Below are 115,343 nucleotides of genomic sequence, written 5' to 3'. Positions count from 1 at the left end.
TTTGCCAGCGTTCCACCCGGTCTGCAGCTTTGCTCCCTTCCAGCTTCATCACGGCCCGTTTGGTGCGCAGGGGGATTAAACCCGCCATTCCCAATTCCGTTCCCTTTTGGATGACCCACTCCATCTTTTCCCCTTTCGAGAGGCCGGCTGCCAGATAGATCCGGGTAACGGCTTCTACTTCCGGGTAATCCTGCTCCAGGATGCCGCAGGTTACGCTTTGGTCTTCTATTTTATTAACGACTGCCTTGTACTCCGCCCCTGTGTTGTCAAAGCCGATGATCCGGTCACCCACCGCAAGACGCAGGACCCGGACAAGATGGTCTCTTTCCGGTCCCTTAAGCCAGAAGACATGGCTCCCCAGTTCGGAGATTTTAAAGCGATGCACGTTGCCACCTCGCCCGCAAGAGGACCCAGCCTGAATCTTCCTTCTTCTCCTGGACTTCCAACCCATGCTCGCCCAATCCTGCTTCCACATCGCAAGAACGGTGTCCGATAATCCCCGAAGCGAGGAATTCTCCATCCTCTTTCATGATGCGCTTTAAGTCAGGGATCAGCATCAGAATGACATCGGCAATGATATTGGCTACTACTAAATCAGCCTGTCCCTGCAATACTGTTCCTAAATCTCCTTGCCGGACACTGATCCGGTCAGCTACCTGATTGAGCTCCACGTTCTCCTGGGCTACTTTTACGGCAACGGAGTCCAAATCGATGGCCTCTACTTGAGCGCCTAATTTTGCTGCGGCAATAGCCAGAATCCCTGAGCCTGTTCCCAAATCAAAGACCCGCATATCCGGCTTCACCGTCTCCTCCAGGGTCTCCAAACACAAGGAGGTGGTGGCATGAGTTCCCGTACCAAAAGCCATTCCGGGATCCAGCTCCAGGATAATATCCTCAGGCTGAGGGGTTACCTCTTCCCAAGAGGGCTTGATCAAAAAACGCCGGCCAACCCGCACGGGCTTAAAATAAGCTTTCCAAGAGGTGGCCCAGTCTTCTTCCTGCACAGTCAGGCCTTTCACTTGGAGAACCCACTCCGGAAAGCGCTGAAGCAATTCCTTCAGCCCTTCGTCAAGCTGACGGAGCTTGGGCTGGAGTTCGTGATCTTCACAGATATATCCTTTGACCACAGAAGTTCCGGTCAAGGCAATCTCCCCAAAATCATGGTAATCCCAATTCCCGGATTCCACATAACTTTGGAGAAGCTCCGGATCTTCCACACTCACCCCAGGGCAGCCCAGTTGATAAAAAAGATCGGCAACAGCTTCTTCTCCTGCCGATGAAACAGTTACCGCAATTTCACGCCAATTCATGCTTAGCTCCTTTTGAATCACTATAGATCGATAGCGTCCCGGATATTTTCTTTGACCTTCTCGAAGAAGGATTTTTTGCCCATCTGCTGCTGGTCGCTGGTGACTTCCCCGAACTCACGCAGCAACTCCTTTTGGCGATCGGTGAGTTTAGTCGGAGTAGCCACGACCACTCTCACATGCTGATCCCCTCTCCCGTTGCCACGGCGGTAAGGAATGCCATGACCCCTCAGCCGGAACACCGTAGCGGTCTGGGTGCCTTCGGGTATCTTCATTTTGACTTTGCCATCCAAGGTCGGAACATCGATCTCCGACCCAAGGGCGGCCTGTACAAAGGTTATGGGCATCTCGCAGTAGACGTCGTTCCCTTCTCTTTCAAAGAATTTATGGGGTTTCACATTGAGAACCACATAAAGGTCTCCTGATGGGCCTCCCCGCAACCCCGCCTCCCCATTGCCGCTGAAACGAAGGTTAAGACCATCCTCTGATCCTGGGGGGACAGTGACTTTAATGGTTTTGACTTTCCGGGTTGTTCCCTTGCCACTGCATTCCTTACACGGAGAAGATATAAATTGACCTGAGCCATTGCAGGCGGGGCAAGTTCTTGCTGTTTGAATCGCACCAAAGGGAGTCCGTTGGGTAGCTTTAATCTGCCCTGTTCCGTGACATTGTGAACAGGTGGTAGGATGAGTGCCGGGGGCTGAACCGGAGCCATGGCATTCCGTACAGGTCTCTTGACGTGGAACCTGAATCTCTTTCTCGGTACCAAAGGCAGCCTCTTCGAAAGTAATGGTTAAGTCATAGCGAAGGTCATTTCCCCGAGTGGGACCCTGCCGCCGCTGACCACCGCCACCGCCGCCGCCAAAAAACATATCGAAGATATCCCCAAAGCCGCCGAAATCTCCGCCAAAACCCTGTTGGTTGGGATCGAAGGCGGAATGGCCCATTTGATCGTAGCGGGCACGTTTTTCAGTATCGCTTAAAACATCATAGGCTTCAGTTGCCTCTTTGAATTTTTCTTCCGCTTCTTTATCTCCTGGGTTCACATCAGGATGATATTGGCGGGCCAGTTTTCGATAGGCCTTTTTGATTTCTTGTTCGTCTGAGCTTTTAGAGACACCGAGTACTTCATAATAATCCCGTTTCATGTTATTCCTCCATCACTCCTGATTCTCCCTCCTGAAGCCTTATCAGCCTTCAGCACATGATGATTGGGCACAGGGGAAAACCCCTGTACCCAATTCTTTCCTTCACTCCGATTATTTTTGATCCTTATCTACTTCAGTATATTCGGCATCCACCACATTGTCATCCGCTTGGGCGCTGCCTGCTCCGGGGTCTGCTCCCATGTCCGGTCCCGGTGCTGCTCCGCCGGTTTGCTGATACATCTTCTCGATGATGGGATAGAGGACCTTGGTTACCCCTTCGGTCTTTTCTTTGATCAGCTCGATATTTTCCCCAGCAGCTGCGGTCTTTAATTCTTCAAGGGCTTTCTTGATAGGCTCTGCTTCATTGTCGGGGATCTTGCCTTCAAAATCCTTCAGGGTCTTTTCAGTTTGGTAGACCATAGAGTCTGCCTGGTTCTTGGCGTCAATCAATTCTTTGCGCTTTTTATCTTCATCGGCATGAGCTTCAGCATCTTTTTTCATTTTCTCGATTTCTTCCTGGCTTAAGCCTGTGGAAGCGGTAATGGTAACCTTTTGTTCATTACCTGTCGCCATATCCTTAGCGGAAACATGGACGATACCATTGGCATCAATATCGAATTTAACTTCGATTTGAGGGATACCACGGGGAGCGGGGGGGATTCCGGAAAGTTGGAACCGGCCTAAGGTTTTGTTATAGGCTGCCATTTCACGCTCTCCTTGGAGGACGTGGATATCCACAGAAGTTTGGCTGTCTGCTGCAGTAGAGAAAACCTGACTCTTCGTGGTGGGAACGGTGGTATTGCGATCGATAATCCGGGTAAAGACACCACCCAGGGTTTCAATACCCAAGGACAGAGGAGTAACGTCCACAAGGATGATATCCTTCACTTCCCCAGCCAGAACTCCGCCTTGAATGGCAGCACCCAGGGCTACTACTTCATCCGGATTGACACCTTTATGGGGCTCCTTGCCGCTCAGCTTTTTGATAGCTTCCTGTACGGCAGGAATCCGGGTCGATCCACCTACAAGAATGACTTGATTCACTTCGTTCCAAGAGAGTTTAGCATCGGCTAAAGCCTGACGGGTAGGTCCAAGGGTAGCCTCAACCAAATCCGCAGTCAATTCCTCAAATTTAGCCCGTGTAATATTCATATCCAAGTGAGCCGGCCCTTCGCCAGTCATGGTGATAAAGGGCAGGTTCACATTGGTGGTGCTCACTCCGGAAAGCTCCACTTTGGCTTTCTCAGCTGCTTCTTTCAAGCGTTGGAGAGCAACACGGTCTTTAGCCAAATCCACACCTTGATCTTTTTTAAACTCAGCTACCATATAGTCAATCAGGCGTTGGTCAAAATCGTCCCCGCCCAGCTTATTGTTCCCGCTGGTGGCTTTAACCTCAACCATACCCTGGGAAAGCTCCAGGAGGGATACGTCGAAGGTTCCTCCGCCTAAGTCAAAGACCAGAACGGTTTGATCCTCTTGTTTGTCTAAACCATAGGCCAAAGCCGCCGCCGTAGGCTCATTGATAATCCGCTTAACTTCCAGACCAGCAATGGTTCCGGCATCTTTAGTTGCTTGCCGTTGGGCATCGGTGAAATAAGCCGGTACGGTAATGACGGCCTCAGTGACCGTCTGTCCCAGATAAGCTTCAGCGTCTGCTCTCAGTTTTTGCAGAATCATTGCCGAAATCTCCTGGGGAGAATAGCTTTTATCATCAATGTTCACTTTATAATCTGTTCCCATATGTCTCTTAATGGAGAGCACTGTTTTATCCGGATTAGAAACCGCCTGACGTTTAGCCACTTGACCGGCCAAGCGTTCACCGGTCTTGGAAAAACCAACCACAGAAGGAGTCGTCCGATTCCCTTCCGCATTGGTGATAACGACAGCCTCGCCGCCTTCCATAACTGCCACACAAGAGTTGGTGGTTCCTAAGTCAATGCCAATCACTTTACCCATGTTCACTATTTCCTCCTTATCGCACCTAGCGGGATACTTTGACCATGCTAGGACGTATTACTTTTTCTTTAAGATAATAACCTTTTTGAAGCTCCTCCACAACGGTGCTCTCCGGGTAGTCCTCTGAGTCCACTTGGAGGACGGCTTCATGTAGGTTGGGATCGAAGGGCTGCCCCACAGCCTCAATAGTGGCCAATCCTTCTTTGGCAAGAATACCTTGCATTTGTTTTAAAATCATCTCTACTCCTTGGGAAAAGGACTTCATATCTTGAGTGGTTTTGGAGGCTTCCACCGCCCGTTCAAAATTGTCCAATACAGGCAATAGCCCTTCTACAATACGTTCAGAGGCATATTTGGCGAAATCCTCTTTCTCCTTTTGGGTCCGTTTGCGATAGTTGTCAAACTCAGCCTGTAAGCGCTGGAGATGAGTATAGTACTCCTCTGCTTGGTTCTTGGTCTGGTCAAGTTCTGCCTGAAGGGTAAGCATTTTTTCTTCTAAAGAAATATCCTGCTCCGGAGAAGCTTCATTCCCCATTTCTTCCTCTTGGACAGCTTCGTCAAGAATCTCTTCCATCGTATCGTTTTCCCATTCGGTCTGACCCGATGGGGGGGTTTTCCCGCCCCAGTTCACCATTATTGAAACCACCTCTCCTAATTCCTTCGTCGCACAGTAAGAAGCTCAGTGAGCGTTCTTGTCATGTAATCCACCATGGACATAGCCTTCCCATAATCCATACGGGTAGGTCCAATCAAGCCGATCGTTCCCAAAGGTTCTCCATCAATCCAATAGGTCCCGGTAATAATACTGCAGTCCCGAAGTTCCTTCAGTTTATTTTCCCCACCGATGGTCACTGCCAAACCTTCTTTCTGAGAATGCAATACTTTGATGATCTGGGCTCCCTCTTCGAATATCTGGAAGAGGTTTCTGATCTTTTCCACATCCCGGAATTCAGGTTGGTTCAACATATTCAGGGTTCCACCCAGGTAGACTTTACTGGATTCTTCAGGGCTATTGCTCAGAACGGCGGAAAGAAGCTCTAGGGCATTGTCAATCAGGAAGCGTTGACGAGTCAGTTCGCTGTATATCTCATGAAGCATATCCCGTTTCACTTCTTCCATAGAATGCCCACGCATCTTATGGTTAAATACGTTGGCAATTCTCTGAAGCTCCTCGGCTGTTACATTTTCCCCAATCTCGACAATCTGATTCTCCACCACGCCATTTTCCTTGACGACCACCATGATGGCTTTGCCGGGTTCATACGGCAGAAAGTGCATCTGATTAAAGGCGCTCTTTCCCTTGTCCGGCCCGATGACGATACTGGTCAAATGGGTAAGTTCAGAAAGAAGCTTGCTGGAATGAGCAATGACTGTCTGAATCTCCGCAATTCTTTTCGTGGTCTCTTTTTCAATAACATCCTTGACGTCATCGGCAATACTGGATTTCTCCAGGAGACAGTCCACATAATACCGATAACCCGCATCCGAAGGAATGCGGCCTGCTGAAGTATGGGGCTGCTCAATGAGGCCCAACTCTTCCATATCGGACATTTCGTTACGAATGGTGGCCGGCGAGATGCCTAAATCAAATTTCCGGGCGATGGTCCGTGAACCGACAGGCTCAGCAGTACTGATATAATCCTGTACGATAGCCCGCAGGATCTTCTTTTTTCGCTCGTCCATCTGCATACACATAACCGCCTTTCCACCCTCGTTTTCCCCTTGTTAGCACTCGACCTTAATGAGTGCTAACGATTTATGATATAATAGTACCTCTCACTATTTATATTGTCAAGTATCAGACAAGGTAAAAAAATGGTTTGGAAGGATTATACAATGAGGCTTTGCTGAAATTTCAATGGCAAAACTTCGATAACCGAAGAAATTGAATTTGAATTCAATTTCTTCGGTTATCGAAACAAAAGACTGAGGGTTTCATGTGTATTTCCCGCATAGAGAAATTTACCCTGAGACTTACGCTCCCTGACGAAACAAGTTCAGCAAAAAACTATCTTCACTCGCTTAGTATTCCTTTAACGATCAGTCTGTGGGTTGGGTTGATCATGGGGTGGCAGGTAATGAGGGTTATTTCTCTGATATCCTTATTGCTGTTAAGCACGTGGATTTCCGTAGAGTCAACATATAATTTTTGGGTTACTTTGTAGGTATAGGTGTTCTTCTCATCGGTAACTTCCAACCGGTCCCCTACATTTATTTCATCTAACCTGTTGAATTGCCGGCCGTAGGTGTGGCTTCTATGGCCGGCTATGGCGTAGTTGCCCGGCTCACCCATTTTTCCGGTATTCTCCAGATGAGCTACCGATATATCCAGGTTCGCTTCGGTTACACCTTTGAGGATGGGTAACTCAAGGCTGATCTTCTCTGCCTTGAGCATTCCTTCCATCGTGTTTTGTATATAGCCTTGTCTGGATTTTTCTTCCAGAGCGACGTGCTCTTCCGGCAACTCTTCCGCCGGGCTGCTTTCTTCAGTATCCTGATCAGGAGCCGGGGAGAGCGAGAGAATCTCTTCCTCAGGGTCAGCGGATCGTTCTCCTTGATCCACAGCGGCAAGGGCTGCCTGCCATTCGCTGACCAGCTTTTTCTGCAAATAGGTGCTGCGCATTTCCGTCGCCTTGGGATAGGCCAGCAGGGCGATACCGACTACTATGAAAATGATGGAGATAATTTTCTTCGACATTTTTCTACCTACCTAAAATTTTGTGAAAAGAGGCAGAGTATCTGCTCCGCCTCTTAACCATCTATATCGTTCTTCTTCTCCCTAAATAAAGCCCCAGGGCAATGAACAGCATTCCCAGCATGTAATATCCTGAATTGCCGTTTTCACCGGTCTTCGGCAAGGTCCCTTTGCCGTCCACCGGGGTTTCGTCTGTACCTTGATTACCCCCTGCTGCCGGTGTCCCTGCCTCCTGTCTGTCTGACGGGTCGGTGGATGTTTGCAGATTTGCAGGATGCTGTGTTTCTACCGGTTTTTGGGTATCTATCGGCTTTTCAGAAATTTCCGGTGTGCCGGTTCCCGGGGTAGTTGGTGTTGGCCCGGGCACTGCCGGTTTTGTGTTTTCACCAGGGTCGGTCGGTGTTGGCGTAATATCTCCGCCGCCACTGCCACTGTCACTGTCGTCACTGCTGTCACTGTCGCCATCGCCACCGGAATCAAGGGGCTTCATGGCGAAATCATACTTGACTACATCAAAGTCAACCGAAATCGTGGGGCTGGTATACGTGTTATAACCGGTCTTGGTGCCTTTGATATAATAATCTGTTTCGGGGAAGACCATCCAGGCGTAGTTGCCATGGTCTTTGACACTTGGGTGATCATTAAATACGGTTGTAGAGGTACTCAGCTGGGGATTTTCATTCTCGTTGGGCGCAAAGCCCGGCAGTATGGGCAGAATTACCTTGGTATGAGGTGTTCTCCCCTTAGCCTTGTTTCGGGGAGTATCTGCGTAAAATAATTCTACGTCCACATCTTTCAAGATCTTACCGGTCTCACTGTCAGTAATTGTACCGTAGGGGTCGATCAGCTCTTCGTGAATGCTGATCTGCCCGTCAGTATTAAGCTGAACGACGATTTTACCCATGATCAGCTCTTGGCCCTCTACTTCCATGGTCATCACAAATTCATAAGTTTGACCTTTGGCCAATTCCTCGATGGTAAAAACACCAGTTTTCGGATCTACCTCAGCTTCTTTGCCGCCAGTGCCTTCTGCGGTTACTTGCCTGAGCACGATTTTTTCATCGGTGCCCCGGCCGGCGATCCGCTCCCTGCCGTCCTTATCCCTGGTGATAATGACCCCTGTAAAGGTTTCCTGGGCCGGGAATTCTTCGTCACCCTGAGCGGCGTTCACTTCGCCGGCTTCCGCTTTTTGCTTAAAGCTGACATCGACCGGTTCACCGTTGATGAGGATGAGTTTGGTGATTTCGACGTCGTATACCGTATCCCCTTTCGGAATAGGGATTTTGTATTTGCCGTCAGGGCCGGTGATGCACTCCCCTCTGAAGTCTATGATGCCGTCACCGTCGAAGTCCTTCGTGACCACAATTTTGGCTCCCGGGATAGTCTGGCCCGTTAGATTGTCTGTGACGACCCCGGTAATGGCTGACGGTTCAAAGGTGATCTTGATGGTATCTGTGGCGTAAATTCCTTTTTCCGGATCGGTCACGGTGGCCAGCACCGGAATCACCTGGGACTCGATGCCCTCGATTTTCTCGGAGCTGTAGAGGAGCCGGACTTCCCCATTCTCATCGGTCACTCCGGTCCGCTGGCCTTCCTGAGGGTTCTGGGGGTCGCCCAGGAAGGTGCCCACAGGTGCTTCAAACACGATTTCCACGCCGGCCACGGGATCACCCTTTTCATCGGTAATCCGAGCGGTCAGAACGGTCTCGGATTTGCCGTCACCGACGATGATGGGGGGATTGGCATTAAGGTCGATGGCATATTCCTTGACTACACTGTAGGTGTTGGTGATAGTGAGTCCATCCGGGGCAATGGTCTTGGTGTAGCCGACGGGGACTTTTACTTCATCTACTGTATAAATATAGCCGGTTGCCAAGCCGTTCCAGATGTGGCTGAGCTTACTGTCCGCCAGCTCCACCGGTTCGCCAAAGGCCGCACCGTTACGGTACAGCTGAAGCTGAATGGCCGGCCGGATACTCGGCCCTCCCTCCCAGATTTTGCTGCCGGTAATGGCTGTCTGAGGGGAGTGATAGGTGTTGGTAATAGTGAGTCCGTCTAGGGAGATGGATTTGCCGTAGTTGGGCGGGGTCTTCACTTCGTCGATGCGATATTGGTAATCGACCTTGTAGGGATCCGTTTTGTCTAAGTCCTTCCAAGTATAGGTCGTTGTTCCATTCGTCAAGGTCACAGGCTCGTCTAAAGGTTGGTTATTTTGATAAAGCTGCAATTGGATGTCCGGTTTGACTTCCGGCCCACCCTGCCAGACTTTGGTTCCTGTGATCTCGGTCTTGGCGGATACATAAATGTAGGTGTTGGTAACTGTTAGACCTGTCTCTTGTTTGTTATAGTCGCCTGGGTCGCCCGGTTTATAGTCATTTCCGTCGGCATCTACTTCTTGGACTAAATAGGTATAGTCTTTACCCTCAATATTTGTTTTGTCCATACCGCTCCAGACAGCTGTTGTCGTGCCGTTTGCCAGTTTTTTTATTTCCGCCCCCGGAGCTTCTGTTGCCCCATCCGCACCTATTTGGCGATATAATTTAAGCCAGATCGTGGGTTTTTTATCTGGAGCGTTTTCCCAGACCTTGGTTGCGGTAACGTCAATCTTTAGTTTTGTGTTAAGGACTTCTTCGGTTATAATATTGGCTTCATTGCTATTGTATTTCTTGTCAACCAGTATTTTCAGTGGCTCTGGCAATCCTTGATATCCTATGGGAGGTGTTGCTTCTCGAAGCTCATATTCCCTTAAGGGTAACCCACCTATGGTCAGCACGCCCTTATCCGTGGTGAATTCTTGATTATCGCCACCAAATTGCTGCCATAGCTCGTTGAGTTTATACCATAAGGTGAACTTAGCTTCATTGTTGGTGATAACCTTATTTTCTTCGACATCCTTTTTGGTGATCCTGATCGCACCTTTTTTCGGATCCAGCTGGCCACCGACATAGGAGAACTGCTTAGCGGTCAATTTTTGCGTTTCTAAGGGGGTTACGCTTATTTCGGTGCCTGTAAAGGTTACCTTATTGTTTAAATTATTAGCGTTTGTTGCTGTGACTACTGTTTTGTATTTGACAACGAAAGTAGCATCTACATCTTTTGTATACTTGATGGTCAGGACCGCTGGGCCGTCTGGTAATGTCGGCGGCTCAAGGGTATAGCCTGTAGTTTGTAGTTCTTCCTGGGTGCCTACCAGCTTATAGACTTTGAGGCTGCCATTTACATATGCCAGGCCTGCACTTATGGTATCGACAATCTTGGCCTCTTTGATTACTGATAAGCTTTCATTGATTTTTACTTCCCAGTCCAATTCATCCCCGGTATAAACATTGGTAACGGTCGGATCATTTTTCTCTTTTTTCAGGAATTTATTATAGTTGTTATAGCCAATAGTGGCAGTATAAGAAGATTCCTTCCCGCCAACATTAACTGTTGCCTTGTTTTTGTAGTTCACAGCTGATATATCCGGGACCGAAGTTAGGAATTGTATAACGTATCTTTCGTTTACCTCAAAGCCCTCTGCAAATTTTAGAGTGAATTCTTTGTCTTCATTAGGGGTTACCGTATACTTCTCACTCTCAAGTTCTGAGTCGTTCTTAATCGTGGTATTGCCATCGGATTTAACGTCATAGACTGAGATCTTGATGCTGCCTTGGTCAATAACTCCCTCATAATCTAAGGTGTCGGTTACTGAAATACCAGTTCCTAGCTTCTGCTTTTGATAGTTGATATACACCTGCCAGGCTATCGCACGCTTAGCACCGCTGACCCATTCGCCTTTCTTCATAATAGTGCCGTCTGAGTTAAGAGATACCAACTGCCCTTCTTTTTTACCGGTATTCCATGAGTCCGTGCGAACGGTAATTTCCGCGTTTTTTTCAACATTTATTCCTATGTTGCTTTTTGTTGTACCGGTAAATTGGGCTTTGTTTATATACTTTTCGTTCTCTCCTGTATGAGCTTCAATCCCTGCTTCGGGATCATAGGAAGTTTTATACTTAATGGTTATAACTTGATTTAAGGCCTTGTCATCATCTTTATACTTCTCAGCAAATTTGAGGATGAAGCCCTGGTTGTATCCACCGCCATTTGCCGCAAGAGTGTAATCTCCTTCCTCACCTGCAACTAGTGTTAAGCCGCCTAGTTCTACTGTAAATTTATCATTCGGCAATAGGATCAGCCCTTTATCAGGGAAGGTATCGGTGATTGTAAGCTCTTTTATCGGCTCTCTTTGGGGATCGACCACGAGCTTCCAAGAGATGGTCTTAGCATTATAATCTATTCCGTCAAAGGCCTTTGTATATGAGGTAGAAGGTACAACTATGGTTACTGGATTTAATATCCACTTCCCTCCTTCAATACCGGTGCCTGTCATTTTAGCCTGATTTGGAAAGTTGGGTTTACCAAGGTCCGTTACCGTTGTGGTGTATTGTATCCGGTAATGCTCGGTATTGATGTTGCCTAGCTTCATGGTAACTATTGTGGTGCCTTCATCGCTATCGCTTATGTCTATCTTGTCTTCACTTAATATGTTACTTACCGTGGCTGTGCCATCTGTTACCTGATAGGCTTTAATATTCTCCTTTGCAATGCTCAGGCCTGCCGGTAAAGTATCTACTATTTCGACATTGCTAAGCTGATGTTTGGCTTCATTGATCTCCAATTGCCAGGTAAGTTCTTTCTTTGTATAAGTTATATTGCCTATTTGCGTTTTTTCGATAATTGGCTTCCTGTCAATGCTTACCTCTTTCGTAGCAGTGCCAAATACTATCGTACCCGCAGTTCCACCCTTCAGCTCCGCTGTATTGGTAAATTTATTGTTCTCTTGGTAATTACCATCATTTATCTTCGTGTAGTCGATATCCGTTGAGAACTCAATCCTGTAGACATCGCCCGGCCCTATGCTGTCCAGCTCAATTGGAAATGTAGCAGAGCTTTTACCCGACTCTCCCTCAATCCAATTATCGCCGCTTTTAGTCAGCTTTTTTATCTTTATAGAGTCTTTCGTTAGAGTTAAGCCGTCAGGTAGTGCCTCAGCAACTTCAGCATTTTCTATCGTGCTGCCTGATTTATTGACATCGATTGTCCAATCTATTTTGCCTGTACCCTTATTGTAGCTGCCTCCCTTTTCTATAGGGTTGCTTCTTGTGAAGGTTACTGTCACACTTGCCGGTGAGTTTTTCTCATCATAGGCCAGAGAAGCTTCATTTTTGAACGACAGTTTCTTGTAATCTTCGATTGTGGTGGTATATTCAACTCTATAACCTTTGTAAGGAACTATCTCTGCAAAGGCTATTTTCAGCCCACTCGTTGTATCCTGTGTTGCCGAAACTACACCACCTTTATACAACCCGCCATCTTGGCCGACGGTTAAGGCATGCACCGTGACGCTATCTGCTTTCAATATCAAGCCTTCAGGTATCTCGTCCGTAAGTGCAGCATTACTTATTGCGCTACCACCCGAATTAGCCAGATCGATGGTCCAGGTGATACTCTTGGGATCTGTTGTGCTGTCGGGAGCGCCTCTTTTACTTATGTCACTTGCCGTTTTGGCCGGCTGGGCAATTATGGTAAGCGTCTTCTCTTCTAAACCGCTAAACTTAATCTCTTGCACCACATCTGTGCGAAATTTCTCCAGATTAAATTTCAAACCAAAGCCTACAGTACCGTTTATTACCTCACCCGACTCAATCTTTTCATTGAAGACAAATTTCAACTCACCGCCACTGGCGCTGTATTGACCAACTACAATTTTGCCGTCGCTTCCATCAGATACTTCAATATCCTTATTGTCCCATGTGGTGTGCGCAAAAATATCAGGCAATGAGGTTGTTGCCCAATCACCCTTTTTAGGCTCCTCACATTTGCTTGTGTCCCAGGTAAAGTTTATTCCTACCTCTGTGCCAGCATTGATCTCAATAACCTGGTTCTCCGCTATCTCTTTCCCATCTAGTGTAAGAGACTTAAACGTAAAAATATTCTTCAAATCCTTACCGGTGCTCGCCACTCTCAGCAGCCCCATGATCTTACCGACCAGGCCGGGGGTCTCCACCGCTCCGGGAAGGACGATGGTGCCGGTGAAAGTTTGGACCGCATATTCACCGAGGGCTTGAGGCTCCTCGGGTGCCGCAGGGGCTTGAGGTGCCGCGGGTTCCATCGTTTCAGGTTCAGCAGGTACTGCCGCTGGTTCTCCCGGTTCTGTCTCTTCCGCCGGTGCTGCAGGTTCAGTTGGTGTTGCCGGCGCCCCGGTGGCTTCTCCCTCTGGGGATTCTGCCGGGGCTTCAGGATTCGGGGCACTCTCCGGAACGGCACCTTCCTCCGCCGTCTCCGGCCCAGATTCCTCCGCCGTTACCGGCCCCTCCGGTTCTGCCGGCTTCTCCGGCTCTATGGACTCCTCCGGCTCTGCCGGGGCCGGGTCCACTTTCCCCTGCTCGTCGGCCGGACCAGCGTAAAGCTCCTGGTCGATGGTGACGGTCAATGCTCCTGCTGTGGTGACATGATAGCTGCCCAGCACTGTGCCGTCCGCCGCCCTGAGTTCAGCGCCTGCTGCTTCGTTCAGAGTAAATCCTCCCGCATAGGAATACACTGTTACCGGATCGTCCGGATCAATGGTAAATTCCCAGTCCAGATAGGCTGTGCCCTCAGCAATATTTTTGTCCACTATGCGAAAACTTTCCCCTCCGGTTGCGGCGAAGACCGGTGCTATCGGTCCTACTGCCTGCATAAGCATGGCCAGGATAACAAGAACAGCTATCCTAGCTTTACTTTTGCTTTTGCGAAAAAACACATATAGTTCCTCCTTTCAAATTTTTAGCTGCTTTTACTAAAACATTTCCTTAGCTATCTCACTCTCCTTCTTATTGAAGCTTCTTGAATTAGACAGTCATTATTAAATTATATAAAATCTTTCCTTACAAAAAACTTACTTGATAGATACAACAAAACCGTGTTAATGCTTTTGTTAATTCAGCATGAACACGGTTCTTCAATAATAATTACCAATTTAAATTTACTAAATGTTTAAGCAATCAAGCCAAATGACTTTTATCATTTCCATTTAACCTTCTTCAGCTAGAGTCTTATCAAGAAGCTTATCAATACGCCTCTTAAGACGTTGATCCAGCTTCATTTTCTGCAAACCCTCCAGTTTTTCCACAAACTCTTCGTCAAGGGACGCATACTGTAAGACCTTTTCCGCCACCTCGATCCCTTCCCGGTAGCGCTCTTGGGAAAAATAGCTCTGAGCAAGGTATAAGGCAATTTTCTGATAGCAATTGTATATCTCCTGCCTCTTTTGATAGCACCAGAAATAATCTTTTCCTGCCAGCAAATCCCCTTTATAGAGCTTCATAACTTCTTGCAACGAGTCTTCATTATCAAGGGATGGGGGATTAAGCAGTGCCTTAACATCCCAATACCATTCCATGGGCGTGATAAGCCGGTAGGTCTTTTTGATGGCCTGAATCGTGAAGCCTAAGTTATTTTCTTTAAACGCTTGTTTTAAGCGGAAGATGGTAGTGTATAGACTTTGCTCAGCTTTATAAGTTTCGGTATTTGGCCATAAACTATCCATCAACACCCATTTGGACACGGAACAGTTATGAAGCAATAAATAAGCAAGCAGCTCTTCAGCCTTCGCAGTCAGCCAGCGTATCGGCATTTGATTCCCGCTCTTAACTTCAAAACCGCCCAGCATCCTTATCGCGATTGAATGACCTGCAGTTTCAGGTTTGCCTTTTCCCGGCCCCTTCAGTTTGTAAACTCTGCCCAGGGAACGCTCCAGCTTTTCCTCAACAATGGGTTTCAGTATGTAATCCAAGGCATGGACATTAAAGGCATCCAAAGCAAAGCGCTCATGGGCAGTAACAAAGACAAACGCTACCTGATCGCTTTGCTCAGCAATTTGCATTGCCAGTTCCACGCCGTTCATGTCGGGCATATCAATATCCAAATACACCACATCAGGCTTCAATGTCTCAATATTCAGCAATACTTCAGCAGATTTCAGAAACATCCCGACGACTTCTACATCCGTCCTCTTGCTGAGCATATGCTCCATGAGATCAAGGGCCGGTTTCTCATCATCCACCAAGATCACTCTCAGCATCAAATCTCCCCTTAACACTGATATCCATGCCATATCTACCGACTCATCCTAATCAAGCCTTACTGCTTTTCTCCTCTGAACAAGCTATCGTTTTACACGAATTCCTGCAGCACCCCATTGGCGACAAACCAATACTCCGGTTGCAAGAGAAGGGAGCCCTCTTCGATCTTTAAGACGCCGGCCTTAAGATAACGCTCCAAAACAGCGGGATAAAGCTCAAAAAGCTCCGCGCCGACCTCTTTTTGGAACTGGGACAAATTCACCCCATCTTTAAGACGCAGACCCAGTATTAAAAGTTCTGCTATTTGCTCATGTTTGGAAAGAAATTCATTCTTTTGACTATCCACCGGAAGTTCTCCTTGAGACAGCATTTTTGCATAGAGAAGAATGTCTTCAACATTTTGATAACGGCGGTTATTCAGGCAAGATACAGCACTTGGCCCTATCCCTAAATAGTCCTTCCTGTGCCAGTAGCCAAGATTATGCTGACATTCATAACCCGGGAGGGCGTAATTAGAGACTTCATAATGCCGGTATCCCGCCTTGCCCAGTATCTCCCGGGCCAAGTGGTACATCTCGGCCTGGCTGTCATCATCAGGCAAATTCGTAAGCGATTCCGAATTTAGGGCCAGCGGGGTACCCCCTTCGACCATTAGCCCATAAACAGAGAGATGCTCAGGCCGGAGCCTTAAGGCCTCTTCCAGGGTATCCCGCCAATCTGCCTGGGTCTGCCCTGGCAGTCCGAACATTAAATCCAGATTAAGGTTCTTAAAGCCCGCCTCCCTGATCAAGCGCATTCCATCCCTAACCTCTTCAGTTCGATGAATTCTGCCGATCTGTCTTAACAAGTCGTCATTAAGGGATTGAACTCCTAAAGATATTCGATTGATACCTTGTTGGCGGAGGATCTGAAGCTTTTCAGCGGTAAGGGTCCCCGGATTAGCCTCTATAGTTTTTTCTGCTCCATCCTTAAACCTTAATTTACCGTGGATGATGCTTAAGAGAGCGTCCAGTTCCGCTTCCGGCAAAGCCGTCGGTGTCCCACCCCCAATGAAAAGGGTCTCTAATTCCTCTGAAATCTCTTGCTGTCTTAATCCAACCTCGCGGTTTAAGCTCACCAAATAAGCCTCAGCCTTAGCCCGCTGCCAGGGCTCCGAATAAAAAGCACAATAATCGCATTTCTTCACACAAAAAGGAACATGGACATAAAGGGAAGGCATAGCTTCACCCCTTTCCGGGGAGGGCTCTCCCCAAACTCCTCACTATAAAAAGGCAGCGAACTCCATGCCCTCAAAAGGCAGACAGTTCGCCATTTCTATCAAGTATTCGAATTTCAGCATGTGAACGGCACTTGACTTATGGTGTATGCAAATCGGGACCTGTCCCAATGATTCACTCATGATTCAGTCGTCAATCTTCAGCACCGCCATGAAGGCATCCTGGGGTATTTCCACGCTTCCCACTTGCTTCATGCGCTTCTTACCCTCTTTTTGTTTCTCCAGAAGCTTCCGCTTACGGGAGATGTCCCCTCCGTAACACTTAGCCAGGACATCCTTGCGCATAGCTTTGACCGTCTCTCTGGCCACAACCTTTTGCCCAATCACCGCTTGAATAGGCACTTCGAACATCTGCCGAGGGATGATCCCCCGCAATTTTTCCACTAAGCGGCGGCCCCGGGCATAGGATTTTTCCTTGTGGACAATAAAGGAAAGGGCATCCACCAGCTCACCGTTGAGAAGAACATCCAGCTTAACCAGAGAAGCCGCTTTGTATCCGGCTAATTCATAATCCAGGGAAGCATAGCCCTTGGTCCGGGATTTAAGCTGATCAAAATAGTCATAGACAATCTCACTTAAAGGAAGCTCGTAGTGCAAAGTGACTCGGTTAGCGGACAGATAATCCATGTTGAGGAAATTCCCCCGCTTTTCCTGATTCAGCTCCATGATCGCCCCCACAAAATCCGAAGGCACCATAATATTGGCTTTGACGATGGGCTCCTCAATGGTCTCAATCTCATCGACCTTGGGAAGATTGGAGGGATTATCAATACTTAAAACCTCTCCATCGGTTTTATTTACCTTATAGACCACACTGGGGGCCGTGGTGATCAGATTCAAATCATATTCCCGCTCCAGACGCTCCTGAATGACATCCATATGCAAAAGTCCCAGGAAGCCGCAACGGTAACCAAAGCCCAACGCGCTGGAGGTCTCCGGCTCAAAGACTAAGCTGGAATCATTGAGGTGAAGCTTCTCCAGGGCATCCTTCAATCGTCCGTAATCACTGGAATCCACAGGATAGAGACCGCAGAAGACCATGGGTGTGGCCTTGCGATAGCCCGGCAGAGGATAGAGGGCAGCGTTCTCAGCATCGGTGATAGTGTCCCCTACCTGAGTATCCCTGACGTTCTTGATGCTGGCTGCAATATAGCCCACCTGACCGGCCTTGATTTCATCAACAATCTTTAAAGCCGGCGTAAACATCCCTACTTCTGTCACATCAAAGACTTTTCCTGAAGACATCATCTTAATCTGAGTCCCTTTGGCCACGCGGCCTTCCATGACCCGGACATAAGAAATGGCTCCTTTATAAGCATCGAAATAGGAGTCAAATATCAAGGCCTTTAAAGGTGTATTATCATCCCCTTGAGGCGGGGGCACCTTGGCGACGACGGCTTCCAGGATATCTTCAATGCCGATTCCCGTTTTGGCAGAAGCCAGGATGGCTTCACTGGCGTCTAAGCCAATCACATCCTCGATCTCCTGCTTAACCCGCTCCGGTTCAGCGCTGGGCAGGTCGATCTTATTGATGACAGGAATAATCTCCAGATTATTTTCCAAAGCCAAGTAAACATTGGCCAAGGTCTGAGCTTCAATCCCCTGAGCTGCGTCCACAATCAATAAGGCTCCTTCACAGGCTGCCAAACTGCGTGATACTTCATAAGTGAAGTCAACATGACCCGGGGTATCGATTAAATTTAATTCATAGGTTTGTCCATCCTTGGCAGGGTATTGCAAACGAACAGTCTGCAATTTAATGGTAATCCCCCGCTCCCGCTCCAGATCCATATTGTCCAGGACCTGGGCTTCCATCTCCCGCTTGCTGAGAGCACCTGTATATTCGATCAAACGGTCGGCAAGTGTGGATTTGCCATGGTCAATATGAGCAATAATTGAAAAGTTGCGTATACGTTGTGAGGCCTGTGCCACAGTTTTTACCCCTCATTTCAACAAAATCCAGTTTCGTATCAGAAAAAACGAGTCTTTTTTCAGAATCCATTCTAAACAAATATTATACCGCCAATTATTTGTTTGAGCAAGAACGAAAAGAGGGGTTCAATAAAAAAGTTCACCCTAGATTTACTGAAGCTTCCTTTTCTTCAACCTTTTCTCCCATATTGATCCGCTCCTACTCTACAAGGCGGGGTTCAGGCAGAACGATAAAAGCGGTGGGGACTTCCCGAGGGCCGTAAGGGCTGCTGGGCTTGTTCTTTACTTCTCCCTCATAAACTAAAGTAGATGATGATCCTCCATCCAAATTCGCCCCATTAACCGCACCATGCTCAATAAGAATATCCTGAACGTCCTTTAAGGTCGCGCCAAGGCTTCCTAACTGCCTGCCATCAATGACGAGAAGAAGGATGGTACCATCATGTGTCTGACCAATAGCAGTCCTTGGAGCAATCCCCCAGCCACCATCTCCATAGGTAATCATGGGTTGACTATTAACGATAAGAGCGGGGCCGAAGGATACGGCGTCCCGGATGCCCAGTTCTTCAATCTGCTCCAGAGTATAACGCCCTACAACCAAGACGTCGTTTTTAGTTATACCGATTAAATTATAAGTCTCCCAATTATCCTTGTGAATGATCTTTCCTTCAGTGATGAGAATTCCCGTCGGTGTTCCTCCAAAGCTCATTCCTCCGGGATCCGCAAACCCCCCGGCATTGATCCCAGCTACTGCATGATTATTCTCCACAAATTCAGAGACCTTTAACCCTCGATCCCCTAATTGATCTGTGGCGGCTAAACGGACCTGCTGAGGATTGCCTACTTTCAAAAGGTATCCCTGGAAACCTTTTCCGGAAACCTCTACCAGTTCAAGGGCCGGTTTTTCCTCGATGATCGGCTTGAGAACATTCACAGCTTTTTCATCCGTATTGACTTTGGGCTCTGAAACTTTGTTTTTCTCCATAATCCCATTAATCTCTTCTTCACTGACAAACCAGGTCGCTAAATATTGGTGGCTGTATGTGGTCATAGCCGTTGTCACATAAAGCTCCTTAAGCCCTGTTAAGGGCCCGTGAAAAATCAGGAGAAAGGCAAGAGCCATACCGAGAAGACACAGGATCAGGAATCCCAAAACGACTTTTAAGAGAATAAAGATGATTGACTTTTTCTTTTTTTGACCGGCTTGTGCAGCTGATTGTTCGTACTCTGCTCTGATTTTCAACACCCCCATGAAGAGAAAGAAGAAGCAATGGCTTGCTCCTTCTTAATTTCTATGAAGTTAATCGGCATAATAACACTGGACTTTGTATTTTATTATACCAGAGATCTGCCCCATAACCTAAACCTATTATTTCGCTGCTTCCAAAGCTTGAGCTACTGCCGCTTTGATTCCCTCACTGGTCATGGTGGCGCCACCGACAGCATCCACTTCCGTGATTTGCTTGCGGATGATTTCTCCAACCACGCCCTCTTCAGCATTCTCGAATATACCGGGGGTTTCGGCATGATCTTTCAGGGTTACTTTAATCACTTCTCCGTCTTTAACCACGACTTCTACCTTAATCTCGCCGCCCTTACCTTCACCGACGCCGGTATAGGTGCCATCTTTGTAGTTGGCTTCGACTTCCGGTTTTGCTTCAGCCGGTTTAGCTGCTGCCTGAATGGTGGGTTCCGTGGTTCCGCCGTTTTCCATGACATAAGCATGAGCAGCAGATCCGGCGATACGGCCAAAGATGACGATATCGGCAACAGCATTGCCGCCAAGGCGGTTTCCACCATGAACTCCACCGGTGATTTCACCACCGGCAAAGAGTCCCGGAATGGGATTGCCATCCGTATTGAGCACTTGAGCTTCCGTATTGATCTTCACCCCACCCATAGTGTGATGAACCGCAGGAGCACATAAGCCGGCATAGTATTTAGCTTGGGTAAGAGGGAATTCCATACTGGCCCGTCCAAAATCCGAATCGCTGCCGGAGGCTTGATATCCGGCATATTTTTCCATAGTTTCTTTCAAATTGGCCGGGTCAACACCAATTTGTTCAGCCAGACCCTCAATCGTGTCGGCTTCAACAATGATTCCACCCTTGATATAAGATTCGATAGCTTTTAAGCTTTCCCGGACTTCTTGGTCAAATAATAGATAAGCTTGACCCTCTGTTTGTTTCAAGATGGCTTCGGAAACCACATCACGAGTTTCTAATTCATTGATAAAACGTTTTCCTTCCTTATTCACGAGGATTGCACCATTACCGCGAACCCCTTCAGTGTACATCGTTTGATCCGTAGGGTTTACGGTGGGATGAGTTTGAATTTGATCCATATCTACGAAGTCAGCACCGATTTTTTCGGCCATAACAATTCCGTCCCCAGTGGCCCCTTTATGGTTGGTTGTAGCGAAACCTGCCAAAGATGGCTTGTACTTCGTGACCATTTCTGCATTGGCACCAAAGCCACCGGTAGCCAGGACCACAGCTTTGGTCTTGATGGTATAGGTTCCTTCTTCACCGGTTACTTTGACTCCGGTTACTGCTCCATTAGCATCCACAAGAATTTCTTCAGCTTTCGTGTTAAGAAGAACAGGAATACCTAATTCCTCAACTTTATTGTTTAAGGTAGTAACGAGCATAGGACCGACAGCGCTTGTATCCGAAGGACGATGAATCCGTTTTACACTGGCCCCGCCAAACATACCGACCACGCTTAAATCGCCGCCGATGTCATTGACCCAATCTACCGCGGCAGCAGAGTTTTCAGCCAAAGTTCTGACCAGTGATTCATCATTAAGGTTATGTCCGCCCTTCATGGTATCTTCCACAAAAAGCTCGATGGAGTCTTCAATACCATCTCTTTCTTGATATTTTGTAGGAGCTGCATTTAAACCGCCTGTAGAACGGACACTGTTTCCACCTGTAATAGGCATTTTTTCGACAAGAACCACATTCTTCGCACCATCCTGGACCGCTTGAATGGCTGCTGTCATTCCTGCTCCACCGGCACCAATAACCACGATATCGGCACTTTTGTCTTGTACGGCAGGCGTACTTGTTCCAGGAGTTTCATTGGCTGCCGATTCCGTACCGCAGCCTGTGATAGGACCAACGACCATTAAGAGGGCAAGAATCAACGCACTAATCTTTTTCATACTCCTTTTCCTCTCCTTTTTTAATTTTAGTCGGGAAGTTCAGTAGGCCTTTGTCAACCTATTGAACCTTCTCTTTTGTTCATAATAAGTCTTTCACAAGAAGCTGAACAGTTTATGTAAGTTTATAAAGCGTTATGTAATTTATGAAAGTAGATACGGCCCAATTCAGCCTAATAAAAGAATGCCGGAGCATCCACCCCGGCACTTCTATTAAATCTCTTTTAAATACTTTTTAAAGCCCTTTACTTTCAACTGATTGATCCGATGACAACTTACCGGTCTTCCTACAGCTCCATAACTGATCTCTGTATTCACAGCCTCTTGCTCACGTAAAAAGCTTATATATTTACTCATGGAAACACGGGAAATTCCCGCCCGCAGAGCCATTTCTTCTGTAGTAAAGGATATACCCTGAGTTGCCAGGATATGATCCCAGACCAATTTTAAGGTATCGCGGCTAATACCCTTAGGCAGATCAGATTTTTTATCAACTGTCTCTTCCTCTTCCATATTAAAAATCTGCTTATCCAAATCCTTCTGACTGAGCGTTTCCTTGTTCTTCATAAGCAGTTCTCTTTTTTTATAAACATTGAGCGCATCCCGAAACCGCTCATACTCAAAGGGCTTAATCAGATAATCCACCGCACCATGTTGCAGGGCCTTCCGAATGCTTTGGCTATCCGTGGATGCGGACACAATAATGACATCGGATTCTATCTCGCTTTTGCGAAGTTGAGTGAGAAATTCCAGACCATTAATGCCAGGCATAAAAATATCCAGAAGGATCAAGTCAACTTTTTTCTTTTTTAGCACCTTCAAGGCATCTGCTGCCGTTCCGGCACTGGCAACCAGTTGAAATCCCCCGATTTGTTCCAGATAACAACGATTGAGTTCAGCGACCATGGGATCATCTTCTATAATTAGCACTTTAATCATAGCGTCTCCTCCAAAGGGTCATAAGGTAAAAAAATTTCAAAAGTGGTGCCTTTATTATCCCCTGAATCAATTTGAATCCGCCCTTTTCGCTGTTCCACACTCTTCTGAACCAAAAACAACCCAAAACCGCGGCCATTGGATTTAGTGGAATAGCCTTTGACAAACATATTCTTCATGACCTGAGCGGGAATTCCTGCTCCCTGGTCTGCGACCCGGATGAGCAATTCCCCTTCACCATAGACAAGGCTGAGTTCCACTTCGTTAGTATCCTTCTCCTTCACCGCCTCAAAGGAATTGGTTAAAAGATTGCCAATAATGGTTACCAGGTCATGAACCATAGACGAATCCTTGGCCTGGGGGCAATAGCTCTCTTCATTAAGCAGTAGTTCACAGCCGTTTTCCCGGGCATTACTCATTTTAGCCTGGATAAATCCCGCCAGGATGGGATCTCGGATATTGCGGACGATTGGCCCGCCCTTGGTCTGATATTGATGGGCGATCTGACTTACATAAGGCCCCAGTTGTTCATATTTCTTCATATGAACCAAACCGAGAATCACATGAATTTTATTCATAAATTCATGGGTCTGAGCCCTTAAGGCCTCCGCATAAACCTTTACTCCTGACAGCTCTTCTCCCAATTGCTTAATTTCTGTTTTGTCCCGAAACGTTGAGACAGCACCCACAATTTCCCCATCGACTTTTAAGGGGACCGTGTTGGTAAGAAGGGTAACTCCCCTGACATCATATTCTAAATCCAGCACCGGCTCACCTTTATCAAGTACGCGTTTAAATACCGAATCAGGGATCATCTCACTATCCATCGCTTTGACATCATCGATTCCGGCCAGGCTCATGAGACGTGCCGCTTCAGCGTTGGTTAAAGTGACCTTCCCCTCGGCATCGATAGCCACGATCCCTTCCCTCACCGACTCCAGCATAGCACTGCGCTCCTGGAGGATTCGGGCGATTTCAAAGGGTTCCAGCCCAAACATAATTTTCTTGATACGCTTGGCCAAAAAAATTGCCCCCAAGATTCCTACAATAAACCCTAAACCCATACCGAAATAGGTCCTTGACCGGCTTTCCCGCACAGCCTCTTCCACAGTATTCATAAGAATACCTACAGCGACGGCGCCTACTTGCTCACCTTCTTCATCAAATACAGGAGAGAAGGCTCGCATAGATAAACCCAAGGTTCCCTTAGCTGTGGAAATATGTTCTTTGCCCTGCAGAACCGTTCCTTCATCTCCCCCCATAAAGGGTTTCCCCAGTTCATTGACATTGGGGTGGGATACTCGGATACCTTTCATGTCCATGACCACAATATAGTTTACCTTAGTCAAGTCCATCAATTCACCGGCATAGGTCTGAATCTCCCTTTTATCCCGCCGGCCACTAAGGCCATCAATTACAATCGGTGAATGGGCCACGATCCGGGATATATTCACCGCCCGACTGGCGATATTTTTTTCCGTGGCAGTGGCTACTTCTTCGCTTACCAAAATATTCGTAACCAATAAAGATAAGAACACCACTAAGCAGATTAATATTAGTATTGTTTTTTCCAGACTGAGATAAGGCCTAGGTTTTTTCATTGTGAGAACTACCCTCTCCTGATACGTTTCTGAAATAGACCAAGGGTCTGTTCAAACTCTTCCATACCCATGGCCTTGGTTACGGCGGCAAAAATGAGGGCGCCCAGCAAAGTACCCGCCAGCAAGACAAAGATGGAAGCCACTTTTCCTACTCCTACAAGTGAGGTCAGCCATTGCCCCCCCAGCCAAACTGCCAGCCCCATCACACCGGAAGCCGCTAAAGTCTTGAGAGTAGTTGCAAACATTCTCCGACCGTCGATGGATTTTAAGCGCTTGCGCAGGAGATAAAGAAGCAGAATCGCATTAAGTACGGCAGCTAAGGAGGTGGCAAAAGCTAATCCCCCAGTCTGCAAGGGTTTGACCAGGAGAAACATGAACGCCACATTGGCCAGCATAGAGATAATGCCGATGACCACCGGAGTCCAGGTGTCCTGAAGAGCATAAAACATCCGAGGCAGGATTTGGATCACAGATTGGGCCGAGATCCCTACGGCAAAATACAAAAGAGGAATAGCCGTAGCGAAGGTGTCGGTGGGGGTAAAAGCCCCATGCTCAAAGAGCACCCGGATCAAAGGATAGCGCAGAACAATCATTCCTATAGAAATAGGTAAGGTAATAAAAATCACCATACGCACAGCAAGAGATGAAGTCAGAACAAAATCCTTCCATTTATTCAGGGCAGCATGTTCGTTTAATGTCGGAAATACAGCGACAGCAATAGCCAGGGCAAAAATACCCACCGGCAACTGATATAAACGGTAAGAATACCACACCGCCGTCAAGCTGCCTTCGATAAGGTGGGAGCCTAAGTTCGAGTTCACTACTACTTGGATTTGGTTCAAGGAATAGCTGAGAATAATCGGAACGGCCAGAACCGCTATTTTGCGGACTCCGGGATGCCGCCAATCAATGATGGGATAATAACGAAGGCCTTGACGGCGCAGAGCAGGTATCTGCACCACAAAGTTAAGCAGGGCTCCTACCACGACCCCGATGGCAAAACCTGAGATGGATTCCGGCTCATCAGGTCGGGCCAGAATCACACCGAAGACAATGACACTGGCATTATAGAGAACCGTACCCAAGGCACTGGGCCAAAAGATCTTATAGGAGTTTAAGATTCCCATGGTAATTCCGCTCAAAGCCAGGAGCAGGGGTTGAATCAAGATAATTCGGGTGAGCAGGACCGTCAGAGCTTGGTTTTCCACTGTAAATCCGGGAACCTGCAAGCGAATAAAATAGGGAGTAAAGATCAGGGCTAAGATAACCAAAGCGCTTAAAAGCAAAAGGATCAGATTAATGAAAGAACTGGCAACCCGCCACCCTTCCTCTTCCTTTCCTTTATGGATATATTCGGAGAATACAGGAATAAAGGCAGAGCTTAAAACTCCGCCTACTAAAAGCCAATAAATTAAATCCGGAAGAATAAATGCCGTTTGGTAAGCATCGGTTACTCCCGTTTTTCCATAGAAATTCGCCATCAATGACTCTCTTAAGAAGCCCAGAATCCTTGATGCAAGCTGTGTAAGCATTAAGAGTCCGGCCGCCATAGCTACCGTCCGCGTACCTGACATAATTTCGTCCCCTTTTGCCTCTCATCTTGATGCTAAAATTCTCTAACTATGGAATTATATCATTCTTTCAGCCAATCCGCCAATAGACTTCCCAAGACTTCTGCCGTCCCTTGCGCTTCTGCAAAGGTATTCAGCTGACTGCCGATTTCAAACAGAATGGCTCCATCCAGCAAATGCTGATTATAGCGGGCATCTGAGGCATAGGTAATGCGGGGAATAAATAATCCCGGGTAGTTCTCCTCAGCAAAAGCAATCAGCTCTTCAGCGATGGCTTCATTGGTTTCCCAATGGGGATTTTTCTGACCAATGACGATCATGACTCGTGCAACTTCTTTACCTTGAATCATCACTGTGCCTTTATTGACTCCCGGCGGCAGCCCATCCCGATGCAGATCCAAGAGGAGCTTCATGGAGGGATAGTTCTTAACCAAAGCTGCGGCTGTATACAAAGACTTGCTGTAAGCTTTATTAAAATCCTCAACATCATGAATATCCAAAGCCTGAACAGTTCGAATGCCATGCTTCTCCAGAGATCCCTTTAAAGTTTCCCCTACGCGGACTATCTCTCCGTCCCCCTTATTATCCCGCTCCCCTCCCCCGTCGCCGGCATAGCTCTCAGAATTATGGGTATGGTAGATGCCCACAAGCACCTCATCATCCAGCGGCAGCGCCGGTTCTTCATGCTCTGGCGGTACAGGGGAGGGAGTAAGGGGAATCTCCTCCAATTCGGGTATTTCCCCTTCATATTCCGGGTCCCCCGGGTTATAGGCCCAACCAATCCAAGCCGGTCCCCCTGGTGGGGGAGTAAAATAGCTGAAGAAATAGGTGCGGGCATCGGCGATATTGACTCCAGTCAATAAAAATGTCCCTAATGAGACCCCTTGAGTTCTGATCTGATTAAGATGCTCCCTCTCCGGCTGGGAATAACCGGGGATTCCCTCTAATATAAGAGCTTCAAAGGGGAAGCTTTGCTGGGCCATGACACGAACCAATTGACGGGACGTTCCTTCTTCTAAAGCATAAACGAATAAGCCCAGGAAAAGGAGGGTCAGCAAAATAAGAAGAAAACCGCGAGCCCAGCGGGCCGAGGGCCAAAAACTCCATCGCCACTTCTTCGTGGAAAACATATTTTCTTTCAACAAAAAACTTGTCCCCCTTTCCTTCTTTACTAAGAAATATGAGGGACAAGTTCTTCTTAGAACCTTTTATGCATTTATTTAGCGCAGTTCAGTAGGTACAAAGGCATCAACAATTCCGATGACCAGGGATGCCAGAAGAGCCCCAATGATGCTGACTTGAATCGAGCCGGGTACAATAAACTGGCTGACATAAATCACGACAGCCGATACTAAAAAGCCGACAACTCCCCGATGCACACGGGTGACTTTATCCCGGCCAAAGGCCAGCTCCACTACATATCCCAAGACAGCAATGACAACGGCCGCAATGAGCGCCCCGGTAAAGCCGGCGACTTTGAGACCGGGTACTAAGTAACTGACTAAGAGAAGGACTACGGCTGAAACAAGAAAGCGGACAATCATTCCTAACATAGGTTGTTCCTCCATTTCAAATTGAATTCTAGGCATTTAGCCTAAATACATCCTTTATAGTCTGAACAATTTTATAAATATTATTTATCCTGCATTAATCCTTGTAAATTTTAGGATTCAATGATAAAATAGTCTTTGCGTAATCTGATGGAAAGATTCGATCCAAAGGGGGTGACCAAAAGTGCCAAATATTAAGTCCGCAATCAAAAGAGTTGAAATCGCTAAAGTCCGCACCATTAAAAATGCGGCTGCCAAATCAACTTTACGCACAACGATTCGTCGTTTTGAAGAGTCTTTAAGCACGGACGCCGAAACCGCAAAACTTGCGTTAAATAAAGCTACCCGCGCTTTGGATAAAGCTTCTTCCAAAGGTTTAGTGCACAAAAACACGGCTGCTCGCAAGAAGTCCCGCTTAACCAAGCGTTATGCGAAGCAATTTGCGCAGGTGGGCTAAGTCGTCTATACACAATAGGAATAATTAAAACGACATAGAAAGAGCGTGTCGCTCTGTGTTTATATTATGAACACAGAGCGACACGCTCTTCTTATATTGCCATATGGCGGCTCCATTTTAAAAATATCTTTGTTTCCCCACACATGTTGGTGTTATAATCCGTTAAACATTGGAGAGGCAGAGGCGTCAACTGATTCATATCTTGTCCGAGTTAAGATGATATCATCTGCCAGGGGTTTCTACCTCACGGACAAACACAAGATCACCTTTCCTCTTATATTGTCTGAATAATCCCTTTGGTTGATACGCCTGTGCAAATTGGAGCCATGTACCATCCTTGCTATAAACCTGATACAAAAATGCATCTCGACGAACCCCTTTTAACCTTACATATCCATCAAAAAAAAGGATGATACGTGTTTGTTTAGATGATTGATCATATGCATATTTTATAGCCGCATCAATTGCCTCACGATAAGTTTTTTCAGTTGAGAATATAGTCACCTTCTCATCTTCAGGTTGCCCCTCTAAAACATATGGACGAGTTGCCGGTTCGCCACTTTTTCTTGCTTCCTCATCTGATTCTATAAGACTATACAACTTCTTAACAATCCATTGATCCGACTCGACATTAAATCCCTCTATGTTGCTCATTTTATGCCCTCCTATTATTACCTCAAATGCCTTTCTCATTAGGAGCCTCCCCGCTCCCGGCACGAGCGGTATTAGTAATCAAATCACATACATGACTGATGGTTTTCCAGTCTCATGTTTCACAGAATTTGACAACCATCAGCTCCAACAAAAATTCAGGATCCCCTTTTCCCGTCTTGATACCCACATCCGTCTCCAGACACTCTCTTAAGGCCCAGGATAATTGTTCCCAGGTCAACAGGGCTGCCTTCTGCCATATCTTTTGAGCTTCGTAGGGTTTAATACCCAAGAGTCGGGGAGCCTCCTCCACACCCTTGCCCTGTTGCCGCATCGCTCGTGCCCCGAGGAGCAGGCGAACCTGACGGGATAATAGGGTTAGGACTTTTAAGGAATGTTCCTGGCGCAGCACTTGTTGAAGCTTTTGCACCGCTTCCTTCGAGGAACGGGCCGCTACAGCATCCAGGAGTTCAAAGACAGTGGCCTCCACAGCCTGGGGCACCAGGCTCCTGACATCTTCTGCCCGGATTTCTTTGCCCTCCACATATAAAGCGAGCTTATCCAACTCCTGGCTCAGGGCCCCTACCTGATGTCCTCCCCACTCCAGAAAAAGAGCCTTGACTTGGGGTTTCATGGTTTTACCCCGGGAAGCCAATTCCCGATCCAGCCAAGCGCTCCATTCCTGCTGTCGCTTGGGGCTGCCGAATTCCAAGATTGACCCCTTTTTCTCGATAGTTTTAAAGAACTTCCGTCCACGATTCACACTTTGGGCAAGAAAAACAATACAAGTCCCTGGATTGGGATTTTCAAAATAAGCGAAAAAGGGTTCCAAGGCATCCCCTTGACCATCTTGAAAATAGGGAATGTCTTCAACGATAATCAGTTTGCCGCCAAAAAAAGAGACCGTATTGGCGATTTCCACAATCTGCTCCGGGCCGGTACTTTTTCCGGATAGAATTTCTATACCACTGCCCGATGGATCTTGGGCAAGATAACTATTCTTTAACACATGAAGAGCTTCTTGAATAAAAAACCGTTCCTCACCATACCAAAGATTGACGGGAGGAATTTGATTCTTGACAATTCCTTGTCGAACTTGATCTACTTCCCACATAACAGCCCCTCCTACCCTCTTATTGTAACCAAGGAGAGGCAGGAAAGCAAAAGAAAAGACCCCTCCAAAACTGAAGGGGCAAAAGAAAGAGGAGGAGAAAAGAGATGTTCCTTCCTATTCTTACCACCTCATTAAGTTTTATACATTTATATGTATAATTTTTTTAAATTTAATTTGCACTGCGCTTCTTAAAAGTGTTTCTTCAATTTATCCTATTCCTGCCGGTGATAACCTCCACAGATATCCCATCAAGTTTTATCTGAATGGTCCCGTCCTCATCCGTCCTATAAATAGGAACCTGCCGCTCACTCCAGTACTCCAGAACTTGTGGGCTGGGATGACCGAAAGAGTTCTTCCCTACGGGAATCACCACCGCTTGGGGATTGATCTGAGCCAGCATATCCGTCATTAAGGAATAGCGGCTGCCATGGTGAGGGATTTTGAACACGTCTGCTTCATAGTTCTGCCCCGAGCCATAAATTTCTTCCATCTGCTCTTCTTCCATATCTCCCGTTAAGAGCACACTTTGTCCCGCTTGGTTTTCCAAACGCAAAACAAGGCAATTATTATTCTCATCAGATTTGGTTCCCTTCAATACTTCACCAGGGGCGATCACAGTGAGCGTAATCTGGGAATCCAAAGTCAATTGATCGCCACGGGACAACCTTTCCAGGGTCATCTTCTCCAGCATCTTGATGAGCTCCCGGTCCGGCCCGCCTTCTCCCCACCCATTCTGAGAACTATCTTCTGCCTGCCCCTCCCCAAAGGAGTCATAATTCAGCCAGTTCAATCCATCCTCAGGAATCCCCACCCAGCCCACGGGAATAGTCTCAAGAATTGCCCCGGCCCCACCTACATGATCTCCATGAGGATGGGTCAGAATAAGGGCATCCAGGCGCTTGATCCCTCGCTGAAGGAGGTAAGGCACAATAACCCGCTCCCCTGCGTCAAAAGTACTGGTCTTAGGCCCTGTATCCACCATAATCCGGATTTCTTCTGGCGTCTCAATGAGAATGCAGTCCCCCTGCCCCACATCGATAAAAGTCACTTGAAGAACACCCGGTGCGTTCCAGGGACTCCATAAGAAAAGCAGCAGGAGAACCACGGCCAGGACTCTTTCCCCTTTAATCCCCAGCTTTGCCCACCCAGCCCTGGAACTCTCTTGGCCCTTCCTATTCTGATTGATGAATTCCCGGCATTTTGACCACCATCTCTCACTTTGGGGCATTACCTTTTGCAGGACTGCCCCAAGTGGTCTCATCAAAGCAATCCCCCGTATAATCCAAGGTTGACCAACCCGATACAAGTTCCCCAACCCCACCCTGATTATAAAGCCAACCTTTTCCTTCCCCACAAGAAGTACAAGAAACCAGCCATACCAACATACCCAAAAGAGAGGTCCGGGATTCACCACCCAAACATCCGCCCAAGGAATCCGGGCCAGCTGCATAAGAAATTCACTTACCCCAGTTAAAAGCCAAAGGCTGACCTGAAATAAGGGCAATGCAATCTGAGGAATGAAGGAGAGAAAAACAGCAAGAATTCCCAGTTCAAAAATACTTCCCAATACAAACAGGGCCAAAAGATTGGCCAGAACTCCGATAATGGATAAGCGGTGAAAGGCACCTATCATCAGGGGCAGGGTAGCAGCCTGGGCGGCACAGGTCATGGAAAAGGCACTCTTGATCGACTTGGGCCAATCCCTGACCCATGACATTTTCTCCAGGTCAGCACTTAAGATAAGAATTCCCCAGGTGGCCATAAAGGAAAGCTGAAACCCTATATCTTTGAGGATTAATGGCTGCCATATAAAGAGCAGGAAGGCCGCAAGCAAGAGGCTCCTGCAGCCATTTCCTCTTCCAGCTTCTCTCCCCTTCCCCAATCTTCCTAATAAAACAAAGACCGCCATGATCGTTGCCCGCAGAATCGGCGGATTACCTCCACAGAGCAGGGCATAAAAAACCAATAGGACAAGGGTTATTCCCACTCGCCACGAACGAGGCAGAAAAAACAAAAAGTTCCAGCAAAGGAGCAGGAGAAAGGCCACATTGGAACCGGATGCCGAAAAGACATGATAGACCCCTGTAATCCGATAACTTTCCAAGGCTCCTTCCGGTATCCTGCTTGTATCCCCGAACAAAATTCCTTCCAGCAGGCTGGTCTGGGCTTGAGGATAGTCTGCCAGAAGCTCCTGTACATGGTTCCGAACCCGCCAGCTTAAGCCAGCGGTGCCGGTCCTCAGTATCTCTGCCTCACCTTGGGCGGTAATCCATCCCGAAAGGCCACGGACAGCGTTATACAGGGGATAATCAAACTGACCTTGAGTTCCCGGAGGCTTGGGCTGCTCGATCTTGGCCGTAAATGCCAGCGTATCCCCCGGCCGAACAAGATCCCACCCCGCCGGAAGATTTCCCTCAACATCAAAATAAACCCGCAGACGGTATTTTTTTTTAAAAAAGTCTCCAGCCCTCGGACCTTCCTCTGAATACTCCTCTCCATCAAGAGATGGCTCCGGAGCATCCACAGGTCCCAGAATTTCGAATAACCCTACGGCCCCCTCCTCATGAAGAGACCAATCCTGCAACCCACCCGTAACCTGAACATGGCTCATAGTAAGGGGCGGAGCCAATGCCAATTTTCCCGTCTGCCCAAACCCAAATCCCACCAGGATACTGGCACAGAGGATGAGGATTTCTGGCCGCAACTCAGGGCCGAAGAAATCCAGGGGTCTCCAGAAGAAGATGCGCAGCAGCACCCATAGGAAAATCCCCAGAACAATCCACCACATGGGTTCTGGGGTGTAAACTCCTATTAAACCACCCATAAGCAAGGCGGCTAAGCGTCTAGTCCATGGATCCCTCATGGCCCCACCGTGACCAGATCAGCCATCTTGGCATAGGTCTTATTCCCAATACCGGAAACCTTTTTCAAATCCTCAGGCTGCAGAAAAAGACCATGCTCGATCCGATATTGAATAATCCGTTCAGCCAGCGCAGGCCCAATCCCCGGCAGCTTATCCAATTCGGCGGCATCGGCTGTATTGATATTAATTAAATTAGGGGAGCCTGATGCGGCACCTGCACTCGGGCTAAGGTTAGCCGTGGCGGTCTGTCCCTGGGGCTCCTGGGATCCAGCAGCTGGAAGTGCCGCAGGCTGCAGCTGCAGTACCGGTTTATAAGGCACGATGATCTTCTGACCGTCCTTTAATTTCTCCGCAGGATTGATCTGATCGATGTTCGCTTCAGGCAAAGGGCCCACCTGCTGCAAAGCGTCATTCAAGCGGGCATTCACCGGCAAATGAACCAACCCAGGCTTCTCCACCGCCCCGGACACGTAAACGATGATTTCCCGATTTTCAACCGCCCTCTCCACCATGACGGCCGAGTTGTGAGGCAGGATAAATTTCCAGACCGCTGCCACGATCAAAAGACCTAAAACTCCCCACCAAAGGTAACGGATCTTCCGCTCCAACAAAATCACCCCATAATCCTCAGGGTTACTCATCATCCCCTAAGTAATATGGGGTTTTCTCCACATTTCCCTTTAATTCCTCTCTCGAATTCCAACAAGGTTTGTCGATTTTTCCCTTCTTAACGTTTTAATAATACTGTAGCAAATGGCAAACATAATGAACAAGAAGGGAAATCCACCCAGGATCGAGGCCATTTGCAGGGCATCCAACCCTCCATCCCCGAGCATCAGCAGCAGCCCTGCAGCAGCTCCCATCGCTATTCCCCAAAACAGCTTTAAGGGAATCCTTGGGTTTTCGTTCCCTCCGCTGGAGAGCATACCCAGGACGATAGTGCATGAATCAGCCGATACGACAAAGAAGGTAAAGATGACAAAGATTAATATGAGTGAAGTGATCTCCCGGAAGGGAAACTGTTCAAACAAAACGAATACCGCACTGGAAATATCCACATTAATAGCATTGGCCAAAATACCCTGGGACACTTGATTAAGTTCAAGGCTCAACGAAGTCCCCCCGAAAATGCCAAAAAAGATCATATCCAGAAGAGTAGGCGCGATCAAAGCGCCCAGGACGAATTCTTTGATAGTGCGCCCTTTCGAAATCTTGGCGATGAACATACCGACAAAGGGGGCCCAGGCAATCCACCAAGCCCAATAAAATATTGTCCAGCTGCCCAGCCAGCCGCTCTGTCCTATGGGATCCGTCCAGAGACTCATAGCAAAAAAGTTCTGAATATAAACCCCTGTACTGTTGACAAACATATCCATAATAAATTTCGTGGGACCGAAGAGAAAGACGAAAAGGAGAAGGCCTCCGGTGGCAATTAAACTCAGATCGGAACCTATTTTTATTCCTTTCAGGTTAGGAGTACAAGCTGAAATCAGATAACAGATAATGACGATGGCCAATATTCCTAAAAGCAAGGGAATACCTTGAGGAATGCCGTAATTATAAGTAATTCCTGCCGCCAGCTGCTTGGTACCCAGACCGATGGTGGTTGTCATACCAAAAAGCGATGCCCAAAGGGTAATAATATCAATTAATTTGCCGATAGGGCCATAGATTCTATCCCCTAACAGTGGATAAAAGCAGCTGCTCAAGAGCATCGGCATCTTATTGCGGAAAATAATGACCCCCATGGCCAGCCCGATCAGGACAAAAGAAGCCCAGGCGCTGAGCCCCCAGTGAAAAAAGGAGATGGCTAAAGACCATTCAGCTGACTGTGATGGGCTAAGAGCACTGACATAAGACGGAGGGTTGAGAAAATGATTGATGGGCTCAGCAATGGACCAGAATACTAACCCCACTCCCATGCCACAACCGAAAAGCATGGCAAACCAGGAGAAGGTGCTGTATTCCGGTAAGGTATCCTGGCCTCCCAGTTTGATATCGCCGTAGCGGCTGAAGGCTAAGTAAAGGCAAAAAAGCAGGAAAAAAAGAATTCCCACAATGAACAACCAGCCCCACTGCTGAATGATGTAATCAAGAATGGTATTAGAGACATGGCTCAGCCCTTCAGAATCAACCACACCCCAAAGGAGAAAACCCACCGCTAACAGAGCTGAAATGATAAACACATAGGGATCAATATTCCCCAATAGCGCCCAATTCGCGGTTTTAGGCTGCCTATTGAGAACTTTATTGTTCTTGGAATTTGTTTCGGTTTCCATATCCATTCTCCCCTCTATCTCTGGATTTTTCTCTTCATTTAGCCTATAGTATGGTATAGACACCTGTTATCACTCTATTTTGAAATTTCAAGAAGCATAGGTGATGATGATGAATCGGTCTAGTCTGGAAGGCTTCTTTGATCCTTCTTACCTGGAAAATATATTGGGCAATTTTACACAGGCCACAGGCCTTAGAATCGAGGCCGTCAACTATCGCGGTGAGACCTTTTCCATTCCGGGAAGTTTAGACAGGTCTCCTTTCTGCCAATGCATCCGCAACAATCCTCAGGGCAATAAACGCTGTATCGATTCCTATAAACGGGCTACCAGTGAAGCCGTCAAATGGGATGAACCCTATTTCTTCCGTTGCCATGCAGGCCTTGTGATCTGGGCTGTTCCCATCCTTAGCAAAGACATTACTTTGGGAAGCATTATCTGTGGTCAAGTTCTCCTCTGGAAGCCGGATCGCTTTTTTATTCAGGAATTACAGGATATTAGTAAAGGGCTTAAAATCGACCCCGAGGAATTAAATCAAGCGGTTCCCAATCTCTCCATCATATCCGCCGACCAGGCCCAGGCTGCCGCTAATCTTCTCTTTGTGGTGGTCAGCCATATCCTTAAAAACAATCTTCGGGCCTTTGAAGAGGAGAAAGCCTACAAGGTCTTGCAACAGCAGCTCCATGACCAAATACTCAAGCGCAAAAAGGGCCCCCGGAGAACGGATATTTCTTATGAATCCATCTTAAAAGACGAAAGAAGATTTCTGCAATACATTCGACTTGGGGATAAATCAAGAGCCTTTGCTACTTTGGAAAACTTAATCATCAAAATCTACACGAAATCCACAGGTGAGCCCCAATTAGCCAAAGACAGAATCGTTGAGTTGGCCGCTTTAACATCCCGGGCCGCCGTGGAGGGAGGTTCCGACGCGGAACAAGCCGTGACCATTCTCAGTACATTCTACAAAAAACTGGAGAATATGGAGCGGGTAGAGGAGATCATCTATTTCATTAAACAGATTGTTGATGAGTTTCTGGAAAACATCTTTATCTTAGCTGATAAAAAACATTTAAGCCTGGTCAAGGATGCCCGATCCTTCATTCTGCACAATCATGCCCAGCCTTTAACAATTGCGGATGCAGCCGAGCACCTCTTTATCAGTCCTTCTCACCTTTCCAGACTCTTTCGGCAGCAATTGGATTGTACATTTAATGATTACTTAACCCGCGTCCGGGTGGAGAAAGCCGTGGAACTCTTGAAAAAACCCGAATTCAGTGTCAAAGATGTGGCATTGGCCGTCGGCTTTCAAAACCAGAGTCATTTTGCCAAAGTCTTCCGCAAATATATAGGAGTTACGCCTTTAGTCTATAGAAACAGCCTATTTTAAACGATGAAAGGAAGTAAACAATGATCCTTAATCAATTGAAGCATTCCATTTTAGAAGGAGAAGCTGAAATAACTTATGATTTAACTCATAAAGCTTTATCTATGGGCTACCCGGCCCAGGTCATCCTGGAAAAAGGCCTGATCGCCGGTATGAACGAGATCGCGGATAAGTTTCGTGAGCGCAACGTGATCATCCCCGAAGTTCTCATGGCGACCCGTTCCATGCATGCCGGGCTCAGTCTGTTGGAGCCCCATCTCATTTCCAGCAGCCCCAATAAGCCTGGCAAAGTCATCGTCGGGACTGTGGCCGGAGATTTGCACGATATCGGCAAGACTCTGGTCAAAACCATGGTCATGTCCCTTCGTATTAAGGTCATTGATCTTGGGGTTGATGTCACCCCCAAAAAGTTTGCCGATGCTGTCCGCAAGGAAAAGCCTGAGATCCTGATGATTTCTGCCCTGCTGACCACGACGATGGGGATCATGAAGAGCATCATCGAGGAGGTGCGGCAGCAAAGTCCCAGTGTCAAGATCTTTGTTGGCGGCGCACCGGTTACTGAAGAATTTGCCAGTGAAATTGCTGCAGACTATTATTTTGAAAATGCCTTCGAGATAAGGGATTATCTCAAAGAAAATTATGATAAACTCTTCCTCCGCAAAGACTAAAGAAGTCCTGGCTTGGTCCAAAGACAAGGTTATCCCTTTAGTCAGTTGGCTCCAAATACATACTTCTCATGAAAAAGTTCGTAAAGGTTTTGTCCCCGCCCAGTTCGACATGTTGAATCCGGCGGGCAAGCTCTGCCCCCTCGGCAAAGGTCCCCTGATTGAGAAGGGCGCGAATTGCACCCAGGTGGGCTGCATTTCCTGCCATCTTAATCTTCTCAGGATCCGTATGGGGAGTCAGCCCAATGCTGAGGATGGACTCTTTCTTAAGATAGGTGGCGAAGGTTCCCGCCATGACGATGGAATCCAAATCCTGGAGCGAAATGCCGGCCAGGCTGACCAACGTTTTAATCCCGGCACATACTGCACCTTTAGCCAGTTGTAAGGCTTCGATATCTCTTTGACCTAAAGAGATATCTTTTTTATGTTGCCGGCCAAAAGCAAACACAAATTCCCAATAATCCTCTTTCTTGCGGATTCGCGACTTTAACTCATCCGCTAAGCTGCCATCCTTATGGTCAGGATCAACGAAAGCCCCTTTTCGATTAATGATACCGGCTTGGCGCATTTGGGCGATACCATCGATCAAGCCTGAACCACAAATTCCGAGGGCCTCCTCATCCCCGATGACCCGGAGCTCCACACCCTCTTCGTGGATTCGTATCCCTTCAATAGCACCGGGCTTTGCCCTCATGCCATGGAAAATGCCTGCTCCTTCAAAAGCTGGACCTGCCGCGGTAGAGCAAGCCAGCATCATTTTTTCGGTTTTTAGAACCAATTCGCAATTGGTGCCCAGGTCGAGCAAAAGATGATTTCCCTGAGCCAGCACCTCAGGCGCACCCATGAGGGCTCCCACCGTATCCCCACCCACAAAGCTCCCAATGTTAGGCAATATCTGAACGACAGCTTCCGGATTGCTCCCCAGACCCAACTCCTTGGCGGAAAACTCGAGAGCCTGATTATAGACAGAAACATAAGGTGACACAGCAAGATTGGATACATCCAGCCCCAAAAAGAGATGACTCATGGTTGTGTTGGCAACAATCGTCATTTTATAGATGGAGTTACGGTCAATCTTATGCTGACGCACCAGCTCATCGATCAGGGTGTTGATAGTGCTGCGGACTGCTTCGGTGAGCTGAAGGCGGTTCTCCACCCCCTCCCCGGCATAGGCTATCCTGGAAATGACATCGCCACCAAAGGCTGTCTGTCCATTTTCAGCAGAGACACTTCCCAGAACTTCCCCTGTCTTCAAGTCGATCAGGGCCACGGCGACACTGGTGGTACCGATGTCGATAGCCAGCCCATGCAGAGCTGTCCCATGTCCCGATTGAACATCAATCACCCTATTCTGCCAAGTGACCACAGTTACCTGATAGTCTTGTTTGCGCAGAGTCCCGGAAAGTCTCTCCAGAACTCCCAGAGAGGGAAGAATTAACCCCTGCTCCGGCATCACCTTTCTATATTCATCAACAATCCTATCCCAATCCCCACGTTCATCCTCCAGACTCGGCTGCGCTATCGTCAGAGAAATCCCGCTCAATCCGGAATCCAAAGTAATTTGGGCATCCCTGCGCAGCACTGTGTTCTTGCGATCAAATGAATTGGACAGATTTACATCGATTTCCATACCTTTTTGAGGCTTGACCTGGCAAGCAAGGCGGATGCCCTCCTCAAGCTCCTCGGCGGATAAATATCTTAAATCGGCAGAAGTTACTGCAGGCACCCCTTGAATAAAGCGGACCTTGCACTTGCCGCAGATTCCTTTGCCATTGCAAATATTATCGATCCCGATGCGGTTTTCAAATAAATTAAGCAATAAATTCTTACTGTCCCCTATCTTTACCTCTCCGTAATGCTTTATTCTGATGATCACCGTTCTCCCTCCCCTGCTTGTGTTTACGTTGGATCACTTTCGGCAAAATGCTTCAGAGTCACAGGCTGACCTGGCTCAATGAACACAATGTCCTCAAGCTTCTCACCCCGAACCAAGGCGTTGAGCAGGCCGGCATCGCCTTCCATCTCTTCGATCTCCCAGCCGAAAAAATCAGCTATTTTTTGCAGCTTTCTGTAATAGGACTCCGGCATTTCCATACCCACCGATTTAATCAGCATGGCTTTGTTGTAGTGTCCGTAAAGAGCTTGGATGATCTTCCCGGCCTTTTTCTCGCCATACTTTTCCACATATTCCAGGTACTCGTCATAGGGAGTACGGCCATAGTCCAGCCATCCCTGGCTGAAGAAATAGGTTCTGGTGTTCTTGCCGAAAAGCTCCAGATAACGAACATTGGAACCCATCAAAAGACCGATGCAATCATGAGTAGCCGGTATCAGCATCGGAACGGCTGGCGAAACTAAGTCCACCAAGGTATTGGAGCAACGGCCATAAGTCAGGACAATAAGATCATAATCCTGGCTGGCATCAATGAGCTCCTGGATTTTTTTATGGAGTTCCGCCGGTTGGGCATGATAATTAAAGTCAAGAAATTCGCACGCCATCAACTCATCGTTCTTTAGGGCTTTGATCTCATTCATGGTGGAATGGCAACCGATCAGTTTAATTTTCATAGTAATTCTCCTGATGAGGTAAAACACCCAGATACAAAATCTGAGTGTTTTACCTGTGGTTTAAGCTCTATTACTTTGGAGCACTAAGGATGATCGCTCCTGAGAGCTTTAAGAATACTATAACACATAACCAGCATGATGAGCATAAAAGGAAAGGCCGAGGCAATCGAAGCGGTCTGAAGCGCTTTTAAGGCCGCCGTACCACCCACAAGAATGAGCACAATCGTCATAGCACCTTGAACAATTCCCCAAAAACTGCGCAGTTTCTTACTGGGGTCCATGTCCCCATTGGAGGTCAGCATGGCCAGAACGTAGGTAGCTGAGTCGGCTGCGCCCACAAAGCAAGTCATGATCAACAGGATGGCTAAAGGTCCGGTTATGGCATAGAGAGGCATCTGTTGCAGCAAGGCAAACAACGCAGTAGTGTAGTCGGAGTTTACAGCGGCTTGAATTAATCCTCCGGAAATCTGGTCCAGATTAAAGGCTGCACCGCCGTAGATACCCAGCCAAATCAGGGAAAACCCAACCGGCAGCAAGGTTACGGCAAAGACAAACTCCCGAATAGTCCGCCCTTTCGATACCCGTGCTACAAACTGACCGACAAACGGAGCCCAGGCGATCCACCAAGCCCAGTAGAAGATTGTCCAGCCGCCCAGCCAATCCATATTGCCCATCCAGAAGGTTTGACCGATAAAGTTCTGCAAGTAATCCCCCAAACCTTGGGTAAAGGTATTGAGGATAAAGACTTTACCGCCAAAGTAGAAGATAAACACCATAAAAGCGACAGATAACCAAACTTTTACATTAGCTATGGACTGCATCGCTTTATGCAGGCCGGAAACTGTGGCCAAAGTAAAAACAACTGTAATCACGGCAATGACAAGGGAAATGGTCAGAGGGCTTGCCGGAATTCCCCAGATGTACTGTATTCCTGTGGCTATCTGGCTGGAACCCAAGCCCAAACTGGTGGCAATACCAAAAATAGTAGCGAATACTGCCAGAATATCGATAGCTTTACCAATCGGTCCATAAATCCGATCGCCAATGAGCGGATAGAAAGCCGAGCTAATCAGGAAGGGCAGCCCTTTGCGGAATTGGAAGTAGGCCAGAGCCAAACCGGCGATGGCAAAATTAACCCAGGCATGAATGCCCCAGTGAAAGAAAACGACCCGCATGGAAGTTTGCATAGCTTCCACGGTTCCAGGCTCTCCGAAAGGCGGACTGTTAAAATGCATAATGGGTTCCGCAACAGACCAAAAGACCAAACCAATGCCCATACCCCCGCCAAAGAGCATGGCAAACCATTGGAAATTGCTGAATTCCGGTTTGTCATCATCAGCACCCAGCTTGATTTTCCCGTAACGGCTGATAGCTATACCAAAAACAAAGATAATAAAAATTGCAACAGCTAAAAGGTAAAGCCAGCCGAAATTCGTGGTTAATAAGGCAAATACTTTATTGACTACATTGGCCATGTTTTCAGGTAAAAATACTCCCCACAGAACAAACAACAGGGCAATGGCTGAAGAAATATACAATACGGTGTTTTGCTTCTTCTCAACTCCCATATTCACTCACCTCTCCAAATTTTTCAATAATCCGAAAATTTGCTATTGAGAGAAATCAGCGGCAGAGGTGTAACCAACGCCGCTGATTACATTGTCCTAACGGATAGCGAAGCAACGAGTATTGACCCATGCCCTCTCTATTTGGCTAAAATCTTATTGGCAAGCTCAACAGCATCGTCCGCAGTTTCCGCCCATCCATCCGCACCGATCTCATCAGCCCATACCTGGCTGGTGGGGCCGCCGCCTACCAACACTTTATAGCTGTCTCTTAAATTCTTCTCTTTCAGATATTCGATCAGTTCTTTTTGCTTGATCATGGTAGTGGTCAGCAAGGCGCTGGCTCCGATGATATCTGCTCCTACTTCCTGAGCCTTAGCCACAAAGCCTTCCGCTTTGATGTCTGTACCAAGGTCAATTACTTTATATCCTGCCGCTGTAAACATAGCGCCCGTTATATTTTTACCGATATCGTGGATATCTCCTTCCACAGTGCCCAGGACGATTTTACCCTTGGATTCCCCTTCACTCATTCCTTTCTTAGCAATTTCCGGCTCCAGGATAGCTAAACCAACTTTCATCGCTTCAGCCGACATCATGACATCCGGTAAGAACATCTCCCCTTCTTTCCATGCTGTGCCCACAACCTCAATTCCCTTGACCAGACCCGACTGAACTGTATCCACCAAATCAAGATCTTCATCGACAGCCTTTTGGGAAAGTTCTGCTACGATATCTTCATCTCCGTCAATAATCGCTTGTCTCAGTTCATCCAATAAACTCACGATAATTCCTCCTGTCATTTTTCATTATTACGTACTTGTTATTCTTCTCCAACTTCCTTACCCCGCTGGGCAATGAAGGCCTGAAGTTTTGCATCTACCTCTGGATCCAAGGCAGGAGGCACATAATCGGCCAGAATCTGCTGCCAGCGGGTATGAGCGCGCTGCTTCGCTTCCAACTTGTCTTTTGCCCAGGTATCATAGGCGCTTCGATCACTGAGGGTGGGGGTATAGAACTCCCGCTTATGGTTTTTGCGCGTATGCTTCTGGGTCAGGAAATGCCCCCCGGGCCCTACTTTCTCTATCACGTCAAAAGCCATGCCGTCTTCGTCAAAGGTATAGCCCTTCATATAGTGGAGAAGCATACCGGCAATTTCATCATCCATGATGAATTTCTCATAAGACATCGCCATGAAATATTGGAGAATTCCTGCTGTATGGAGAACAAAGTTAACACCGGTCAGATTAGCTGCCATCAGCGTCATCATGGACTCGTAACCGGCTTGGGCATCCACGGTCTTAGAGTCGTTCAGCCCGCCGCCGGAACGGCTGGGTACTCCATAAAAACGGGCCAACTGAGCACTTGCTGAGATAAAGAGAGCGCATTCGGGACTGCCGATGGCAAGACTGCCGCTGCGCATATCGCTTAAAGCGGAAGTAGAACCATAAATAACAGGGGTTCCCGGGTTAATGCTTTGTGCTAAAGAGATTCCGGCTAAAACCTCGGCATTCTGCAAGGACAAGGTGCCTGCCAAAGCTGCAGGCCCGGTAGATCCGGCCATAACCAGAGAAGCTATGATCACAGCCTGACCTGCTTCCGCATAAGCCATCAAGGCTCCCAGCATTCTTTCGTCATATTTCAGAGGTGTTAAGGAGTTAATCAAGGAAACCAAGACCGGTTTTTCTTTAATCACATCTTTGCCGCCGAAGAGGATAGCAGCTATTTCAACGGAATCTTCCGCCCTTTCTTTTCCTTCGGCACTTCCCATAAAGCACTTATCCGAGTTTTTAATCGAACTGTAAAGCATCTGTAAATGACGAACGCCATCAGGAATGTCCTGAGGTTCTGCCATGGTGCCGCCGGAAAGATGCATATTTTTGCTGGCTCCGGCTAGTTTGGCGAAGTTCTCGTAATCCTGCAAGGTGGTTTTACGCCGGCTGCCATCCAATTCGTAAATGAAGGGGGCTCCATAACCAGGCATAAAGACAATATTATCGCCGCCGATCACTACATTGTTTTCGGGGTTGCGGGCATGAAGGGTAAACTCTGCTGGTGCAGATTTGAGTTTGGACTCCACAAATTCACGGGTCAAATAGACTCTCTTTCCTTCGACCTTTTGCCCCTCCCGGCGAAAAACCTCTAAAGCCGGTTCGTACTCAAACTCAATACCGATTTCTTCAAGGATCTTCATGGTGTTTTCGTGAATTTTTTGAACTTGGTCCTCGGTCAGGATATTGTACTTAGGTAACAATTGACCCACCCCTTTTTTGAAATTTTTACATCAAATTAAGTTAAGTCAAGAAAATAGTTTTAGAAAATCTTGAGCAAAGGATGCTCTGTGGTTCCCAGCTTAACTCCGCTCAGCTTGTTGTTATAGGCAATCATGGCATCTGTGGTTGCTATAGCGCGATAAACCCAGGGAGCGTTCATCATGGGACCATAGAGAATGAAATCGGCACCTTGTGTGATCGGATAAGTGAAGACCGCAGCTCCAGCAACTTCGAAGAAAGGTGTTCCTTTGGAACGCATTTTCTTCCAGAGATAGACTGCATTGGATGGTGCGCAGCCACCGGGATAACCGAACTGCTCTTTGACTACATTGATCGCTTCCGTCGTCCAGCTTGAACTAGCCACATCCAACACTCCCGGATCGACAAGGAATTGCTCTACGCCGGCCCGTTTAGCCGCCGCAATCAGTCCCTCTTTATCGTCCTTGCCCTGGAGAAGATCGATTCTGGCGTTGGGTTTTAAAGCCTTCTTACTAAAAGCCAGGATGACTGCCGTCTTGATTCCCGCTTCTTTGATGGCGGCAAGTTCTTCTTCGGTGTAATGCTCTTCGATGGAATTATAGATCAGTCTTTTCTGGATCTCGGGGTCCTTGCCCAGGTTTTTTAAAGTTCCTACCCGAACCTCCGGGCTGATACTATCCAAGAGGAAGGGAGCCGTGGTGTTTTCTAAAATAAATTCTACGTATTTTGTAAGGGCTTCAACAGATTCTCCCAAGACATCAATGATAAATGGATTACCTGTTTCCGCGCTTAATTCAGCTTCCTGATCCAGCAAAGCTTTGGCTGCGTCTTTGTCGAAAATTCCCTTTTGGCCATCTGAGACAATCTTATGGCCCCGATAAAAAATACTGCCGATGAGCACTGTTGGATATTCTCCCGGCTGACCACCAACCTTAACCCCGTTGATGTCGTAAACATGTTGTTGAACAGTAAATTTGAACATCTGACTTCCTCCTATGCAAAATGTTTTTTGTTCTTGTCAAAATAATGTGTTGTTTGGCCCTCCTTATTTTCCGTCTATTCTAACAATTCTGATGCATTGAATATATCAAAAATAAATCGCCTAATAAATAATGCATTTCTGCTTATTTTAACGCTATCCTATCATAATCATCAACTTGAGTTTGAAGACTAAAAAAAGCTGTTGCTCAACAAACGTCACCGTTCATTTTGCAACAGCTTTATCCTACATCCATGTCACTTAAACCGGAGAGATAGCCCAAGGTTCTCGCTTTAAGACCTTCCTGGAGGCTAACCTACTTCACAACGACATTGACCAGCTTACCCGGCACCGTTACGATCTTAAGGATCTGTTTGCCTTGAGTCCATTCCCCAAGCCTGGGCAGCTGCCGGACCTGTGCTTCCAATTCCGCCGCGGAAATCTGGGCCGGAACCTGAATCCGATCCTTAACCTTCCCATTGATCTGCAGGACCACAGTGACCTCTTCCTGGACCAGAGCCTCTTCATCCATTTGCGGCCACTCCCGGCTATGGATGCTGTCCTCATGGCCCAATTCACTCCAGATTTCTTCCGTAATATGGGGTGCAAAGGGCGCCAGCAGGATGAGAATGCTCTCCAAGGCTTCCCGGGCCACCGCCAAATTCACCTGGGGCTGTTCTTTGTACAGATAAAGGGCATTGACCAGTTCCATAATGGCACTGACGGCTGTGTTGAAGTTGAAGCGTGCTCCCACATCCGAAGTAACTCTTTGAATGGTTTGGTGGGTTTGACGGCGCATGTCCTTGGCAGCTTTGTCCAGCTCTCCAAAATCATTGGCTCCCGTCTCTGAGGCCTTTTCTTTTAGGACTTCTTCGTATTGAGCCGCCAGACGCCACACCCGGTTGAGGAAGCGGTAGCACCCTTCCACCCCTTGGTCGCTCCATTCCAAATCCCGCTCCGGCGGAGCTGCGAAGAGGATGAAGAGGCGGGCCGTATCGGCACCATATTTAGAAATAATTTCTTCAGGACTTACCACATTACCCTTGGATTTGGACATTTTAGCCCCGCCCAGGCAAACCATCCCCTGAGTAAGCAGGTTAGCAAAGGGCTCATCGACTTTAAGATAGCCAAAATCCCGCAGGGCCTTAGTAAAGAAACGCGAGTACAGCAAATGGAGAATAGCATGCTCTACTCCGCCTACATATTGATCCACATTCATCCAGTGATCCGCAGCTTCTTTGGCGAAGGGGAGCTGAGCATTGTGAGGATCAGTATAGCGGAGGAAATACCAGGAGGAGCACATAAAGGTGTCCATAGTGTCTGTTTCACGACGGGCCTTACCGCCACAGGTGGGACAGGTGGTTTGTTTAAAGCTTTCCGAGGTGGTTAATGGATTTTCCCCCGCTTTAAAGACTACATCATCCGGGAGCATGACAGGGAGTTGGTCCTGAGGTACGGGAACAATTCCGCAATGATCGCAATAAATCATGGGAATAGGAGCTCCCCAGTAACGCTGACGGGAAATAAGCCAGTCACGGAGGCGGAAATTGACTTTCCGTTCTCCAAAGCCATCCTGCTCAGCTTTATCACACATCTTCTCCCAGGCTTCCATATTCTTGAGAGCATCATACTCGCCGGAATTCACCATAATTCCTTCTTCAACAAAAGCTGCTTGAAGAGGAGCATCCTTTTCCTCCACAGGAGTTCCCTCAGGAAGAATAACCGTCTTAATGGGAAGCTTATACTTCCCGGCGAACTCAAAGTCCCTTTCATCATGGGCCGGTACACCCATAACCGCTCCCGTTCCGTATTCAAAAAGAACATAGTTAGCGATCCAGATGGGTACTTTTTCCCCGCTATAGGGGTTAATGCAGTAGGCTCCGGTAAACAGGCCTTCTTTTTCGGTTTCGGTGGAGGTCCGGGCGATTTCATTCAGCCCCTTCATCCGTTCGATAAAGACTTGCACGTCGTTTTCGTATTCCGTACCGGCAATCAGCTTTTGCACCAAAGGATGCTCCGGCGCCAGCACCACATAACTTACGCCGAAAATCGTATCCACCCGGGTGGTATAGACCCGAATTTTATCCTCGTGGTTCTCCAGGTCGAATTCCACTTCGGCTCCTTCAGAACGGCCGATCCAGTTTTTTTGCATGGTCTTCACTTTATCAGGCCAGCCGGGGAGCTTTTCCAGATCGTCCAAAAGCACTTGAGCATAGTCCGTAATCTTAAAGAACCACTGCTCCAGATCTTTTTTGGTCACGGCAGTGTCACAGCGTTCACAGGCTCCATCCACCACCTGCTCGTTGGCAAGAACAGTGGCACAGGAAGGACACCAGTTGACGCCAGCTTTTTTCTTATACACCAAGCCATGTTTGTAAAACTCTAAAAAGACCCATTGCGTGAACTTGTAATAGTCAGGATGACAGGTCGTAACCTCCCGATCCCAGTCATAGGAGATTCCCATTTCTTGAAGCTGCCTTTTCATATTGGCGATATTTTTCCAAGTCCACTCAGACGGCGGCGTTTGATTCTTAATGGCCGCATTTTCTGCCGGCAACCCAAAGGAATCCCAACCGATAGGATGCAGAACATTGTAACCCCTCATCCGCTTAAAGCGGGCGATGACATCCACTATAGAATAATTCCGGACATGTCCCATATGCAGATTGCCGGAAGGGTAAGGAAACATCGCTAAAGCATAGAATTTGGGTTTATCAGAATGCTCTTCGGCTTGATAATCTTTTCTGTCCACCCATTTCTTTTGCCATTTAGGTTCAATCTCTGAAAAAAGATACTTCTCTTGCACTGTAATTTTCCCCCTTAAAAATAGAGCCTAATTGTAAAACGGGTTAAAGTTTCCCTTTAAAAACAAAACTCCCGTCCCCTAAAGGGACGAGAGCATACTCCCGCGGTACCACCCAATTTCAACAGCACTTCATCGATGGTAACGGCTCGCACCGGCACTCATTATTACCTGAGCACAGCTCCAGGGCGAGCGCTTACCAAAGTCTCACAGCAACTCTCACCGACCGTTGCCTCTCTGAAATGAGGTTGTTTGGGCTTATTCCCCTTCATTGCTTTTCGCAAGTTTCCTATATAATAATCCAAGATTCGGCATCATGTCAACTATCAAGAGCTGATCACCGGCGCGTCTCCCCAGAGCCGCTCAAGGTTGTAGAATTCCCGCTGGTCCGGAGTCATAACATGAATTACCAAGTCTCCGCAATCCACAAGAACCCATTTGGCCTCCTGCAGCCCTTCCACTCTTAAAATAGTCACTCCCAATTCGGGGAGCTTCTCGGAGAGGTTATCAGTGATCGCCTTAACTTGAGTGGTGGAATTTCCGGTTGTGATCAAGAAATAATCTGTGACCATGGAAATCCCTTTGAGGTCAAGCAGAATGGTCTCCCGGCCTTTTTTGTCTTCAACAAGGTTTACTGCGCCATGCAATTGCTTATCTGTCAGCAAATTTTTGCCTCCTTTTTAAATCTTCATAGGTAAGCAGTGTTTGAGGATGGATGCTCCGCTTACTTTTACGCAAATAATTTAAAGTATGTTCAACACACATCAGTGTACCATTCTCAAGATTATCATACAAGGATTGTCGTAGTTTGTCTACATCGGGAAAAGAACGCTGAGGTTCCGTTAGATCAGCACTATAAATTAGCATCTCCAGGCTTTCCATTCCCGGAGCTCCTAAAGTGTGATGAGCTATAGCCGCCAATACTTCCTGATCCTTGTAGCCATATTCACACTCCAGCCAGTAAGCTGCCAGAGGACCATGGAGACTATGAGGATTGTCTTCGTCCTCAGGATAGCGAATTAAATTCCACTCTTTCGCCATAGCTATCTGTTGCGTAAAATCAATTTCTTTCTTAAGGTCATGCAAATAGGCAGCAATCTGAGCCCTCACGCCATCCACCTGGTGCTTTATGGCCAGCTCCTGAGCCCACCGGACAACTCCCAAGGTATGACTAAACCGCTTCTTTGACATGGAACTGTAAGCTAAATTGTAGGCTTCCTGAATATCCAAAATCACCAGAACCTACTTTCCAAATATATGCTAAAGAAAACCCGGCTTCACCACGAAGACACTGTCTTCGCACATGTTGCTTTAAACCCATGCTTGCCAATGAGGTGAAGTCGCCGGTTGCACTTATGCTTAAAAGTATATAGCGCAAGCTTATACTTTCTGACAGTGCGAGAAGACCCTTCTGACCTTTTGGGCAAGAGGGTCTTCCAGAACTATGATTTTTACATCTGCTGTTTAGGTCTTGCCTCATTGACCGTTAAAGGCCGGCCGCCGAAATCCTTCCCATTAAGGTCTTCCGCCATACGTGCCGCATCCTCATCTTCAACCTCTACAAAACCAAAACCTCGTGAGCGCCCTGTCTCACGATCCGTAATGATACGACTGCTTATCACTTGACCATACTGGCCAAAGAAAGAGTTGAGATCTTCAGATGTAGTGTTCCAGGGTAAATTTCCGACATAAAGGGTTGCCATATTTGCTGTCACCTCTTGCTTATTGGATTCGAATTTAGTATGAGCAAAAGCTCCAGAACTATACTTACCTGATTTTGTAATCCACAAACCAAACTATAACGCTAAACTATAAAACTAAGCCCTATACAAATCTGCCTCTTCAATATAAAGACGAACGGATTCAGGAAGCAAATAGCGAATGGGCTTCCCTTCTTTGACCCGGGAACGTATATCGGTGGAAGATATGGCTAAAGCAGGCACATCGAAAAGATGCATATGAGGCAGAAATTCCGGATAATCCCGTTTCAATTCTTCAAGAAACTCATGAGGGTCAAATCCAGGGCGGGAAGCCCCGATGAAATGGCTGAGGGATAAAACAGACTGCACCTCTCTCCAGGTGAAAATCTCGCGAAATGCATCTGCTCCCGTAATAAAATACAGCTCATGCTGCGGATAAAGCTCATGCATATCCTTAAGGGTATCCACAGTATAGGAATAACCTTCACGGAGGATTTCCAGATCAGAGACTTCAAAAAATCTGTTATCCCGAACAGCACGTTTGACCATTTCATAGCGATCCCCGGGAGAGGTTACCCTACGGCCAACTTTATGGGGAGGATTACCGGTGGGGATAAAAATCACTTTCTCCAAGGCAAATTCATGGCGGGCCATTTCGGCCGCCACCAGATGACCATAATGCAAGGGATCAAAGGTCCCTCCCATAATCCCTATTCTTTTGGGTGGAGCATTAATGTTCATAGCCTTTGCTTCCTCGACTGCTTACTGCTTTCATACCTATTATAGCACCTTATCCTTTGCGAAGATAAGGCTTATCGCGGCAGGTCGATCATGGGCTTCTTCTTCGACTCACGATAGAGCAGAAAATTTCTCCCAATGACCTGAACCAACTCTGCAGAGGTGCGTTCCGCCAATTCTGCGGCCGCGCTTTGTACATCTTCCATGCTGTTGGGGAGCACTCTCCCTTTAATTAACTCCCGGGCTTCCAGAGTCTCATCGGCTTGTGCTATGACAGCTTCTGTGACTCCTCCTTTACCAATCTGTAAGATAGGATCCATCTCATTGCCCATGGAGCGTAAAAAACCTTTTTGTTTTCCGGTCAACACCGCAAAACCTCCTAACTTATCTTCTCACCTTTTCTTACTCTTCCCACTCGAACTCTATCCCAGCAATCTGAACCTTATCTCCCACTTTTATACCTTCATCCAGCAAAGCGCGTTCAATTCCCATAGCCTTGAGGATATTCTGGAAGCGATAAAGTCCATCCTCCCTCTCGAACATAGTCATCTGCACATGTTTCTCAACTTCCTTACCGGAGACAACAAAGAAATCCCCTTCACGGGTCAGTTCAAAGCGATGCGGAGCTGACGCTTGGGTCAGTTTATGCTGTTCCTCATCCCGTACGAAGATCTGGGGTGCAGGAATTTCCGGCAACGCTTTCGCGGCAGCATAAACCAATTCCTTTAGTCCTTCCCCTGTAGCTGCAGATACCGGGAAAATACGGTAGGCTTCCCCCAGCTTCTCTGCCAGGCGCTGCAGATTTTCCTCCGCACCGGGAATATCCATTTTATTGGCCACGATCAAGATCGGGCGATTAGCCAGCTCCTGACTATATTGGCGAAGCTCTCCCGTAATAATTTGAAAATCTTCCAGGGGATCCCGCTCCTCAGAGCCTGCAATATCCAGGACATGAAGAATCAGACGGGTTCTTTCCGTATGTCTGAGAAATTCATGACCCAGTCCGGCTCCGGTGTGAGCCCCTTCAATCAGCCCAGGAATATCCGCCACCACGAAACTTTCCCCATCCTCCAGCTCAACTACCCCAAGATTAGGCACCAGCGTAGTAAAATGATAATCCGCAATCTTGGGCTTAGCCGCAGAGATTCGGGAAATGATCGTCGACTTGCCTACATTAGGAAATCCCACCAGTCCCACATCGGCCAAAAGCTTCAGCTCCAGAAGGAGATTCCGTTCCTCTCCCGGTTCGCCATTTTCTGCTACAGTGGGAGCTTTATTGGTATTGCTCATAAAACGGGCATTACCGCGACCGCCTCTGCCGCCATTGGCAACGACAACTTTTTGTCCATGCTCAATCAAGTCGGCAAGGATTTCCCCTGTGTCTGCATCTTTAACAACGGTACCTACGGGAATGCGGACACTCATATCTTCCCCGCTCTTCCCGTGCATATTCTTTCCCTGTCCATGTTCCCCGCGATCAGCCTTATAATGGCGTTTGTAGCGGAAATCCACCAAAGTCCTGAGTCCTTCATCGGCGACAAATATGACCTTGCCGCCCCGCCCCCCATCGCCACCGCTGGGGCCACCCTCAGGAACGTATTTTTCACGGCGGAATGCCACAGCCCCGGCTCCGCCGTCTCCACCTTTAACATAAATTTTTGCCTGATCGTAAAACATGCACTATCCCCTTCTGATCCCTAAGCCGATCAACTATTGTGCTATAAATTCCTGTTCAGAGTCTTTATAGCAGCAGCTCTGTTTCCATACCACCTTATCGTCATCAAGCAAAAATAAACTGCAAAGAGCTTCGCCAGTTCCTAATTTGATTTCAACGACAGGCTCCTCTAACCCTTTATAACGCTTAAAAACTGCCTTCACACATTCTTTAGTGTACCCGTATAAGACTTCTCCATATTCCTCTTGCCAAAATTCTTGCCAAAAGCGCTCTTTTTTCAAGGCACTATCGAGCTGAACTTCAACCCAAAGACCTTCCTTGCGCAGCTCCACAACCAAACCCAGCAAGATAGCACCGACAATCTCCTGAGGAATCTGCCCGATATCTTGCTCAGCTTCCAAGCCACTGATCCCCTCCTGCATATAAAGCAAAGCTCGATCCGCCTTGCCCAACTGCAGATAGCCCTTGATGACTTGCCAGTGATTAAAAAAGTCGTGGCGCTGCAGCCGGTAGTGGTCCAATTGTTCTGTCAGAAGAGTTCGTTCTAAGGAGGATTTACCAGGCACTGTCTTCAATCCTTTCTGGGGCTTATTCCGCATATAGCACATAACACAAAACCCCCGGGATTCTCCCAGGGGTGCGATTGTGATTTCCTTTAAGCTTGAGCAGCCTGGCGCTCAGGATAAATGCTAACTTGTTTGCGGCTACGGTCTTTACGCTCGAATTTAACATAGCCATCGATGGTTGCAAAGAGGGTGTCATCCTTACCCAAACCACAGTTCTTGCCAGGATGAAACTTCGTTCCCCGTTGACGAACGATAATGTTCCCCGCGGTAACGAATTGACCGTCTCCACGCTTTACGCCCAGACGTTGAGCATTACTGTCACGACCATTTCGAGAACTACCTACCCCTTTTTTATGGGCAAATAATTGCAGATTCATTTTTAACATGGAGTCCACCTCCTCCGATTAATTTTCACATATTGCTCACCATAGTTCTGTTGAATTCCTTCAACCCCTAAAACCATGGTTCCTAAAATCCATTGGGCATGATCCAGTGTCCCAGGCTCACATTCAGGGAGAGTACAGCTTAAAAACCCTTGCGGGTCGTCCACTTCAACCTCCGGTTTACATGGAAGATAACATTCCAAGCCGTTGACCGCTGAGATACTCAACGCAGATACGGCGGCACAGACAATATCCAATCCGTACTCGGCATATCCTGCGTGCCCACACAATTCAAACTTGCGAATCCGTTGGTTGTCATCCAACCAAAGATTCAAAGTAATACCCTGATGTTTCATCTTATGCTTGGATAGCTTCAACCACTACTTTAGTGTAGGGTTGACGATGTCCTTGTTTACGGCGATAGTTCTTTTTGGATTTAAACTTGAAAACAATTATCTTTTCGCCTTTACCATGCTCAACAACTTTGAGAAGAGCTTTGGCACCATCGACAACCGGGGTACCAACTTTAACAGCACCATCTTTCTCTACCAAGAGAACTTTATCGATGGTCACGGTATCTCCCACGTTGGCATTAAGCTTTTCCACGAAGAGGACCTTGCCTTCTTCAACACGGAATTGCTTACCTCCTGTTTCAATCACTGCGTACATTATTTACACCTCCCATGCCTAGACTCGCCTTGTCAGGCCGGTTTGTTTCAATCTCCTTGCAAAAAAGAAATTATGACACAAAAACCTGTTAAAATGCCTGTTTCGCGCGGTTGCGGTGAGAAGTCACCACATTTAGATATTTTAGCACTAAGTGCTCTATGCTGTCAATTGCTTCTAAGCTTTCCCATGTTTTTTTATTATTATTTTTTGATTCGGCACCATTTATATTTATATCTTTCCGAAGCCATCGCAATGGGGACAGGGATGTCCATACCTTACCTCGAGGGTTTGTCCGACTTTTTTGCGCGTCATTTCCACCAATCCCAATTGAGTCAGACCCATCACCTGACATTTCAGTTTATCCCGTGCTACCGCCTTTTCCAGCACCTGCAAAAGCTGCTCTTTATCTTCCTCTGAAGTCATATCGATAAAATCAACAACGATGATCCCGCCCAAATTCCGCAAACGCAGTTGTCTGGCAATCTCAAGAGCCGCTTCTTGATTGATGTGCAGGATGGTATCCTGAAGTGATTTATCCCCCACATATTTACCGGTATTCACGTCGATAACTGTCAAGGCTTCAGTTTGTTGAATAACCAAATACCCGCCGCTTTTCAGCCATACCTTAGGCTGGAGAGCCTGGCGGATCTTATCATCAATGCCGTAATCCGAGAAGATATCCTCTTTATAAACCAATTGCACATGGTTCGCAGCCGGATGGCCTAACTCCCGTAAAGCGTTGCGCATCCCCTCTGCAACGTCGGGTTGATTAACGGTAATGATTTTTACTTCCTGATCCACCCAATCCCGGATCGCCCGGGAGACCAGATCTACATCCTGATGAACCAAACCAGGTATGGACACGTAAGGGATTTTTTTCTCCAAGCGATCCCACAAAGCTACAAGTTCTCTGAAGTCAGCGGCAAGCTCCTTGGCCTCAATTCCCTTAGCCAAGGTCCGGACGATGATTCCTTTGTCTTCCGGGCAGGCTTCACGGGCTATCTCCCGCAGCCGCGTTCTCTCTGCTTCTTCCGTAATCTTTCGCGAAACACCTATATATTTAGTGTTTGGCATCAGGACAGCATAACGGCCGGGGATGGTGAGATTGGTCGTGATTCTTGCTCCTTTGGAACCTACCGGTTCTTTGGTGACCTGAGCCAGCAGCTCCTGGCGGGGCTTGAGCACCTGCTCCACCCGCAGTTCATTTGACGGGGGAAGTTTCTCATCTTCCTCATACTGAAATGGCAAGGCATCTCCCACATAAAGGTAAGCATTCTTGTCCAAGCCAATGTCGACGAATGCCGCCTGCATACCCGGCAACACATTGATAACCCGCCCCCGGTAGATATTGCCAACCACTCGGGAAATTAAGCCTTCCTCTTCATGAACCTCAACCAGTTCTCCATCCTCCAGCACTGCTGCCCGCATTCTTTGGGCCTGACCCTGCAGAACAATCTCTTTCACGGGTGGTTCCTCACTTCCCGAAGGCCTCATCCAAGGGAGAGAACTTTTGCCCTTCGTAGCTTACATAAATTCCTGTGCGCTTAATGCGAAGATGCTCCAAATCCAAGGGGAGATTTTCCAAATCGCCAAGACTTCCCAGAACTTCCTCCGGTCGGACACTGCCCTGGTTTCCCACTTCAACTTCGATGTCAAAGATGGCCTCATCGCCCTGGATCTTGCCTGCCAATACTTTAACCCAGGGTCTTATATCTTTTTCAACTCTGCCCTTCTTACTATAACGTATATAGGGCACTTGCTGTCTCGCCAGCCAAGCTTCGATACCCTCTTGCAACCGTGCTTCGCTCACAGGCAGGCCCAAAGAGGCAGTGACTTGATAACTGGCCGAATTTAATACTGCCATTAAAGCTTTGGCTGCCTGGGTTACATATCTGCCTTCAATGAGACGAATCCCCGTAGGGAGCTGCTCCTGCAAACGGCCCATGAGCTCTTTTAAATCCATTTCCTGGGCTAATTCAATATCCACATACTCCTGTTCGCCTTCGACACCCACCGCCAAAGCAGACCCAAAGGCAATCTTCGGGTGAGGATTAAACCCCTCCGAATAAGCCAGGCGGACATTTGCCCTGCGCAGGGCCCGTTCAAAAACTCTGGCCAAATCCAAATGCGCAATATATTTCGCTTCTTCCATTTTGGTATAGGCGATTCTTACCCTCAAGGTCCTCACCCTTTCAAATCAATCTGTAACCCTCGTTCAGGACAGATACCGCACCCTGTGCAATCCACATACCGGCAATCCAGTGTCCTTGACTCTTTCAACGCCTTGTGATGTTCATTCATGAGGAAACGTTTATTCACACCGCTCTCAATATGATCCCAAGGAAGTATATCGTCATAATCCATCGCCCGATGAGCGTAAAAATGAGGATCAAGCCCTAGTTCTTCTATGCACTCCAGCCATGTTTCATACTTAAAATGCTCATTCCAGCCATCGAACTTACAGCCTTTCCGGACGGCCAATTCCAAGACGTCGGCCAGGCGCCGGCCTCCTTTAGCAAAAACTGCCTCCAAATAGCTTGTTTCTACATCATGATAATTATACTTAATGCGGCGATCCCGCAACTTTTCACGCAGATACTGTTGTTTTTGTTTTAGGGAGGCCGTTCCTTCCTGGGGCTCCCATTGAAAGGGAGTATGGCTTTTGGGGACAAAGGAACTGGTGGACACCGTCACATTAACATTCCGACGGCCTAAGCGCGTTCCCAGCTCGACTACCTTTTTGGCCATAGCTACAATCCCGTCCAAATCCTCCTGAGTCTCCGTAGGCAAACCAATCATAAAGTAGAGCTTGATGCCGGACCATCCCGCTTTGAAGGCAGATTCCGCCGCATCAAGAAGATTCTCCTCGGTGACCCCTTTATTGATCACATCCCGCAAGCGTTGGGTTCCCGCTTCCGGAGCGAAAGTAAGCCCGGATTTTCTCACCTTTTGAACTTCTTCAGCCAGCTTCACATCGAAAGAATCCAAGCGCAGCGAAGGTAAGGACACACTGACTTTATCATCGCTGTACTTATCCAGGATTCCCCGAATAACCGGTTGAATACAACTGTAGTCTCCGGTGGAAAGGGAGGTTAAGGAGATTTCCTCATAGCCTGTGGACTTAACCAGCTCTTCCGCATGCCTCAGCAATGTTTCCGGCGAACGTTCACGCACCGGGCGATAGAGCATCCCCGCTTGACAAAAGCGGCAACCTCTTGAACATCCACGCATGACCTCAAGCATCATGCGATCGTGAACGATCTCCATATAAGGGACAATGGGGCTAGTGGGGAAGTAGCTTTGATCCAAATTGCGAACGATAGCCTTTTGGACTACCTTGGGTACCCGGGGATCTGCTTCTATGAACCCAATCCGTCCGTCTTCCAGGTAATGGACCTCGTAAAATTCCGGGACATAAGCCCCCTCCACCTGAGCTACTTTTAAGAGAAACTCCTCCCGGGGAACCGGATCTTCCTTCTGCTCTTGAATTAAACGAAGCAGTTGGGGCAGAGTTTCTTCCGCCTCTCCGATCATCAGGAAATCAATAAACGGGGCGAGCGGCTCCGGGTTATAGGCACACGGACCACCGGCAATGACCCAGGGATGCTCCGGCCCCCGGTTTTTAGCTCGCAGCGGGATCCCGGCCAAATCCAGCATATTAAGGATATTGGAAAAACTCATCTCGTATTGCAAGGTAAATCCTACCACATCAAATTCCTGTAAGGGGCGGTAGGATTCCAGAGCATAGAGGGGAATATGGCCCTCCCTCATCCTATCCTCCATATCCACCCAAGGAGCAAAGACCCGTTCACATAGAAAATCCTCATAGGAGTTTACCAAATGATAGAGAATTCTCAAACCAAGATGGGACATTCCCACTTCATAGACATCCGGGAAAGCAAAAGCCATCCGAACTTTGCTATGCTCCCAATCTTTACGAATTGCATTCCACTCTGTGCCAAGATATCTGCTCGGCTTTAATACCTTGGGCAGGAAACGTTCCACCTGCTTACGAATATCTGCCGCATTATAATCGGTCATGATTAAAGCTAGTCCTCCTTGTTATGCGAGTTAGTTGGTAATTATCTATTATATCACAAAGTTGGAGGATTTGCACAAACCAAGTCGGCATAAGGTTTCGCAAAAGCAAGTTTTTTACAGCCATTATTCTAAATAACCGCCTCAAAGCTTCCCCACCGGACAATGTATCCCTTTCTTCAGCATTCCTTCCACTACTTGAGTTTCCGTTAAAGTCCGCTCAATTCCAAAAGCCTCACCTCCGGGCAGATGGATAAGTGCATAGCGGTCCGGAGTCAAATCTTCCACGATACGTATGAGAGGGGTTTCTGCCGTCACGGCGATGGCCTTGCTCTTCATAATTCCTTTATGGAGAAGTTCTTCTTTTTTACGGGTAATTTGACGTAAGAAAGTAATTCTTGCCGAGTCAATTTCCTTTTGTCCCGATACCCAAAAGAATCCGGCTAAAAGGAAGCAGGTGGCAATTCCTTCATAGATCTCTTTCCCAACCAGGACCAAACCTGCTACGGCAAGGATCAGCCCAAAGAATTGACCTGCCCGGGCCAGGAATTTCGTGGCCTGAACAAAGCCAAAGGCATCACAGAATAAGGCACGAACCACCCTTCCCCCATCCAGGGGGAGAACCGGTGTAAGATTAAAAACAGCCAGCCAGAAATTAAGCTGAACAAAGGCCTCCGCTGTGGGCCCCGTCCAGATTCCTTCCCAGCGCAAGGCCTGAGCCCCAAAAAGAAGAATAAGATTAAAGACAGGCCCGGCTAAAGCCATCATGCTTTCCTCAAGTCTCCTACCTTCAAAAAGATCCTCACAATGGGCTACTCCGCCAAAAGGATAGAGCTCCAGCCCATTAACCCTAAAACCATAAGCTTTAGCAGTCAGCAAATGCGCCAGTTCATGTCCTATGACCAGGAGGAAGATAAGAAGAGCCTGGGTAAACAATCCCAGGACCCCATAAGCAAGCAGAACCAACCAAAATGTCGGGTGAACTTTTATGCTGAGCCCTTGAATACGAGCAATCTCCATCGCTTTCTCTTCCTTTTATCTTTTTCCTTTGCCTTTTTCCTTACGGCATTCCATATTATCTCCCGCAACCTCTAGTCAACCCACTACCGCTAGTTAGCAGGAACTAAGTAGGGTAAGGGATCCACAGGTACTCCATCCTTACGAAGCTCTATATGCAGCCATGTCTTTTTTAAGGGAGCTGATAGCCCTACTGAACCCAGCACCTGACCACTATCCACCCTTTGCCCTTCGGCCACGGCAATATCTCCGAAATTGCCGAGCACTCCCGTCCAGCCATTGCCGAAGTCGAGCTTAACCACTCTTCCCAGTTGCGGATCTTCTCCCACCTGAGTCACCACCCCTTGGTAAGGCGCTACCACGGGGATACCTAAAGCACTGGCCACATCAATCCCATTGTGGAGACCGGCCTGCCCTTCCCCTGCTCCCCCAAACCCGGCCATGACTTTGCCTGATACAGGGGGAACGAATTTCCCCTGCATGGTCGCGTCCACAGCTGTGCTCTTATTTTCGATGCTCATCCCCAAAACCTGCAAAGCCATGCCATTAAGGGATGCATAATAATTGCTGCTTTGTACGGTTCCCTGATAAGCCGTATAAATCCCTTGAGACAGCATATCTTCTCCCTTGGAAGCGAAGAAAACCATTAAGAAAAATGTCACGGAAAGAGCTGCCTTTTTCTGCAGACCGGTCCATTGATACAGAGGCCCCAAGGGCTTCTTTTTTCTTGTATAGGATCGCTTCCGCGGCCGCTCCTCGTAGTTAAAGCCTCTTTCCCGGCCCACCTCCTGAGCCGCCCTTTCCCATTCCCAATCATCCCAGCGCTCATATGGATTCATGCTTTTTCCCCCGCCTTATCCAAAATCATGCTCGTACACTTGCTTAAACCTATGCAGGGAAAGCGCAGCATAGAACTGTTTTGAAAAAGCCGATTCTCCAGGGGAGGCCTCGTTTCTCCCGAGTTGGGAATAAGTAGCACGTAACTTGCTATAATTTATCCTTTCCAGTACGCTGTCCAGAAGCCTTAACGAATCATCAGCCGGGATTAATTCTCCAATATCCATGGGGAAAACCAGTTGATGTACCCTCCCGTTTGATGTATAATCTGGCCGTAAAGTGTGGTGTTCATCAACTTATAATTTACGGCAAAAGACGGCTTCTGGCATCCGCCAGTTGCCGCTTTTTGTTATATCCGAGCTGTTTTACTACGACAACCTTATTTTCTTATCTCATTTACTTATTGAAAAACTGAACGTAGTATTGGGATGTCGAGCCAGAAGCCCAGTTCGTATTAACATAGCAATTCACTGGAATCAGTGTTCCTGCAGAATTGTAATAACCGTCAATATAGATCATAGAGCCGTCCTTGAAACCGGCAAGTGCTCCTGGAAAACTCAATTTTGCACCCGCAGGGATGTCCGGTTGTCCTGCCTGTAATGAACCGTCAGACCATCTTCTAGTTAACGCGACTCTTGCTTTTACATCACATACAGTCATTCTTACTACTTGGAGATAATCATCCCAGACAAATCCTCGTACCATCCCTACGCCTACTCTTCCTGCAATTCCATCACGGTATCCGTAGGTTGTCTGGGTCATATTTGTGACCATTGCTTCATTTGGCCCCATTACCATATAGGGTTGCGTATTTGGCCCATACAAGAAATTAGTTGAACTCCGTGTTGTCCGTTGGACAAAATCACCATCATAAACCCCCGTATGCCAAGTATTATCAATCGGATCCAGGAAACTCACACTTATCACTCTTCTTTCACCATTTATATTTGCCCAGGTGCAGCACCTAGATTATCATATGGGACAATCAGCCTTTTGGTTACATTTGGTAAAGTAAAAAAAGACGACTTTGGAAATCGCCTTTAGGTGTATATAGAACCAAATCATTTTCATTGTTATGACTTCTTGCTATGATATGAACGTCAACAGCTTTTGGTTAACTTTCCGTATGTAGTTTCAGGCTATATGCTAGTAGATTCCACTTCTGTTTGCTCAGGTGTTTTAACTAATTTTATAAGCTCTGAAGAGTTAGCTAAAGCTACTCCATCTTTCTCCGCTGGTGCCGCCCCCAGAGCAGTAGAAAAAGCACCGACCTGCCCAAAGCCTGTCGGTACCTTTTCTCTGAACATAAGCCTCTGTCGCTAAAACATAAGCCTCTGTCGCCTGATATTGATACTAAGCAAAACACCAATGGCCATAAGATTGGCCCACATAGCGCTGCCTCCGTAACTAATCAAAGGGAGTGGGATTCCTGTCACCGGCATAATCCCCGAGGTCATACCTACATTGACGAGAATATGAAAGGTAAACATGGAGACGATTCCGGCTGCAACTAGCGTTCCATAAACATCTTTGGCCTTCATCCCAATATTGATCGCCCTAAGCAAAAAGATAAGGAAGCAGAATAACAAAGTAATGGTGCCGATGAAACCGAATTCCTCACCGATTACGGAAAAGATAAAGTCGGTATGATGCTCAGGCAAGAAATCGAGCTGGGCTTGCGTCCCCTGTCGATAGCCTTTTCCCCAAAATCCTCCTGAGCCGATAGCCCATATGGACTGAATAATTTGGTAACCGTCCCCGCTGATATCGGCAGCCGGATCGAGAAAAACCGTCAGGCGCTGCAGTTGATAATCATGGAGGGGTAAAGGGAGCCCCTGGGCAAACTGCAGCCATCCCGGTAGATTATCAGAAAAATGAAGCCATAGTACAACCGCTACAACAAGTGCCCCACCCACGATCAAGCCCCCGAACTTCCAGGGATTGGCGCCCGCTACAAACATCATACCGATAAAAATCGCTACAAACACCAAGGCGGTTCCTAAATCAGGCTGTTTTACAATAAGGAGCATGGGAACAAGTATATACAAAAAAGGCGGAATGAAATCCCGAAACCGATTGAGCTTTCCCTGGCGCTTAGACAAGAAATCGGCAAACGTCACAATAATAAACAATTTGGCAAATTCAGAGGGCTGAATATTTTGCGTGGACGTAATTGGGATCCAGCGCTGAGCCCCTTTTGCTTCTTCCCCGAAAGCAAAAACCGCCAACAGCAAGGCAATATTAAAAGCATAAATCCACCAGGAAAAACGCCTTAGCTTCTGATAGTCAAAGAAAGCGATGACCGTACACAATACAAGTCCGGAGGCAATCCACACCGACTGGATTTTCAGAAGGCGGAAAGGCTGTGATTCGTAGATATTATATGAAGCTGTACTCTGAATGAGGAGACTCGTGCCTAAGAGCAGAAAAACAAACAAGATAAAAAGAAAGTCGATATTCTTCAACATTCGACGGTCGAGCATAGATAAAGTACCCCTTTTTCACCACAAAATTACAACTTCCATTATAACACAAGGGGCAGTTGTGCCAAAGTCTCGGCAGCCAACTTTAAGATAAGAATGATGCTTATACACCAAAAAGTGCCGTAAGACTGTGTTTTTAACTGTCTTACGGCACTTGCCCGACTATTCACCAGAATCTCTTACCCTTTTACCCTTTGACAGAATAATCCCGTTTCATTTTTATAACAGGAATATTGGCAATCAAGGCCACTTCACGATCATCTTGATTAAGGTTGACTTCTAAAGCACTCTCGTCAATCTCCATATAATTAGAAATTACTTTGATCAAGTCTTCCTTCAATTGATTAAGCATATGTGGTGAGATAGTAGCCCGGTCATGCACGAGGACAAGCCTTAAGCGTTCTTTTGCAACGTTTTTAGAAGCGGGTTCCTTTCCTAACATTCGACTAATAAACTCTAACATGGCCTATTCCTCCTCTTGAGTGCCAAGCACTTATTTCATACCGAAGAACTTTTTCACTTTATCCATGAACCCATCTGGTGCATCGAGATTCATCAAGGGGACCTCTTCACCTTGGATTCTTCGTGTAATCCGTCGGTATGCCTCTCCAGCACGTGAGGAATGATCCATAACTGCCGGTTCGCCACGGTTGGTAGAAATGACGATGCTTTCATCATCAGGAATGACTCCCACAAGCTCAATGGCCAAAATATCGATGATATCGGAAATATCCATCATATCTCCACGTTTCACCATATGGGGACGAATCCGATTGATGATTAGGCGCGGACTGCGCAAATCAGCTGCTTCCAGAAGGCCAATAATTCTATCCGCATCACGGACGGCACTCACCTCCGGTGTGGTAACGACTACGGCACGGTCAGCACCCACTATGGCATTGCGGAAACCTTGCTCAATACCTGCCGGGCAGTCAATGATGGCATAATCAAATTCCTTTTTCAATTCGTCGCAGAGATCCTTCATTTGTTGAAGGCTTACTGCAGACTTGTCCTTGGTCTGAGCCGCCGGAAGGAGATACAAATTTTCAAAACGCTTATCTTTAATTAAAGCTTGCTTTAACCGGCATGTCCCGCTGGTCACATCGACGATATCATAAACAATGCGGTTCTCAAGTCCCATGACCACATCCAAATTGCGCAACCCGATATCCGTATCCACCAAAACTACTTTAAGCCCTTGTGCAGCAAGTCCTGTTCCGATATTTGCAGAAGTGGTCGTTTTGCCGACTCCACCTTTTCCTGAGGTTACTACAATGACTTCACCCATATTTCAACCTACCTTTCCAATATTTCCTTCATAGTTGTTAAAATCAATGGAGTCTCATACCTCTATCAATTAACGGATTACTCCTTTTCCCCTGAGTCCATTGAGCTGAATCCCTTCAACGACAAGACGGCCGTCCTTAATCCGAGCACATTCCGGGCCCCTCCATTCCTGCTCACCTTCCGGAGAACGAGTCACCAGATCGGCAATCCTCAGCTGCGTTGGTACTAAATGATAAGCAGTTACTGTTGAATTCCGATTACCCTTAGCACCTGCATGGGCAACTCCTTTTAAGGACCCAATCACAACAATATTCCCGCCGGCCACAATTTCTGCACCTGGATTCACATCGCCCAGGACGATGACATGACCGTCATACTGAATGCTGGCTCCTGAGCGCAGCGTGCGCTCCACAAACAGGCTGGGACCTTCCTCCAACCCTTCTTCCGGAATCCGCTGGAGTTCTTCCTGAACGGCCGGTGTCTTCCGGACACTGGAATAAACTTCTGCAGCCGTAAGCCACCCTTTAAGAGTAAGGCTATGCTCGGCCAGGCAGCAGGTTAGCTCTTCCTGTTGCTCCGGAGAATATTCCTTTTCCCCTCCGTAGCACCGAACCGTTGCTCCTTGAAGGAATTGGTCGGAGTCCTCCAACAGCTTTTTAAGTTCATCCATTAAAAGCGAAAAGTCTGCCTCGGGATCCAGATATAAAATGAGGCCTTCCCGAGTACCTTTTAAGGCGATATGCTCTGTCCGTGTCAACCGTTAATCCCCCAATTATTCCATGTTTTGAGGCCTCCGGTACCCTGCCTCGGTGAAAACTTGTCCAAAGCTTAAAGACGTGGAAAAATCGCGCCATTTATTGACGCTCATACTAATTCTACAGTGCTTCCCGTTTTCCCTCTCGCTTAAAGAAAAAAAACGAAGGCGAATTTCCTCGTTTTTTTCCGTTGTTTCGTTATATTACTTCCAAATTCATCTTACTTATTTGCTCCCCAGCCAAAATACTCCATAAAAGCAGCTTTAGCTACAGCACCGGCCGTTTCCCCTCCATGGCCTCCGTACTCAACCACTCCGGCAAAGGCTATTTGCGGGTCATCATAAGGTGCAAAGGCCACGAAAACCCCATTAAAGAGATTCCCGGCAGCTGTGCCTACAGAGCCAAGCTGGGCCGTTCCGGTTTTACCCCCACCGCTGAAATCCGGAACATCAGCAAAAAGTCCGCTTGCCGTTCCTTCTCCGCTGGTGACTTTGCTCATCGCTTCTTTAACTGTCTGCAATACTTCCGGGGAAACGGACACTGTATTTTTTACAACCGGCTGATTCTGAAAAATCACTTCACCTGTCACCGGATCCAGAATCTTATCCACCATATAGGGCTGCATTCTCTTACCGCCGTTGACAATGGTCGCCACATAGTTAGCCAGCTGCAAGGGCGTATAAATGTTATCCCCTTGTCCAATCGAGGTATTAAAGGAATCGAATTGTTGCCAATTGACTTGCCAGGGAGCATTATTCGCATAATCCGCTTCCACTTGATTGATCTTGTTCTTCCTCTGGTTTTCTAATTGCTTCCGCTCAGCCTCATCTTTCGCTGACCCAAGCTTAACCTTATATTCCTCTTCGATTTTAGCAAGATCATTATCCCTCTTTTTTTCAAGTTGGGGGCCGAAGGTTGCCTTTTTCCATTCCGGCGAGGGAGCATTCCCCTTGGATTCACCGGGGATATCCACACCCGTATAAACACCCAGACCGAATTCATTGGCGATCTGCTTAATTAACTCGCCATTCTTATTAAATACTCTTTGCCCAACTGCTTGGAAATAAGTATTGGAAGACTTAGCCATGGCCCGATTCAAATTCACTAAGCCAAATCCCCCCGGCAACCACTCCTGGATACCATGCTGAGTTCCCAAAGTAGCCGCCACATTGGAGCTGTTAAACTGTTCATAGGGAGTCACTACACCGGACTGTAAGCCGGCCATCGCCGTAATCATTTTAAAGGTCGAGCCTGGGGCATAGGTTCCGGCTAAAGCCCGGTTAAAGGAGGCTGCATCCTTTACTCGGAAATACTTCTCGGCAAGTTCCTCAGAAATAATCCCCGTTAGATCATTAGGATCCATATAGGGATGAGAAGTCATCGCCAGGATCTTTCCCGTCTTAACTTCTATGACCACTGCGGCACCCTGATTGGAGTCAGGATGCTCCGGATGCACATACTCCCTGAACACATCATCCAAGGTCTTCTCCACCACAGCCTGCAGCTTGGCATCGAGGGTCAGCTGCAGAGTTTTCCCGGGCTCGGAGGGCTGAATGACTTCTTTGGCAATGGGGCGGGCACTATTGTCCACGATGACCTGCTGGACCCCTTCTCTGCCCCGCAGCCAGTAATCATAGCCTTTTTCTACGCCCATTTTTCCTACCTGATCCCCTTGGGTATATTTAAATCCATCCTCCTGAGCTTGAGGATTTTCATTAAACGAAGCGATTTCCTCTTCACTGCCTACTTCACGGACATATCCTAAAAGATGACCGGCTAAGGTCCCCTTGCGATAATCACGTACAGGCAATGCTTCGATGTTAACACCCGGAAGTTCATCCTTATGCTCCGCAATAATTGCCTTGAGGGGATCCGGCACATCATTCATAACCGTAACCGATCGATAACGCTCCCACTGCTGGTTTTGCATCATGACCAGAATGTCCACTTTAATATTCTCCACACTTTGCTCTTTGATCGGCCAATAGGGTTTTATATAGCCAGCCAGGCGAGCAACGACTTCCTGCCAGTTATCGATGGGAGCACTTTGGAGATCCATCCAATCAATGGTCAAGGCGAACTGGGGCACACTGGTAACCAGCAATTCACCATTGCGATCGACAATGTCTCCGCGATTGGAAGGGATGGACACAAGCTTCATGATATTAGCCTGGGCCTTTGTCTCGTAATAAGACGCACTGGCGATTTGCAACCGCCAAAGGTTGAAGCCGAGAATCAGGAACACGAGAAACACAACGGCGCTGAGACCCCAGAGACGGCGCGTATAGGGTTTGCGTTCTTTATCTTCTTCCATCTTTTCGCCTCCTTGATTTTTGTTCGTCACCGTTCATACTTGGGCCGATACTTCAGCCATCCCCGTGTAAACGAACGATGAATCCACGGATAAGTGAGGGGCACCAGCATAGCGTTATAGACCGAAACGCCGATCACCAGACGGAACGCATCACCTAAAGACCACCGTGCTCCCACCAGGATATTCAAAAAAGCAATCAGCCCTTCGCCCACGAAAGTAATCAAAAAAACCAGCAAAGCTATCAAGAAGTAGTTTTCCCGATACCAGCGTTGTGAGAGCCAGTCCGATAATAGTGCCACCACAGTTAGGGTTAAAGCATACATACCAAAATGTCTGCCTAAATAAAAATCTGCGATCATCCCAGCCCCCAGCCCCCAAAGTGCTCCCGGTAAAGTGCGATGATGCAGAGCCATGTAAATGGTAAATAATAACACCAAATCAGGTTTTATCCCGCCCCAGGACCAAAAATAGAAAACAGTCCCCGGAAGAATCAAGCTGAAAAAGAGCATAACGATAATAAGGATATTGCGCCGCATCGTTACTGCCCCCCTGACTTTTCTATAATATAAATTTCCTCCAGAGAATCAAAATTCACCAAAGGTGATATATATGCTGTTTTCAACAGTCCCGAACCGTCCAATTGAATCTGCTCTACCTTACCGACGGGAATATCTTTGGGATAAACTCCACCTAAACCCGAAGTGAGCACCAAATCACCAACATTGACATTATCGTCACGACGCAAAAGCATCTGGAGATTTCCTTCCGCTTCAAGGCGGGAAGTTCGCTTATATGTCCCTTCAACAATCCCAAAGGTTGGCGAACCGGTGCTTCCCCGAACCAGGGCACTGACTTGGCCTTCACTATCTGTGATTAAAAGTACTTCTGAAGTAGTGGGCGTCACCGAGACAATCTTGCCCACTAAACCTAACGCAACGATGACCGGATCATCCACCGCTACACCGTCATTCGTCCCGCGATTAATCGTAAGAGTCTGATACCAGGCATTAGGATTGCGGCTAATAATACTGGCACCAATCTTCGTATACGCATCCACATTGGGGCTCTTAAACATTTTTGAATCCAGTTCATTATAGCGAAGTCCTGCTAAAACCTGCTCTTTAAGCTTTAGATTGTCTCCTGTAAGTTGTTCGACTCTGGTCCTTAATTCCTCATTTTCTTTCTGAACTTCACCGAAGTTCCAGAAAACCCGGGTGTTATCCTTTAAGCCATTACCTGCTCTCAGGATAATACCTTCTACTGGGCTTAGAACCCGTTGCAGCACCCCGCCTATAGGGTTAGGAAATTGGCTTCCCAGTCCGGTCAGTCGAATACTTACTAAGACTCCTAACACGAGGAAGAAAACGAGAACCATAATTCCCGTTCCAGTCACTCTTTTCCGCACCAAGAATTCCTCCTCGCTTCAAACTCTAGCTTTTCTGCAAAGCAGCAATTCTGCGGAAAACTTCCGCATTTTCTAATACCTTCCCCGTACCAAGGGCAACACAGGATAGGGGATCCTCAGCGAGATGCACCGGCATTCCTGTCTCATCAGCGATCAGTTTGTCCAGATTGCGGAGAAGAGAGCCCCCTCCGGCCATGACGATGCCTCGATCCATAATGTCTGCAGCTAACTCAGGAGGAGTTTTCTCCAAGCAAGACTTTACCCCTTCGACAATCGCCACCACAGGTTCCTGCAGGGCTTCCTGGATTTCTTCTGCGGTAACCTCCACAGTTTTAGGGAGTCCCGTCAGCAAATCCCGTCCTCTGACTTGATAAGTCTTCCCCTTTTCCGCCTGATAAGCATAGCCAATTTCCATCTTGATATCTTCAGCAGTCCGATACCCTACCATTAAATTATAGCGACGTTTGATATGGGCGACGATGGAGTCATCCATCTCGTCCCCAGCAATGCGGATCGAGCGGCTGGTCACGATACCACCCAAAGAAATCACCGCAACTTCCGTGGTTCCCCCGCCAATATCCACAATCATATTGCCTGTAGGCTCACTTACCGGAAGACCTGCTCCGATGGCCGCAGCCATCGGCTCCTCCATAATAACCGGATCCTTTGCTCCCGCAGCCAAGGCAGCTTCCTTGACAGCCCGTTCTTCTACAGGAGTTACCCCCGATGGTACACAGATAACAACCCTGGGACGAGCAAATGGGGACTCGGTGCCTAAAGCTCTCGTAATAAAATATTTCAACATTTTCTGAGTAACATTAAAATCCGAGATAACGCCATCCTTTAGAGGCCGAATCGCTACGATATTGCCGGGTGTCCGGCCAATCATTTCTTTTGCTTTATCCCCTACGGCCAGCGGGGTCTTTTTTTCAATATCAATCGCAACTACAGAAGGCTCATTACAAACGATACCTTTCCCTTTCATATGAACCAGCGTATTTGCAGTGCCTAAATCAATGCCCAAATCTTTGCCAAAAAACATTGGTTAATCCCCTTCCGTTATAACACTATCTATGTACCGCTTTCGTCCTTGAACCTTCATTTGAAGGCAAAGTGCCGACAGCCCTTGTACACTCACAGACCAATACTATCTGCTATACCAATAATACGAGGTCCATTGGATTCTTGCGGGGGCCTTCCCCCCATCCAAATTTTTCTTACCCCTACTATAATATTCCTCGTTCTTTCAAGCTTATGTACCGATTGTCTCCGATAATGACATGATCAAGGACTTCGATACCCAGGATCTGCCCCCCATCGGATAATCTACGGGTTACATCAATATCTTCATTACTGGGGGTCGGGTCCCCACTGGGATGATTATGCAAAAGAATAATCGCATTGGAATTACGCCGGATGGCCTCTTTGAAGCACTCCCGAGGATGTACCAAAGAAGAATTCAAAGAACCTACGGAAATGGGACTGATCCCCAGCACATGGTTCTTAGTCGATAGACTCACGACCCGGAAATGCTCTCGATCCAGATAGCGCATTTCTTCCATGACCAAATGGGCTATGTCTTGAGGAGAATTGATCACAGGGCGTACCAAAGGATCCGAAGATACGGAACGCCGCCCCAATTCCAATGCCGCCTTGAGTTCAGCCGCTTTGGCCGTTCCCATACCACGATACCGGGTCAACTCATGAACTGTTAAGCGGGCTAATCCTGATAACCCTCCCGTTTCAGTCAAAAGGCGTTCTGAAAAATCCAGGACATTCTCGCCTTTGACCCCAGTTCTCAACAAAATGGCCAGAATCTCTCGATTAGAGAGGGCATCCGCTCCATATTGAAACAACCGCTCGCGAGGTAATAATTCCTCAGGTAGATCCTTTAACCGACGATAATCCATCCTTCACCTCATGCAGGGCGATATCTCCAAGTCCCATCCCCCACACACTCAGCCGCTCTTTAACATACTCCATAGGTAAGCCAATTACATTGCTTAAAGATCCTTCATAATGATCCACTAAACGGGCTCCCAGCCCCTGAATCCCATAGGATCCCGCTTTATCCATAGGTTCTTCCGTAGCAATATACTCCAGAATCTCCTCATGGGTCAGGGGACGGAAAAAGACTGCCGTACCTACCGCACCACATTCTTGGCGCCCTGCTCCATTGACCAAGGCCACTCCAGTGTACACATGGTGAGCTTGTCCGCTTAATGCGGTCAGCATAGCTTCCGCCTCTTCCTCATCTCTGGGTTTGCCGAGAATCTGCTGGTCTAAGACAACGATCGTATCAGCCCCGAGAATTATATCCTCACTGCTTCCACCACGATTCAGCCAACGATTCAACCCAGCCTGAGCCTTGCGCAAAGCCAGTCCCTTCACTGCTGATTCGGGGGAAATACCTTGGGGAAGTACTTCGGAAATATCCGCTTCCACTCGTATAAAGGAAAACCCCTCTGCTTCCAGAAGCATTGCCCTGCGGGGAGAAGCTGAAGCCAGTACGAGCATTCTACCACTTCCTAGCCAGATAGTAACCAACCATTGCACCTAAAACCGTAGCAACGGTGATATTGAGACGAAATCCAAATGAAAAGGTGATAAAAAAGAAGTCTAAATAGGTATGTGAAGGGAAATCAATGACGGCTGGGCGCAGAAAAGGTGCTAAGAAAGAAATTTTTTCGAACCCATAGCCTATTAATGTCCCAATAGCCCCTCCTGACAAGATAAGAAGTAGGGTGCGACCCGCTCCCGAATTAGTTCGACCTGCCGGCATAGTTTGCCCCCTTTCACCCATAGAAATGTAGCCAGGGCATGTTGCACCTGGCTGGTTTTTCGACACTTTTTAGTTTAGCATCTCACCTACTAATACGCAAGGGGACTATAGGTCAAAAATATTAACTTAATATTAACAATTTACCATTAATGACCACGGGGAAGCACTCCCTTAAGCAACTCCGCACCGCTGATACCCGGATTGGTCATTTCGTGAGAATTCAATATAATATCCAGCTCCTCTGGGGTCAGAAGCCCTCTTTCCAGGACAATCTCCCGCACAGGGCGGCCGGTCACAATGGCTTCCTTGGCGATTCGGGAAGCGACTTCGTATCCTACATGGGGGTTGATTGCGGTGACGACCCCGACGCTGTTTTCAACCAGATCCCGACAGCGTTCCACATTAGCGGTTATCCCATCGACACAGCGCTCTTTGAAGACCTTGATCACATTGCGGAGGATATCCAAAGATTGGAGCAGATTGAAGACTACCACAGGCTCCATCACATTGAGTTCCAGCTGTCCCGCCCCACAGGCTAAGGCGATCGTAAAATCATTTCCCTGTACCTGGAAGGATACCTGATTGACCACCTCAGCCATGACGGGGTTGACTTTACCGGGCATAATGGAAGACCCCGGCTGCATAGCAGGAAGATTAATTTCCCCAAAACCTGTTCTGGGTCCAGAGGCCATCAACCGCAGATCATTGGCGATCTTAGAGAGGTTAACGGCCAGGGTCTTAAGAGCACCCGACACCTCCAAGAAGGCATCAGTATTCTGTGTCGCATCCACCAGGTTATCCGCTCGTAACAACGGCAATCCGGTAACCTTCCTCAGGTTCTCAGAAACTTCCTCAATATAAATCGGATCAGCATTCAGCCCGGTACCTACAGCTGTTGCACCCATATTAATACTATGTAAGGACTTCGATCCTTCAGCAATCCGGCGCAGATCTCTCTCCAGCATTTGTCCATAGGCGGCAAATTCCTGCCCTAAGCGAATAGGAACCGCATCCTGAAGATGGGTTCTCCCCATCTTGATGACTCCGTCAAACTCCCTGGCTTTCTCTTGAAAAGCACTCTTCAGCTCGTTTAAAACATGAAGAAGATCATCCGCTACATTAAGACAAGCAATACGGATGGCTGTAGGAAATACATCATTGGTGCTCTGAGCCATGTTAACATGAACATTAGGATGAACCCGGGAGTAGTCCCCTTTTTGTCCTCCCAAAATCTCAATAGCCCGATTAGCAATCACTTCATTGGCATTCATATTAATCGAGGTTCCTGCTCCTCCTTGAATGACATCCACCACAAAATGGTCATTAAAGGCACCCTCGGCCACTTCCAGCGCTGCTTTAATTACAGCCTCACCGATCTCGTGGTTCAAGGAACCGATGTCCATATTGGCTTGAGCGGCTGCAGCCTTCACCAAACCCAATCCCCGGATTAATTCATGGTGTGGGCGATATCCCGTAATCGGGAAGTTCTCACGAGCTCTTAAAGTCTGAATTCCATAGTAGACATCTTCCGGTACCTCCATAACCCCAAGCAAGTCTTTTTCCTTGCGCACCATATCACCTCTTTACGAATTGATTGTCTAAAAACATAACCATAATGATAAGGAAAAAGTAAGACACTGCTGCCTTACTTTTCGCAAATCTCCATTTTATATTCTCTTTGACATCATTTTCTATGCATAAGCGTACAAGATGAGTTCCTCTTAAGCGCGACGGGTTCCCACATTAAAGGTCAGCACTTCCAGATTGACCGCTAAATCTACATTTCTAAGTTCAACTTCCGGTGGGACATTAAGTACCACAGGAGCAAAATTAAGAATAGCCTGTACTCCGGCACTAATAAGCTGATCGGCGATTTCCTGAGCATAGGGAGACGGCACGGAAATAATACCGATCTGAGTCTTATTGGCTTTGGCAACTTCCTCCAGCCTGTCCACGGGTAACACTTCGACGCCATTGACAGTGGTTCCAATTTTTTGCGGATCATTATCAAAGATGCTCGTGATAATGAAGCCGCGCTCACGGAAACCTTTGTACGTAGTCAAAGCTAAGCCCAAGTTACCCATACCGACCAGGCATACGCTCCAATCCTGGCTTAAGCCAAGAATCTTCAGAATATGGCGATGCAAGTCTTTAACATTATAACCTACACCACGCGTTCCAAATTCACCAAAGTAAGCTAAATCTTTTCGAACTTGAGCCGGACTCACTCCAACTCCCTCTGCAATATCGCCAGAAGATATTGTAACGATTCCTTTACGATCCACATCCGTTAAATGACGTGAATAAACGGAAAGACGAATAATCGTTGCCTCTGGGATTTTTAGTGTTTTCAAGCTAATCCCCCGTTTCAATTTCCTTTAATTTTAAATGATAACAATAATTAGCGTAAGTACATTATATCACTAAGTTGTCAGGTTAACAAACAAATTTACAGCCTTTTTAAGTTTTTTAAATAAATTAATTGAGATTTGGTTCTAATACACGTCTATTTTTGAAGGCTTTCCAAGGTATTGAGATATTCACTATAGAGGTTCAATGACATCATTTTTCGCAGATCCACCGACAGAGTTCGCTCGGCCTGAATAGATAATCTTGAAGCCTCCTGCAAATGGGTCAAAGCATGTGGTGTCGACGCCATAAGGTTCTCGAATTCTGAAAGCATGCTTTCCCTGGCGTGATAAGGTGTCTTCAAAAAGGCATTAACCTTCTCAAGAACCTGGGCCGTCTGAATTGCCCCTGTGCCACGAATACGAAAAGCACGTTCAGGACTAATGACTGGTTTTGAAATAGAAGCAACTCCACCTTCTTTCAATAATTCTTGAATAGGAAGTACTTCCTCTTTTGAATAGGCCAGACCCACCCCAACAATAAATGGATCTCTTGAGATGATTCGAGCATCCCAGCCTGACTGCTCCAATTGCTCTTTTTCCTTGAGAGCATTGGTTTCGGAGTTAAATACTCCCGTTTGGCATGTCCAGAACTCAATTTCGTCCAAATTCAGAAGAAACTCGTTCTGATCCACAGAACTAGAGGAAGGTATGCCAGGACCTTTAGGTTGTGTGACTAACTTAACATAAGTATACCCAAAAAACCAGGTTATCCATACAATGACAGCACAACCAATTAGTCCTATTCCCTTATTAATCCAAGGATTATATTTATACATACTATCATCCTCCATAATAGCTGTCAACGTCTTTAATCACACAAAAGCGCTCAACTCAGGGATATTAACAAAAAATTCATATTTCTCTCGGACAACCCAAGCTAGTATCACTTTATGTGTAAAGTATGCTGATCATGCCTATTAATGAGGCTTGTGCTCAAAAATCAAAACCTTCCTAATTTATAATGTATTTACAATATATCACAAATCATCAATAACTAGTTAATCTTTTATTAATAATTTGAAACAATTAATAATCATTAATGATCAGAGGGACCTTGCGGTCCCTTTAAAAGCTATACTAATCAACAGCCTTCTATAGTACTAATGTTACAAGTTTATAAACTAGAAATGAAGTTAAAGCCGATGTAGGAATCGTTACCACCCAGGCTACGAGCATTTGCTGTGCCACTCCCCAGCGCACAGCGGATATGCGTTTGGCACTCCCTACACCCATGATGGACCCGGAAACGACATGGGTCGTCGATACCGGTAAATGCAAACCAGGAAAAGCTGTAGCGGTCCAGATAACAATGGAAGATGTCAAATCTGCGGCAAATCCATTGATCGGCTCCAGCTTAAAGATCTTGCCGCCCATGGTCCTGATAATCTTCCATCCCCCTGCGGCGGTACCTAAAGCCATCGCCATAGCACAAGCAAATTTCACCCATAAAGCCGGATTAAGATTGGCTGGATCCTGCAGACCTGACGCTATAAGGGCCATGGTAATAATACCCATAGACTTTTGAGCATCATTGGAACCATGATTAAACGCCAGCAACCCGGCGGAAAGCACCTGCATCTTGCGAAACCCTTGGTTGACTTTGGAAGGTGCAACCTTCCCGAAGATAAAATATAACGTTTTCATAATAATAAAACCTAAAATAATACCAATAATGGGGGAAACCAATAAGGCGGCAATTATCTTCATGATCCCTTGAACCTGCAGCACTCCGAAGCCCACTTTAGATACAGCGGCGCCAATCATTCCCCCGATAATAGCATGGGAAGAACTGCTGGGAATTCCAAAATACCAAGTGGCTAAGTTCCAGAATATCGCTCCGATGAGAGCGGCGATTACCAGTTCCTGAGTAACAAAATCAGGATTCACGATATCTTTGGCAATAGTTTGGGCTACTCCTGTACTCACCAGTGCTCCAGCAAAATTAAGTATGGCAGCAATGACGATGGCCCTTTTGGGGGTGAGGGCACGGGTAGACACACTTGTCGCAATAGCGTTAGCCGTATCATGGAAACCGTTAATATAATCAAAAGCCAGCGCGAAAAATACGACGACTATGAGTAACGCACTGGAACTAATCATACTTCAATACAACTCCTTTGAGGAGGTCTGCGATTTCCTCACACTGATCCAGTGTGTTCTCTAAATGTTCAAGGATTTCTTTCCACTTAATGATCTCGATAGCATCCTTCTCCTGCTCAAACAGCCTGGCCACTTCCTGGCGATATAAGCTATCTCCCACGGATTCAAGACGATAGACTTCTTCTGTCGCCGCCAGAATTTCGCTCTTTTTAAAGTGAATACTGTTCAAACAGCAAAAAGCAGTCTTCAATTGTTCCGTAGCTTTGACAATGGTACGAACGATTTCCTGGGCTCCGATCGAAGGTTTTTTCGTATGGTAAAGAACCATGCGCTCTACTGCACCTTGACTTAAATCCACAATGTCATCAAGGTTTTGGGCTAGGGTATAGATATCTTCACGATCCAACGGAGTGATCAGGGTCGAATTCAGACGATCCACAATCTCCGTGGTAATTTTGTCCGCACGATGCTCGAGATCATGCATCATTTCAGCCTCTGCATCAGAGACAGAATTCTGGCAGATCAGCCCTTCAAGCTTTTTCGTCGTGGTGCAGGCTACTTCAGCACTTTCTCTGAACAAGGCATAAAATTTGTCTTCTTTTGAAGATATACCAAACATGCTCTTTCCTCCAGTCGTTTTGCATGGAATTCCTGTAGTATTGTAGCAAATTTCTTAACCTCTTTTGTTAAGTTTCTGTTAAGTTTTTTACATAAACGTAATAAAACTTGACTATTGCTTGTATAAGTTCTCTCTATCCTTTGCGCAAGACATCCAATAAAGCCTGCCTTGCCTCCGCAATCATATAGAGAGACCCCGTGACACATAGCATATCCTCTTTATCCAATCGCTTAAAAGCCTCTTCAACTGCCAGACGGGGCTCTTCAATGGTCAGGACAGACTTCCCCTTTTCCTCGACTAATTTATGGAGATACTCCCAGTTTCCGGACCTCGGGGAATTGGGCTTGGTAATAATCACCTCATCAGCCAAAGGGACAAGGATGTCCACAACCTTTTCCCGCTCCTTATCTCCCAGCATACCAAGACACAACACCAGGCGTCGACGCTGAAAGATTTGCAAAGCCTTCGCCAAGGCGTTGGCTCCATCCACATTATGGGCTCCATCGATCAGCACTTTCGGCTTCAAGGAAAGCAACTCCAAGCGGCCAGGCCAAACTGCTTTGCGAAGTCCCTCATAAATATTTCTGCGCTCCAGATTCATTCCGCATTCGAATTTCAAAAGCTCACAAACTGTCACAGCGGTAGCAGCATTAACCACTTGATGCTCTCCGACAAGACGTAAGCGCAGTTTGTTATAGGCTCCCCGCAGCCCAGCCAAATCAAATTCCTGCTCCAATTCCCCGCTCCATCGGATCTCCCAGCGCACATCGTCGCCCACCACCCATAAAGGAGAGTTCATTTCCAGTGCCTTCTTGCGTATGACATTTAAAACCTCAGGGCGATCAGCCGCCGTTACGGTGATAGCACCTGCTTTGATAATTCCAGCCTTTACTCGGGCAATCTCTTCATAGGTTTCACCCAGATAATCCATATGATCCATACCCACATTGGTTATCACCGAAATCAAGGGCTTGACCACATTCGTAGAGTCAATCGCCCCACCTAAACCAACCTCCAGGAGGGCTAAGTCCACTTTCTGGTCGGCAAAATACATCAAGGCCATGGCCGTATTCACTTCAAACTCTGTAGGATGCTCCACACCCTTTTGGACAAGTTCCTCCAAATGGGGACGGAGAGTCTGAATCAGGCGGGTAACTTCCCCTTTCGGAATCATCTCACCATTAATGGTTATCCTCTCCCGATAATCATGAAGATGAGGAGATGTAAACACCCCTACCCGATATCCGGCATCTTCAAGGATTTCCGCCGTCATCATGGTAGTCGAGCCTTTGCCATTGGTCCCTCCGATATGAACGACCCTCAGACGTTCTTCCGGGTTACCCACACGTTTCAGCAGCTCCTCAATCCGACCTAATCCAAAGTTCATGCCAAATTTGGTGAGGCTCATCAGATAATCCTTGGCTTCCTGGTATTCCTGCTCCACAGAAGACACCTCTTGCAGTTCTCCCTTTAATTCATGTTCAGTTATCCCGTTCATCTCCCTATTCCCCACTTCTATGTCCTCCTTTGAATCTTTCTATTGCTGATATGACTCTCTTCATCCATTTTTAAACCAGAGGTACATGGTTATTATGCACATCTCTGCTATGCGATAATTCCCTATAAAGGGTGGTTTTCCTGCAATTTGCGCGGAAGATTTTCGGGAGTAGCGATGGCTTTGCAAGAAATTGTCTCCAGGATTTTGTTTTTACATCGGTCACTCAACAAGCTGCGCGCAGCCGTTCTAACGCTCAAGTACTCTGTTCCGACGGGAACCTGCCAAATCGGCTCCTGCCTCTGTGGCAGGTTGGAAACGTCCTGTTTCCAACCCGTCTACACGCCGTACTTTCGCGAAGAACGGCTAGCTGCTCGCTTGGAAGTCGTTCCCTTTTGTAAAAACAAAATCCTTGGGCTTTCTCTGGGGTGTTTGCAAGTCCAATCCGTGTATGGGAGAAAGCAATGTTTGTGAAAGAGACCGGTGCCAAATACGAAAGCACTTTCGTATTTGGCACCGGTCTCTTTCAGTCATCTAACCATCTTCAAAGAAACTGTGCATGCGATGGGACCTCAGAGCGGGCCCAAGGATTTTGATTTACAGCAGTGAACGACTTCCAAGCGAGCAGGTAAGGAATCTTCGCGAAAGTCCGCAGCGGAGTCGGGTTGGAAACAGGACGTTTCCAACGCCCATTGAGCAGGAGCGATTTGGGCGGGCACCTGACGGAGCGAAGGACTTTCGCGATTAGATTCCTCCGCGCAGCTTATGGAGTGAACTCTGAAAACAAAATCCTGGAGACAGCTTTCCAGCTTGCCCCCAAAGAGAGCCCCATCTTACGCCTCTTGCAGCTCCGCCAGACGAACCTTCAGTGCTGCGATCCGCCCATTAATCCCTTCCAGCTTCTCACGCTCTTTAGCCACCACTTGCTCCGGAGCTTTTGCTACAAAGCCCTGGTTGTTAAGCTTTCCTGCCAAGCGGCTTTGTTCCAGCTGAGCCTGGGCAATTTCCTTTTCGACCCGGGCAATTTCTTTGTCCAGATCCAACAGTCCGCGCAAGGGAAGATAGACTTCCACTCCTTCGAGAACGGCACTGGCCGCCTGGGCAGGCTTAACTTCCAGATTGGAGACGACATCCACAGCGGAACCGCCAGCTAACAGCCGGATACTTTCCCGGCCTGATTCCAGAACCTCAAAAACAGCCTTCTCAGGTGCGACCAGGATGATTTCAGCTTTTTTGCCCGGCTGAACATTCATCTCCGCCCGGATATTCCGAACCGCTTTGATCACATCCATAATTTGGTTCATCTGTTTCTCAGTGTCATCCTCCCGATAGCCGTTTACCTTGGGCCAGGACTGGATCATAATGCTCTCCCCTGAGGTAGGAAGGTTGTGCCAGATCTCTTCCGTGATGAAGGGCATATAGGGGTGGAGCAGTCTCATGATACCTTCCAGAACTTCCAGAAGAATGGATTGAACCGTATGACGGGCTTCTGGGTGCTCCTTATCATAGAGGCGGCCTTTAGCCAGTTCAATATACCAATCACAGAACTCATTCCAAATAAACTCATAGAGGAGACGGGCTGCTTCACCCAGATCAAACTGTTCCAAGGCCTCCGTTACTTCGCCTGCAGTCTTTTCATAACGGGAAAGAATCCAACGATCCTCCAGCTTCAGCTGGCCGCGGGGGCCTTCCTCATAATCCTGAAGATTTAAAAGAACAAAACGGGAAGCATTCCAAATCTTATTAGCAAAGTTCCGGGTCGCCTCCAAGCGTTCCGGATGAAAACGCAAATCATTGCCCGGAGTGTTGCCTGTAATCAGCATGAAACGCAGGGTATCCGCACCGTATTGGTCAATGACCTCCAGCGGGTCCACCCCATTGCCTAAGGATTTACTCATCTTCCTGCCTTGAGCATCCAGAACCAGGCCATGAATCATGACTTTTTGGAAAGGCACATCCTTCATAAACTCTAGACCCATGAAGACCATGCGGGCGACCCAGAAAAAGATGATGTCCCGTCCGGTTACGAGAACGGAAGTGGGATAGAACTGCTTAAGTTCAGGAGTCTCTTCCGGCCACCCCATGGTTGAGAAAGGCCATAACCCTGAAGAAAACCAAGTATCCAAAACATCGGGATCCTGAACAATATGCTTGGATCCGCATTGGGGACAGGTCTCCGGATCTTCTTTAGCACAGATCTCTGCCCCGCAATCTTCACAATACCAGACAGGAATCCGGTGCCCCCACCAAAGCTGACGGGATATACACCAATCCCGGATATTTTCCAGCCAACCCAGATAAATTTTGGCAAAACGCTCGGGCACAAATTCCATGATCCCTTCCCGTACCACTTCCATAGCAGGTTTAGCCAAGGGCCCCATCTTAACAAACCATTGTTTGCTGACCATAGGCTCCACCACTGTGGAGCAGCGATAACACTCCCCTACGGCATGCTGATGGTTATCTACTTCGACCAGCAGGCCCTGAGCCTCAAGATCCTTCACAATCTCCTTCCGGGCGGCATAACGTTCCATTCCCTGATATTTACCGGCTTGTTCATTCATCTTCGCTTCCCGATCCATGACAGTGATGGCAGGAAGCTGATGACGCAAGCCCATCTCAAAGTCATTAGGGTCATGAGCCGGAGTGATTTTTACCGCACCTGTCCCAAACTCCCGATCCACATAGTCATCGGCGATGATGGGAATTTCCCGGTTAGTCAGCGGCAGAATAATCGTTTTGCCCAGGAGATGCCGGTATCTCTCATCTTCCGGATGAACGGCCACCGCGGTATCTCCCAGCATGGTTTCCGGACGTGTGGTGGCTACCACCAAAGCCTCGTCACTGTCTTTGACCGGATAGCGAAGGTGCCAAAGATGCCCTTCCCGATCCACATGCTCCACTTCAATATCAGAAATGGTCGTATGGCAATGAGGGCACCAATTAACAATATAATTGCCCCGGTAGATCAAATCCTTATGATAAAGATCTACGAAGACTTCACGTACAGCCTTAGAGCATCCTTCATCCATAGTGAAGCGCTCCCGCGACCAATCACAGGAGGCACCCAGCCGGCGCAGCTGCTGAGTAATACGTCCCCCATATTCTTTTTTCCAGTCCCACACTCTATCCAGGAATTTCTCACGACCCAGAGCATGCCGGTTGGTTCCTTCCTTAGCCAGCTGCTCTTCCACCTTGGCTTGAGTGGCAATACCCGCGTGATCCGTGCCGGGGAGCCATAAAGTATTGTATCCCTGCATCCGTTTGAAGCGGGTAAGGATATCCTGGATCGTACTATCGATGGCATGGCCAAGGTGAAGGGCTCCGGTCACATTCGGCGGGGGCATGACGATGCTGAAAGGCTCCTTAGCATCATCCACATTCGCGTGAAAATATCCTTTCTCCTCCCAGTAGGGATACCATTTTCCCTCAACCTGGCTTGGGTCATATACCTTTTCCATTTTAAAATCCTCCGACATGTATAAGCGCTCCTTTCAGAATTATACGGATTCATTCATTGCCTTAAAACCAAAAAAGCCCTTCATCCCCTAAAGGACGAAGAACTCGCGGTACCACCTTTTTTCAAGAACCCCGCTTACTAAGCAAAGCTCTTGCACTTAATTGCGATAACGGGCAAACCGTCAAGGATTACTCGATTCATCCCCGCCCCTCCTGCACGACCCAAAGTCTCCAAGCGGAAAAGACTCTCAGCAAGCGTCTTTCTCTCTGAACCGTTGGCTGAACTTTTTCTTGCATTCCCAGAGTTTATTGCTCTTCATGATAATATAGTTTATTATATCCATCAGAAGCGTTCATGTCAAAGAAAACCCTAAAAATGCAGCTTCCCGCTCTTGCTAAGCTCAAAAAGTCAGCGGTTACGCTCAGGAATCTGCATCAAACAGACTATGTGCTAAAAGTCATTAACTATTAACAAATCCGCACTCCACAATTACAAAAACCTATGATACAATAAAGGCGATTAAATTTTCCAATAATTCCAATCCATTCTTTCTCCTTCCCCCTTCCGTAACCCCCCTGCATACATAGGGTAAAGAAAATCCAATGTCCCCATTTATTCCGGATCTATTTTGGGCGGTACCCTTTGGTACTTATATTTCATTGTAATTAATTCCGAACTTTTTCGTGGCAAAATTTATACAAAGGAGGCATTAAATGAACAGTTTTTTAGACAGAATAAGCGAATTCTTTTTTAAACACTCCGGCATTGTCCGCTGGTGGTTTAACTTATCCGTATCGGCAAAGCTCAGCCTGGCTTTCGGCATCAATGCCTTGATTACCCTTGTAGCCGGTGGAGCTATATACTTTATGGTTAAGACGGGGGCCAACCTCGAGCAAAACATCCTTATCTATCTGGTTTCACTCGTTATAGCAGGACTTATCATCTTTATTTATGGACTTTACATATCCTACTTAGTTGCCACTCCACTACGCCGCGGAGTGCAATTCGCTGAAAAAATGGCTCAAGGGGACCTTACGGCAACCCTATACAGCATGGGGCAAAAAGACGAATTAGGAACCCTCTGTAGATCCCTGAATCAAATGACTGAGAATTTCCGCTCTTTGGTGGGAGACATTACCCATAGTGCCGACATTTTTGCCGAATCCTCTCAAGTTCTTTCCACTCAGTCGGGGGGAACCAGTGAATCAGCCCAACTTGTATCATCCTCCATCCATCAAGTGGCATCCGGGTCCCAGACACAAGCCAACAGCGTCCAAAACATTATGAGTTCCATCCAATCTATGGCCCATGGCATTCGTCAGATTGAGGAGCATATTAATCTTGCCGATCACTCTTCAAGGCAGTCCTTGCAGCTTGCCCAGGACGGAGATACTGCCATGACCATGGTCAATCTTCAGATGGGGCATATTCATAACTCCGTGGATAACACAGGACAGATCATCACTGCCCTTGGTGAAAAATCTACCGTCATCGGCTCTATTGTGGAAACGATTAAAGCCATATCGGATCAAACCAACCTCTTGGCACTGAATGCAGCCATCGAAGCTGCACGGGCTGGGGAACACGGCCGGGGCTTCAGCGTCGTCGCTGAAGAAGTCCGGAAGCTGGCCGAGCAATCGACTCTATCCAGCGCTCAAATCGAAACCATTATCCATGATATCAAGACCAGCCTTGACGAAGCCATCACCAGTATGGACTCAGAAAAAGAAGTGGTGCAAAGCGGAGCCAATGCCATTCAAAATGCCCAACAAGCCTTTACGCGGATTAAAGAAAGCACTCAAGTCCTGAGTGAGCAGATTCAAGAGATTTCAGCTCTATCCAGCGGTATCACCCAAAGTGCAGATATCATCGCCCATGAGGTAACTCAAGTCGCTGCTATCTGTCAAGAGACCACTGCTCAGACAGAGGAAGTAGCCAGCAGCAGTTCTGAGCAGATGGTCGCTATGCAAGAGATCAACGCTTCTGCCCAGGAGCTTTCCAAAACAGCCCAAGAGCTCCAGTATGCGGCCCGCAAATTCATTTTGAATTAACACCATATCAACATTAAGGCCAGCTGAGGCAAGGGATCTGTTCCCTTGCCTCAGTTTTCTTTATTCTCTCACCACGCTCTGGGAACTCCGGTAAGCTCCGCCGTCCAATCATCCAATGCCACCAGATCATTAGGTCCAAGATCGTGTATCGATTTCTTACCCAGAGCCCGGATTCCTTCTTCCATCTCAAGCATAAACGATTGCAGAACATTAGCTACATTTTGAGCGGCTAACTCCACGTCCAAGCGCTCTTTATATTTGGAGTTATAATAAACAAGCTGTGTCAATGGCTCCCAAGGCATAACTTTGCCGATTTGCTTATGCACCAAGGCAAATAAGGGAACAGTGCCTAAGTTGACCGCATCAGCACCCAGAGCAATCGCCTTCAGGCATTTACCTGGAGTATCATATCCTCCTGAAGCAATAAGACTGACCTCGTGTCTTACCCCTTGCTCGATAAGATAGCGTTGGGCCCGGACAAGATTGTAAAGGCTGGGGATGCCAAAATCATCGCTGATCGTAGGCGAAGAGGCCGCTGTCCCCCCCTGAGCGCCCCCAATGCAAATCACATCAAAGCCGGCCTCGACAGCTACAGCCAGATCAGCCTCTAATCTTCCTCCCCCCATAATTTTGATACCAATGGGTTTACCGCCGGCCTCCTGGCGCAATTCTTCAACATAACGCGGCCAATCCAACGGGGAGTTAATTCCGGGCAGTTTAGCATAACCCTTTAAGGGAACAATCGGTGAAATTCCCATCAGCTTCTGAGCTTTTCCCTTGATTTCCTGAGGATATAAGACATGCGCTCCCAGTCGTGAACCTTGACCCATTTGCACCTCGAGCATATCTGCTTCAGCTATCCCTTGTGGGTTTCTGCCATAGTCATAGCGGCTTACCTGCCAGATGAATTTTCCCGCGGCGTTTCTCTCCTCAGCAAGAAAGGGGCCTTCACCGGAATTAGTGGCTGTGCCTACTTGCTTAGCCGCTTTAGCCAGGGCAACTTTGGCCTTTTCACTTAAGGCAACACCATAACCCATTCCCCCAATCAGCAAGGGGATAGACAACTGCATAGGTTTTTCCGCCCTGGGTCCCAGAGTGGCTGACACATCGACGGGAACCTCCCTTTCCACAGGCAATCTGACCAACTGAGCGGGTACAAACATCAGATTGTCAAAGTTATGATAGGGTTTGGGGCTTCCCAAAGGACGGCCGATCAACTTTCCCTTCTCTGCTCTTAGAGCGATTTCTACGATAGTTTGAACAGATGTCCTCCTGGTCGCACTCCAGAGCTCCATAAGATTCTCCGAATAATTGTCTTCCAGCAAACGCCTGACAACAAGATTGAATATTCGCTGCACACCTGTCCGAAAAAAACGTTTTCCTAAGAAGAAAAAAACAAATCCCAAAAGCAACCAGCCTGCAAAACTGACCGCTACTCCAAAGATGAAAATGAAAAGGGTATTTTCCACAAGACCATTCCTCTACTCATGCCGATATTCATCACCAGGAATATCTTTAAGCATAGCTTCTCATAGTCTATAGTTTATTACCCTTGCCGGATTCTATACTAAAGAACCTCTTCTTCCCACCATGCTTTACGATAATTGGCAGAGGCTTTGTTTCTTTCTCCCCGCTGCCAATCTTCCCACTCATCTTCATCCGCTGAACCGGCTTGCCTGTTAAAACTCAATCCTCGCTGACTGGAAAGTTTTTTGCTCCCATTCCACTGCTGCTCCTCTTCCCAATCTTCTTCAAGCAAATCGTCCCAATCATTCCCATGATCATCCTCATCTTCATAAGCCCGTGAATAGTCATAAGCACCACAGTAAGTTTCCCCGCTGCCGTAAACTCCTCTGCTGCTGTAATTACTCCCCCATGAAGATACTCTTGGTTGACGCCAAGCAGCCGATCGGGAGGTTTTCCCGCCACTGCCTGCTCCAAAGGCACCGGAAAGGATACCGAGCAGTCCTCCTTCAGCCAGTACCTGAATAACTCCCCAAGCCCTCAGCTCCAAAAAAAGCGCCACCAGAACCACGCAAAGCAAGACATACCCTAAACCAGACACTCCGCCCAGGATCCATTGCCCGCTTGCTCTTCCTGTCACATATCCTGCAGCTATACAGCTTGCTATTAACCCAATGTCCACCAAAGTTGCGGTAGATAATCCACCCATCTCCAGGGCTGTCCAAATCAACCCCGCAAGTAAAGTTACGACGGTCACAACCAGAGCGGCGCTGATTCCTTTAAGAATTGAATCACCCATGAGCCTATCGCTCCTTTCCCTTCCTTTACTTCATCCTATGATGGACCTGTCCTCTTTATACCTGAATATACCATCCAGCGCATTTAATGCTGCTTTTTGTCATTAACTTTTTCTCCCATCTCATCCCCCTTAAGAATATAGTAATTAGCAGAAAGGGGGAATCTCCATGGACTATACCCGTTATGTTGTACAACCTGGGGATAGTATTTATAAAATCGCCAATGCCTATAAAATCGAAATGTCCGACATCATCAACCTCAACCATCTAAAGCATCCTGATCGCATCTATCCCGGACAAATCCTTCTCCTCCCTACCTATGAGTTCAAGGATACACTACCCGGAGAAATACCTGAGCCCAACTTTACTTATGCGATGTGGCTGTTCGATGTCTATGCCGGCAAGGATTCTGAGCTCTCGGCAGTTACGACTTACCTGTATCAAGCTGTAGTTTTGGATCGGCCGGAGTTCGATGAGCTCCTCCGCCCCATTGCCTATGACGAACTCCGCCACCTGGAGCAGCTGGCCTGGTGCATTCGCTTTTTAGGGGTGGACCCCCGTTACGGCTCCTTCAGCAAGGGGCGTTGGTTCGACTGGCGTTCCCGTTACCTTAATTACTCCACAGAGCTCTGTGTCATTCTCGACCACAATATGAAGGACGAAGCTGCCGCTGTAAAACATTACACAGATTTAGCGCAGAAAATTCCCATACCTGAAATCCAAACCATTCTTCTTCAATTAGCCGCTGACGAAGAACGTCACTACCAGTGTTTGGCCCAAGCCAAAACACGTTTTTGCGGGTGTGGTTCTTTACAAACCCTTCCTGTTAAAGAAAGTTCAAGCGGAGAAGAGTTATAATAAACAGCAAATAAAACCCGCCACCCATCATCAGATGGAGTGGACAAAGCATCCCACGCCGACGCAGGATAGTATAGATAAACAATCCCGAACCAAGAGCCAGGATGGCACTCCATAAAGCTGACGGTTCCAGCTGCCAGGTTGTTAAGGCTATACCCAATGCCGGAATGGTGGAGCTTTGAAACACCATGGCTCCGGTGATATTCCCCAAAGCCAACGTGTCCTTTCCTTTCCTTAACCAGATGACACTATTAAATTTCTCGGGCAACTCGGTCGCCACAGGCGTAATAATCAAAGACAACACGAGGGCAGAAATTCCCGTAACCTGGGCAACCGATTGAACTGCGTCCACAAAAGCACGCGCCCCCGCCACCATCCCTAAAAGGGCAAACACCAGTTGGATTAAAATAATGATCAGGGAAGGATCCGACTTGCGTTGGGCGAAGTAAAGAGGTGCTAAATGGCCGTGGTCCTCAGTTCCAAGGCTGTTGCGCACGGTTTTTATGACATAAATGATATAGAGTAAAGGTAAAAGGGCGGCAACAGCAAGTTTCAGCTCGCGAGTGGGCAGGAACGAGGCTAAGATAGCCAACCCATAAACCCAGAGAAAAAAGGAAAGATCCCGTTTGATAACCGCTGTATTAATAAATAAGGGTTTGTTATTGCGTCTAAAAATAAGCGCGGCCGCACCAGAAACAAAAAAGGCCAAAGTGACTAACATAAAAGGAGCGCCTAAAATAGCTCCGATACCCACTTCAGCAGTATTTTCTTTTCCCCCCATTCCCAAAAAAGCAATGATCGGAACCATGGTCTCCGGTAAAGCCGTCCCCACAGCAGCCAGCACGCTTCCTACTGCTCCTGCACCAAGATGGAGATGCTTCCCCAGCCACTCCACACCATTGGTAAACACTTCGGCCGACATTAAGATAATCCCCAGACCGATTAATAGCATGACTAAATCACTCAAAAGGCTTCCGCTCCCTACATACGCTTTTGGGATGTCCATGGAGGGCAATCGATCCCAATAATGTATATTCGGAGGGAAGCCTTTTCATTATCGAAAACTCTTGTCTGTTCTAAAACATTTAGCTATCTTATTGCTGGTCTTCCGCCTCGTCACACTCTTCTGTGCCATTATCCATAGACAGGATTTCTTCGACAGCTTCGTGGAGTTCAGGCACTCCCAGTCCTGTCTCGGCAGAATAGGTAATAATGATATGCCAATCAGGAATATGCAAGGCTTTAGCTATTTGACTTAAATGCTTTCCCCATTGTCCTTTGGAAATTTTGTCCGCTTTGGTGGCCACCACTAGAACCGGAATACCCCGATTCCGTAAAAAGGCATGCATTTCCTGATCCTCAACGCTGGGCACATGGCGGATATCCACCACTTGAATCACTGCCCGCAGATTTTCCCGTTGGGAGAAATACTCCTCCATCATCTTGCCCCAATTGGCTTTAATCTCTTTGGAGACCTTAGCATACCCGTACCCCGGCAAATCCACAAAAGACCACTGATCATTGATGCGGTAAAAATTAAGCATTTGGGTCTTGCCCGGGGTATTCCCTGTACGGGCAAGATTCCTTCTGTTGATAAATTTATTAATCAATGAAGATTTTCCCACATTAGAACGGCCCGCCAACGCAATTTCAGGTCCGGTTAACTCCGGGTACCCTTTAATATTCACAGCAGACGTCACAAATTCTGCCTTCCGAATCGTAATCACACAACATACCCCTTCCGGGACCAAGAAAATGGCTCACTTGCTCCCGCTTTATATTCACACACAACACTATCCAGGAAATGAGACAAGGGCTCATTCCCTTGTCTCACCCCATTTTTTCATATCATCTATATCACTTGATCCTTAGCAACTGATCTTTGTCACCTTGGAGCAAACAAAGATCCCTGCATCACGGTACCTGTCCCCATGATTCACCCATGATTCACCCATGATTCAGGAGATGGGGCGGTCCTCAGGAGTGGGCTCGGGAGGAATATCTCCCTGACTAAACAGGGGGAAGCGGTTCATGGAGCCTAAGTATTCTTCAGATTCCGCTACAGGAAGAAGGGCGATTTTGATAACCTCCTCCATGCGGCTGACAAAATGGAACTCCAGCTCCTTGCGCACATTTTCCGGGACTTCTTCCAAGTCCTTGCGGTTTTGCTCAGGCAAAATAACCTGCTTGATTCCTGCCCGGTGAGCAGCGAGAACTTTTTCCTTCACTCCGCCAATGGGCAGAACATTGCCCCTCAGCGTGATCTCACCGGTCATAGCCAGATCCGAAGGCACCGCCCGTTTGGCTAAAGCCGAAGCCATAGCTGTGGCCATGGTGATTCCTGCGGAAGGACCATCCTTAGGAATCGCCCCTTCAGGAACGTGAATATGAAGATCAGTCTTTTCATAGAAATCATCCGGAATGCCCAGTTCCCGGGAATGGGAGCGGACAAACGTCCGGCCCGCATAAGCCGATTCCTTCATCACATCTCCCAGCTTACCGGTTAAGGTCAGTTGACCTTTGCCAGGCAGAGGAATCACCTCGATGGTTAAGACATCCCCGCCCACTTCCGTATAAGCCAGCCCTGTGGCAGCACCGATCTCCGGTTTAATTCTTGCCTTTTCGAACTGATAGCGGGGGGAACCCAGAAAGTCTTCCAGCATCTCCGGCTTCAGCTCCGCCGTCTTCCATTCCTTTTTCACGACTCGGGTCGCTACTTTACGGCACAAATTGGCGATCTGACGCTCCAGATTACGCACTCCCGATTCCCGTGTATAGCCTTGAACAAGCTTCAAAATAACCTTGTCATCAATCTCAAGCTGGCTGGCTTTTAAGCCATGGGCTTTCATCTGCTTAGGTACGAGATATCGTTTGGCGATATTGACCTTCTCATCCTCCGTATAACCGCTCAAAGAGATAACCTCCATCCGGTCCAAAAGAGGCCGGGGAATGCTGTACAGAGAATTAGCCGTCATGATAAACAGGGTGTGGGATAAATCATAGGGCAAATCCAAATAATGATCGGAAAAACTGAAATTCTGCTCAGGGTCCAGAACCTCCAGCAAGGCTGCCGCCGGGTCCCCACGGAAATCCGAGGCCATCTTATCGATTTCATCCAGCAAAAAGACCGGATTGGCGGTCCCCGCCGTTCTCATTCCCTGAATAATTCGCCCGGGAAGAGCACCGATGTAAGTCCGCCGATGTCCCCGGATCTCTGCTTCATCCCGGACACCGCCCAAAGACATACGCACAAATTTCCGTTCCAAAGCACGGGCCACAGATTTGGCCAGAGAGGTTTTCCCTACTCCCGGCGGTCCCACAAAACAAATAATCGGGCTTTTCATCTTGGGTGTCAGCTTGCGAATCGCTAGGAACTCGAGAATTCGCTCCTTGATCTTTTCCAAGCCATAATGGTCATCATTCAGAATTTTTTCCGCCCGTTTAATATCTGTTTTATCCTTGCTCATGGCCGTCCAGGGAAGAGCCAGAATCCAATCCAGATAAGTACGCACTACCGTTCCTTCTGAGGAAGCCTGGGGCATTTTTTCCAACCGATCGATTTCCTTTAAAGCCCGCTCTTCCACTTCTTGCGGAAGCTTAGCCTGAGCGACCTTTTCCCGATATTCCTCAACTTCGGCCTGCTTTTCGTCCTTATCACCCAATTCCTTCTGAATGGCTTTCATCTGCTCCCGGAGATAGTACTCCTTCTGAGTTTTTTCCATCTGCTTGCGCACCCGCAGACCAATGCGGCGCTCCAGCTCCAGAATCTCATTTTCCCGCATGATGATTTCCGTCAGGCGCTCCAGCCGTTGGGCAACTTCCAGAGACTCCAGAATAGCCTGTTTATCCCCCAGCTTAAGATTCAAGTGGCTGGCCACAATATCTGCCATGCGTCCGGGATCATGAACCCCCAGAACTGTTCCCAGGGTTTCCTGGGGAACCTTTTTACTGAGCTTAGCATACTCTTCAAACTGGTGGACTACCCCATGGGTCAGGGCATCGATTTCCGGGGTGATCTCTTTGACTCCCTCTTCAGCTTCTTCGACCCGAACTTTAAAATAAGGTTCATCCGTTATGAATTCAAGAATTTTCCCCCGGCTCTTCCCTTCCACAAGGACGCGCATGGTTCCCCCAGGCAGCTTCAGGAGCTGTTTGATCTCTGCTAAAGTACCGATGGTGTGGATATCATCGGGGTCAGGCGAATCAATCTCTGTCTCTTTCTGAGCAGACAGCAAAATGAGCCGCTCATCCATCATGGCCTGCTCAATGGCAGCCATAGACCGCTCTCGGCCCACATCCAAATGAATAACCATATATGGAAAGACTAAAATCCCTCTCAAAGGGAGCAATGGTAATTCTCTCTCTTTGCTCATGCAATTCCCTCCCTAAAGAAAACCCCGAAAGCACTGCTTTCGCACCTGTTGCCTTACATGAAAAAAGCACACTGTTATTAGTGTGCCATTCTCCGTTAGAACTATTCTAGCATGAGTGCCCTTGGTCAGGCAAATTAACTGTACCGGAAGGAGTTTTGGGATTAAGCTCCAGACGGGACAAAATCTCATCGAGTGCAGGGTGCTTCTCGGTTTTTTCGCTGCTTTGCTCACCTAAAAGAGCACTGGCCAGCACTTCATTTAGGGTCTCCACAGGAATGACTTCAAATCCTTCGGCAAAGCTCTTGAAACGCTCCTGCCAATTTTCCTTGGGAATAAATACTCTGCGGCATCCCGCCTGATGAGCCGCTTCAATCTTGGCCGCGATTCCGCCTACCGGCTTTACACCGCCCCGAATGGATAACTCACCGGTCATGGCCAAATAATTATCCACCCTTTCTTTACGGATAGCGGATATCACGGCTATGGCAATGGCGATCCCTGCGGAAGGTCCGTCGATAGGCACTCCTCCCGGGAAATTGACATGGATATCATAGTTATGGGGATGTATGCCTAATTGCCGCCGGATGACGGTGAGCACATTTTCCACAGAGCTTTTGGCCATGCTTTTACGACGTGTCTTCCTGAAGCTGCTCCCTTGTTCCTCTTCTTCAACGATTCCCGTAACCAGAAGCTCTCCGGTGCCAATAGCAACGGGATGGGCTGTAACCTCCAGCTCGATCAGCATTCCCATATTGGGACCATAAACGGCCAGACCGTTGACCAAGCCAACTTCCGCCACCAAGGGGACTTTGCGTTCCGGCCTGGGTGCATATTGTCCGGAAGTCACGACCCACTCCACCGTAGCGGCATTAATCTCCAATTTCTTTTCCGTCTGAGCCACACCCGCTGCCAATTGAACGATGTTCACCGCCTCCCGCCCATTGGTGGCATACTGCTTCGCCACATTCAAAGCGCTGGGAGTAATCGGTGTTTCCATTTTTGCCGCTGCCCCCCGGGCAATCTGAGCAATCTCTTCAGGCAGCAAAGAACGAAAGAACACCTCCATACACCGGGAACGTATGGCAGGAGGAATCTCCTCAGGACTCCGTGTCGTCGCTCCCACCATGCGGAAATCAGCCGGCAGTCCGTTTTGAAAAATATCATGAATATGGACCGGGATATTCGTATCCTCTGAGCTGTAATAAGCACTTTCCAAAATGACCTTCCGATCCTCCAGCACCTTAAGCAGTTTGTTGATTTGAATCGGATGCAGCTCCCCGATTTCATCGATAAAAAGCACACCGCCGTGAGCCTTGGTCACAGCTCCGGCTTTGGGCTGGGGAATTCCCGCCATGCCCATCGCACCTGCCCCTTGATAAATGGGGTCATGAACCGAACCAATCAAGGGATCAGCGATTCCCCGCTCATCAAAACGGGCGGTAGCTCCATCGATTTCGATAAACTTGGCGTCTTCCTTAAAAGGCGACATCGGGTTTTTCCTTGCTTCCTCAAGAACCAGACGGGCTGCTGCCGTCTTGCCCACACCCGGAGGCCCATAGATCAGGACATGCTGGGGATTCGGTCCGCAGAGAGCGGCCCGAAGAGCCTTAATTCCCTCGAGCTGGCCCACAATCTCTTCAAAATGAGTGGGCCGGGTCTTTTCCGCCAAAGGAGTGGTCAGAGCAATCTTGCGCATCTTCTCCAGCTTCTCCAGCTCCTTCTTGGACTCCCGTTCAATGGAGACCTTGTTCCCTTGTTGGGATTTGAGCAATCCCCAAAAATATAAACCGATGATCACTGCAAAGACCAGCTGCACCATCATCACGATTCCGGTTAATCCAGCCATAGTTCTATTCCCTCCTGAAGCAAATACTTGATACCTTTGCTAGTATTGCCAGAGAATAGTTTTTGAAAACTTTTTCAAAATACTATTTGACATTTATTTTCAAGCAGCCTATAATAACAAGTAATTTATCCAGTTAATGCTAATGACGAGAAAGAGTACACCTTAGCCGGAATGTCCAAGAGAGTCAGCGTTGGTGAGAGCTGATACAAACCGTTTGGTGGAATGGGTCTCTGAAGCGCAAGCTGAACGAATCTGCATCTTGACTATCAGGATGGAGATATCAAGTAGGCAAGCCGGGGGTTTCCCGTTACAGAAACACGGGTATCGAGAGCATGGCTCATTCTCTCCGCATCCGGTTAGAGGTATGGGACAGCTTTTTTAATTCCAGTGGCTTGCGCTGACCCATATAAATTAAGGTGGCAACACAGAAGCACTTTCTGTCCTTTATATAGGACGGGAAGTTTTTTTATTTTAAAGTAAAGTGCCGCCCCCTCCGGATGAACAAGAGATGAAGATAATGTTTTCTCCGTACCTGATAGAGGTACTTGTGGATACACAATACACAGCACAAGTACAAATTAAGGTGGCACCACAGAAGCTTTCTGTCCTTTGGGATGGAAAGCTTTTTTAGTGTAAAAAAACCCAGAGTTTTAAGTGTTACAGAGTACCAGCGGAGGTGACTGCTCATGGATATTCTCGAAAGAATTCTCATCGCGAAACGAAAAAAGCTCCAAGCTCGGGAAAGACAGCTTCCCCTTGCCGAGCTTAAGCGGCAATTAGAGGGCAAAATCATTAGCCGCCCGGAGAAACCAAAACTTACCCCCCATTCCTTTCATGTCATTGCTGAGATCAAGCGTGCTTCCCCAAGCAAAGGAATGATCCCTTGGCGCCACTCCCTGGAAGAAACTCTTCAGGCTTATGAATCCGGCGGAGCCTCCTTTATCTCCATACTCACCGAGGAGGACTTTTTCCTGGGGGGGCCTGAAGACTGGCAAAGAGGCCGCATGTTAACCTCTCTTCCGCTCCTGCGCAAAGATTTTATCCTTTCCGAATATCAGGTCATCGAGAGCGCCGTTATGGGAGCGGATATGATTCTGCTCATTGCCGGGATTCTGGACACTGCCGCGCTCCCCAATCTGCTTCATTTGACTCATGAACTGGGAATGAACGCCCTGGTCGAATGCCGTGATGAAAAGGATGTTTCCCGAGCTCTCCAAGCCGGAGCGAAGATCATCGGTATCAATAACCGGGACCTGAGTACCTTCCGGATAAGCCTTGGCCGCACCCAATTCCTCAGTTCCCTGATCCCGGCTGATTACCTTCTGGTCAGCGAAAGCGGGATCCATACTCCCGAAGATGCGGCATGGGTCTCCAGCCATGGCGCTCAGGCGGTCCTTGTCGGCGAATCCTGCCTTCTGTCCCCTGATCCCGCTTTGCATATCCGCTCCCTGCGCGAGGCAGGCCTGAGTGCTAAGGTGGTGAAACCATGCCCCGGATAAAAATCTGCGGCATCCGCACTCGCGAAGAAGCCCGTTGGGCTGCTGAAGCCGGTGCCGATGCTCTGGGGTTTATCTTTGTCCCCCACAGCAAACGTTATATCCAGCCGGAAACCGCCCGGGAGATCATCCTAAGCTTACCTCCCCTGATCAGCAAAGTTGGGGTGTTTGCTCAGGCCTCCCCTGAACATGTCGGCCGGATTGTCCATGAGTGTTCTTTGGATACGATTCAGCTGCATGGGAATGAAGATCCCCGGCTCTACCGCCATCTCCCCGTGACAAAGATTAAAGCATTCTCCTTTCCCTCTGCACCGGCCCCTAGTAATCCCTCCGAAGCCGCGCCTGATTTCTCCCTGGTTGAAACCCCCTCTCCTTCGTCCTTTTCCACTGCTTTCAGAGAACTTCCCCCGGCCTCTCTTCATGGGATCCTTTTGGACTCATCCGCTGGAGGAAGAACAGGCGGAACCGGAATCCCCCTCCCTTGGCATACCCCGGAATTCCAGGATTTTTTGCACCAGGTCGGAGACCTTGGTTATCCCCTGATTTTAGCCGGGGGGCTTAACCCCGGCAATATCCTGGAAGCCATCCATCTAACCCGGCCCTACGGAGTGGATGTCAGCTCCGGAGTGGAACGGAACGGCCACAAGGATCGTGAAAAAATCCAACACTTCATCTCACAGGCAAGAAAGGAGCCACCCCTATGACCTATGCCATTCATGAATCCCTAAACCTCCTGTCCCAGAGACAGGATCTCCCTGAAGAACTGACCTCCACTGTCGTTCAGGACCTTTTGTCCGGGAAACTGACCCCGGCTCAGATTGGGGGTCTGCTCCTGGGGTTAAGTCTTAAAGGCGAAACCCCTGAGGAGATCGCCGCCTTTGCCCAGACCCTAAGAGATGCCAGCCTTAAAATTAAAGCTCCTGAAGGAACGCTGGATACCTGCGGCACCGGCGGGGACCGCAGCGGTACCTTTAATATCTCCACAACCGCAGCCTTTGTCATCGCCGGGGCCGGGGTTCCGGTAGCCAAACACGGCAACCGCTTTGCCTCCGGCCGCTGCGGCAGTGCCGATGTTTTGGAGCAGCTGGGCATTTCACTTAAAACCACCCCTGAATCCAGCGAACGGCACCTGCAGCACATCGGCATGACCTTTCTCTTTGCCCAGGTTTATCATCCAGCCATGGCTAAGGTCGCCGCAGAGCGCCGCGAACTGGGCATTCGAACCATCTTTAATCTCCTGGGCCCTCTCCTTAATCCCGCCGGTGCTTCCTACCAACTGCTGGGAGTCTCTTCTCCTTCCCTGCTGCCCAAAATGGCCAAAGCCCTCCAAATTCTCGGCAGCAAACGGGCTGTTGTGGCTGTGGGTGAGGACGGTCTGGATGAAGTAACTCTAACAGGTGCGACCCAAGCCATCCTCATTGATGGCGGGGAGATACAGCCCTTTATCATCCGGCCTGAAGAATACGGTCTTAAGCTATGTTCCCTTCAGGACCTCCAAGGAGGCTCCCCTGCGGAAAACGGACAAATTACCCTCCGCATCCTTCAGGGAAAAAAAGGACCCCAGCGGGACATTGTTTTGCTCAACGCCGGAACCGCCCTCTACGCAGCCAATAAAGCGGCCGGCATCCGGGAAGGCATTGCCCTGGCGGCGGAAAGTCTGGATTCCGGCAAAGCCTTAAGTATATTGGAAAAACTCAAAGTTTCAGCCTAGCACCCTTGTAACACTTAAAAGGAGGATTCCATCATGATTGCGAAGGACCAGGATTTTACACCTCTGGCCAGCCGCTTCGGCACCTACGGAGGCGCTTATGTACCCGAGACCCTCATCCCTGTTTTAGATGAACTGGAAGAGGCTTATAACCAAGTCCGCAATGATCCCGGCTTTCAGAACGATCTGAAAGAGCTCTTATCCAACTATGTAGGCCGGCCTTCCCTCCTCTACTATGCCCAAAGGCTCAGCGAATCCCTGGGCGGAGCTCAGATCTATCTCAAACGGGAAGATCTCAATCATACCGGCGCTCATAAAATCAACAATACCCTGGGCCAGATTCTCCTGGCCAAGCGAATGGGCAAAACCCGGGTCATTGCGGAGACTGGAGCCGGTCAGCACGGAGTTGCCACCGCTACCGCCTGTGCCCTCATGGGCTTGAATTGTGTGGTCTATATGGGAGAGAAGGATATAGAACGGCAGCATTTAAATGTCTTGCGCATGCAGATGCTGGGCAGTGAAGTCCGCTCCGTCGCCACAGGCTCAAAAACCTTGAAGGACGCCATCAATGAAGCCTTAAGAGACTGGGTTGCCCACCCCCGGGATACCTTCTACTGCTTTGGGACCGCCGCCGGCCCTCATCCTTATCCAACCATCGTCCGGGATTTGCAAAGGATTATTGGTGAAGAAACCCGCTCTCAATTCCTAAGTCTCCGGGGACGTCTTCCCGATCTGCTCGTCGCCTGCGTGGGCGGCGGGAGCAATGCCATCGGTTTTTTCCATCCCTTTCTGGCTGATGAACATGTCCAACTGATTGGGGTTGAAGCCGGAGGAAAAGGCCCGGGCAGTGGAGATCACGCGGCGACCTTATCCTTAGGCCGTCCCGGCATCCTCCATGGCGCTTACAGCTATCTCTTGCAGGATGAAGAGGGTCAGATTCCCGACACCCACTCCGTTTCAGCCGGTCTTGATTACCCCGGTGTAGGGCCGGAGCATAGCCACCTGAAAGATATTGAACGCGCCCGCTATGTCAGTGTAACTGATAACGAGACCCTGGAGGCCAGCAAACTTCTTGCCCGTACGGAGGGGATCCTGCCCGCTCTGGAAAGCGCTCACGCCCTTGCTTATGCCCTAAAAATTGCCCCCACCTTTTCCCCGACCCAGCACATCATTGTCAATCTATCCGGTCGGGGGGACAAAGACATGGAAACCTTTGCTCACTTTATTCATGACTAACCACCAGCATGATTACCAACAGCATGGTTAGACAGCAAATGAACCAAACAAGAAAAAATAATTAAGGAGGGAATGCCGTGTCTGATCGTTTAGAAACAGCTCTGGCCAAAGCTCGCCTCAAAACACCCGAGAACCCTTTGGGCATGGGATTGATCACTTATCTCATGGCCGGGGACCCTGATAGTGATACCACCCTGCGCCGTTTAACCGGCCTTGTGAAGGCCGGAGTCGATATTCTCGAACTGGGTGTTCCTTTCAGCGACCCGATCGCCGATGGCCCTGTTATCCAATCCGCCGGCTTACGAGCCCTGCAGCAGGGGATGAATCTCCAAAAGATTTTAAATCTCACTACCCGGTTCCGCAAGGAAAACCAGACCACTCCCCTGCTTTTAATGAGCTATCTCAATCCCCTCATCCATTACGGCTATGATCGGTTTCTCACGGAAGCTTACGCAGCCGGAGTCGATGGTTTGATACTGCCTGATCTGCCGTGGCGGGAAAGCACACCTTTCCGGCAAAGGGCTTATGAACTTCTTCAGGACCGATTAGCCTTTATTCCCATGATTGCTCAGACCAGCCGGCCCGATCACATTCATGGCCTTGCCCAAGGGCAAAAGGGCTTTATCTATGTCCTCTCCCGTAACGGGATCACCGGAGGAGATGCGGAAATTCCGCCACAAACCCGGCAATTCATTGACTCTCTCCAGACCACTCTTTCCACCCCATGCTACGTGGGATTTGGAATCCAATCCCCAACCCAAGTGCATACATTGAGTCAAGCCTGCCAAGGGGTCATCGTGGGCAGTGCCCTGGTTCAAAAGTTTGCCGAACTCGATGCCTGTGCTCTCCCTGCTCACGAGTCAGTGCACCGCGAACAGGACATCTATACCTGGATTGGTTCCTTAAGAAAAACATCGGTCAGGGAGGAACTTGCATGCGAGTGATCCAAAAAGAGTGGCGGCCCGACCCTTTTCCTTCCCCCCATTCCGATTGGGTCATGAACCTTCTCCGGTTTTCCGAAACCCTGGGAGAAAAATGCTATACCCTTCTGGAAGGAAATGAGGAAGAGCATCAACGGACCTATTACGGATTCGGCGAAGGCTGGATTTTATCCCCTGAGACCCGGGAACCCGGCCTTCCTCCCGATCCCTTGGCTCACCTCAGGGATTTTTGCCGCCAAAACTTCCCCGCCGGGAGCTGTGAAAGCGGCATCATCGGCTACCTGGATTATGAGTGGGGGCTCCTCTGGCAAAAACCCCAAGCCACGTCAGCAAAACCCAGCTACTTTTTTCGCCTTTGTCCCATCAACCTGGTCTTCCTCCCCAGTTCACGAAAAGTCATCCTGGAGATATTCTCTGAAGATGACTCGGAGCTGAGCAGGCTCTATGATCATTGGTCAACACACCTTGACCGCTGGATTTCCCAAAATCACTGTCAAGATCACAATCACTGCCAAACCCATAATCACTGCCAGGATCATAATCACCTTCAGGAAGCTGCTCCGTCAGGGATTACAGCATCGGAAATCTCCACAAAACATCCATCTGCTCCCACCACCAGGCCAAACCAATGGCAGGCCAATTTCAAGCCTGCGGAATTTATATCCCGTGTGGAAAAAATCAAAGAGTATATCCACTCCGGCGACATTTTCCAAGCCGTACTCTCCCAGCGTTTTACCCTGAAGAGGACTATCGATCCCTGGTCCGCCTATCAAAAGCTGCGGATTGTCAACCCATCCCCCTGGCTCTTTTGCCTGTTTGGCGAAAAGGAAACTTTAGTAGGCAGCTCCCCGGAATTGCTTCTCTCCTCCATCGGGTCACAAATTCAAACCCGCCCCATTGCCGGAACACGTCCCCGGGGCAAAGATCCTCTGGAAGATCGACAGCTCGAACAAGAACTTCTGGACGATGCTAAAGAAATGGCCGAGCACGCCATGCTTGTTGACTTAGGCCGAAATGACCTGGGACGGGTTTCACACTATGGAAGTGTCAGTGTCGGTAAATTCTGCAGTGTCGAACACTTCTCCCATGTCATGCATATCGTTTCCTCTGTCGAGGGCCGGCTGGCCAAAGCTTACGATTCTTTGGATGCCCTAAAGGCTGTTCTGCCTGCAGGCACCTTAAGCGGTGCCCCTAAAGTCCGGGCTATGGAGATCCTCCAGGACTTGGAGCCTCCCCGCCGGGGTCCTTACGGCGGAGCCCTCGGTATCTATCGCTGGAATGGAGATCTTGATTTCTGTATCACCATACGAACCTTGATGATCAGGGATGATGAGGTCAGCGTGCAAAGCGGGGCAGGCATTGTTTTCGACTCCATTCCCCAACGGGAATATGAAGAGACCCTGCACAAAGCGAAGGCTTTATTCAAGGTCGTGGAAGATCTATAACAAAGAAGGTCTATAATATTCTGACAGTCCCGCGAAAGGAGGTTCCCTATGCTGACCATCATCGATAATTATGATTCCTTTACCTATAATCTGGTCCAAGCCTTCGGTGAATTGGGAGAAACGGTTACCGTTTACAAAAATGATGACGTATCAGGGGAAGAACTGCTTTCCGAAAATCCAGACGGGGTGGTCATCTCACCCGGTCCCTGCACCCCCAATGAAGCCGGGATCTCCCTTGAAGTGATCCGTCTCCTTAATGAACACGCCCAGAAAGGCCGTCCCATCCCTTTACTGGGAGTTTGCCTGGGCCATCAGGCTCTTGCCCAGGCCTTTGACTCGGAGATAATCCTCGCCCCCGAAATTGTGCATGGTAAACAGTCCCTCATTTATCATGACGAAACAGAGCTTTTTTCAGAGTGCACCCAAGGGTTCTTAGCCGGCAGATATCACTCCCTCATGGTCAATCCCCTTGGTTTGAACCCTCTTTTCATCGTCACCGCCCGCACGGAAAACAACCTGATCATGGGAATTCGCCATCGCTATTTCCCCTTTTATGGGGTACAGTTCCACCCGGAGAGCATCCTCACCCCGGAGGGACCACAGATCCTGCGCTCCTTTCTTACTCAGGTTCACCGTCAGTAGGGCGAAGCACCCATCATTGAACCGCTCATCATACAACTATGTCCCAAAAACGAAAGCGCTTTCGTTTTTGGGACTAACTCCAAATCATGACTGAAATATAGCGTTAAAGAAAAAGGAGTGCCGCAAAACGTTGACTCACCAACGTTTTGCGGCACCCTCAGCCTTATGCTGATTCTTCTTTTTTGTTCTTCTTGCTTTTATCGATGGTCACCAAAAGGGGTTCTTCCTTCTTCAGAATAACGTCCTTGGTCACCACGCATTTGGTCACATCGTTGCGGGAAGGCAAATCATACATTACATTCTGCATGATCTCTTCCACGATAGCTCTTAAGCCACGGGCCCCCGTATTACGCCGGATGGCTTCCTCGGCGATGGCCTTCAGGGCTTCCTCTTTAAATTCGAGGGCTACTCCGTCCAGCTCCAGAAGTTTTTCATACTGTTTGACCAGAGCATTCTTGGGTTCTGTCAGAATCCGCACCAATGCTTCTTCATCCAGAGCATCCAGTTTGACCATGACCGGTAAACGTCCCACAAACTCCGGAATGAGACCAAATTTGAGGAGGTCGGCAGGGAGAAGTTCCCTAAGGGTTTCCCCGATGTTTTGATCACTCTTCTTCTTAATCTCAGCCCCAAAGCCCATTACCTTTTTCCCGATGCGGTTCTGAATGATCTTATCGATCCCGTCAAAAGCCCCGCCCACGATAAACAAGATATTCGTGGTATCCAGTTGGATGAACTCCTGATGGGGATGTTTACGGCCACCTTGAGGCGGAACACTGGCTACGGTTCCCTCGAGGATTTTGAGAAGGGCCTGTTGGACGCCTTCTCCGGAGACATCACGAGTAATGGACGGATTCTCCGATTTGCGGGCTATCTTATCAATCTCATCAATGTAGACAATACCTTTTTCAGCTTTTTCCACGTCATAATCTGCGGCTTGAATGAGCTTGAGGAGGATATTTTCAACGTCTTCACCCACATAACCGGCCTCCGTTAAGGAGGTTGCATCCGCAATAGCAAAAGGCACATTCAAAACTTTGGCTAAGGTTGAGGCCAGTAAAGTCTTACCGGATCCAGTGGGTCCCAGCATAACGATGTTGGATTTTTGCAGTTCCACATCATCAATTTTCATACCCAGATTGATTCGCTTATAGTGGTTGTACACGGCCACAGCCAACGCTTTTTTGGCTTCGTCCTGCCCGATCACGTACTGGTCAAGAATTGCCCGAATTTCTTTAGGCTTTGGAATATCCCCTATCTCCATCCCCAAGTCCTCATTGAGTTCTTCCTCAATGATTTCATTGCAGAGTTCAATACACTCATCGCAGATATAAACTCCAGGGCCGGCAACCAACTTTTTGACTTGATCCTGAGTCTTTCCACAGAACGAACACTTAAGCTGGTTCTTTTCGTCGTTGTACTTTGCCATCCTCTCACCTCTCTAGCACAGAATACCTCTGCACATAGGCTATGCCTGCTCGACGAGGAAGTTTACCGTTTTTTCGGAAACTAAGCTCTGACGATACATGCCCATATCACCACGTGCCATGAGGGACTGTTTCAAATTTTCCGGACTGGTTTGATAACGTTCTGCAAGTTTTGCCAACTCATTGTTTAATTCTTCCTCGGATACTGTAATTCCTTCTACCTTAGCGATAGCTTCTAAAACAAGTTCGGTTTTAAGGTTTTCCGAAGCACGGGGGCGAAGTTCTTCTTTCATGGTATCCATACTGGTTCCCGTATAGTGGCAATAAGTTTCTAAATCCAGCCCTTGATACGAAAGATTTTGCGCCATGTCATCGAGCATCATGTCAATCCGGCTGTTCACCATGGCTTCCGGAACCTCGACACTGGCATTTTCTACAGCTTTGGCAACGATTGCATTTTTGTGTTCCATTTCTGCACGTTGTTCTGCCGCTGTCATAAGTTTGTCTCTCAAATCAGCTTTCAATTCATCAAGTGTCTCAAATTCGCTGATATCTTTAGCGAATTCATCATCCAAAGGTGCATATTCTTTTCTCTTCAGCTTATTGACCTTAACTTTGAACAAAGCATCCTTACCTAGTAGGTCTGCAACATGATATTCATCAGGGAAGCGAACGTTGACATCAACTTCCTGTCCAATTTGTGCGCCGATTAATTGTTCTTCAAATCCTGGGATAAAGGAGCCGGATCCGATAACCAACTCGTACCCTTCAGCTGTTCCGCCTTCGAAAGCTACCCCATCCACAGAACCGGCGAAGTCGATATTCACGGTATCCTGAGCTTGAACTGCGCCTTCTTCAAGATTAAGGACTTTGGCATGTTGTTCCTGCTTGCGCTGGAGCTCTTGTTCAAGCTCCTCATCGGTAACGACAGCCGCAGTCTTTTCAACTTCCAGGCCTTTGTAGCTTCCCAACTCAACTTCAGGCTTCACAGTGACCTTCGCCTTGAAAATAAGCTCTTTGCCATCTTCCATTTGGATGAGATCCACGTCCGGGCGATCTACCGGTTCAATCCCAGCTTCATTAACTGCTTTCATGTACTCAACACCGAGGATGTCATCTACTGCATCATTATAGAGTGCAGCCGTTCCCACGTAACGCTCTACCATGGTCCGTGGAGCTTTTCCTTTACGGAAACCTGGGATATTCACTTTGTTAGCTAAAGCTTTGGCAGCTTTGGTTACTGCGGCACTGAATACCTTCGCATCGACGGTAACTTCAAGTTCAACAGTATTCTTCTCTATTTTCTCCATTTTGACTGACATATGTGCTCCCCCTTAATACTTCCTTTGGATAAACTATAATCTAAGGAAAATCTAACTGCGTTTCTGAAAACATAAGATGAAGCTAGTGTGTCCGAAATTCCCTTAAGGCAAACTTGACATTTTTCGTCATTTACTGCCTGACCCTGCCCGTTTAGAACATGACCTAAAAGGGGAACTCTGCGTTCCCCCTCAAAGCAGGTTTCCATAAAGGAAACTTCCTTCCGATGAAGTTTACTCCACCTAAAGATTGAGTTATCCGTTACATGGGAAAAGTTTTCCAAAGGTTTAAATTAGCAAATTTACCTGACCATTCTACCAGACGGCGCAAGATAAATCAAGAACTTATCAGGCAGAACTCATTAGGCAATGTTCCTTGAGATTAAGAAACGGATTATTGAACGAGTGCCAGGATTTCCTCCACAGCCCTTTCCGCAGCATGACCGGGCAAAGCCTTGGCTGCCGCCCGACGCATGCTCTCAATCTCTTCAGGGTGGCTAAGAAGGTATTGAATCGTTGCTTCCAGCTCCTCCTCAGTCTTCGCCAGCTTGGCCGCTCCAATCCGCTCTAAGAAGCAGGCATTTTCCTCTTCCTGACCAGGGATGGGTTTATAGATAATCATGGGCAATTTCTTAGTCAAAGATTCCGATACAGTAAGCCCTCCCGCTTTGGTGATCACCAAATCTGAAACGCTCATCAGTTCCTCTACATTATTAATATACCCATAGCAAACCATAGGATTGCGCCCCTCCATACCTTCCAGGCTCCGGTAAAGCTTTTCGTCACGGCCGCAGACCACAAGAACCTGAAGGGGATATGACGAATCGAGCAGAAACTTGCAGATGTGCTTAGAGCCTCCCAGCACCCCATAGGCCCCTACCATCACCAGAATGGTCGGTCGGATGGGCCTGAGGTTAAGTTTCTCGGTAATCTCCGAGCGGTCAAGCTCCTCTTCAAATTTTGGATCGACGGGGATTCCCGTAATGCGGATCCGTTCCGGAGCAATTCCCCCGGCGATCAGATCCTTATAAACATCCTGGCACCCTGCAATATAAAGGTCCACTCCCCGCTGGATATACTGACTATGGACCCCATAATCCGTGACCACAGAGACCACCGGAGCATGAATCACGCCCTTAAAGCGCAGTTCACCCAAAACGCCGGCGATCACCGGATAGGTGCAAATGATCACATCAGGGTTCAGCCCCTTGATATAGTCCAGAAATTCTTTGCGCCCCAATATATTGATAAAACGCTGGATAAGAGACTGAGGTCGTATCTTTGAGGTTCGATAATAAAACATACCATAGAGTCTCGGTGTATGCTTAATAAGCTCAATGTAGGTATTCTTGACAATTGTATTTAATGTTTTACTGATGAATGCCCCAAAATCCAGGTGCGTAATCTCTGCTTCCGGTGATTTTTTACGAACGGCTTCGATCAATGCTTCCGCAGCTCGAAGGTGACCTGCTCCGAATGTCGCCGAAAACACTAAGACCCTTAACTCCCCCACGCCAAATCCTCCTTTGGGTTAACTTACATTCCCATTTTAACTCAAAAACAACAAATCTCAAACTTAAGTTTTTCTTAATTTCACATTCTTATAATTGATTATGCTTTTAAAAAGCTTGTCATTTAAGGGAAACTGAGCTATAATCAGACAGTAAATCAATTGCGAGAGTGGCGGAACTGGCAGACGCACTGGATTTAGGTTCCAGCGGGAAACCGTGGGGGTTCAAGTCCCTTCTCTCGCACCATCAACGTACTTGCAGACAACCATAGTATATACTATGGTTGTTTTTTATTTTTAAGAATCTTTTCAGCAAAAGTTCAGTTAGTTTTCAGGTTTGTCCTTTAAACTGTTTTATATATAAAAAGATAGATGTCTTTATCTCTCCCCCCTAATACATAAAAACAGGAGGAATGATCATGATCCAAACCGGAAACATCACTTCCACAGAGCTTTCCTTTAAAAAAGATCAACCATCCCTTAATAAATCGGAAAAAGAGTCCGGTGTTATTAAAAAGGAAACAGAACCTACTGTAGCCAAAGCAGAACCGGCTACAGCGACTGAAGGGACTGTCACCGTAGGCATCTCTTTCGACGGAGATACTGCGGAAATCAGTGAAAAAGGAATGCAAACAGCCATGAGTTCCTCTTCACAGAACGAACCATCGGGAAATACAGAATTAAGCCAAGCCTCTTCTACCGTGAAAACCCTGCTTCAAGACGATTCCACAGCAGACACCGACACCAGCAACTTGTCCCAGTATTCAGAAACCCAGCTTAAAAGCATGGTAAGTCAGGGGACCATTACGCAAAGCCAATATATTAAAGAAATGAGCAGCAGAGCGGGAAAAGCAGAACAGTAAAAATCCGTCATAAAGCCATCTTGATCGAATACTCTCACTACTCAAAGCAGGGCTGTGTAAAATCATCAGATTTTATCACAGCCCTATTAACTGAAAATGACCACTGCCGATACTGCACCCTATACTGTAGCGCTCCGCAGCAACAATCGCGTATATTCCTCCTGTGGATGATCAAAAACCCTGCTCGCCGCACCCTGCTCAATGATCCTCCCTTGACGCATAACATAGACCTTGTCGGCGATTTTCCGCGCTAAAAAAATATCATGGGTTATATAAAGCATGGAAAATCCCCGGATATTCTGCAAACCTTTGAGCAAACGCAGCAAATTAGCCGCATTGGAGGGATCCAGCATGGAGCTGATTTCATCCGCTATCATCAGCTTAGGATTCATAACCAACGCTCGGGCGATGGCGACCCTTTGCCGCTGCCCTCCGCTTAAAGTGTGGCCGCGCCTGCGCAGAAATACGTCATCATAAGGCAACTGCACCTGTCCTAAAGCCGTTCTGACCGCCTGCAAACGCTCAGCCCTTTCACCTATTTTAATAATATCAAGAGGTTCCTGCACAATCTCCCTGACCGTCAGATGCTCATTGGTAGCGGAAATGGGATCCTGAAAAACGATCTGAATGCCCTCCGGCTTTGCTGTTTCGCTGTTGCCCGTCACCTTACGCCCTTCAAAATACACTTCACCGCTGTCGGCATCCATAATCCCGCTTAATATCCCGGCCAGGGTGGTCTTTCCTGATCCGGATTCCCCGATTAGCGCCACCACTTCACCGGCTTTGATCTCAATATTGCAGTCCAGGCAAGCCTTGACCCGGCGATTTTTAGTGTGATAAGCTTTTTCGATCCCCGAACCGGCTAAGAGGGTAACAATCCCCCCGCGCAGACAGGCCACCTGTCTCTGCTCCCCTACCCCTTCCAAAACGGGATGTTCCCTGAGACACTCCTCAATCCGCTGATTGCAGCGGCTGTAAAAAGGGCATTGCTGCTCATGAGTTATCTGTATCTCACCGGGAATGCCCCACATATCCCGGTAGGGATGAATGGATGGAGAAGAGTAAATCAACCCTCTCGTATAAGGATGCCGGGGATCATGCAGGATATCCTTTGTACCGCCCTGCTCCACCATATTGCCCGTGTACATCACCAAAATCCGGGAGGTCATGGCCGCGATAACGGGCAGCTCATGGGAGATAACCAACATGGCAAACCCCTTTTCCCGCTGCAAATCCAGCAAAAGCTGAACCATCTCCTGTTTGGATACAGAGTCCAGGGAGGTGGTCGGTTCGTCAACAATCAGCACATCGGGATCACAGGACAGAGCCATGGCAATCAATATCCTTTGGCGCATGCCCCCGGAAAGCTGATGGGGATAGGCAGCGGTCAGAGAGGAGTCCAGCCCGACCATCCGGATCAGATTTTCCGTTTTGGCCCGGGCTTCTTTTTTCTCCATTTCCAGATGCCTGATCAGGCATTCCCCGATTTGATCACCGATAGAAATCACGGGGTTCAAGACATCCAAGCTGTTTTGAAAGGCGACCGCAATCCTTTTCCACCGATAGCTGTCACGTTCCTGCTCGGACAGAGTGATCAGCTCCGTGCCCTCAAAACATATACTGCCGCTGACCTGGGCGCAGTTCTCCAAAAGACCCATAATCGACATAGCCAGCGTGGTTTTTCCACTTCCCGATTCGCCGATGATACCGATGCATTCTCCTGAATCCAAGCGCAGACTGACATTATGCACGGCATTAATATCGGTGTCCCGTCCATAACGGACATATACATTATTGATCTCTAAAACTGACATCATAACCTCCCAACTTCCTTGACACTATCCTAAATTTTAGTATTCACGATTTTTTCCAGATCCCGGCTGATAAAAGCAACCGCGACAACCAGGATCAGCAAGGCCGCTAAAGGAGACATAATCCACCATTTCCAAAAATCCGTAAAATAAATGCCCGGAAAGTTAATGGAGCGATTAAGAATAATACCCCAGCTTTTCGAAAGGGGATCCCCCAACCCCAGAAAAGAAAGCCCCGCTTCCGCAACCACCGCATGACTGACAATACGAATCATACCGACGGAAATAATGGGCAGCAGCCCGGGGATAAAGTGCTTGACCGCCAAATGGCGAAAACCGGCGCCATAGCTTTTGGCAGCTGCAATAAAGTTCTCATGGCGCATAGCAAGCACTTTGGAACGAGCCGTCCGCGCCGGTCCCACCCAGGAAAGCAAAGCAATCACCAAAACAATATTGGTCAGGCTCGCTCCGAAAAAAGCTCCTAAGACAATCATCAGGGGCAGTTGAGGAATCGACATCATCACATCGCATAGCCCTGTAATCAGCTTATCTATCCACTTACCATAATAACCTGCCAAAATCCCCAGAGAACTACCCCCGATTCCTGCCAGCAGTGCCGTTGAAAAACCCACCAGCATACTGATGACCGCGCCATGACAGATTTGGGCAAAGATATCGATGCCCAAATCGTCCGTCCCCAGCCAATGGTCAAGGCTCGGTGCCTCCAAAGCATTGCCGCTCGGTATTTTGTGCAGGTTTTCCAAAAAGAAAAAAGAAATAAAGCATAAGCATACCATGAACAGAATGGCCCCCATGCCGAATTTCCCATATCCGGAAAAGGAGGTCCAAAATCTCTTTAAGATCTGTTTCATCTATTCCACCCTTGGATCCAATTTTCTGTAAACCAGCTCCGCAATCCAATTCATCAGCAGCACTGTGAGCGTAATCGCTAAGAAAATCCCTTGAATCAAAACATAATCCCGATTGAGCACCGCTTCACGCATCAGCCGTCCGACTCCGGGATAAGCAAACACGGTCTCAATCAAAACCGCTCCTCCGAACATGGCCCCCATACTCATAAAGATCCTTGCTACCACAGGGGGCAAAGCATTGCGCAAGGCATGCCGGAAGATGATGCTCCTTTGTTTAAGGCCCTTGGCCTTGGCCGTCCGGATATAGTCCTTGGAAAGTACGGTCAGCATGCTGTTGCGTGATAAGAGATAAAAACCTCCGATCCGGGTCAGAGCCAAGGTCAAAACCGGCAGAGCGGCATGATGGAGGAGATCCCCCAGCTGTTCTCCCCGGGAAGCGAAGGAAGCAAAGACCGTACTTCCTCCCGACAAAGGAAACCACTGCAGCTGGGCGGCAAATACAAACAGGAACAGCACGCCCAGCAAAAAAGAAGGGATCTCCGCAACGATCACCATTGCCCCATAAAGGAGTTTATCCACGGGCTTATCCCGCTGCCAGGAGGACAAGGCTCCCAAGACCGTGCCCACCAGGCTGCTCAGCGCCAATGAAGTGATCACGATCAAGAACGTCCAAGGAATGCGGGTTAAGATCATTTCCGCAACATCACTATTATAGTAAATGCTATAGCCCAAATTCCCTTGCAGCAGGCCCGTAATATACTGCCAGAATTGGATAGGCAGAGGCTTAGCCAATCCATAATAGTCTTTATAATGATCGATCTGCTCTTGTGAAAATACAGCGGAGACATTTCCGTCTTCTACCGAAAGATAGAGGAAGGGATCGCCGGGCATTAATCTGGGCAAAAAGAAATTAATGCAGATAATCACTAACAGCACACTGAGATAGTGTTTTTTCATCGTTTACCCGCGAATTAAATAGGACAGCTTGTTATGATCGCATTTGCTGTGATCATAACGGAACATCCAGCCATCATAGGTGGCATTGCGGTATACAAAATTATCCAAGGCGCCATGAAGCATAATCATGGGCACTTCATCCGCAATCAGGCTCTGCAGTTCAAAAATCATCTCCTGACGGGCTTTTTCATCCCGTTCAGCTGCCTGAGCCTGAGCAAGGGCGATAACCTCCTCATTGGACCAGCCTTTAATCGTCTTTGCCCCTTTGCCATAAACCGTTCTCAGGTAATCGGGATCGCCGCCCATTGCCCCTGAGTTAATAAGCAAAAGCTGGTATTTGCCGGTATTGACGGCATTGTCCCTGGTTTTGGCTTCCACACTTTCCACCGTAACATCGATCCCTATTTCGGCTAAGGACAGCTTCACCAACTCCGCAACCTTGATGCCGTCAGCCGAATTATCCGTTAAAAGTTCAAAGGAATAGGTTTTCCCGCCCAGAAGTTCACGGGCTTTGTCCGGATTATAAGTATACTGTTCAATGGTCTCATTATACCAAGGGCTCACCGGGAGCACATAGCCCTGGCTGCTGATGGCGGCCGCCCCCCGGGCTGCTTTATCCACCAGTTCCTGGCGATTGATGCCATAAACCATGGCTTTGCGCAGATTAACATCCCGAAACTCCTCTACAGCCTCCATGTTCATCATCAAGCGGTAGCTATGGTAGGAGTGAGCATTTTTGATCGTGTATTCCGGATTGTTTTGATAGTTAGGAAGGATATCAGGGGAAGCATTAATCAAATCAATTTCTCCATTAGCAAACGCCAGAACGCTGTCGCTGACCGGAACCCATTCTATGGCCGCAGCGGCCGGCTTCAGTCCCCAATATTGCTCAAAGGCCACATAACGATAAGCACCCTGCTGGGGATCATAGGTCTCCAGCCGATAGGGTCCGCTTCCTATCGCTGCATCCTCTCCTGTATAGGCTGCCGGATCCGCAACTTTCTCCCAGATATGTTTAGGCAAAATACGGACATTGCCGATCTTGGTCAGATAATTATTATCAAAGCGGTCAAACGCAACTTCAATGGTATAGGTATCCACTACCCGGGTCTGCGCAACAATATAGTTTCCGCCGGCCAGTAAATCATTGGAAACAGGGGGATGGTCCTGATAATAAGACAAGGTAAACGCCACATCTTCCGCTGTTAAAGGGATGCCGTCATGCCATAAGGCATTTTCTTGCAGATGGAAGGTATAGACCGTTCCGTCATCATTGATATCCCAGCTCGCCGCCAGCCACGGTATATTCCCCTCTTCGTCTTTTTCCAGAAGGGAATCATACAGCAATTGCATCTTGGACATTCCGGGCCCACGGGGCACATGCTTGAAGGGATTGGGCAACCCTGTATCCCCACCTGCCAAACGCAGGATCAGACTATTTTCTTGCTTGACATTTTCCCCCTCCCCGCTCTTCTCCGCAGCAGCCTTTTCTCCTGAGCATCCGGCCAGTCCCAACAGCATGACCAGAGTCAATACCCAAGCAGCCGCACCCGCTGAAAACCTCTTCGCTTTTTGAATCATCTTAATTCCTCCACCTTTTTACTTCTGACCCTTACTGTCTCCGCATTATGCCTTGACTTACACTTTCCATAGGATCATCGCCAGAGTTGCTTTACTATCTACTGAAAATGTTGCTTGTTCAGCGTGCCTGGATATCAATTCGGCAAGATCCATCCGTTTAAGCTGTGCTGCCTGGCCGTAACGGCCTGCATATTGTTCGACAGCCTCTTCGACAGTAAAGGAAGTCACTTCCCTCTGTCTTAAATAGCAGATTTCCGGTTCGTAACCCTCCAGCCATAAAAGATTGAACACAGCCTGCACCATATCCCTGTCATTATGGGGCTCATAGGAACGAGGAGAGTCCAAAACCTGCGTCAAATACGCCGATAGGGAATCAGTGGTTTCAATATACTGGTTAATCAGGCAAAATCCCTTGGCGGCCTCCAGCATCTTATAAAGGCCTTCAGGACAACGAATTGCCGGGCACATGGAAGCAAAGACAAGGTCGAAGTGTTTTCGCCATTGCAAAGCTGCCAAATCTGCTCCCGTCCATTCCAGCTTGGCATAAGTAAGATTGGTTACCCCTGCTTCTTGAGCATTGTGTCGCGCCAGTTCCAGCATATTCGCAGAAATATCCGTAATGGTCACATGCTCGGCATGAGCCGCAAAAGGAACCGCATACCGTCCGCTGCCTCCTCCAATATCCAATAGATTGGCTCCGGCCAAAAGGCCCCTCTCCCGCAGAATCGCCGTAACCTTTTCCACCAACTCTGAACGGTCCCGCTGCTGAGACCTGTAAAAATGATTAGCCCTGGCATCCCAGGCTTCCTCTGCTCCCTCCGCCCCCTTGTAATTCTTGAGCAGCATCTGTTCATAAATTGTCTTATCCACATTAAAACCCCTTTCAAGTTAGCTTAAGCTAACCTTTTAAGAAAAAAATCCGCCTTGCTCAAATAATGATCTCTTTTATTTTAAACAAGGCCTAAGTCTTAGCTTTTCAGCCAATAAATGATAATGCAAATCAACTGCATTTATCTATAAATTACTATAATTCATCATTTTTTGCAATAGTTTTCGCTTATTTAAATTAGTAATTACTTAATTATTTCAACTGATAACCGTGGGTTCTTTTCAAGGCTGCCTAAGAATTAACAACCCCTCCTGCGGTTTCGCCTTGACACTGCCCAACTATCACTGTATTCTAAAACATATTTAAGATAATATGCCTGCTATTTCTGACACATTGGGGGTACAAGCTAGGAGTTGTTAATGTGGATGATCTTCTGAAAGTCATGAAAGCTTTATCCGACGAAACACGCCTTAAAATTATCAATCTTCTTTTGGATTTTGATTTTTGTGTAGGTGCCCTTTCGAGGCAACTGGGTATTTCGGAAGCTGCCGTTTCCCAACATCTGCAGATTTTACGCAAAGCCGGACTGGTAACAGGTGAAAAAAGAGGTTATTATACCCATTATGATGTAAAGAGAGAGTTATTAGAAAAAACGGCCCAATCACTCCTCTCGATTGCTGCACATGAGGCACCGCGTAAAGATTGCCGCCTACACTTAACCGGCAACCATCAGTATTGCGCCAATATCAATCCTTCCGCAAAATCGTAAATAATCCTTGCAGTTAGCTTGATTAAACTGCAAGTAGCATAATTTATTTGATTCATTCTCTTCGTTGCGTTCGCAACAAAACCTTGATACACAGCACTTGTATTCATACTTGTTGTCTTAGGTCGGCCTTGGCGGCCGGCCTAAGACGTTTTAGTCCGCGTTATAGATTTTATAGCTATAACCACGACCCTTCGTCTGCCCACGGCTGGGAAGAGTTAAGGTTTTGCTAAATACGATAATTTATTGTGATCAGGTTTATTACTATCGAAGGTGTAGACCCAGCCATTATACTTTGCGGGGCGGTAGACATAATTGACCTTATCCGACTGCAAAAGAACGATAGGAACATCTTCGGCGATCAGCCTTTGCAGTTCATGGATCATCCCCAGACGCTTTACCTCATCGGCTTCCGTAGCCTGGGCACGGGCTAGATCGTTAATGGTTGGATTGCTGTAACCGGAAAGCAGGGTGGACTTTTCACCATAAATATTTCTTAAATAATCCGGATCTCCGCTCATGCCCCCTGTATGGATCAGCAATAACTCATAATTTCCCTGTTTCAATGCTCCATCACGGGTTTTGGTATCCACCGTTTTGATCGTAATATTAATTCCCACCTGCTCATAACTCAGCTTGAGCAATTCGGCAATTTTGGTTTCGACCATATCCCCGACCAGCATTTCGAAATGATAGGTCTGACCGCCTAACAACTCCTTAGCTTTTGCCAGGTTGAACTCATATTGCATAATATCCGGGTTATACCATTTCTTGTCGTAATCGGGGATATACCCCATGCTGGCTATGGTTCCCGCACCACGGTCCACCTTATCAATCAGCTCCTGACGGTTGGCGGCATAAGCCAAGGCTTGACGTACAGATTGATTTTGCAAGGCGGGAACGACTTTCATATTCATCATGAGCCGATAGGCATGATAGGGGTGTTGCTTATCAACCTGGTATTCCGGATTTCCTTCATACCGTTCCAGAAGGTCGGCGGAGACATTCAGCAGATCGATCTCCCCATTTTCAAAGGCTAGTGTACTATCGCTCACCGGTATCCATTCAATGGCCGCTACAGCATGCTTGGGCCCCCAGTATTGCTCAAAGGCCACATAACGATAGCTGCCTGTCTGAGGTTCATAATCCGTCATCACAAAAGGACCGCAGCCAACTACTTGTCCTTCACCGGCAAAGCTAAGGGGATCTTCGACATTTTCCCAGATATGCTTCGGTATGATCCGTGCCGTCCCTAATTTTCCCAGATTTACGTTTTCGAATTTTTCCAATGTTATTTTTATCTTCAAAGGTTCCAGTACTTCAATGTTTTTGATGATGCTTTTGCCATTTGCGTGGATATCGTCGGACACAGGCGGATGCTCCTCATAATAACGGAATGTAAAAGCAACATCTTCGGCGGTAAAAGGGGTTCCGTCATGCCAAAGGACATCTTCTTTCAGGGTAAAGATATATTCAGTTTTGGCATCATTGCTCTCCCACTCTTTGGCAAGCCAGGGGATATACCCATTTTCATCCTTTTCCAACATGGAATCATAGATTAAACGCATCTTTTGGATGCCGGGTCCCCTGGGAGTATGGCGAAATGGATTCGGCACACCGAAATCCCCTCCGGCAAGACGGATAACCACAGGCTCAGCCTGGGAGGCTTCAGATGAGGCCGCCGCTTTGGAAGAGCTGGCCGGAGTGCTTGATTCTGCGGGCTGTGTTCGTGAATTGCAAGCCGTAAGGCCTATGGTCATGACTAAAAATAATAGTAAGAGTATCTTTTTCCAGCTGTTATTCAAACTTATCCCTCCACACAGTCTCTTTGACCGTTATTTTTTCCAATAGATCACCGCCAAAGTTGAATTATTGGCAATCGTCAGCTCGCCGTTAGTGGCCGCTGAAGCGATGATCTCCGCCATGTCCATTCCCTGAGCACGTACGGCACCGGCCAACCGCGGGCTGTGGCTTTGGAGCGCTTGTTCCACTGTAACTTCCCTTTGGCTTTTGTCCTGAATATAGGCAATTTCCGGTAAGTATCCCATCATCCACACTAAAGAGAAGAGAGCATAAGCCGCATCCCGGTTGTTGCCCGGCAATTTTGATTTCTCAATTCCGGCGGACTGGATGATAACTTCCGACAAGGAGTCTTCAATCTGCACGAATTGTGTGACTGCACAAGCGTATCGGGAGGCCTGGGACATCTTTTCCAGCCCTTTCCTGCTGCGGATTGCCGGGCACATCGAGGCAAACACAAAGTCAAACTTATTCTCCCAACCTATTCCGGCAAGATCGGCACTCTCCCAATCTAATTTTACATAGTTTGCATTACGAACACTTTGTTCCTCCAGACTCATTTTGGCGTAATTCAGCATCTTCTCCGAAATATCGGTTAAGGTGACATGGCCAAACATCTGGGCAAGATGCAACGAATAGCGCCCGGCCCCACAGCCGATATCCAAGGCTGTGCCCTCTTTCCGAAAGATTCCCTTATCCTGGAGCAGGGTGAGGGGTTTTGGAGGGCCACTGCTTTCAAAAGCCCGCTGTGATAAATAAAAGTCTTCTGCTTTTGTATCCCAGTAAGCTTCCGGGTTAACGGTGGGAGATCCCTCCTTTAAAAGACCTTCCAAATATGCTGCATCCATAAAAAGCCTCCTCATCAAAAATAATGCTCTATAGTTAGCTTAAGCTAACCATGGAGCATTATAACGCATTTCCTGGATATTTTCGGTTGCGTACGCAACGAACTTTCTTTACTTAGGAATCATTTCCTGGATATTGATAATATAAAAATCAGATTTGCAATAGGCAATCAGCCCTTCGTCACGCATTTTACTCAATTCACGGGAAAGTGCGCTTCGCTCGATCTGCAGATAGTCAGCAAGATCATTGCGATTAAAAGGAATACTGAATTGATGATTGCCGGTTTCCTGCATCTGCATCAACAGATAAGCCTGTATTTTTTGACGTAGTGTCCTGTAGGAAAGTATGTCAAGTCTTTGATTGAGTTTACTGTTGTACTCGGACATTGAAATAAGCAGATTTTCCATAATCGTAGTGCGAAAGTGACAGCTGCAGGCATGGGGAGACACAATTTTCCCGATTTTCAGCTTTAAAGCAGTGCACTTCCCGGTAGCCCGAATACATACGGGCGTCTTTTGTACACCCGAACCTAGCGCTATTTCGCCGAAAACGTCGCCGGGCATTATATGCTCCACCACAATACGCCGTCCCAGCATGTTATCAATCACAACCTGGGCACAGCCTTTGAGCAATAGGCCTGCTTCATCGGTTGTTTGATCGATATTGAGCAAAACATCACCTTTGTCAAACTCCGCTTGTATGGCATGCAGGCATTGCAACGCATGAGGAATGTCTTCAGGAGCGATTCCAGAAAATAGTCTATAGCTTTTAATTAAATCAAGAGTCATCTTTTTTTCCTCGATTGTTCCCAGCAAGCACTCTAATATAACTGCTCTATCAACAAAAGTTAGCTTACGCTAACTATTATACTAGAGGTTTGGCCTGAAGTCAATTTACCCAGGCATAGTCTATTGTTTTTGCCAATCTTAAAAATCGAAGCTGCTGTTCCTCAACATCTTCATATTTTACGCAGAGCCGGACTGGTAACAGGAGAAAATAAAACAACGAAAGACGACTTCCGGCAGAGCAAAATCTACCGGAAACCGTCTTTCGTTGTTTCGGGCTGTCTTGCTGCAACAGCCCATTTTGCGCTTTTGTCTAAATTCTACAGTTTCTTTTTGTTTGACTTCCCATTCCCCGATCGTCGTCACGACCACGGGCCTGGCTTTATCCTGACCTCGCAAACCTCATTCTGTCTGAAACTGCTTCAACGCCGGTTTGAATTCTGCTCCGAATCCATCATCAGCGCTCTCATTTTATATTACGAAAACTTAATGGCATTTTAAGGGGGGCAGTCATCAAATCTTTATCCAAAAATGCCCTTGGGCGAATACTTTCCCGGAATCAATAGGCTATTGCTTTACTTATCCAATCTTTCCGTTTGAACAGGGACGGGAGCAGCCACGCCGATAAAAACGAAACGATCTTTACCGGTGTTTCTCATGCCATGAGTTTGTCCCTGTTCAGCGAGAACAGCCATGCCTTTGGAGATCGGAACTTCTTTGCCGTCTCCGGCAAAGTACAAGCCGGACTCCCCTTCAAGACAAATCCATACATCATCAGCATTGGGATGCATATGTAGGAATACTTCTTGCCCTGGCTCCAGACACCACATGGCGGCGAGAGTTTTTTCCGATTGATAAACGACCACTTTTTGGGGTACGTTTGCGTCAAACTTAGCTAATTTTGTCAAATCATACAGTCTTTTTTCCACAACAATCAACTCCTGCATCATAATTTTTTCCTGTCCCTAGGATATGTACATATTTCTATGTATATTTTATCACATTCGCTTTGTCGTAAAAGGTCCTTTGGAGAACCCAGGCAAATTATTTTATGGAGATCTGATAGTGCAAGAAAGGGAGCTGCACCTTGGTAACCTTTCGGTTGATAAAAGGGGCAGCTCCCTTGAAAAATTAGATAGAAATAATTTTATCAGGGTTAAAACGGTTAGCCGGGTCAAAGGTTTTCTTAAGTTTACGGAAGGCTTCCATGGCTCCCGGTGTAAATTCAACATCCATATATTTTTTCTTGACCACACCAATGCCGTGTTCCCCGCTCATAGTGCCACCCAGAGAAACAGCCAGCTTACTCAGGGCTCCTTCTGCACCATGAACCCGTTCCACTTCATCAGCATGCCGCTGATCGAAGAGCACCAAAGGATGGAGGTTGCCGTCTCCGGCATGAGCCACCAAACCGATGATCATATCATACTCTTTGGCGATCTTAAGGATTCCTTCAATAGCTTGGGGGAATTCACTTCTCGGCACCGTGATATCCTGAATCGAATAGCAAGGTTTAACACGAGCCACCGAACCGAAAGCAACCCGGCGGGAAAGCCAGATTTGATC

98 protein-coding genes, 1 tRNA gene and 3 other annotated features (1 of these 102 running past the window's edge) are annotated in these 115,343 nt (G+C 47.8%); of the genes, 16 read left to right on the top strand and 83 right to left on the bottom strand.

Annotated features, from left to right (window positions below):
- The 18 genes from BUA14_RS22750 to BUA14_RS22665 form a co-directional block, all read right to left on the bottom strand.
- On the bottom strand, nt 1–385 hold the 5' portion of the coding sequence (locus BUA14_RS22750; protein ID WP_072774710.1) for an RsmE family RNA methyltransferase. 353 nt of this gene lie to the left of the window's left edge; 385 of the gene's 738 nt are visible here — the first part of the coding sequence; it begins with the start codon at nt 383–385; its stop codon lies beyond the left edge, outside the window.
- Nucleotides 372–1,310 (bottom strand): 50S ribosomal protein L11 methyltransferase, encoded by a 939-nt coding sequence (prmA, locus tag BUA14_RS22745; RefSeq protein WP_072774709.1) that lies wholly within the window; start codon nt 1,308–1,310, stop codon nt 372–374. The genes BUA14_RS22750 and prmA overlap by 14 nt, the downstream gene beginning before the upstream one ends.
- Before the next feature lie 20 nt (nt 1,311–1,330).
- Nucleotides 1,331–2,455, bottom strand: coding sequence for a molecular chaperone DnaJ (gene dnaJ / locus BUA14_RS22740; protein WP_072774708.1), 1,125 nt, complete (start codon nt 2,453–2,455; stop codon nt 1,331–1,333).
- Between the two features lie 111 nt (nt 2,456–2,566).
- On the bottom strand, nt 2,567–4,411 hold the full coding sequence (dnaK, locus tag BUA14_RS22735) for a molecular chaperone DnaK (protein ID WP_072774707.1): 1,845 nt from the start codon (nt 4,409–4,411) through the stop codon (nt 2,567–2,569).
- A gap of 25 nt (nt 4,412–4,436) precedes the next feature.
- The gene (gene grpE, locus BUA14_RS22730; protein ID WP_072774706.1) at nt 4,437–5,045 is read right to left on the bottom strand and encodes a nucleotide exchange factor GrpE; all 609 of its coding nucleotides are present in this window, start codon (nt 5,043–5,045) and stop codon (nt 4,437–4,439) included.
- Nucleotides 5,046–5,062: 17 nt separating this feature from the next.
- On the bottom strand, nt 5,063–6,100 hold the full coding sequence (gene hrcA / locus BUA14_RS22725) for a heat-inducible transcriptional repressor HrcA (protein WP_072774705.1): 1,038 nt from the start codon (nt 6,098–6,100) through the stop codon (nt 5,063–5,065).
- A gap of 325 nt (nt 6,101–6,425) precedes the next feature.
- A complete protein-coding gene (locus BUA14_RS22720) occupies nt 6,426–7,109 on the bottom strand; it encodes a class D sortase (protein WP_072774704.1) in 684 nt (227 codons plus the stop codon).
- 61 nt (nt 7,110–7,170) lie between these two features.
- Complete coding sequence (locus tag BUA14_RS22715) at nt 7,171–13,890, bottom strand: collagen binding domain-containing protein (protein WP_072774703.1); 6,720 nt, start codon at nt 13,888–13,890, stop codon at nt 7,171–7,173.
- A 270-nt stretch (nt 13,891–14,160) separates the two neighbouring features.
- The gene (locus tag BUA14_RS22710) at nt 14,161–15,210 is read right to left on the bottom strand and encodes a response regulator (protein ID WP_072774702.1); all 1,050 of its coding nucleotides are present in this window, start codon (nt 15,208–15,210) and stop codon (nt 14,161–14,163) included.
- Between the two features lie 92 nt (nt 15,211–15,302).
- Entirely contained in the window at nt 15,303–16,430 is a 1,128-nt protein-coding gene (gene hemW / locus BUA14_RS22705; protein ID WP_072774701.1) for a radical SAM family heme chaperone HemW, read from the bottom strand.
- Nucleotides 16,431–16,613: 183 nt separating this feature from the next.
- Nucleotides 16,614–18,419 (bottom strand): translation elongation factor 4, encoded by a 1,806-nt coding sequence (lepA, locus tag BUA14_RS22700; protein ID WP_072774700.1) that lies wholly within the window; start codon nt 18,417–18,419, stop codon nt 16,614–16,616.
- A 199-nt stretch (nt 18,420–18,618) separates the two neighbouring features.
- Entirely contained in the window at nt 18,619–19,671 is a 1,053-nt protein-coding gene (locus BUA14_RS22695) for a phosphodiester glycosidase family protein (RefSeq protein ID WP_072774699.1), read from the bottom strand.
- Nucleotides 19,672–19,788: 117 nt separating this feature from the next.
- Complete coding sequence (locus BUA14_RS22690) at nt 19,789–21,585, bottom strand: flavocytochrome c (protein ID WP_072774698.1); 1,797 nt, start codon at nt 21,583–21,585, stop codon at nt 19,789–19,791.
- Nucleotides 21,586–21,795: 210 nt separating this feature from the next.
- Nucleotides 21,796–22,521, bottom strand: a complete 726-nt coding sequence (locus BUA14_RS22685) for a response regulator (RefSeq protein WP_072774697.1) — start codon at nt 22,519–22,521, stop codon at nt 21,796–21,798.
- Nucleotides 22,518–24,119 carry a sensor histidine kinase gene (locus BUA14_RS22680; RefSeq protein ID WP_072774696.1) on the bottom strand — a complete coding sequence of 534 codons (1,602 nt, stop codon included), beginning with the start codon at nt 24,117–24,119 and terminating at the stop codon, nt 22,518–22,520. The genes BUA14_RS22685 and BUA14_RS22680 overlap by 4 nt, the downstream gene beginning before the upstream one ends.
- Before the next feature lie 8 nt (nt 24,120–24,127).
- A complete protein-coding gene (murJ, locus tag BUA14_RS22675) occupies nt 24,128–25,693 on the bottom strand; it encodes a murein biosynthesis integral membrane protein MurJ (protein ID WP_072774695.1) in 1,566 nt (521 codons plus the stop codon).
- Between the two features lie 59 nt (nt 25,694–25,752).
- Nucleotides 25,753–26,835 carry a stage II sporulation protein P gene (spoIIP, locus tag BUA14_RS22670; RefSeq protein ID WP_072774694.1) on the bottom strand — a complete coding sequence of 361 codons (1,083 nt, stop codon included), beginning with the start codon at nt 26,833–26,835 and terminating at the stop codon, nt 25,753–25,755.
- A gap of 75 nt (nt 26,836–26,910) precedes the next feature.
- A complete protein-coding gene (locus BUA14_RS22665) occupies nt 26,911–27,243 on the bottom strand; it encodes a phage holin family protein (RefSeq protein ID WP_015945164.1) in 333 nt (110 codons plus the stop codon).
- A 181-nt stretch (nt 27,244–27,424) separates the two neighbouring features.
- On the opposite strand from BUA14_RS22665, the gene rpsT reads away from it, so the two are divergent.
- Nucleotides 27,425–27,697 carry a 30S ribosomal protein S20 gene (gene rpsT / locus BUA14_RS22660; RefSeq protein ID WP_005816503.1) on the top strand — a complete coding sequence of 91 codons (273 nt, stop codon included), beginning with the start codon at nt 27,425–27,427 and terminating at the stop codon, nt 27,695–27,697.
- 222 nt (nt 27,698–27,919) lie between these two features.
- On the opposite strand, the gene BUA14_RS22655 is transcribed toward rpsT, so the two are convergent.
- From BUA14_RS22655 to BUA14_RS22635, 5 genes are all read right to left on the bottom strand, one after another.
- The gene (locus BUA14_RS22655; RefSeq protein WP_072774758.1) at nt 27,920–28,351 is read right to left on the bottom strand and encodes a hypothetical protein; all 432 of its coding nucleotides are present in this window, start codon (nt 28,349–28,351) and stop codon (nt 27,920–27,922) included.
- Between the two features lie 112 nt (nt 28,352–28,463).
- Nucleotides 28,464–29,462 carry a DNA polymerase III subunit delta gene (gene holA / locus BUA14_RS22650; protein ID WP_072774693.1) on the bottom strand — a complete coding sequence of 333 codons (999 nt, stop codon included), beginning with the start codon at nt 29,460–29,462 and terminating at the stop codon, nt 28,464–28,466.
- Nucleotides 29,463–29,664: 202 nt separating this feature from the next.
- Nucleotides 29,665–32,325 (bottom strand): ComEC/Rec2 family competence protein, encoded by a 2,661-nt coding sequence (locus BUA14_RS22645; RefSeq protein ID WP_072774692.1) that lies wholly within the window; start codon nt 32,323–32,325, stop codon nt 29,665–29,667.
- Nucleotides 32,322–32,969 carry a ComEA family DNA-binding protein gene (locus BUA14_RS22640; RefSeq protein ID WP_072774691.1) on the bottom strand — a complete coding sequence of 216 codons (648 nt, stop codon included), beginning with the start codon at nt 32,967–32,969 and terminating at the stop codon, nt 32,322–32,324. The genes BUA14_RS22645 and BUA14_RS22640 overlap by 4 nt, the downstream gene beginning before the upstream one ends.
- A gap of 36 nt (nt 32,970–33,005) precedes the next feature.
- Nucleotides 33,006–34,604, bottom strand: coding sequence for a BCCT family transporter (locus BUA14_RS22635; protein WP_072774757.1), 1,599 nt, complete (start codon nt 34,602–34,604; stop codon nt 33,006–33,008).
- Between the two features lie 109 nt (nt 34,605–34,713).
- Here BUA14_RS22635 and BUA14_RS22630 point away from each other — a divergent pair, with 109 nt between their 5' ends.
- Both BUA14_RS22630 and BUA14_RS22625 read left to right on the top strand, forming a co-directional pair.
- On the top strand, nt 34,714–35,991 hold the full coding sequence (locus tag BUA14_RS22630) for a PocR ligand-binding domain-containing protein (RefSeq protein WP_072774756.1): 1,278 nt from the start codon (nt 34,714–34,716) through the stop codon (nt 35,989–35,991).
- A gap of 20 nt (nt 35,992–36,011) precedes the next feature.
- Complete coding sequence (locus BUA14_RS22625; RefSeq protein WP_072774690.1) at nt 36,012–36,656, top strand: corrinoid protein; 645 nt, start codon at nt 36,012–36,014, stop codon at nt 36,654–36,656.
- Between the two features lie 37 nt (nt 36,657–36,693).
- Here the strand turns inward: BUA14_RS22625 and BUA14_RS22620 are convergent, their stop codons facing one another.
- The 41 genes from BUA14_RS22620 to BUA14_RS22415 all read right to left on the bottom strand — a co-directional run bounded on the left by BUA14_RS22620 (nt 36,694) and on the right by BUA14_RS22415 (nt 79,573).
- On the bottom strand, nt 36,694–38,529 hold the full coding sequence (locus BUA14_RS22620) for an ASKHA domain-containing protein (RefSeq protein WP_072774689.1): 1,836 nt from the start codon (nt 38,527–38,529) through the stop codon (nt 36,694–36,696).
- 23 nt (nt 38,530–38,552) lie between these two features.
- Entirely contained in the window at nt 38,553–39,221 is a 669-nt protein-coding gene (locus tag BUA14_RS22615) for a DUF1638 domain-containing protein (protein ID WP_072774688.1), read from the bottom strand.
- Nucleotides 39,222–39,304: 83 nt separating this feature from the next.
- On the bottom strand, nt 39,305–40,789 hold the full coding sequence (locus tag BUA14_RS22610; RefSeq protein ID WP_072774687.1) for a glycine betaine uptake BCCT transporter: 1,485 nt from the start codon (nt 40,787–40,789) through the stop codon (nt 39,305–39,307).
- A gap of 137 nt (nt 40,790–40,926) precedes the next feature.
- Nucleotides 40,927–41,589 carry a glycine betaine-specific corrinoid protein MtgC gene (mtgC, locus tag BUA14_RS22605; protein WP_072774686.1) on the bottom strand — a complete coding sequence of 221 codons (663 nt, stop codon included), beginning with the start codon at nt 41,587–41,589 and terminating at the stop codon, nt 40,927–40,929.
- Between the two features lie 20 nt (nt 41,590–41,609).
- On the bottom strand, nt 41,610–43,049 hold the full coding sequence (gene mtgB / locus BUA14_RS22600; protein ID WP_178371776.1) for a glycine betaine--corrinoid protein methyltransferase: 1,440 nt from the start codon (nt 43,047–43,049) through the stop codon (nt 41,610–41,612).
- 50 nt (nt 43,050–43,099) lie between these two features.
- Nucleotides 43,100–44,020 carry a [methyl-Co(III) glycine betaine-specific corrinoid protein]--tetrahydrofolate methyltransferase MtgA gene (gene mtgA / locus BUA14_RS22595; RefSeq protein WP_072774684.1) on the bottom strand — a complete coding sequence of 307 codons (921 nt, stop codon included), beginning with the start codon at nt 44,018–44,020 and terminating at the stop codon, nt 43,100–43,102.
- Nucleotides 44,021–44,333: 313 nt separating this feature from the next.
- Nucleotides 44,334–46,823, bottom strand: coding sequence for a leucine--tRNA ligase (gene leuS, locus BUA14_RS22590; protein ID WP_072774683.1), 2,490 nt, complete (start codon nt 46,821–46,823; stop codon nt 44,334–44,336).
- 79 nt (nt 46,824–46,902) lie between these two features.
- Nucleotides 46,903–47,101: a binding site (T-box leader), on the bottom strand.
- 45 nt (nt 47,102–47,146) lie between these two features.
- Complete coding sequence (gene rsfS / locus BUA14_RS22585; RefSeq protein ID WP_005816526.1) at nt 47,147–47,485, bottom strand: ribosome silencing factor; 339 nt, start codon at nt 47,483–47,485, stop codon at nt 47,147–47,149.
- Nucleotides 47,472–48,050 carry a bis(5'-nucleosyl)-tetraphosphatase (symmetrical) YqeK gene (yqeK, locus tag BUA14_RS22580; protein ID WP_072774755.1) on the bottom strand — a complete coding sequence of 193 codons (579 nt, stop codon included), beginning with the start codon at nt 48,048–48,050 and terminating at the stop codon, nt 47,472–47,474. Before yqeK ends, rsfS begins: the two co-directional genes overlap by 14 nt.
- A gap of 221 nt (nt 48,051–48,271) precedes the next feature.
- Nucleotides 48,272–48,523: an RNA-binding regulator gene (locus BUA14_RS22575; RefSeq protein WP_015945172.1), complete on the bottom strand. Its 252-nt coding sequence runs from the start codon at nt 48,521–48,523 to the stop codon at nt 48,272–48,274.
- Nucleotides 48,524–48,637: 114 nt separating this feature from the next.
- Nucleotides 48,638–49,261, bottom strand: coding sequence for a nicotinate-nucleotide adenylyltransferase (nadD, locus tag BUA14_RS22570; RefSeq protein WP_072774682.1), 624 nt, complete (start codon nt 49,259–49,261; stop codon nt 48,638–48,640).
- A gap of 71 nt (nt 49,262–49,332) precedes the next feature.
- Nucleotides 49,333–49,626 carry a ribosome assembly RNA-binding protein YhbY gene (gene yhbY, locus BUA14_RS22565; RefSeq protein WP_072774681.1) on the bottom strand — a complete coding sequence of 98 codons (294 nt, stop codon included), beginning with the start codon at nt 49,624–49,626 and terminating at the stop codon, nt 49,333–49,335.
- A gap of 34 nt (nt 49,627–49,660) precedes the next feature.
- Nucleotides 49,661–50,935 carry a GTPase ObgE gene (obgE, locus tag BUA14_RS22560; protein ID WP_072774680.1) on the bottom strand — a complete coding sequence of 425 codons (1,275 nt, stop codon included), beginning with the start codon at nt 50,933–50,935 and terminating at the stop codon, nt 49,661–49,663.
- 33 nt (nt 50,936–50,968) lie between these two features.
- Nucleotides 50,969–51,541, bottom strand: coding sequence for a Spo0B domain-containing protein (locus BUA14_RS22555; protein WP_072774679.1), 573 nt, complete (start codon nt 51,539–51,541; stop codon nt 50,969–50,971).
- A 47-nt stretch (nt 51,542–51,588) separates the two neighbouring features.
- Nucleotides 51,589–51,885 (bottom strand): 50S ribosomal protein L27, encoded by a 297-nt coding sequence (rpmA, locus tag BUA14_RS22550; RefSeq protein WP_005816541.1) that lies wholly within the window; start codon nt 51,883–51,885, stop codon nt 51,589–51,591.
- Nucleotides 51,879–52,238 carry a ribosomal-processing cysteine protease Prp gene (locus BUA14_RS22545; protein ID WP_072774678.1) on the bottom strand — a complete coding sequence of 120 codons (360 nt, stop codon included), beginning with the start codon at nt 52,236–52,238 and terminating at the stop codon, nt 51,879–51,881. The genes rpmA and BUA14_RS22545 overlap by 7 nt, the downstream gene beginning before the upstream one ends.
- A gap of 1 nt (nt 52,239) precedes the next feature.
- A complete protein-coding gene (rplU, locus tag BUA14_RS22540) occupies nt 52,240–52,551 on the bottom strand; it encodes a 50S ribosomal protein L21 (protein WP_072774677.1) in 312 nt (103 codons plus the stop codon).
- Between the two features lie 10 nt (nt 52,552–52,561).
- Nucleotides 52,562–52,673 (bottom strand) — a sequence feature (ribosomal protein L21 leader region).
- A gap of 106 nt (nt 52,674–52,779) precedes the next feature.
- On the bottom strand, nt 52,780–54,015 hold the full coding sequence (locus BUA14_RS22535) for an Rne/Rng family ribonuclease (protein WP_072774676.1): 1,236 nt from the start codon (nt 54,013–54,015) through the stop codon (nt 52,780–52,782).
- A gap of 10 nt (nt 54,016–54,025) precedes the next feature.
- Nucleotides 54,026–54,739 (bottom strand): TIGR03936 family radical SAM-associated protein, encoded by a 714-nt coding sequence (locus BUA14_RS22530; RefSeq protein ID WP_072774675.1) that lies wholly within the window; start codon nt 54,737–54,739, stop codon nt 54,026–54,028.
- Nucleotides 54,736–56,592, bottom strand: coding sequence for a TIGR03960 family B12-binding radical SAM protein (locus tag BUA14_RS22525; protein WP_072774674.1), 1,857 nt, complete (start codon nt 56,590–56,592; stop codon nt 54,736–54,738). The genes BUA14_RS22530 and BUA14_RS22525 overlap by 4 nt, the downstream gene beginning before the upstream one ends.
- Nucleotides 56,593–56,733: 141 nt before the next feature.
- Nucleotides 56,734–57,609, bottom strand: a complete 876-nt coding sequence (locus BUA14_RS22520; RefSeq protein WP_072774673.1) for a M50 family metallopeptidase — start codon at nt 57,607–57,609, stop codon at nt 56,734–56,736.
- A gap of 89 nt (nt 57,610–57,698) precedes the next feature.
- Entirely contained in the window at nt 57,699–58,445 is a 747-nt protein-coding gene (locus BUA14_RS22515; RefSeq protein WP_072774672.1) for a murein hydrolase activator EnvC family protein, read from the bottom strand.
- Nucleotides 58,446–58,839: 394 nt separating this feature from the next.
- Complete coding sequence (locus tag BUA14_RS22505) at nt 58,840–59,361, bottom strand: hypothetical protein (protein ID WP_072774670.1); 522 nt, start codon at nt 59,359–59,361, stop codon at nt 58,840–58,842.
- Nucleotides 59,362–59,762: 401 nt separating this feature from the next.
- The gene (rodA, locus tag BUA14_RS22500; protein ID WP_072774669.1) at nt 59,763–60,926 is read right to left on the bottom strand and encodes a rod shape-determining protein RodA; all 1,164 of its coding nucleotides are present in this window, start codon (nt 60,924–60,926) and stop codon (nt 59,763–59,765) included.
- A 187-nt stretch (nt 60,927–61,113) separates the two neighbouring features.
- Nucleotides 61,114–61,389, bottom strand: a complete 276-nt coding sequence (gene minE / locus BUA14_RS22495) for a cell division topological specificity factor MinE (protein ID WP_072774668.1) — start codon at nt 61,387–61,389, stop codon at nt 61,114–61,116.
- Nucleotides 61,390–61,419: 30 nt separating this feature from the next.
- Nucleotides 61,420–62,214, bottom strand: coding sequence for a septum site-determining protein MinD (gene minD, locus BUA14_RS22490; RefSeq protein WP_072774667.1), 795 nt, complete (start codon nt 62,212–62,214; stop codon nt 61,420–61,422).
- Nucleotides 62,215–62,283: 69 nt separating this feature from the next.
- Nucleotides 62,284–62,970: a septum site-determining protein MinC gene (minC, locus tag BUA14_RS22485; protein WP_072774666.1), complete on the bottom strand. Its 687-nt coding sequence runs from the start codon at nt 62,968–62,970 to the stop codon at nt 62,284–62,286.
- Between the two features lie 218 nt (nt 62,971–63,188).
- Nucleotides 63,189–65,282, bottom strand: a complete 2,094-nt coding sequence (gene mrdA, locus BUA14_RS22480; RefSeq protein ID WP_072774665.1) for a penicillin-binding protein 2 — start codon at nt 65,280–65,282, stop codon at nt 63,189–63,191.
- Nucleotides 65,283–65,308: 26 nt separating this feature from the next.
- A complete protein-coding gene (gene mreD / locus BUA14_RS22475) occupies nt 65,309–65,818 on the bottom strand; it encodes a rod shape-determining protein MreD (RefSeq protein WP_072774664.1) in 510 nt (169 codons plus the stop codon).
- A 2-nt stretch (nt 65,819–65,820) separates the two neighbouring features.
- On the bottom strand, nt 65,821–66,687 hold the full coding sequence (mreC, locus tag BUA14_RS22470) for a rod shape-determining protein MreC (protein WP_072774663.1): 867 nt from the start codon (nt 66,685–66,687) through the stop codon (nt 65,821–65,823).
- A 25-nt stretch (nt 66,688–66,712) separates the two neighbouring features.
- Nucleotides 66,713–67,729 carry a rod shape-determining protein gene (locus BUA14_RS22465; RefSeq protein ID WP_072774662.1) on the bottom strand — a complete coding sequence of 339 codons (1,017 nt, stop codon included), beginning with the start codon at nt 67,727–67,729 and terminating at the stop codon, nt 66,713–66,715.
- A gap of 184 nt (nt 67,730–67,913) precedes the next feature.
- Nucleotides 67,914–68,597: a RadC family protein gene (gene radC / locus BUA14_RS22460; protein WP_072774661.1), complete on the bottom strand. Its 684-nt coding sequence runs from the start codon at nt 68,595–68,597 to the stop codon at nt 67,914–67,916.
- A complete protein-coding gene (locus BUA14_RS22455; protein WP_072774660.1) occupies nt 68,566–69,204 on the bottom strand; it encodes a Maf family protein in 639 nt (212 codons plus the stop codon). The genes radC and BUA14_RS22455 overlap by 32 nt, the downstream gene beginning before the upstream one ends.
- A gap of 1 nt (nt 69,205) precedes the next feature.
- Nucleotides 69,206–69,469, bottom strand: a complete 264-nt coding sequence (locus tag BUA14_RS22450; RefSeq protein ID WP_015945175.1) for a DUF4321 domain-containing protein — start codon at nt 69,467–69,469, stop codon at nt 69,206–69,208.
- 146 nt (nt 69,470–69,615) lie between these two features.
- Nucleotides 69,616–71,043, bottom strand: a complete 1,428-nt coding sequence (gene aspA, locus BUA14_RS22445) for an aspartate ammonia-lyase (RefSeq protein WP_072774659.1) — start codon at nt 71,041–71,043, stop codon at nt 69,616–69,618.
- A 147-nt stretch (nt 71,044–71,190) separates the two neighbouring features.
- Nucleotides 71,191–71,823 carry a redox-sensing transcriptional repressor Rex gene (locus BUA14_RS22440; protein ID WP_072774658.1) on the bottom strand — a complete coding sequence of 211 codons (633 nt, stop codon included), beginning with the start codon at nt 71,821–71,823 and terminating at the stop codon, nt 71,191–71,193.
- A 152-nt stretch (nt 71,824–71,975) separates the two neighbouring features.
- A complete protein-coding gene (locus BUA14_RS22435; RefSeq protein WP_072774657.1) occupies nt 71,976–72,656 on the bottom strand; it encodes an SPOR domain-containing protein in 681 nt (226 codons plus the stop codon).
- Between the two features lie 316 nt (nt 72,657–72,972).
- Nucleotides 72,973–73,980, bottom strand: a complete 1,008-nt coding sequence (locus BUA14_RS22430; protein WP_072774656.1) for an inorganic phosphate transporter — start codon at nt 73,978–73,980, stop codon at nt 72,973–72,975.
- Nucleotides 73,973–74,599, bottom strand: a complete 627-nt coding sequence (locus tag BUA14_RS22425) for a DUF47 domain-containing protein (protein WP_005816806.1) — start codon at nt 74,597–74,599, stop codon at nt 73,973–73,975. Before BUA14_RS22425 ends, BUA14_RS22430 begins: the two co-directional genes overlap by 8 nt.
- 133 nt (nt 74,600–74,732) lie before the next feature.
- On the bottom strand, nt 74,733–76,112 hold the full coding sequence (locus tag BUA14_RS22420; RefSeq protein WP_072774655.1) for a bifunctional folylpolyglutamate synthase/dihydrofolate synthase: 1,380 nt from the start codon (nt 76,110–76,112) through the stop codon (nt 74,733–74,735).
- A gap of 815 nt (nt 76,113–76,927) precedes the next feature.
- Nucleotides 76,928–79,573 carry a valine--tRNA ligase gene (locus BUA14_RS22415; protein WP_072774654.1) on the bottom strand — a complete coding sequence of 882 codons (2,646 nt, stop codon included), beginning with the start codon at nt 79,571–79,573 and terminating at the stop codon, nt 76,928–76,930.
- A gap of 69 nt (nt 79,574–79,642) precedes the next feature.
- Nucleotides 79,643–79,863 (bottom strand) — a binding site (T-box leader).
- Nucleotides 79,864–80,267: 404 nt separating this feature from the next.
- On the opposite strand from BUA14_RS22415, the gene BUA14_RS22410 reads away from it, so the two are divergent.
- Nucleotides 80,268–81,605 carry a methyl-accepting chemotaxis protein gene (locus tag BUA14_RS22410; RefSeq protein WP_072774653.1) on the top strand — a complete coding sequence of 446 codons (1,338 nt, stop codon included), beginning with the start codon at nt 80,268–80,270 and terminating at the stop codon, nt 81,603–81,605.
- A 68-nt stretch (nt 81,606–81,673) separates the two neighbouring features.
- Here BUA14_RS22410 and BUA14_RS22405 read toward each other — a convergent pair whose 3' ends face one another.
- The gene (locus tag BUA14_RS22405) at nt 81,674–83,074 is read right to left on the bottom strand and encodes an FMN-binding glutamate synthase family protein (RefSeq protein ID WP_072774652.1); all 1,401 of its coding nucleotides are present in this window, start codon (nt 83,072–83,074) and stop codon (nt 81,674–81,676) included.
- 98 nt (nt 83,075–83,172) lie between these two features.
- Entirely contained in the window at nt 83,173–83,868 is a 696-nt protein-coding gene (locus BUA14_RS22400) for a TIGR04086 family membrane protein (RefSeq protein WP_072774651.1), read from the bottom strand.
- 166 nt (nt 83,869–84,034) lie between these two features.
- Here BUA14_RS22400 and BUA14_RS22395 point away from each other — a divergent pair, with 166 nt between their 5' ends.
- Nucleotides 84,035–84,724, top strand: a complete 690-nt coding sequence (locus BUA14_RS22395) for a LysM peptidoglycan-binding domain-containing protein (protein WP_072774650.1) — start codon at nt 84,035–84,037, stop codon at nt 84,722–84,724.
- Here the strand turns inward: BUA14_RS22395 and BUA14_RS22390 are convergent.
- The 4 genes from BUA14_RS22390 to lonB form a co-directional block, all read right to left on the bottom strand.
- Nucleotides 84,693–85,691 (bottom strand): sodium:calcium antiporter, encoded by a 999-nt coding sequence (locus BUA14_RS22390; protein WP_427846701.1) that lies wholly within the window; start codon nt 85,689–85,691, stop codon nt 84,693–84,695. The two genes, BUA14_RS22395 and BUA14_RS22390, sit on opposite strands and share 32 nt — an antisense overlap.
- Before the next feature lie 127 nt (nt 85,692–85,818).
- Entirely contained in the window at nt 85,819–86,451 is a 633-nt protein-coding gene (yihA, locus tag BUA14_RS22385) for a ribosome biogenesis GTP-binding protein YihA/YsxC (RefSeq protein ID WP_072774648.1), read from the bottom strand.
- A gap of 231 nt (nt 86,452–86,682) precedes the next feature.
- Complete coding sequence (gene lon / locus BUA14_RS22380; protein WP_072774647.1) at nt 86,683–89,097, bottom strand: endopeptidase La; 2,415 nt, start codon at nt 89,095–89,097, stop codon at nt 86,683–86,685.
- A 106-nt stretch (nt 89,098–89,203) separates the two neighbouring features.
- On the bottom strand, nt 89,204–90,943 hold the full coding sequence (lonB, locus tag BUA14_RS22375; protein WP_072774646.1) for an ATP-dependent protease LonB: 1,740 nt from the start codon (nt 90,941–90,943) through the stop codon (nt 89,204–89,206).
- A 686-nt stretch (nt 90,944–91,629) separates the two neighbouring features.
- Between lonB and trpC the strand changes: the two genes are divergently transcribed.
- The 7 genes from trpC (at nt 91,630) to BUA14_RS22340 (ending at nt 98,411) form a co-directional block, all read left to right on the top strand.
- Nucleotides 91,630–92,442 carry an indole-3-glycerol phosphate synthase TrpC gene (gene trpC / locus BUA14_RS22370; protein WP_072774645.1) on the top strand — a complete coding sequence of 271 codons (813 nt, stop codon included), beginning with the start codon at nt 91,630–91,632 and terminating at the stop codon, nt 92,440–92,442.
- Nucleotides 92,430–93,143 (top strand): phosphoribosylanthranilate isomerase, encoded by a 714-nt coding sequence (locus BUA14_RS22365; RefSeq protein ID WP_072774644.1) that lies wholly within the window; start codon nt 92,430–92,432, stop codon nt 93,141–93,143. Before trpC ends, BUA14_RS22365 begins: the two co-directional genes overlap by 13 nt.
- The gene (trpD, locus tag BUA14_RS22360) at nt 93,140–94,150 is read left to right on the top strand and encodes an anthranilate phosphoribosyltransferase (protein WP_072774643.1); all 1,011 of its coding nucleotides are present in this window, start codon (nt 93,140–93,142) and stop codon (nt 94,148–94,150) included. Before BUA14_RS22365 ends, trpD begins: the two co-directional genes overlap by 4 nt.
- Before the next feature lie 33 nt (nt 94,151–94,183).
- Nucleotides 94,184–95,383 (top strand): tryptophan synthase subunit beta, encoded by a 1,200-nt coding sequence (gene trpB, locus BUA14_RS22355; protein ID WP_072774642.1) that lies wholly within the window; start codon nt 94,184–94,186, stop codon nt 95,381–95,383.
- 77 nt (nt 95,384–95,460) lie between these two features.
- A complete protein-coding gene (trpA, locus tag BUA14_RS22350) occupies nt 95,461–96,327 on the top strand; it encodes a tryptophan synthase subunit alpha (protein ID WP_072774641.1) in 867 nt (288 codons plus the stop codon).
- On the top strand, nt 96,318–97,769 hold the full coding sequence (locus tag BUA14_RS22345) for an anthranilate synthase component I family protein (protein ID WP_072774640.1): 1,452 nt from the start codon (nt 96,318–96,320) through the stop codon (nt 97,767–97,769). Before trpA ends, BUA14_RS22345 begins: the two co-directional genes overlap by 10 nt.
- A 48-nt stretch (nt 97,770–97,817) precedes the next feature.
- Complete coding sequence (locus tag BUA14_RS22340; protein ID WP_072774639.1) at nt 97,818–98,411, top strand: anthranilate synthase component II; 594 nt, start codon at nt 97,818–97,820, stop codon at nt 98,409–98,411.
- Between the two features lie 163 nt (nt 98,412–98,574).
- On the opposite strand, the gene clpX is transcribed toward BUA14_RS22340, so the two are convergent.
- The 3 genes from clpX to BUA14_RS22325 form a co-directional block, all read right to left on the bottom strand.
- Nucleotides 98,575–99,840 carry an ATP-dependent Clp protease ATP-binding subunit ClpX gene (gene clpX / locus BUA14_RS22335; protein ID WP_072774638.1) on the bottom strand — a complete coding sequence of 422 codons (1,266 nt, stop codon included), beginning with the start codon at nt 99,838–99,840 and terminating at the stop codon, nt 98,575–98,577.
- Nucleotides 99,841–99,879: 39 nt separating this feature from the next.
- Nucleotides 99,880–101,160, bottom strand: a complete 1,281-nt coding sequence (gene tig, locus BUA14_RS22330) for a trigger factor (RefSeq protein ID WP_072774637.1) — start codon at nt 101,158–101,160, stop codon at nt 99,880–99,882.
- 391 nt (nt 101,161–101,551) lie between these two features.
- Nucleotides 101,552–102,670, bottom strand: a complete 1,119-nt coding sequence (locus tag BUA14_RS22325) for an MGDG synthase family glycosyltransferase (protein ID WP_072774636.1) — start codon at nt 102,668–102,670, stop codon at nt 101,552–101,554.
- Nucleotides 102,671–102,831: 161 nt separating this feature from the next.
- On the opposite strand from BUA14_RS22325, the gene BUA14_RS22320 reads away from it, so the two are divergent.
- Nucleotides 102,832–102,914: transfer RNA gene (locus BUA14_RS22320), tRNA-Leu, on the top strand.
- Between the two features lie 172 nt (nt 102,915–103,086).
- A complete protein-coding gene (locus tag BUA14_RS22315) occupies nt 103,087–103,530 on the top strand; it encodes a hypothetical protein (RefSeq protein WP_072774635.1) in 444 nt (147 codons plus the stop codon).
- 119 nt (nt 103,531–103,649) lie between these two features.
- Here the strand turns inward: BUA14_RS22315 and BUA14_RS22310 are convergent, their stop codons facing one another.
- The 5 genes from BUA14_RS22310 to BUA14_RS22290 are packed head-to-tail and all read right to left on the bottom strand — an operon-like array spanning nt 103,650 to nt 109,621.
- Nucleotides 103,650–105,347: an ABC transporter ATP-binding protein gene (locus tag BUA14_RS22310; RefSeq protein WP_072774634.1), complete on the bottom strand. Its 1,698-nt coding sequence runs from the start codon at nt 105,345–105,347 to the stop codon at nt 103,650–103,652.
- Between the two features lie 26 nt (nt 105,348–105,373).
- On the bottom strand, nt 105,374–106,213 hold the full coding sequence (locus tag BUA14_RS22305) for an ABC transporter permease (RefSeq protein ID WP_072774633.1): 840 nt from the start codon (nt 106,211–106,213) through the stop codon (nt 105,374–105,376).
- Complete coding sequence (locus BUA14_RS22300; protein WP_072774632.1) at nt 106,214–107,170, bottom strand: ABC transporter permease; 957 nt, start codon at nt 107,168–107,170, stop codon at nt 106,214–106,216.
- 3 nt (nt 107,171–107,173) lie between these two features.
- On the bottom strand, nt 107,174–108,751 hold the full coding sequence (locus BUA14_RS22295; protein ID WP_072774631.1) for an ABC transporter substrate-binding protein: 1,578 nt from the start codon (nt 108,749–108,751) through the stop codon (nt 107,174–107,176).
- 57 nt (nt 108,752–108,808) lie between these two features.
- Nucleotides 108,809–109,621: a class I SAM-dependent methyltransferase gene (locus BUA14_RS22290; protein ID WP_072774630.1), complete on the bottom strand. Its 813-nt coding sequence runs from the start codon at nt 109,619–109,621 to the stop codon at nt 108,809–108,811.
- A gap of 380 nt (nt 109,622–110,001) precedes the next feature.
- On the opposite strand from BUA14_RS22290, the gene BUA14_RS22285 reads away from it, so the two are divergent.
- Nucleotides 110,002–110,349 (top strand): ArsR/SmtB family transcription factor, encoded by a 348-nt coding sequence (locus BUA14_RS22285; protein ID WP_072774629.1) that lies wholly within the window; start codon nt 110,002–110,004, stop codon nt 110,347–110,349.
- Nucleotides 110,350–110,564: 215 nt separating this feature from the next.
- On the opposite strand, the gene BUA14_RS22280 is transcribed toward BUA14_RS22285, so the two are convergent.
- From BUA14_RS22280 to BUA14_RS22270, 3 genes are all read right to left on the bottom strand, one after another.
- Nucleotides 110,565–112,151 carry an ABC transporter substrate-binding protein gene (locus tag BUA14_RS22280; RefSeq protein ID WP_242954736.1) on the bottom strand — a complete coding sequence of 529 codons (1,587 nt, stop codon included), beginning with the start codon at nt 112,149–112,151 and terminating at the stop codon, nt 110,565–110,567.
- 30 nt (nt 112,152–112,181) lie between these two features.
- Nucleotides 112,182–112,994, bottom strand: a complete 813-nt coding sequence (locus BUA14_RS22275; RefSeq protein ID WP_072774628.1) for a class I SAM-dependent methyltransferase — start codon at nt 112,992–112,994, stop codon at nt 112,182–112,184.
- Between the two features lie 108 nt (nt 112,995–113,102).
- Entirely contained in the window at nt 113,103–113,780 is a 678-nt protein-coding gene (locus tag BUA14_RS22270; protein WP_072774627.1) for a Crp/Fnr family transcriptional regulator, read from the bottom strand.
- A 123-nt stretch (nt 113,781–113,903) separates the two neighbouring features.
- Between BUA14_RS22270 and BUA14_RS27625 the strand changes: the two genes are divergently transcribed.
- Complete coding sequence (locus tag BUA14_RS27625; protein ID WP_178371774.1) at nt 113,904–114,278, top strand: hypothetical protein; 375 nt, start codon at nt 113,904–113,906, stop codon at nt 114,276–114,278.
- Nucleotides 114,279–114,352: 74 nt separating this feature from the next.
- Here the strand turns inward: BUA14_RS27625 and BUA14_RS22260 are convergent, their stop codons facing one another.
- Both BUA14_RS22260 and BUA14_RS22255 read right to left on the bottom strand, forming a co-directional pair.
- Nucleotides 114,353–114,706: a cupin domain-containing protein gene (locus tag BUA14_RS22260; RefSeq protein WP_072774753.1), complete on the bottom strand. Its 354-nt coding sequence runs from the start codon at nt 114,704–114,706 to the stop codon at nt 114,353–114,355.
- Nucleotides 114,707–114,908: 202 nt separating this feature from the next.
- Nucleotides 114,909–115,343 (bottom strand): FAD-linked oxidase C-terminal domain-containing protein (locus tag BUA14_RS22255; RefSeq protein WP_282433386.1); only part of this gene is annotated, 435 nt, incomplete at its 5' end.

This window comes from Desulfitobacterium chlororespirans DSM 11544, assembly GCF_900143285.1.
GTDB lineage: Bacteria > Bacillota > Desulfitobacteriia > Desulfitobacteriales > Desulfitobacteriaceae > Desulfitobacterium > Desulfitobacterium chlororespirans.
Note: the sequence above shows the minus strand (reverse complement) of the source record. Positions and strands in the feature narration are given on the sequence as shown.

Excerpts from the sequence above, each read along its gene's own strand:
- BUA14_RS22640 (WP_072774691.1), bottom strand. The coding sequence starts at position 32,969 with ATGATGAGTAACCCTGAGGATTATGGGGTGATTTTGTTGGAGCGGAAG.
- nadD (WP_072774682.1), bottom strand. The coding sequence starts at position 49,261 with ATGAACATTAATGCTCCACCCAAAAGAATAGGGATTATGGGAGGGACC.
- BUA14_RS22520 (WP_072774673.1), bottom strand. The coding sequence starts at position 57,609 with ATGGAGATTGCTCGTATTCAAGGGCTCAGCATAAAAGTTCACCCGACA.
- BUA14_RS22545 (WP_072774678.1), bottom strand. The coding sequence starts at position 52,238 with ATGAAACATCAGGGTATTACTTTGAATCTTTGGTTGGATGACAACCAA.
- BUA14_RS22615 (WP_072774688.1), bottom strand. The coding sequence starts at position 39,221 with ATGAAAATTAAACTGATCGGTTGCCATTCCACCATGAATGAGATCAAA.
- minE (WP_072774668.1), bottom strand. The coding sequence starts at position 61,389 with ATGTTAGAGTTTATTAGTCGAATGTTAGGAAAGGAACCCGCTTCTAAA.
- holA (WP_072774693.1), bottom strand. The coding sequence starts at position 29,462 with ATGTGGGAAGTAGATCAAGTTCGACAAGGAATTGTCAAGAATCAAATT.
- minD (WP_072774667.1), bottom strand. The coding sequence starts at position 62,214 with ATGGGTGAAGTCATTGTAGTAACCTCAGGAAAAGGTGGAGTCGGCAAA.
- BUA14_RS22710 (WP_072774702.1), bottom strand. The coding sequence starts at position 15,210 with ATGCTGAGAGTGATCTTGGTGGATGATGAGAAACCGGCCCTTGATCTC.
- BUA14_RS22345 (WP_072774640.1), top strand. The coding sequence starts at position 96,318 with ATGCGAGTGATCCAAAAAGAGTGGCGGCCCGACCCTTTTCCTTCCCCC.
- BUA14_RS22410 (WP_072774653.1), top strand. The coding sequence starts at position 80,268 with ATGAACAGTTTTTTAGACAGAATAAGCGAATTCTTTTTTAAACACTCC.
- BUA14_RS22625 (WP_072774690.1), top strand. The coding sequence starts at position 36,012 with ATGATCCTTAATCAATTGAAGCATTCCATTTTAGAAGGAGAAGCTGAA.
- BUA14_RS22610 (WP_072774687.1), bottom strand. The coding sequence starts at position 40,789 with ATGGGAGTTGAGAAGAAGCAAAACACCGTATTGTATATTTCTTCAGCC.
- BUA14_RS22525 (WP_072774674.1), bottom strand. The coding sequence starts at position 56,592 with ATGACCGATTATAATGCGGCAGATATTCGTAAGCAGGTGGAACGTTTC.
- BUA14_RS22450 (WP_015945175.1), bottom strand. The coding sequence starts at position 69,469 with ATGCCGGCAGGTCGAACTAATTCGGGAGCGGGTCGCACCCTACTTCTT.
- rplU (WP_072774677.1), bottom strand. The coding sequence starts at position 52,551 with ATGTACGCAGTGATTGAAACAGGAGGTAAGCAATTCCGTGTTGAAGAA.
- trpD (WP_072774643.1), top strand. The coding sequence starts at position 93,140 with ATGACCTATGCCATTCATGAATCCCTAAACCTCCTGTCCCAGAGACAG.
- hrcA (WP_072774705.1), bottom strand. The coding sequence starts at position 6,100 with ATGCAGATGGACGAGCGAAAAAAGAAGATCCTGCGGGCTATCGTACAG.
- mtgC (WP_072774686.1), bottom strand. The coding sequence starts at position 41,589 with ATGACAGGAGGAATTATCGTGAGTTTATTGGATGAACTGAGACAAGCG.
- dnaK (WP_072774707.1), bottom strand. The coding sequence starts at position 4,411 with ATGGGTAAAGTGATTGGCATTGACTTAGGAACCACCAACTCTTGTGTG.
- BUA14_RS22305 (WP_072774633.1), bottom strand. The coding sequence starts at position 106,213 with ATGAAACAGATCTTAAAGAGATTTTGGACCTCCTTTTCCGGATATGGG.
- BUA14_RS22435 (WP_072774657.1), bottom strand. The coding sequence starts at position 72,656 with ATGTATAAATATAATCCTTGGATTAATAAGGGAATAGGACTAATTGGT.
- BUA14_RS22685 (WP_072774697.1), bottom strand. The coding sequence starts at position 22,521 with ATGATTAAAGTGCTAATTATAGAAGATGATCCCATGGTCGCTGAACTC.
- tig (WP_072774637.1), bottom strand. The coding sequence starts at position 101,160 with ATGTCAGTCAAAATGGAGAAAATAGAGAAGAATACTGTTGAACTTGAA.
- BUA14_RS22555 (WP_072774679.1), bottom strand. The coding sequence starts at position 51,541 with ATGTGCTATATGCGGAATAAGCCCCAGAAAGGATTGAAGACAGTGCCT.
- trpB (WP_072774642.1), top strand. The coding sequence starts at position 94,184 with ATGATTGCGAAGGACCAGGATTTTACACCTCTGGCCAGCCGCTTCGGC.
- BUA14_RS22720 (WP_072774704.1), bottom strand. The coding sequence starts at position 7,109 with ATGTCGAAGAAAATTATCTCCATCATTTTCATAGTAGTCGGTATCGCC.
- BUA14_RS22635 (WP_072774757.1), bottom strand. The coding sequence starts at position 34,604 with ATGGAAACCGAAACAAATTCCAAGAACAATAAAGTTCTCAATAGGCAG.
- BUA14_RS22645 (WP_072774692.1), bottom strand. The coding sequence starts at position 32,325 with ATGAGGGATCCATGGACTAGACGCTTAGCCGCCTTGCTTATGGGTGGT.
- BUA14_RS22275 (WP_072774628.1), bottom strand. The coding sequence starts at position 112,994 with ATGGATGCAGCATATTTGGAAGGTCTTTTAAAGGAGGGATCTCCCACC.
- mrdA (WP_072774665.1), bottom strand. The coding sequence starts at position 65,282 with ATGGAAGAAGATAAAGAACGCAAACCCTATACGCGCCGTCTCTGGGGT.
- BUA14_RS22630 (WP_072774756.1), top strand. The coding sequence starts at position 34,714 with ATGAATCGGTCTAGTCTGGAAGGCTTCTTTGATCCTTCTTACCTGGAA.
- obgE (WP_072774680.1), bottom strand. The coding sequence starts at position 50,935 with ATGTTTTACGATCAGGCAAAAATTTATGTTAAAGGTGGAGACGGCGGA.
- BUA14_RS22270 (WP_072774627.1), bottom strand. The coding sequence starts at position 113,780 with ATGACTCTTGATTTAATTAAAAGCTATAGACTATTTTCTGGAATCGCT.
- rpmA (WP_005816541.1), bottom strand. The coding sequence starts at position 51,885 with ATGTTAAAAATGAATCTGCAATTATTTGCCCATAAAAAAGGGGTAGGT.
- BUA14_RS22315 (WP_072774635.1), top strand. The coding sequence starts at position 103,087 with ATGATCCAAACCGGAAACATCACTTCCACAGAGCTTTCCTTTAAAAAA.
- BUA14_RS22415 (WP_072774654.1), bottom strand. The coding sequence starts at position 79,573 with ATGTCGGAGGATTTTAAAATGGAAAAGGTATATGACCCAAGCCAGGTT.
- BUA14_RS22295 (WP_072774631.1), bottom strand. The coding sequence starts at position 108,751 with ATGATTCAAAAAGCGAAGAGGTTTTCAGCGGGTGCGGCTGCTTGGGTA.
- BUA14_RS22680 (WP_072774696.1), bottom strand. The coding sequence starts at position 24,119 with ATGAAAAAACCTAGGCCTTATCTCAGTCTGGAAAAAACAATACTAATA.
- BUA14_RS22655 (WP_072774758.1), bottom strand. The coding sequence starts at position 28,351 with ATGAGCAACATAGAGGGATTTAATGTCGAGTCGGATCAATGGATTGTT.
- aspA (WP_072774659.1), bottom strand. The coding sequence starts at position 71,043 with ATGGTGCGCAAGGAAAAAGACTTGCTTGGGGTTATGGAGGTACCGGAA.
- BUA14_RS22575 (WP_015945172.1), bottom strand. The coding sequence starts at position 48,523 with ATGGCAACCCTTTATGTCGGAAATTTACCCTGGAACACTACATCTGAA.
- rodA (WP_072774669.1), bottom strand. The coding sequence starts at position 60,926 with ATGCTCGACCGTCGAATGTTGAAGAATATCGACTTTCTTTTTATCTTG.
- trpC (WP_072774645.1), top strand. The coding sequence starts at position 91,630 with ATGGATATTCTCGAAAGAATTCTCATCGCGAAACGAAAAAAGCTCCAA.
- BUA14_RS22465 (WP_072774662.1), bottom strand. The coding sequence starts at position 67,729 with ATGTTTTTTGGCAAAGATTTGGGCATTGATTTAGGCACTGCAAATACG.
- lon (WP_072774647.1), bottom strand. The coding sequence starts at position 89,097 with ATGAGCAAAGAGAGAGAATTACCATTGCTCCCTTTGAGAGGGATTTTA.
- BUA14_RS22455 (WP_072774660.1), bottom strand. The coding sequence starts at position 69,204 with ATGCTCGTACTGGCTTCAGCTTCTCCCCGCAGGGCAATGCTTCTGGAA.
- BUA14_RS22400 (WP_072774651.1), bottom strand. The coding sequence starts at position 83,868 with ATGGGTGATTCAATTCTTAAAGGAATCAGCGCCGCTCTGGTTGTGACC.
- hemW (WP_072774701.1), bottom strand. The coding sequence starts at position 16,430 with ATGCCTTCCCTTTATGTCCATGTTCCTTTTTGTGTGAAGAAATGCGAT.
- lonB (WP_072774646.1), bottom strand. The coding sequence starts at position 90,943 with ATGGCTGGATTAACCGGAATCGTGATGATGGTGCAGCTGGTCTTTGCA.
- mtgA (WP_072774684.1), bottom strand. The coding sequence starts at position 44,020 with ATGTTCAAATTTACTGTTCAACAACATGTTTACGACATCAACGGGGTT.
- prmA (WP_072774709.1), bottom strand. The coding sequence starts at position 1,310 with ATGAATTGGCGTGAAATTGCGGTAACTGTTTCATCGGCAGGAGAAGAA.
- BUA14_RS22365 (WP_072774644.1), top strand. The coding sequence starts at position 92,430 with ATGCCCCGGATAAAAATCTGCGGCATCCGCACTCGCGAAGAAGCCCGT.
- radC (WP_072774661.1), bottom strand. The coding sequence starts at position 68,597 with ATGGATTATCGTCGGTTAAAGGATCTACCTGAGGAATTATTACCTCGC.
- BUA14_RS22300 (WP_072774632.1), bottom strand. The coding sequence starts at position 107,170 with ATGAAAAAACACTATCTCAGTGTGCTGTTAGTGATTATCTGCATTAAT.
- BUA14_RS22425 (WP_005816806.1), bottom strand. The coding sequence starts at position 74,599 with ATGTTTGGTATATCTTCAAAAGAAGACAAATTTTATGCCTTGTTCAGA.
- BUA14_RS22340 (WP_072774639.1), top strand. The coding sequence starts at position 97,818 with ATGCTGACCATCATCGATAATTATGATTCCTTTACCTATAATCTGGTC.
- dnaJ (WP_072774708.1), bottom strand. The coding sequence starts at position 2,455 with ATGAAACGGGATTATTATGAAGTACTCGGTGTCTCTAAAAGCTCAGAC.
- BUA14_RS22695 (WP_072774699.1), bottom strand. The coding sequence starts at position 19,671 with ATGGGGGTGTTGAAAATCAGAGCAGAGTACGAACAATCAGCTGCACAA.
- BUA14_RS22515 (WP_072774672.1), bottom strand. The coding sequence starts at position 58,445 with ATGAATCCATATGAGCGCTGGGATGATTGGGAATGGGAAAGGGCGGCT.
- grpE (WP_072774706.1), bottom strand. The coding sequence starts at position 5,045 with ATGGTGAACTGGGGCGGGAAAACCCCCCCATCGGGTCAGACCGAATGG.
- clpX (WP_072774638.1), bottom strand. The coding sequence starts at position 99,840 with ATGGCAAAGTACAACGACGAAAAGAACCAGCTTAAGTGTTCGTTCTGT.
- BUA14_RS22430 (WP_072774656.1), bottom strand. The coding sequence starts at position 73,980 with ATGATTAGTTCCAGTGCGTTACTCATAGTCGTCGTATTTTTCGCGCTG.
- mreD (WP_072774664.1), bottom strand. The coding sequence starts at position 65,818 with ATGCGGCGCAATATCCTTATTATCGTTATGCTCTTTTTCAGCTTGATT.
- BUA14_RS22665 (WP_015945164.1), bottom strand. The coding sequence starts at position 27,243 with ATGTTAGGAATGATTGTCCGCTTTCTTGTTTCAGCCGTAGTCCTTCTC.
- murJ (WP_072774695.1), bottom strand. The coding sequence starts at position 25,693 with ATGTCAGGTACGCGGACGGTAGCTATGGCGGCCGGACTCTTAATGCTT.
- BUA14_RS22690 (WP_072774698.1), bottom strand. The coding sequence starts at position 21,585 with ATGAAAAAGATTAGTGCGTTGATTCTTGCCCTCTTAATGGTCGTTGGT.
- BUA14_RS22310 (WP_072774634.1), bottom strand. The coding sequence starts at position 105,347 with ATGATGTCAGTTTTAGAGATCAATAATGTATATGTCCGTTATGGACGG.
- BUA14_RS22395 (WP_072774650.1), top strand. The coding sequence starts at position 84,035 with ATGGACTATACCCGTTATGTTGTACAACCTGGGGATAGTATTTATAAA.